This window comes from Actinoplanes sp. NBRC 101535, assembly GCF_030269225.1.
GTDB lineage: Bacteria > Actinomycetota > Actinomycetes > Mycobacteriales > Micromonosporaceae > Actinoplanes > Actinoplanes rectilineatus.
The window spans coordinates 286,912-396,120 of sequence record NZ_BSSY01000005.1; the positions used below are offsets into that span (position 1 = coordinate 286,912).

120 protein-coding genes (2 of these 120 cut by a window edge) are annotated in these 109,209 nt (G+C 70.4%); 65 read left to right on the forward strand and 55 right to left on the reverse strand.

Features of this window, described 5'->3' with window-relative positions:
* Together QSK32_RS16160 and QSK32_RS16165 are read right to left on the reverse strand one after the other, a co-directional pair.
* On the reverse strand, positions 1-2,050 hold the 5' portion of the coding sequence (locus QSK32_RS16160) for a putative bifunctional diguanylate cyclase/phosphodiesterase (protein ID WP_285472384.1). It extends 1,013 nt beyond the left edge of the window; only the first 2,050 of its 3,063 coding nucleotides appear in the window; its start codon is at positions 2,048-2,050; the stop codon falls past the left edge of the window.
* A 120-nt stretch (positions 2,051-2,170) separates the two neighbouring features.
* Positions 2,171-3,079, reverse strand: coding sequence for a 5'-3' exonuclease (locus tag QSK32_RS16165; RefSeq protein WP_211275337.1), 909 nt, complete (start codon positions 3,077-3,079; stop codon positions 2,171-2,173).
* Positions 3,080-3,217: 138 nt separating this feature from the next.
* On the opposite strand from QSK32_RS16165, the gene QSK32_RS16170 reads away from it, so the two are divergent.
* The 6 genes from QSK32_RS16170 (at position 3,218) to QSK32_RS16195 (ending at position 7,358) form a co-directional block, all read left to right on the forward strand.
* On the forward strand, positions 3,218-3,397 hold the full coding sequence (locus QSK32_RS16170; protein ID WP_045741790.1) for a hypothetical protein: 180 nt from the start codon (positions 3,218-3,220) through the stop codon (positions 3,395-3,397).
* Positions 3,394-3,804, forward strand: coding sequence for a hypothetical protein (locus tag QSK32_RS16175; protein WP_045741791.1), 411 nt, complete (start codon positions 3,394-3,396; stop codon positions 3,802-3,804). The genes QSK32_RS16170 and QSK32_RS16175 overlap by 4 nt, the downstream gene beginning before the upstream one ends.
* 120 nt (positions 3,805-3,924) lie before the next feature.
* The gene (locus QSK32_RS16180; RefSeq protein ID WP_045741792.1) at positions 3,925-5,064 is read left to right on the forward strand and encodes an acyl-CoA dehydrogenase family protein; all 1,140 of its coding nucleotides are present in this window, start codon (positions 3,925-3,927) and stop codon (positions 5,062-5,064) included.
* Positions 5,065-5,091: 27 nt separating this feature from the next.
* Positions 5,092-5,535, forward strand: a complete 444-nt coding sequence (locus tag QSK32_RS16185; protein ID WP_045741793.1) for an Lrp/AsnC family transcriptional regulator — start codon at positions 5,092-5,094, stop codon at positions 5,533-5,535.
* 114 nt (positions 5,536-5,649) lie between these two features.
* Positions 5,650-6,576 carry a hypothetical protein gene (locus tag QSK32_RS16190; protein ID WP_045741794.1) on the forward strand — a complete coding sequence of 309 codons (927 nt, stop codon included), beginning with the start codon at positions 5,650-5,652 and terminating at the stop codon, positions 6,574-6,576.
* On the forward strand, positions 6,573-7,358 hold the full coding sequence (locus tag QSK32_RS16195; protein WP_045741795.1) for a hypothetical protein: 786 nt from the start codon (positions 6,573-6,575) through the stop codon (positions 7,356-7,358). Before QSK32_RS16190 ends, QSK32_RS16195 begins: the two co-directional genes overlap by 4 nt.
* 122 nt (positions 7,359-7,480) lie before the next feature.
* On the opposite strand, the gene QSK32_RS16200 is transcribed toward QSK32_RS16195, so the two are convergent.
* From QSK32_RS16200 to QSK32_RS16215, 4 genes are all read right to left on the reverse strand, one after another.
* Positions 7,481-8,047, reverse strand: a complete 567-nt coding sequence (locus QSK32_RS16200) for a TetR/AcrR family transcriptional regulator (protein WP_045741796.1) — start codon at positions 8,045-8,047, stop codon at positions 7,481-7,483.
* 579 nt (positions 8,048-8,626) lie between these two features.
* Positions 8,627-9,049, reverse strand: coding sequence for a hypothetical protein (locus QSK32_RS16205; protein WP_157410939.1), 423 nt, complete (start codon positions 9,047-9,049; stop codon positions 8,627-8,629).
* On the reverse strand, positions 9,046-9,213 hold the full coding sequence (locus tag QSK32_RS16210; protein ID WP_157410940.1) for a hypothetical protein: 168 nt from the start codon (positions 9,211-9,213) through the stop codon (positions 9,046-9,048). The genes QSK32_RS16205 and QSK32_RS16210 overlap by 4 nt, the downstream gene beginning before the upstream one ends.
* A 167-nt stretch (positions 9,214-9,380) precedes the next feature.
* Positions 9,381-10,844, reverse strand: a complete 1,464-nt coding sequence (locus tag QSK32_RS16215; RefSeq protein WP_285472385.1) for an MFS transporter — start codon at positions 10,842-10,844, stop codon at positions 9,381-9,383.
* A gap of 77 nt (positions 10,845-10,921) precedes the next feature.
* Here QSK32_RS16215 and QSK32_RS16220 point away from each other — a divergent pair, with 77 nt between their 5' ends.
* Positions 10,922-11,611, forward strand: a complete 690-nt coding sequence (locus tag QSK32_RS16220; RefSeq protein ID WP_285472386.1) for a TetR/AcrR family transcriptional regulator — start codon at positions 10,922-10,924, stop codon at positions 11,609-11,611.
* 35 nt (positions 11,612-11,646) lie between these two features.
* Here QSK32_RS16220 and QSK32_RS16225 read toward each other — a convergent pair whose 3' ends face one another.
* Positions 11,647-12,384, reverse strand: a complete 738-nt coding sequence (locus tag QSK32_RS16225) for a class I SAM-dependent methyltransferase (protein ID WP_045741844.1) — start codon at positions 12,382-12,384, stop codon at positions 11,647-11,649.
* Between the two features lie 175 nt (positions 12,385-12,559).
* On the opposite strand from QSK32_RS16225, the gene QSK32_RS16230 reads away from it, so the two are divergent.
* Positions 12,560-12,751, forward strand: a complete 192-nt coding sequence (locus QSK32_RS16230; RefSeq protein WP_045741800.1) for a CsbD family protein — start codon at positions 12,560-12,562, stop codon at positions 12,749-12,751.
* Between the two features lie 60 nt (positions 12,752-12,811).
* Here QSK32_RS16230 and QSK32_RS16235 read toward each other — a convergent pair whose 3' ends face one another.
* Positions 12,812-14,164, reverse strand: coding sequence for a KamA family radical SAM protein (locus tag QSK32_RS16235; protein WP_285472387.1), 1,353 nt, complete (start codon positions 14,162-14,164; stop codon positions 12,812-12,814).
* A 136-nt stretch (positions 14,165-14,300) separates the two neighbouring features.
* Here QSK32_RS16235 and kdd point away from each other — a divergent pair, with 136 nt between their 5' ends.
* The 9 genes from kdd to QSK32_RS16280 all read left to right on the forward strand — a co-directional run bounded on the left by kdd (position 14,301) and on the right by QSK32_RS16280 (position 24,127).
* Positions 14,301-15,329, forward strand: coding sequence for an L-erythro-3,5-diaminohexanoate dehydrogenase (gene kdd, locus QSK32_RS16240; protein ID WP_285472388.1), 1,029 nt, complete (start codon positions 14,301-14,303; stop codon positions 15,327-15,329).
* 23 nt (positions 15,330-15,352) lie between these two features.
* Positions 15,353-16,891 (forward strand): amidohydrolase, encoded by a 1,539-nt coding sequence (locus tag QSK32_RS16245; RefSeq protein ID WP_502872537.1) that lies wholly within the window; start codon positions 15,353-15,355, stop codon positions 16,889-16,891.
* 15 nt (positions 16,892-16,906) lie between these two features.
* Positions 16,907-18,451 (forward strand): lysine 5,6-aminomutase subunit alpha, encoded by a 1,545-nt coding sequence (kamD, locus tag QSK32_RS16250; protein WP_045741803.1) that lies wholly within the window; start codon positions 16,907-16,909, stop codon positions 18,449-18,451.
* Positions 18,448-19,179: a lysine 5,6-aminomutase subunit beta gene (gene kamE, locus QSK32_RS16255; RefSeq protein ID WP_045741804.1), complete on the forward strand. Its 732-nt coding sequence runs from the start codon at positions 18,448-18,450 to the stop codon at positions 19,177-19,179. The genes kamD and kamE overlap by 4 nt, the downstream gene beginning before the upstream one ends.
* Positions 19,176-19,541 (forward strand): 3-aminobutyryl-CoA ammonia lyase, encoded by a 366-nt coding sequence (kal, locus tag QSK32_RS16260; protein WP_045741805.1) that lies wholly within the window; start codon positions 19,176-19,178, stop codon positions 19,539-19,541. The genes kamE and kal overlap by 4 nt, the downstream gene beginning before the upstream one ends.
* Positions 19,538-20,731: a glutamate mutase L gene (locus QSK32_RS16265; protein WP_285472389.1), complete on the forward strand. Its 1,194-nt coding sequence runs from the start codon at positions 19,538-19,540 to the stop codon at positions 20,729-20,731. The genes kal and QSK32_RS16265 overlap by 4 nt, the downstream gene beginning before the upstream one ends.
* A 421-nt stretch (positions 20,732-21,152) precedes the next feature.
* Positions 21,153-22,781, forward strand: coding sequence for an apolipoprotein N-acyltransferase (gene lnt, locus QSK32_RS16270; protein WP_502872538.1), 1,629 nt, complete (start codon positions 21,153-21,155; stop codon positions 22,779-22,781).
* Positions 22,778-23,554 (forward strand): polyprenol monophosphomannose synthase, encoded by a 777-nt coding sequence (locus tag QSK32_RS16275; RefSeq protein ID WP_045741807.1) that lies wholly within the window; start codon positions 22,778-22,780, stop codon positions 23,552-23,554. The genes lnt and QSK32_RS16275 overlap by 4 nt, the downstream gene beginning before the upstream one ends.
* Before the next feature lie 60 nt (positions 23,555-23,614).
* The gene (locus tag QSK32_RS16280; protein WP_285472390.1) at positions 23,615-24,127 is read left to right on the forward strand and encodes an FxsA family protein; all 513 of its coding nucleotides are present in this window, start codon (positions 23,615-23,617) and stop codon (positions 24,125-24,127) included.
* A gap of 65 nt (positions 24,128-24,192) precedes the next feature.
* Here the strand turns inward: QSK32_RS16280 and QSK32_RS16285 are convergent, their stop codons facing one another.
* From QSK32_RS16285 to QSK32_RS16295, 3 genes are all read right to left on the reverse strand, one after another.
* The gene (locus QSK32_RS16285; protein WP_285472391.1) at positions 24,193-24,699 is read right to left on the reverse strand and encodes a hypothetical protein; all 507 of its coding nucleotides are present in this window, start codon (positions 24,697-24,699) and stop codon (positions 24,193-24,195) included.
* 258 nt (positions 24,700-24,957) lie between these two features.
* Complete coding sequence (locus QSK32_RS16290) at positions 24,958-25,296, reverse strand: RNA polymerase-binding protein RbpA (RefSeq protein ID WP_045741810.1); 339 nt, start codon at positions 25,294-25,296, stop codon at positions 24,958-24,960.
* Positions 25,297-25,717: 421 nt separating this feature from the next.
* Complete coding sequence (locus QSK32_RS16295; RefSeq protein ID WP_285472392.1) at positions 25,718-26,863, reverse strand: coiled-coil domain-containing protein; 1,146 nt, start codon at positions 26,861-26,863, stop codon at positions 25,718-25,720.
* A gap of 74 nt (positions 26,864-26,937) precedes the next feature.
* On the opposite strand from QSK32_RS16295, the gene QSK32_RS16300 reads away from it, so the two are divergent.
* From QSK32_RS16300 to QSK32_RS16310, 3 genes are all read left to right on the forward strand, one after another.
* A complete protein-coding gene (locus QSK32_RS16300; protein ID WP_285472393.1) occupies positions 26,938-27,570 on the forward strand; it encodes a class I SAM-dependent methyltransferase in 633 nt (210 codons plus the stop codon).
* A gap of 75 nt (positions 27,571-27,645) precedes the next feature.
* Positions 27,646-28,743 (forward strand): hypothetical protein, encoded by a 1,098-nt coding sequence (locus QSK32_RS16305; protein ID WP_285472394.1) that lies wholly within the window; start codon positions 27,646-27,648, stop codon positions 28,741-28,743.
* A gap of 1,284 nt (positions 28,744-30,027) precedes the next feature.
* The gene (locus QSK32_RS16310; protein ID WP_285472395.1) at positions 30,028-30,651 is read left to right on the forward strand and encodes a DinB family protein; all 624 of its coding nucleotides are present in this window, start codon (positions 30,028-30,030) and stop codon (positions 30,649-30,651) included.
* On the opposite strand, the gene QSK32_RS16315 is transcribed toward QSK32_RS16310, so the two are convergent.
* Positions 30,552-31,280 (reverse strand): hypothetical protein, encoded by a 729-nt coding sequence (locus QSK32_RS16315; protein ID WP_285472396.1) that lies wholly within the window; start codon positions 31,278-31,280, stop codon positions 30,552-30,554. The genes QSK32_RS16310 and QSK32_RS16315 overlap by 100 nt on opposite strands.
* Before the next feature lie 105 nt (positions 31,281-31,385).
* The gene (locus tag QSK32_RS16320; RefSeq protein ID WP_285472397.1) at positions 31,386-31,892 is read right to left on the reverse strand and encodes a GNAT family N-acetyltransferase; all 507 of its coding nucleotides are present in this window, start codon (positions 31,890-31,892) and stop codon (positions 31,386-31,388) included.
* A gap of 117 nt (positions 31,893-32,009) precedes the next feature.
* Between QSK32_RS16320 and QSK32_RS16325 the strand changes: the two genes are divergently transcribed.
* Positions 32,010-32,513 (forward strand): universal stress protein, encoded by a 504-nt coding sequence (locus tag QSK32_RS16325; RefSeq protein WP_285472398.1) that lies wholly within the window; start codon positions 32,010-32,012, stop codon positions 32,511-32,513.
* Here the strand turns inward: QSK32_RS16325 and QSK32_RS16330 are convergent.
* Entirely contained in the window at positions 32,498-33,349 is an 852-nt protein-coding gene (locus tag QSK32_RS16330; RefSeq protein WP_285472399.1) for a LysR family transcriptional regulator, read from the reverse strand. The genes QSK32_RS16325 and QSK32_RS16330 overlap by 16 nt on opposite strands.
* Positions 33,350-33,419: 70 nt before the next feature.
* Here QSK32_RS16330 and QSK32_RS16335 point away from each other — a divergent pair, with 70 nt between their 5' ends.
* From QSK32_RS16335 to QSK32_RS16345, 3 genes are all read left to right on the forward strand, one after another.
* On the forward strand, positions 33,420-34,394 hold the full coding sequence (locus tag QSK32_RS16335; RefSeq protein ID WP_285472400.1) for an EamA family transporter: 975 nt from the start codon (positions 33,420-33,422) through the stop codon (positions 34,392-34,394).
* Positions 34,342-35,274 carry an aminoglycoside phosphotransferase family protein gene (locus QSK32_RS16340; protein WP_285472571.1) on the forward strand — a complete coding sequence of 311 codons (933 nt, stop codon included), beginning with the start codon at positions 34,342-34,344 and terminating at the stop codon, positions 35,272-35,274. Before QSK32_RS16335 ends, QSK32_RS16340 begins: the two co-directional genes overlap by 53 nt.
* Before the next feature lie 135 nt (positions 35,275-35,409).
* Positions 35,410-36,219: a nitroreductase/quinone reductase family protein gene (locus QSK32_RS16345; protein WP_245674381.1), complete on the forward strand. Its 810-nt coding sequence runs from the start codon at positions 35,410-35,412 to the stop codon at positions 36,217-36,219.
* Here the strand turns inward: QSK32_RS16345 and QSK32_RS16350 are convergent.
* The 3 genes from QSK32_RS16350 to QSK32_RS16360 form a co-directional block, all read right to left on the reverse strand.
* Positions 36,203-36,769, reverse strand: coding sequence for a TIGR03086 family metal-binding protein (locus QSK32_RS16350; protein ID WP_045748390.1), 567 nt, complete (start codon positions 36,767-36,769; stop codon positions 36,203-36,205). The genes QSK32_RS16345 and QSK32_RS16350 overlap by 17 nt on opposite strands.
* Positions 36,770-36,956: 187 nt before the next feature.
* Positions 36,957-37,304, reverse strand: coding sequence for an alpha/beta fold hydrolase (locus QSK32_RS16355; protein ID WP_052721300.1), 348 nt, complete (start codon positions 37,302-37,304; stop codon positions 36,957-36,959).
* 20 nt (positions 37,305-37,324) lie between these two features.
* On the reverse strand, positions 37,325-37,903 hold the full coding sequence (locus QSK32_RS16360; RefSeq protein ID WP_045748389.1) for a TetR/AcrR family transcriptional regulator: 579 nt from the start codon (positions 37,901-37,903) through the stop codon (positions 37,325-37,327).
* A 131-nt stretch (positions 37,904-38,034) separates the two neighbouring features.
* Between QSK32_RS16360 and QSK32_RS16365 the strand changes: the two genes are divergently transcribed.
* Positions 38,035-39,036: an NADP-dependent oxidoreductase gene (locus QSK32_RS16365; protein ID WP_285472401.1), complete on the forward strand. Its 1,002-nt coding sequence runs from the start codon at positions 38,035-38,037 to the stop codon at positions 39,034-39,036.
* Positions 39,037-39,349: 313 nt separating this feature from the next.
* On the opposite strand, the gene QSK32_RS16370 is transcribed toward QSK32_RS16365, so the two are convergent.
* Positions 39,350-40,522, reverse strand: a complete 1,173-nt coding sequence (locus QSK32_RS16370; RefSeq protein ID WP_285472402.1) for an FAD-dependent monooxygenase — start codon at positions 40,520-40,522, stop codon at positions 39,350-39,352.
* 74 nt (positions 40,523-40,596) lie between these two features.
* Between QSK32_RS16370 and QSK32_RS16375 the strand changes: the two genes are divergently transcribed.
* Positions 40,597-41,058: a MarR family winged helix-turn-helix transcriptional regulator gene (locus QSK32_RS16375; RefSeq protein WP_211275649.1), complete on the forward strand. Its 462-nt coding sequence runs from the start codon at positions 40,597-40,599 to the stop codon at positions 41,056-41,058.
* Between the two features lie 367 nt (positions 41,059-41,425).
* Positions 41,426-41,953 carry a DUF4265 domain-containing protein gene (locus tag QSK32_RS16380; RefSeq protein WP_285472403.1) on the forward strand — a complete coding sequence of 176 codons (528 nt, stop codon included), beginning with the start codon at positions 41,426-41,428 and terminating at the stop codon, positions 41,951-41,953.
* On the opposite strand, the gene QSK32_RS16385 is transcribed toward QSK32_RS16380, so the two are convergent.
* Complete coding sequence (locus QSK32_RS16385) at positions 41,939-42,166, reverse strand: hypothetical protein (protein ID WP_045747958.1); 228 nt, start codon at positions 42,164-42,166, stop codon at positions 41,939-41,941. The genes QSK32_RS16380 and QSK32_RS16385 overlap by 15 nt on opposite strands.
* Before the next feature lie 144 nt (positions 42,167-42,310).
* Between QSK32_RS16385 and QSK32_RS16390 the strand changes: the two genes are divergently transcribed.
* Positions 42,311-42,691, forward strand: coding sequence for a DUF7674 family protein (locus QSK32_RS16390; RefSeq protein ID WP_045747959.1), 381 nt, complete (start codon positions 42,311-42,313; stop codon positions 42,689-42,691).
* A 361-nt stretch (positions 42,692-43,052) separates the two neighbouring features.
* Here QSK32_RS16390 and QSK32_RS16395 read toward each other — a convergent pair whose 3' ends face one another.
* The gene (locus QSK32_RS16395) at positions 43,053-43,904 is read right to left on the reverse strand and encodes a class I SAM-dependent methyltransferase (RefSeq protein ID WP_285472404.1); all 852 of its coding nucleotides are present in this window, start codon (positions 43,902-43,904) and stop codon (positions 43,053-43,055) included.
* 182 nt (positions 43,905-44,086) lie between these two features.
* A complete protein-coding gene (locus QSK32_RS16400; RefSeq protein ID WP_211275621.1) occupies positions 44,087-44,677 on the reverse strand; it encodes a suppressor of fused domain protein in 591 nt (196 codons plus the stop codon).
* 161 nt (positions 44,678-44,838) lie between these two features.
* Between QSK32_RS16400 and QSK32_RS16405 the strand changes: the two genes are divergently transcribed.
* Both QSK32_RS16405 and QSK32_RS16410 read left to right on the forward strand, forming a co-directional pair.
* Entirely contained in the window at positions 44,839-45,456 is a 618-nt protein-coding gene (locus QSK32_RS16405; RefSeq protein WP_285472405.1) for a histidine phosphatase family protein, read from the forward strand.
* A complete protein-coding gene (locus QSK32_RS16410) occupies positions 45,453-46,070 on the forward strand; it encodes a maleylpyruvate isomerase family mycothiol-dependent enzyme (RefSeq protein ID WP_285472406.1) in 618 nt (205 codons plus the stop codon). The genes QSK32_RS16405 and QSK32_RS16410 overlap by 4 nt, the downstream gene beginning before the upstream one ends.
* A 125-nt stretch (positions 46,071-46,195) precedes the next feature.
* Here QSK32_RS16410 and QSK32_RS16415 read toward each other — a convergent pair whose 3' ends face one another.
* Complete coding sequence (locus tag QSK32_RS16415) at positions 46,196-46,864, reverse strand: PilZ domain-containing protein (protein ID WP_045747964.1); 669 nt, start codon at positions 46,862-46,864, stop codon at positions 46,196-46,198.
* 476 nt (positions 46,865-47,340) lie between these two features.
* Between QSK32_RS16415 and QSK32_RS16420 the strand changes: the two genes are divergently transcribed.
* The 3 genes from QSK32_RS16420 to QSK32_RS16430 all read left to right on the forward strand — a co-directional run bounded on the left by QSK32_RS16420 (position 47,341) and on the right by QSK32_RS16430 (position 50,245).
* Positions 47,341-47,784 (forward strand): GNAT family N-acetyltransferase, encoded by a 444-nt coding sequence (locus QSK32_RS16420; RefSeq protein ID WP_052721213.1) that lies wholly within the window; start codon positions 47,341-47,343, stop codon positions 47,782-47,784.
* Between the two features lie 10 nt (positions 47,785-47,794).
* Positions 47,795-48,328, forward strand: a complete 534-nt coding sequence (locus tag QSK32_RS16425; protein ID WP_045747965.1) for a GNAT family N-acetyltransferase — start codon at positions 47,795-47,797, stop codon at positions 48,326-48,328.
* A gap of 78 nt (positions 48,329-48,406) precedes the next feature.
* The gene (locus tag QSK32_RS16430) at positions 48,407-50,245 is read left to right on the forward strand and encodes a WD40 repeat domain-containing protein (RefSeq protein WP_285472407.1); all 1,839 of its coding nucleotides are present in this window, start codon (positions 48,407-48,409) and stop codon (positions 50,243-50,245) included.
* Between the two features lie 77 nt (positions 50,246-50,322).
* Here the strand turns inward: QSK32_RS16430 and QSK32_RS16435 are convergent, their stop codons facing one another.
* Positions 50,323-51,243, reverse strand: coding sequence for a Stf0 family sulfotransferase (locus QSK32_RS16435; RefSeq protein WP_285472408.1), 921 nt, complete (start codon positions 51,241-51,243; stop codon positions 50,323-50,325).
* On the opposite strand from QSK32_RS16435, the gene QSK32_RS16440 reads away from it, so the two are divergent.
* The gene (locus tag QSK32_RS16440) at positions 51,208-51,957 is read left to right on the forward strand and encodes an alpha/beta fold hydrolase (RefSeq protein ID WP_285472409.1); all 750 of its coding nucleotides are present in this window, start codon (positions 51,208-51,210) and stop codon (positions 51,955-51,957) included. The two genes, QSK32_RS16435 and QSK32_RS16440, sit on opposite strands and share 36 nt — an antisense overlap.
* Before the next feature lie 132 nt (positions 51,958-52,089).
* Here QSK32_RS16440 and QSK32_RS16445 read toward each other — a convergent pair whose 3' ends face one another.
* Complete coding sequence (locus tag QSK32_RS16445; protein WP_285472410.1) at positions 52,090-53,061, reverse strand: NmrA family NAD(P)-binding protein; 972 nt, start codon at positions 53,059-53,061, stop codon at positions 52,090-52,092.
* 83 nt (positions 53,062-53,144) lie between these two features.
* Here QSK32_RS16445 and QSK32_RS16450 point away from each other — a divergent pair, with 83 nt between their 5' ends.
* The gene (locus QSK32_RS16450; RefSeq protein ID WP_285472411.1) at positions 53,145-53,744 is read left to right on the forward strand and encodes a TetR/AcrR family transcriptional regulator; all 600 of its coding nucleotides are present in this window, start codon (positions 53,145-53,147) and stop codon (positions 53,742-53,744) included.
* 132 nt (positions 53,745-53,876) lie between these two features.
* Here the strand turns inward: QSK32_RS16450 and QSK32_RS16455 are convergent, their stop codons facing one another.
* Positions 53,877-54,521 carry a dihydrofolate reductase family protein gene (locus tag QSK32_RS16455; RefSeq protein WP_045747969.1) on the reverse strand — a complete coding sequence of 215 codons (645 nt, stop codon included), beginning with the start codon at positions 54,519-54,521 and terminating at the stop codon, positions 53,877-53,879.
* A gap of 186 nt (positions 54,522-54,707) precedes the next feature.
* Here QSK32_RS16455 and QSK32_RS16460 point away from each other — a divergent pair, with 186 nt between their 5' ends.
* The 3 genes from QSK32_RS16460 to QSK32_RS16470 all read left to right on the forward strand — a co-directional run bounded on the left by QSK32_RS16460 (position 54,708) and on the right by QSK32_RS16470 (position 57,283).
* The gene (locus QSK32_RS16460; protein WP_285472412.1) at positions 54,708-55,076 is read left to right on the forward strand and encodes a YciI family protein; all 369 of its coding nucleotides are present in this window, start codon (positions 54,708-54,710) and stop codon (positions 55,074-55,076) included.
* Positions 55,073-56,314 carry an RNA polymerase sigma factor gene (locus QSK32_RS16465; protein WP_285472413.1) on the forward strand — a complete coding sequence of 414 codons (1,242 nt, stop codon included), beginning with the start codon at positions 55,073-55,075 and terminating at the stop codon, positions 56,312-56,314. The genes QSK32_RS16460 and QSK32_RS16465 overlap by 4 nt, the downstream gene beginning before the upstream one ends.
* 594 nt (positions 56,315-56,908) lie before the next feature.
* Entirely contained in the window at positions 56,909-57,283 is a 375-nt protein-coding gene (locus tag QSK32_RS16470; protein WP_285472414.1) for a hypothetical protein, read from the forward strand.
* Positions 57,284-57,344: 61 nt separating this feature from the next.
* Here the strand turns inward: QSK32_RS16470 and QSK32_RS16475 are convergent, their stop codons facing one another.
* Positions 57,345-58,472: an FAD-dependent oxidoreductase gene (locus QSK32_RS16475; RefSeq protein ID WP_285472415.1), complete on the reverse strand. Its 1,128-nt coding sequence runs from the start codon at positions 58,470-58,472 to the stop codon at positions 57,345-57,347.
* A gap of 71 nt (positions 58,473-58,543) precedes the next feature.
* Between QSK32_RS16475 and QSK32_RS16480 the strand changes: the two genes are divergently transcribed.
* Positions 58,544-59,416, forward strand: a complete 873-nt coding sequence (locus QSK32_RS16480) for an alpha/beta fold hydrolase (RefSeq protein ID WP_285472416.1) — start codon at positions 58,544-58,546, stop codon at positions 59,414-59,416.
* A gap of 214 nt (positions 59,417-59,630) precedes the next feature.
* Here the strand turns inward: QSK32_RS16480 and QSK32_RS16485 are convergent, their stop codons facing one another.
* A complete protein-coding gene (locus tag QSK32_RS16485) occupies positions 59,631-61,955 on the reverse strand; it encodes a glycoside hydrolase family 84 protein (protein WP_285472417.1) in 2,325 nt (774 codons plus the stop codon).
* 9 nt (positions 61,956-61,964) lie between these two features.
* A complete protein-coding gene (locus QSK32_RS16490; protein WP_285472418.1) occupies positions 61,965-63,044 on the reverse strand; it encodes a serine hydrolase domain-containing protein in 1,080 nt (359 codons plus the stop codon).
* 222 nt (positions 63,045-63,266) lie between these two features.
* Between QSK32_RS16490 and QSK32_RS16495 the strand changes: the two genes are divergently transcribed.
* Entirely contained in the window at positions 63,267-64,004 is a 738-nt protein-coding gene (locus QSK32_RS16495) for a helix-turn-helix domain-containing protein (protein WP_045745499.1), read from the forward strand.
* A gap of 60 nt (positions 64,005-64,064) precedes the next feature.
* Complete coding sequence (locus QSK32_RS16500; RefSeq protein WP_285472419.1) at positions 64,065-64,739, forward strand: class I SAM-dependent methyltransferase; 675 nt, start codon at positions 64,065-64,067, stop codon at positions 64,737-64,739.
* Between the two features lie 47 nt (positions 64,740-64,786).
* On the opposite strand, the gene QSK32_RS16505 is transcribed toward QSK32_RS16500, so the two are convergent.
* On the reverse strand, positions 64,787-65,710 hold the full coding sequence (locus QSK32_RS16505; protein ID WP_045745498.1) for a DUF808 domain-containing protein: 924 nt from the start codon (positions 65,708-65,710) through the stop codon (positions 64,787-64,789).
* Between the two features lie 253 nt (positions 65,711-65,963).
* On the opposite strand from QSK32_RS16505, the gene QSK32_RS16510 reads away from it, so the two are divergent.
* Genes QSK32_RS16510 through QSK32_RS16520 form a run of 3 tightly spaced genes read left to right on the forward strand, consistent with a single transcriptional unit; the run spans position 65,964 to position 69,730 of the window.
* Positions 65,964-66,755 (forward strand): hypothetical protein, encoded by a 792-nt coding sequence (locus QSK32_RS16510; protein ID WP_045745497.1) that lies wholly within the window; start codon positions 65,964-65,966, stop codon positions 66,753-66,755.
* Positions 66,756-66,804: 49 nt separating this feature from the next.
* Positions 66,805-68,376: an ATP-binding cassette domain-containing protein gene (locus QSK32_RS16515; protein ID WP_285472420.1), complete on the forward strand. Its 1,572-nt coding sequence runs from the start codon at positions 66,805-66,807 to the stop codon at positions 68,374-68,376.
* Positions 68,369-69,730 (forward strand): aminotransferase class V-fold PLP-dependent enzyme, encoded by a 1,362-nt coding sequence (locus QSK32_RS16520; RefSeq protein ID WP_285472421.1) that lies wholly within the window; start codon positions 68,369-68,371, stop codon positions 69,728-69,730. The genes QSK32_RS16515 and QSK32_RS16520 overlap by 8 nt, the downstream gene beginning before the upstream one ends.
* 121 nt (positions 69,731-69,851) lie before the next feature.
* Here the strand turns inward: QSK32_RS16520 and QSK32_RS16525 are convergent, their stop codons facing one another.
* The 5 genes from QSK32_RS16525 to QSK32_RS16545 all read right to left on the reverse strand — a co-directional run bounded on the left by QSK32_RS16525 (position 69,852) and on the right by QSK32_RS16545 (position 73,971).
* Complete coding sequence (locus tag QSK32_RS16525) at positions 69,852-71,087, reverse strand: MFS transporter (protein WP_285472422.1); 1,236 nt, start codon at positions 71,085-71,087, stop codon at positions 69,852-69,854.
* A gap of 207 nt (positions 71,088-71,294) precedes the next feature.
* Positions 71,295-71,870 (reverse strand): NADPH-dependent FMN reductase, encoded by a 576-nt coding sequence (locus QSK32_RS16530; protein WP_285472423.1) that lies wholly within the window; start codon positions 71,868-71,870, stop codon positions 71,295-71,297.
* 135 nt (positions 71,871-72,005) lie between these two features.
* On the reverse strand, positions 72,006-72,713 hold the full coding sequence (locus QSK32_RS16535; RefSeq protein ID WP_045745494.1) for a hypothetical protein: 708 nt from the start codon (positions 72,711-72,713) through the stop codon (positions 72,006-72,008).
* The gene (locus tag QSK32_RS16540) at positions 72,710-73,591 is read right to left on the reverse strand and encodes an ATP-binding cassette domain-containing protein (protein WP_045745493.1); all 882 of its coding nucleotides are present in this window, start codon (positions 73,589-73,591) and stop codon (positions 72,710-72,712) included. Before QSK32_RS16540 ends, QSK32_RS16535 begins: the two co-directional genes overlap by 4 nt.
* The gene (locus tag QSK32_RS16545; protein ID WP_342669809.1) at positions 73,588-73,971 is read right to left on the reverse strand and encodes a GntR family transcriptional regulator; all 384 of its coding nucleotides are present in this window, start codon (positions 73,969-73,971) and stop codon (positions 73,588-73,590) included. The genes QSK32_RS16540 and QSK32_RS16545 overlap by 4 nt, the downstream gene beginning before the upstream one ends.
* Positions 73,972-74,394: 423 nt before the next feature.
* On the opposite strand from QSK32_RS16545, the gene QSK32_RS16550 reads away from it, so the two are divergent.
* The gene (locus tag QSK32_RS16550; protein ID WP_157411303.1) at positions 74,395-74,910 is read left to right on the forward strand and encodes a hypothetical protein; all 516 of its coding nucleotides are present in this window, start codon (positions 74,395-74,397) and stop codon (positions 74,908-74,910) included.
* Here the strand turns inward: QSK32_RS16550 and QSK32_RS16555 are convergent.
* On the reverse strand, positions 74,835-76,412 hold the full coding sequence (locus tag QSK32_RS16555; RefSeq protein WP_285472424.1) for an FAD-dependent monooxygenase: 1,578 nt from the start codon (positions 76,410-76,412) through the stop codon (positions 74,835-74,837). The two genes, QSK32_RS16550 and QSK32_RS16555, sit on opposite strands and share 76 nt — an antisense overlap.
* Before the next feature lie 67 nt (positions 76,413-76,479).
* The gene (locus QSK32_RS16560; protein WP_045745489.1) at positions 76,480-77,100 is read right to left on the reverse strand and encodes a TetR/AcrR family transcriptional regulator; all 621 of its coding nucleotides are present in this window, start codon (positions 77,098-77,100) and stop codon (positions 76,480-76,482) included.
* A gap of 131 nt (positions 77,101-77,231) precedes the next feature.
* On the opposite strand from QSK32_RS16560, the gene QSK32_RS16565 reads away from it, so the two are divergent.
* The 4 genes from QSK32_RS16565 to QSK32_RS16580 are packed head-to-tail and all read left to right on the forward strand — an operon-like array spanning position 77,232 to position 80,567.
* Positions 77,232-78,668 carry a SulP family inorganic anion transporter gene (locus QSK32_RS16565; protein WP_285472425.1) on the forward strand — a complete coding sequence of 479 codons (1,437 nt, stop codon included), beginning with the start codon at positions 77,232-77,234 and terminating at the stop codon, positions 78,666-78,668.
* 19 nt (positions 78,669-78,687) lie between these two features.
* Positions 78,688-79,101 carry a MerR family transcriptional regulator gene (locus QSK32_RS16570; RefSeq protein WP_063775559.1) on the forward strand — a complete coding sequence of 138 codons (414 nt, stop codon included), beginning with the start codon at positions 78,688-78,690 and terminating at the stop codon, positions 79,099-79,101.
* 3 nt (positions 79,102-79,104) lie between these two features.
* Positions 79,105-79,521 (forward strand): SRPBCC family protein, encoded by a 417-nt coding sequence (locus QSK32_RS16575; protein WP_285472426.1) that lies wholly within the window; start codon positions 79,105-79,107, stop codon positions 79,519-79,521.
* Between the two features lie 17 nt (positions 79,522-79,538).
* Positions 79,539-80,567 carry a hypothetical protein gene (locus QSK32_RS16580; RefSeq protein WP_045745486.1) on the forward strand — a complete coding sequence of 343 codons (1,029 nt, stop codon included), beginning with the start codon at positions 79,539-79,541 and terminating at the stop codon, positions 80,565-80,567.
* Here the strand turns inward: QSK32_RS16580 and QSK32_RS16585 are convergent.
* Positions 80,550-81,278, reverse strand: coding sequence for an SDR family NAD(P)-dependent oxidoreductase (locus QSK32_RS16585; RefSeq protein ID WP_285472427.1), 729 nt, complete (start codon positions 81,276-81,278; stop codon positions 80,550-80,552). The genes QSK32_RS16580 and QSK32_RS16585 overlap by 18 nt on opposite strands.
* 30 nt (positions 81,279-81,308) lie before the next feature.
* Between QSK32_RS16585 and QSK32_RS16590 the strand changes: the two genes are divergently transcribed.
* On the forward strand, positions 81,309-81,905 hold the full coding sequence (locus QSK32_RS16590) for a hypothetical protein (RefSeq protein WP_285472428.1): 597 nt from the start codon (positions 81,309-81,311) through the stop codon (positions 81,903-81,905).
* Here QSK32_RS16590 and QSK32_RS16595 read toward each other — a convergent pair.
* Positions 81,864-82,703, reverse strand: a complete 840-nt coding sequence (locus QSK32_RS16595) for a helix-turn-helix transcriptional regulator (RefSeq protein WP_285472429.1) — start codon at positions 82,701-82,703, stop codon at positions 81,864-81,866. The two genes, QSK32_RS16590 and QSK32_RS16595, sit on opposite strands and share 42 nt — an antisense overlap.
* A 52-nt stretch (positions 82,704-82,755) precedes the next feature.
* Between QSK32_RS16595 and QSK32_RS16600 the strand changes: the two genes are divergently transcribed.
* The 3 genes from QSK32_RS16600 to QSK32_RS16610 all read left to right on the forward strand — a co-directional run bounded on the left by QSK32_RS16600 (position 82,756) and on the right by QSK32_RS16610 (position 85,433).
* The gene (locus QSK32_RS16600) at positions 82,756-83,415 is read left to right on the forward strand and encodes an NADPH-dependent FMN reductase (RefSeq protein WP_353050973.1); all 660 of its coding nucleotides are present in this window, start codon (positions 82,756-82,758) and stop codon (positions 83,413-83,415) included.
* Between the two features lie 6 nt (positions 83,416-83,421).
* Positions 83,422-84,384: an aldo/keto reductase gene (locus tag QSK32_RS16605; protein WP_285472430.1), complete on the forward strand. Its 963-nt coding sequence runs from the start codon at positions 83,422-83,424 to the stop codon at positions 84,382-84,384.
* Positions 84,385-84,782: 398 nt separating this feature from the next.
* Entirely contained in the window at positions 84,783-85,433 is a 651-nt protein-coding gene (locus QSK32_RS16610) for a dihydrofolate reductase family protein (protein ID WP_052720909.1), read from the forward strand.
* On the opposite strand, the gene QSK32_RS16615 is transcribed toward QSK32_RS16610, so the two are convergent.
* From QSK32_RS16615 to QSK32_RS16625, 3 genes are read right to left on the reverse strand one after another with little or no spacing between them, the layout of a single operon-like run.
* Positions 85,430-86,221: a cysteine/serine endopeptidase inhibitor gene (locus tag QSK32_RS16615; RefSeq protein WP_285472431.1), complete on the reverse strand. Its 792-nt coding sequence runs from the start codon at positions 86,219-86,221 to the stop codon at positions 85,430-85,432. The genes QSK32_RS16610 and QSK32_RS16615 overlap by 4 nt on opposite strands.
* Positions 86,221-87,336, reverse strand: a complete 1,116-nt coding sequence (locus tag QSK32_RS16620) for a glycoside hydrolase family 19 protein (RefSeq protein ID WP_285472432.1) — start codon at positions 87,334-87,336, stop codon at positions 86,221-86,223. Before QSK32_RS16620 ends, QSK32_RS16615 begins: the two co-directional genes overlap by 1 nt.
* Positions 87,337-87,378: 42 nt before the next feature.
* The gene (locus QSK32_RS16625) at positions 87,379-87,987 is read right to left on the reverse strand and encodes an HAD family hydrolase (RefSeq protein ID WP_285472433.1); all 609 of its coding nucleotides are present in this window, start codon (positions 87,985-87,987) and stop codon (positions 87,379-87,381) included.
* A 223-nt stretch (positions 87,988-88,210) separates the two neighbouring features.
* On the opposite strand from QSK32_RS16625, the gene QSK32_RS16630 reads away from it, so the two are divergent.
* Positions 88,211-89,029 carry an MBL fold metallo-hydrolase gene (locus tag QSK32_RS16630; RefSeq protein ID WP_285472434.1) on the forward strand — a complete coding sequence of 273 codons (819 nt, stop codon included), beginning with the start codon at positions 88,211-88,213 and terminating at the stop codon, positions 89,027-89,029.
* On the opposite strand, the gene QSK32_RS16635 is transcribed toward QSK32_RS16630, so the two are convergent.
* The gene (locus QSK32_RS16635; RefSeq protein WP_285472435.1) at positions 88,970-89,908 is read right to left on the reverse strand and encodes a LysR family transcriptional regulator; all 939 of its coding nucleotides are present in this window, start codon (positions 89,906-89,908) and stop codon (positions 88,970-88,972) included. The genes QSK32_RS16630 and QSK32_RS16635 overlap by 60 nt on opposite strands.
* 72 nt (positions 89,909-89,980) lie before the next feature.
* On the opposite strand from QSK32_RS16635, the gene QSK32_RS16640 reads away from it, so the two are divergent.
* Positions 89,981-90,835 carry a dihydrodipicolinate synthase family protein gene (locus QSK32_RS16640; protein ID WP_285472436.1) on the forward strand — a complete coding sequence of 285 codons (855 nt, stop codon included), beginning with the start codon at positions 89,981-89,983 and terminating at the stop codon, positions 90,833-90,835.
* Here the strand turns inward: QSK32_RS16640 and QSK32_RS16645 are convergent.
* On the reverse strand, positions 90,804-91,937 hold the full coding sequence (locus QSK32_RS16645) for an ankyrin repeat domain-containing protein (protein WP_285472437.1): 1,134 nt from the start codon (positions 91,935-91,937) through the stop codon (positions 90,804-90,806). The two genes, QSK32_RS16640 and QSK32_RS16645, sit on opposite strands and share 32 nt — an antisense overlap.
* 93 nt (positions 91,938-92,030) lie before the next feature.
* On the opposite strand from QSK32_RS16645, the gene QSK32_RS16650 reads away from it, so the two are divergent.
* The 3 genes from QSK32_RS16650 to coaD all read left to right on the forward strand — a co-directional run bounded on the left by QSK32_RS16650 (position 92,031) and on the right by coaD (position 93,929).
* The gene (locus QSK32_RS16650) at positions 92,031-92,846 is read left to right on the forward strand and encodes an SDR family oxidoreductase (RefSeq protein ID WP_285472438.1); all 816 of its coding nucleotides are present in this window, start codon (positions 92,031-92,033) and stop codon (positions 92,844-92,846) included.
* Between the two features lie 42 nt (positions 92,847-92,888).
* Positions 92,889-93,254, forward strand: a complete 366-nt coding sequence (locus QSK32_RS16655) for a DUF6204 family protein (protein ID WP_045745475.1) — start codon at positions 92,889-92,891, stop codon at positions 93,252-93,254.
* Positions 93,255-93,494: 240 nt separating this feature from the next.
* On the forward strand, positions 93,495-93,929 hold the full coding sequence (gene coaD / locus QSK32_RS16660) for a pantetheine-phosphate adenylyltransferase (protein WP_285472439.1): 435 nt from the start codon (positions 93,495-93,497) through the stop codon (positions 93,927-93,929).
* On the opposite strand, the gene QSK32_RS16665 is transcribed toward coaD, so the two are convergent.
* Positions 93,922-94,368, reverse strand: a complete 447-nt coding sequence (locus QSK32_RS16665; RefSeq protein WP_285472440.1) for a MarR family transcriptional regulator — start codon at positions 94,366-94,368, stop codon at positions 93,922-93,924. The genes coaD and QSK32_RS16665 overlap by 8 nt on opposite strands.
* Here QSK32_RS16665 and QSK32_RS16670 point away from each other — a divergent pair.
* The 4 genes from QSK32_RS16670 (at position 94,368) to QSK32_RS16685 (ending at position 96,913) form a co-directional block, all read left to right on the forward strand.
* Positions 94,368-94,817: a hypothetical protein gene (locus tag QSK32_RS16670; protein WP_285472441.1), complete on the forward strand. Its 450-nt coding sequence runs from the start codon at positions 94,368-94,370 to the stop codon at positions 94,815-94,817. The genes QSK32_RS16665 and QSK32_RS16670 overlap by 1 nt on opposite strands.
* Positions 94,818-94,873: 56 nt before the next feature.
* Positions 94,874-95,245 (forward strand): hypothetical protein, encoded by a 372-nt coding sequence (locus QSK32_RS16675; RefSeq protein WP_285472442.1) that lies wholly within the window; start codon positions 94,874-94,876, stop codon positions 95,243-95,245.
* Between the two features lie 555 nt (positions 95,246-95,800).
* Positions 95,801-96,757 carry a tyrosine-type recombinase/integrase gene (locus tag QSK32_RS16680; protein WP_285472443.1) on the forward strand — a complete coding sequence of 319 codons (957 nt, stop codon included), beginning with the start codon at positions 95,801-95,803 and terminating at the stop codon, positions 96,755-96,757.
* Between the two features lie 12 nt (positions 96,758-96,769).
* On the forward strand, positions 96,770-96,913 hold the full coding sequence (locus tag QSK32_RS16685; RefSeq protein ID WP_157411297.1) for a hypothetical protein: 144 nt from the start codon (positions 96,770-96,772) through the stop codon (positions 96,911-96,913).
* On the opposite strand, the gene QSK32_RS16690 is transcribed toward QSK32_RS16685, so the two are convergent.
* Positions 96,910-97,347: a GNAT family N-acetyltransferase gene (locus QSK32_RS16690; RefSeq protein WP_045745470.1), complete on the reverse strand. Its 438-nt coding sequence runs from the start codon at positions 97,345-97,347 to the stop codon at positions 96,910-96,912. The genes QSK32_RS16685 and QSK32_RS16690 overlap by 4 nt on opposite strands.
* A 3-nt stretch (positions 97,348-97,350) precedes the next feature.
* Complete coding sequence (locus QSK32_RS16695) at positions 97,351-98,001, reverse strand: pentapeptide repeat-containing protein (RefSeq protein ID WP_045745469.1); 651 nt, start codon at positions 97,999-98,001, stop codon at positions 97,351-97,353.
* Positions 98,002-98,109: 108 nt separating this feature from the next.
* Between QSK32_RS16695 and QSK32_RS16700 the strand changes: the two genes are divergently transcribed.
* A complete protein-coding gene (locus QSK32_RS16700; RefSeq protein ID WP_285472444.1) occupies positions 98,110-98,931 on the forward strand; it encodes a class I SAM-dependent methyltransferase in 822 nt (273 codons plus the stop codon).
* Positions 98,932-99,045: 114 nt separating this feature from the next.
* Positions 99,046-99,522 carry an RBBP9/YdeN family alpha/beta hydrolase gene (locus QSK32_RS16705; protein WP_281179099.1) on the forward strand — a complete coding sequence of 159 codons (477 nt, stop codon included), beginning with the start codon at positions 99,046-99,048 and terminating at the stop codon, positions 99,520-99,522.
* 433 nt (positions 99,523-99,955) lie between these two features.
* On the opposite strand, the gene QSK32_RS16710 is transcribed toward QSK32_RS16705, so the two are convergent.
* From QSK32_RS16710 to QSK32_RS16750, 9 genes are all read right to left on the reverse strand, one after another.
* A complete protein-coding gene (locus QSK32_RS16710) occupies positions 99,956-100,963 on the reverse strand; it encodes a DUF3626 domain-containing protein (RefSeq protein ID WP_285472445.1) in 1,008 nt (335 codons plus the stop codon).
* Positions 100,964-101,800 carry an undecaprenyl-diphosphate phosphatase gene (locus QSK32_RS16715; RefSeq protein WP_045745466.1) on the reverse strand — a complete coding sequence of 279 codons (837 nt, stop codon included), beginning with the start codon at positions 101,798-101,800 and terminating at the stop codon, positions 100,964-100,966. It abuts the gene before it with no gap.
* Positions 101,801-101,856: 56 nt separating this feature from the next.
* Entirely contained in the window at positions 101,857-102,810 is a 954-nt protein-coding gene (locus tag QSK32_RS16720) for a tyrosine-type recombinase/integrase (protein ID WP_502872535.1), read from the reverse strand.
* 4 nt (positions 102,811-102,814) lie between these two features.
* Positions 102,815-104,431: an ABC-F family ATP-binding cassette domain-containing protein gene (locus QSK32_RS16725; RefSeq protein ID WP_285472447.1), complete on the reverse strand. Its 1,617-nt coding sequence runs from the start codon at positions 104,429-104,431 to the stop codon at positions 102,815-102,817.
* 271 nt (positions 104,432-104,702) lie between these two features.
* Entirely contained in the window at positions 104,703-105,554 is an 852-nt protein-coding gene (locus tag QSK32_RS16730) for a sigma-70 family RNA polymerase sigma factor (protein ID WP_045745463.1), read from the reverse strand.
* 120 nt (positions 105,555-105,674) lie between these two features.
* Positions 105,675-106,286 carry a response regulator transcription factor gene (locus tag QSK32_RS16735; protein ID WP_285472448.1) on the reverse strand — a complete coding sequence of 204 codons (612 nt, stop codon included), beginning with the start codon at positions 106,284-106,286 and terminating at the stop codon, positions 105,675-105,677.
* The gene (locus QSK32_RS16740; RefSeq protein ID WP_285472449.1) at positions 106,283-107,368 is read right to left on the reverse strand and encodes a sensor histidine kinase; all 1,086 of its coding nucleotides are present in this window, start codon (positions 107,366-107,368) and stop codon (positions 106,283-106,285) included. The genes QSK32_RS16735 and QSK32_RS16740 overlap by 4 nt, the downstream gene beginning before the upstream one ends.
* Entirely contained in the window at positions 107,349-108,074 is a 726-nt protein-coding gene (locus QSK32_RS16745; protein ID WP_045745460.1) for an ABC transporter permease, read from the reverse strand. The genes QSK32_RS16740 and QSK32_RS16745 overlap by 20 nt, the downstream gene beginning before the upstream one ends.
* Positions 108,071-108,979, reverse strand: coding sequence for an ABC transporter ATP-binding protein (locus QSK32_RS16750; RefSeq protein ID WP_045745459.1), 909 nt, complete (start codon positions 108,977-108,979; stop codon positions 108,071-108,073). The genes QSK32_RS16745 and QSK32_RS16750 overlap by 4 nt, the downstream gene beginning before the upstream one ends.
* A 58-nt stretch (positions 108,980-109,037) precedes the next feature.
* On the opposite strand from QSK32_RS16750, the gene QSK32_RS16755 reads away from it, so the two are divergent.
* A protein-coding gene (locus QSK32_RS16755) for a hypothetical protein (RefSeq protein WP_285472450.1) crosses the window boundary here: on the forward strand, positions 109,038-109,209 show its 5' portion. 50 nt of this gene lie beyond the right edge of the window; 172 of the gene's 222 nt are visible here — the first part of the coding sequence; its start codon is at positions 109,038-109,040; the stop codon falls past the right edge of the window.

The window sequence follows — 109,209 nt, forward strand, 5'->3', positions numbered from 1 at the left end:
ACACCAGCCGGGCCGCCACCTGCTCGGCACGCTCGGCGCCCTCACTCGGCTCGATCAGCACGGCGAACTCGTCGCCACCCATCCGGGCCGCGGTGCTGCCCGCCCCGACGATCTCCGAGATCCGCCCGGCCACCTCGATCAGCAACTGGTCGCCGACGGCGTGCCCGAGCGCGTCGTTGACCTCCTTGAAGTCGTCCAGGTCGACGAAGAGCAAGCCGATGATCGAGCCGTCCCGGGCGGCCACGCTGAACAGCTGCTCCAGCCGGTTGCGGAACAGCACCCGGTTGGCGAGCCCGGTCAGCGAGTCGTGGAACGCCTGGTGGGTCAGGTCCTCCTCGAGGCGCCGGCGCTCGGTCACGTCGCGCATGGTGAGCACGAGTCCGCGTACCGTCGGATCCGCTCGAAGATCGCGCACGTCGCACTCGATCTCCACGCGCCGCCCGTCGGTGGTGACCGCGGCCAGCGCGACCCGGTCCAGCTCGCCCAGGCCGCCGTCGAGCCGGTCGAGCACCTCGTTCATCGCCTCCCGGGAGTCGCCGGCGAGCAGGCCGGCCAGCGTCTCACCGGTCGGGTCGGAGGTGCCGAACAGCTCACCGGCCGACGGGCTGGCATAGGTGACCACCCCGTCGTCGCTGACGATCATGATCACGTCCGAGGCGCTCTGGATCAGCGTCCGGAAGTACGCCTCACTGTCGCGCCGGCTCACCTCCGCGGTCAGCGTGATCCGCTCCATGATCACGGCGATCTGGGTGCTGAGCGTCGCGAACGAGCTGTGCACCGCCCGCAGCACCGGCTCCGGGGCGCCCAGCACCAGACTGCCGACCATGCCCCCGGGCAGCGCCTGGGTCGCGTAGAGCACCGTGCGGTACCCGCCGGACGAGCGGCCGGCGGGCAGCTCGGCGGCCGGGATCAGGCGTACCCCCTCCGGGGCCTCGCCCGCGAAAGGCGCCGGGAGCTGCAGGAAGTAATCCCGGTCGGCGGGCATCAGCAGCGCCACCGCCCGACGGCACGCCTTGGCCACGTCCTCCACGGTCGCCGCGCTGAACATCGTCGTCCCGGCCTGCCGCAACGCCCGCTCCCGGGCGCCGGCCTGCCGCTGGGCCATCGCCAGGTCACCGACCCGGGCCAGCACCAGCAGGAACATCACCGCCGCGGCGGCCGCGATCACCGGGGCGTCGACCAGCCCGCCGTGGGCGATCTCCGCGGCCCGGTTCTGCAGGTACTCGACGAACAGCACGACCGGGGCGACCAGCGCCGCGGTGGCCAGGAACAGCAGCCGGTGCGTGCTCATCTCGGACGTGGTCCGCTCACCCGGTTCGGTCAGGTCCCGCATCGACGGGCGCAACGCGGCGAACGCGGTCGCCCCGTAGAACACCACCCAGCCCAGATCGACCGGGCCACCGACGTTCCAGTCGTCGCTCAACTGCGACTGCCCGAAGATCAGGTCGGCGCAGAGCAGACCCACCATGGCCACACCCAGCGTGGACGCCGCGCCCGGCCGCCGCGCCGACGACGCCAGCAGCCGCAGCAGCACCGCCAGCGCCAGCCCGTCACCGAGCGGATAGCCGACCGCCACCACCTTCTGCAGGAAGGTCAGGTCGGTGTCCCGGGTGAACGGGGCGATCCAGTACACCCACACCAGCAGCCCCAGGCCGACGGTGGGCACCAGCGCGTCCAGCAGGGCCGCCCGGTCCGCCCGCGTCCCGCCGTCACGCGCCCGCACGAAGATCAGGAAGCCGGCGGTGAGCAGCGGATAGGTGGCCAGGTAGAACAGGTCGGCGCCACTGGGCGACGGCGGTCTCTGCCCGGCCGCGACGATCGCGTTGTAGACGGTGTCACCGGTGGTCAGGCACGCCAGGGCCGCCGCGATCAGATACCACGGCAGGGGCCGCTGCGGGCGGTGGATCCGCACCCCGGCCAGCACCATCAGCGCCGAACTGAACCCCAGCGCGGCCCAGGAATACAGGTGACTCTGCGGGAACGCGTAATACACGCCGATGGCCAGCACGAGCCACGCACCGAAGCATGCGCGGACCACTCGCGTCGACAACAGCGCAACTCCGATCGTGAGGCAGCGGGGATGCCGTCCGGCGATATCGGACGGCGCCCCACCGACCTGCGAGGTCCCGGCCGGTGGCAACCGGACGGCAACCGGACCGGACCCCGAGCCTCATCCGGCCAGAGCATCCACCAGCCGCCGGGCCGAGCCGGCCAGGTTCCACCGCTCGGCGAGGGCGAGTAACGCGTCCTCGTCACGCGGGGAACGCGGCAACGCCGGCGTGAACTCCGGCAGCGGCACGTCCGTGGTCACCTCGCAGACCGGCAGAGCCCGACCGAGATACTCCCGGGAGGCCTCCAGCTTGGTTCGCACACCCGGGGCGAAACCGGAATCCGGATCGTCCAGAGCGGCGAGGATCTCCGCCACCCCACCGTATCGCCCGATCAGCCGCGCCGCGGTCTTCTCCCCGACCCCGGGCACCCCGGGCAGCCCGTCGCTGGGGTCGCCGCGCATCGCCGCGAAATCCGCGTAATGCCGGGCGGCCACCCCGTATTTCGCCGTCACCAGCGCCTCGTCGGCGTCCTCCAGCTTGGCGACGCCCCGCCCGCAGTACAGAAGACGGGTGCCACGGGCGTCGTCGACCAGCTGGAACAGGTCACGGTCACCGGACACCACCTCGACCGGGCCGGGCTGGGTCGCGGCGAGGGTCCCGAGCACGTCGTCGGCCTCGTAGCCCTTCACCCCGAACGCCGGGATGCCGATCGCGGCGAGCACCTCCAGCAGGACCGGAACCTGCCGCTCCAGCGAGGCCGGCACCTCCTCGACGTCCCCGTGCGCCACCCGGTGCGCCTTGTAGGTGGGGACCAGCGCGACCCGCCAGGCCGGCCGCCAGTCCGCGTCGAGCGCGCACACCAGCCGGTCGGGACGCCGTGTCCGGACCAACTGGGCGATCATGTCGAGGAACCCGCGGATCGCGTTGACCGGCTCGCCGGCCGGGGTCTGCGCCGCCTTCTCGGGGATGCCGTGGAACGCCCGGAAGTAGAGGCTGGGGGCGTCGACGGCCAGCAGTGGTGGTGTCACGCCGACCACCCTGCCACACCCCTGTGACAAGTCCGCCCCACCCGTGTCGGGGAACCGGTGACATGCCTGCTCAGCGCCCATCCTCCCTGCGGGTGATGACATGGCCGAGCCCGTTTCCGCGCCCCTAGTCTACCGTGCATGCGACAACCCCTCAGTAGCCGAAGAACGACCGCCGCACAGTGGCTCTCCGGCCTTCTCGGCGTCCCCGTCCGGGAGCCCACACTGCAGGAGCGGGACTCCTATCAGGCCCGGATCACCGAGGCCGAACGGGTGGCCGACGAGATGCTCGCCCTGCGCCGTGCGGCGGAGATCGAGTGAGCCTTCACCGCCCCCGGGTCCTGGACGCCTCCGCCGTGGTGGAGCTTCTCCAGGGCCACCCCGACCTGATGTTCGATCTGGACCGCGCGGCCGAGGGAAAGCTGAGGCTGGTGATCCCGATGATGGCCCAGTTCGACGCCCAGGTCACGCTCGCCTTGAGCACCGCGGTCTGGGACCGGTTCGCCGCCTGGCGCGGTGTCACCATCCCGGCGCCGGACCTGCACCGCTCCACCCGTTCCGCCGACATAGCCCGGGAACGCCTGGAACTGGGCCTGCCCTACCGCGACCTGACCAGCCCCCAGATGATCGGCCACGTGGTGCACGAGGCGACGGTCCTGGACGGCATCGTCGTCACCCGCTATCCCCCGATCTATCTGGGTCACCATCTGTCCACCCTCGCCATCTGAACGCCGGTGGCGGTCGACGGCGCTCGACCGCCACCGCCTCGCGCCGCGAGCGCCACGAGGCACCGATCGATCGATCGACGAGAGCCCCGGGAGGCCCTGACGGCCGTTAATCTGACGGGCATGACCGTGGATCGCATGCTTCCCACCCCCGAGGCACACGAACTGCTCGACCTGACCCGGGAACTCGCCGAGCGGGAACTCGCCCCGCGCGTCGACGAGTTCGAGGCGCGCGGGGAGTTCCCCCGCGAGGTGGTGCGGACGCTCGGCCGTTCCGGACTGCTCGGCCTGCCCTACCCGGAGGCCGACGGCGGCGCCGGTCAGTCGTACGAGATCTATCTTCAGGTTCTGGAGATCCTCGCCGGCAGTTGGCTGTCCATCGCCGAGGCGGTCAGCGTCCACACCCTGTCGTGTTTCCCGGTTGCCGCGTTCGGCAGCGAGGCCCAGCGCAAACTGTTGCCGGAGATGGTCGGGGGCGACCTGCTCGGCGCCTACGCGCTGTCCGAACCGCACGGTGGCTCCGACGCCGCCGGGCTGACCACCCGGGCGGTGGCCGACGGCGACGACTTCGTGGTGACCGGGACGAAGGCGTGGATCACGCACGGCGGGTTCGCCGACTTCTACAACATCTTCTGCCGGACCGGAGGCCCCGGCCCGCGCGGGATCTCGTGTCTGCTCGCCGACGCCGCCACCCCCGGGTTGCTGCCGCAGGCGCGGGAACGGCTGATGGGCCTGCGGTCCGCCGCTCCGGCGCAGATCGTCCTCGAGGACGCCCGGGTGCCGAAGGACCGGCTCGTCGGGGAGCAGGGCGGCGGGTTCACCATCGCCATGCAGGCCCTCGACGCCGGGCGCCTCGGGATCGCCGCGTGCGCGGTCGGGCTGGCGCAGGCCGCCGTCGACTACGCCGTGGCGTACGCGAAGGAACGCGAGCAGTTCGGCACCCCGATCGGGCGGTTCCAGGGGCTCGGTTTCATGCTCGCCGACATGGCCACCCAGGTGTCCGCCGCGCGGGCGCTGCTGCTCGCCACCGCGCGGCTCAAGGACGCCGGCCGGCCGTTCTCGATCGAGGCCGCCAAGGCGAAGCTGTTCGCCACCGACGTCGCGATGAAGGTCACCACCGACGCGGTGCAGGTCCTCGGCGGGTACGGCTTCGTCGCCGACCATCCGGTCGAGCGCTGGTTCCGGGAGGCGAAACTGCTGCAGATCGTCGAGGGCACCAACCAGATCCAGCGGCTGGTGATCGCACGGTCGTTGACCGGCTGAAAAGCAACGAACGGTAGGGTTGCGCCCGTGGAAGAGATCGACCAGGCGATCGTGACGGCCCTGACAGTGGACGGCCGGCTGTCGTACACCGACCTGGCCGAGCGGGTCGGCCTCAGCGTGTCCGCCGTGCACCAGCGGGTCCGGCGCCTCGAGCAGCGTGGCGTGATCGCGGGCTACACCGCTCGCGTGTCCTACGAGGCGCTGGGCCTGCCGTTGACCGCGTTCGTGGCGATCCGCCCGTTCGACCCGTCGCAGCCCGACGACGCCCCGGAACGCCTGGCGCACCTGACCGAGATCGAGTCGTGTTACTCGGTGGCCGGTGAGGACTTCTACACCCTGCTGGTGCGGGTCAAGTCCCCGTCCGACCTGGAGCGTCTGCTGCAGGACATCCGGACGGCCGCGAACGTCACCACCCGCACCACTGTCGTGTTGTCCACGCCGTACGAGAACCGCCCGCCCCGGATCGGGTGAGATCCGGCCCGCGCCCGGTCACCGGGTCGGATTTCCCTCTGTCGCGCGTTCTCCGCATCTTCATAGGCTGCGGGCCTGATGTCGTGTCGTGGAGAGACCGCCGGAGGCCGTGCGATGGGCGACGACCCCGACGATCTCGCCCGGCGCAGCCCGCTGGCGCTGGTCTACTACTACCTGATCGCGCTCGGCGGCACCGTCGCCAACGTGATCCAGGTGGCCAGCACCGGTGATCTGACACGGGAGGGCCTGACCATCCTCGCGGTGCTGGTCGCGGCGAGTGTGCTGCCGGCGGCGTACCAGGTGGGACGCAAGCACGAGCGGGCCGCCGCGGAACCGGCCGCCGTCGTGGAGAGACCGCCGGTGGCCGAGCTGGTCGACACGAACACCGCGCTGGAGACCACCCTGGCCGGGTACCGCCCGTACTGGGACGACCTGACGATCGTCTTCGACCTGGGGGAGCGGCCCGGCGACGACCGGGTCGAGGAGTTCCACGCGGTCACGCCGGTGCTGGGCCCGAACGTCTACTGGGGGCATTTCGAGGCGGCCAGCCGCGGTCCCACCCACGACCTGGACTGGGATTCGGTGGGTCTGCGCGTCGAGCGCACCCCGAAGCACCGCAGCGAACCGGAGCAGGCCGGTTTCATCCGCCTGCGCAGCCGGCTGCCCCGGGCGCTGGTCCTGTTCGCCCCGCCCAGCGACCGGGTCGAATGGTCGGCCCGGTACGTCTCGCGCGGCTACTGGGATCCGTTGCGCCGGGACCGGCACCAGAAGTTCTCCTGGATTCCGCCCGCGGTCGGCCTGGACGAGGAGTCCGGCCGGCGCAGCCCGGTCCGGTCGGTGACGTTCGTGTTCGGTGTCCCGCCGCAGCTGGGCACTCTGGCCGACCCCGGGTTCGTGCCGCCCGGGGTCACCTTCAGCAAGGACCGGTCCGGCCGGCACCGGTACACCGTCACCGCGGTGGGTGAGTTGCCCGGTGCGGGGCCGGCCGCCGACCCGATCAGCTGGTACCTCGAACTCGTCCGGCCGGGAGGCGCGTCGTGAAGCGGTGGCTGCCGGAGTTCGGCCCGGGCGCGTTCCGGTTCGCGGTGGCCGGCCTCGCGTGTGCGAACGCGATCCTCGCGGTCAGTGTCGACGGCACGCTGCGGCGTGGGCTGGCCGCCGGGGTGGCGCTGCTCTGCGTGGCCGCGGCGGTGCTGCTGCACCGGGGGGTGCCGCGGCCCCGGGTCCGGCTGCGCCGGCCCGTCTCCGACGACCGGGACGGTTTCACCGAGGACCTGGACCTGACGGTGTGGGTGGGGGCGCGGCCGGAGGACGACCGGGTGCTGGAGAAACGGTCCACGTTCTCGGCGCGTTCGTTGCGGCGGAGGGCACTGACACTGATCTCGGCCTATGCCGGTTCGGACACCCAGAATCCGCCGGTGACCCCGGAGATCGCCGTGAAGGGTCCGACCGTGGCGTCCTGGGAACCGTCCGGGAGCACGGGTCGCGGGGTGGTGTCGTTCGTTCCGCCGCCGCGCCCCGGGGAATTGCGGTGGTCGTTGTCCTACACGATTCCGCACGGGCTCTGGAATCCGTTACGCGCCAGTGGTGTCGACGTGTTCCGTTACGACCTGCGCGACATCCGCATCCGGCGCCTGACAGTGCGTTTCGTGTTTCATTCCGGTGCCCGGGCGGTCACTGTCCAGGAGCGCAATCGCCGGGGTACGCAGAGCGCCGAGTTGAGCGCCGACCGCGTCCGGACGGTGGTCTGGATTTCCGCGGAGCCCGCCACGGAGGCCCGCTACGAATGGGATATCCGCGTGGCCTGGCGTTCCACGGACTAGGCTGATAATCGAATCAGAGGGCGCCCCGGCCCGGGAGGCACGAACCGTGACGCCCGTGAACTCGGGAGGCGAGAAATGCTGACGAACAAGGGCGGCGAAGGCTCAGCGGGCTGACCGCCGTCTCACGAGAAAAGCAGGTCGAGTTGCGTTTCCAGCGCGGCTTTGGCCTGGTCCGGACTGTACTGCCCACCGAGCAGATACAGCCCCAGTCCTTCCATGATCGCCAGAAGTCCCGCCGCTGAGTTCATGGCGGCGGGACCGGGCAGCAGACCGGCGACGAACCCGAGCATCCGGTCGGTGTCGTCACGCAGCGCCACGGCGGCGTCCGGGCGCACCGCGGTGTAGGCGAGGAACGCCAGCGCCACCCGCCCGTCGGCCGCGCTCTCCTCGTCCAGCGGCAGGATCGCCGTGATGATCGCCCGCAGCATCTCCCGCGGTCCCGGCTGCGGCCCGAGCGCCGCCACCGCCGCGCCGACCCGTTCCTGGCTGCGCTCGCGCATCGTGGCAAGCGCGAACGTCATCATCTCGTCCTTGTCGCGGAAGTAGTGCTGCACCATCCCGGCGGACACGCCGGCCTCCGCGGCGACGTGCCGCAGGCTGACCGCTTCCAGGCCGCGTTCGGCGGCGACCCGGCGCAGCGCGTCGGCGATCAGGGTGCGGCGGCTGCCGCGGTCCACCTTCTTGGGCATGGCTGCGATGGTGTCACAGAGCAATGCACCTAGCCTCCTAGGACGCGGTAGAGGCTGTGCGGTGCCGCCCAGTGAGCCACTGACGGCAAACTGCTCAGGATTGAAATCGTGTCTCGGGTACGGCCGAAGTCCGTCCCGTGTACTGACCAGTAAGGTTCGGCCGTCAGCCATGCAGGGAAACCGACCACGGCTCCCGGCGCCGACCCGCCAGACACGTTTCGTCATCAGGGTCCGAAGCCCGTCCGCGTGTTGATTTCGGGCGCGCTGGACGCCCAAAGTCACCACACCCATGGGGCTGTGTTGTTTTCGGGCGTCCAGCGCGCCCAAAGTCACCACACCGGCTCGGGTGTGTTGTTTTCGGGCGTGCTGGGCGCCCAAAGTCACCACACCGGCTCGGGTGTGTTGTTTTCGGGCGTGCTGGGCGCCCGAAGTCACCACACCGGTGGTGGGTGTGTTGATTACGGGCGGGCTGGACGCCCGAAGTCACCACGCGGAACCCGACCATGAAACGTGTCCAGGCCGGCCGCGATGAAGCCCGCGGCCCCGTCAGTGAAGCGACCCGCTCAGCGACCCGTGACGTCAGTCGTCAGCGATGTCGTCGTCGATCCGGATCGTCATGCTGCCGCCCTTGAGCGCCTCGTAGGCGGTGTCGTCGTGGGTCAGGATGTCGATGCCGTACTCCACCGCGGCGATCGCGGCCAGCGCCCGTTCGTAGTCGCCGAGCAGCGCGCGCAGGGTCGTCACGGCCCGCCAGTCGGCCGGGTCGTCGGTGAAGACGAGGACGCTGGGGTGCGCGATGAGCACCTCGATCGCGTCGAGACGGTCCGGTGTCAGGGTGGCCGCGGCGGACAGGCACGGCAGCGGCACCAGCACGGCGCCGTGTTCCTCGTCGATCTCGATGAGGAGTTCGCCGACGGTGAGGGAGCCCTGGGCGTACGCGGAGACCGCCGAGGTGTCGAGCACGAGCAGGGGGACGCGGCCGTGCAGAGGGTCGTCGCTCACGCGGCCTCGAGGCGGGCGCGCAGCGCGGCCCGGGCTTGCGGGTCGCGGGCGGCGCGGGCGGCGTCGATGCGCTGCCGGGCGCGGGCGAGGCCGCCGGGCCGGACGGTGATGCCACGTTCGGCGAGCACCTCGCGGAGCGGCCGTTCGGCGGTGGGCTGAGTCATGCCGCCCAGGATACGGCGCGTACGGGAGCGGTAACCAGCCCGTTCTTCGCCGGGCATCGTCGCGGGCGTCGGTGAGGCGACCGACAGGTCACCGTGGTCGGCGTCGAGGGCCCTGCCGGCGTCTGATCGTTTCGTCCTGGGCCCTGGTGTGCCGTGGTCCTTGTTGCTCATTCGCCGGAGGGGGCGGTGACGGGGATCTCGGCGCTGCGGAGGGCGGCCCATCCGATCAGTGCGGCGCACAGCGCGGTGAGGGTCAGGGTGGCGGTGGTGACGGCGTTCTCGAACGTGTGGATGCCGGCGGCGGTGGCGCCGACGGTGATCAGGGTGCCGCCGAGGGCGGCGGCGACGATCGTGCCGGTGACGGCTGTGCCGACGCTGCCGGCGACCTCCTGGCTGGTGTCGCTCATGGCGGCGCCGATCGAGGTCTGGTCCTCCGGCAGGCCGCGCATGACGGTGACGCCGGCGATGGTGGCGACGATGCGCATGCCGGCGGCGGTCAGCGCCAGGGCGATCGCGATCCACACGTAGCCCTGCCGGCCGAGGAGGCCGTAGATGAGCATGCCGGTCAGGAACGACGAGGCGCCGAGGATGCCGGCGCGGTGGGTGCCGAGTGTGTCGACGATCTTCTCGACGAACGGGCCGATGGCGAGCATCACGACGACCTGGGGGAGGTTGCCGAGTGCGGCCTGTGCGGGGGACCAGCCCCAGACGAGTTGCAATTGCAGGGTGACGGTGAAGGCGATGACGGCCGTGCCGAGGCCGAGTGCCGCCTCGTACGCCAGGCTGGCGGCGACGGCGGGGCGCTTGAGCAGGACGAAGTCGAACATCGGGTGGGTGGTGCTGCGCTCGCGGACGACGAAGGCGACGGCGGCGAGGACGGTGCCGGCGGCGGCCGTCCAGGGGGTGGGCGTGTTCCAGCCGTCCTCGACGGCGAGGGTGGCGGTCCACAGGGTGAGGATGAGTGTGGCGGTGCCGAGCAGGGCGCCGGGCAGGTCGAGCGGGGTGGTGTTGCGCTTGGCCGGGTCGTCGGCGGGGATGCCGAAGCGGATGCAGCCGATGGCGAGCAGGGCGATCGGCACGTTCATCACGAGCAGGGTCTGCCAGGGCAGGATCTGCAGGATCAGGCCGCCGACGGTCGGGCCGATCGCCATGCCGACCAGGCCGACGGTGACGATCAGGGAGGTCGCCCGCATCAGCAGGTTCTCCTGGTCGAACAGGCGGAAGCAGAGTGCCATGGTGCCGGGCGCGGTCATCGCGGCGGTGATGCCGATCGCGGCGCGGACCGCGATCAGCTGGTTCGGTGTGTGTACGAACAGTACGGCGAGGTTCGCCAGGGCGAACAGGCTCAGGCCGATCAGCATCATTCTGCGGGTGCCGTACCGGTCGGCGATCGCGCCGAACGCGATCATCAGGCCGCCGAACAGCAGTGAGTAGCCCGAGGTGATCCATTGCAGGGCCGAGGTGGAGGCTTTGAGTTCCTGGGCGATGGTGGGCAGGGCCACGTTGAGGACGGAGTTGTCGAGCATCTCCACCAGGAAGACCACCGACAGGCCGAGGATCGCGGGCCAGACGGCCCGCAGGGAGCCTGCGTGCGGTTTCCCGGGGACTTCCTCGATCACGGCGACGTTCATGAACCCCTCCTCTGGAATGACGTTCCAATGCTTGACCGAGTATGGAATGCCATTCCAAGATGTGTCAAGATAGGGGTATGCCGCCGAAGAGCCGAACCCGTCGCACCGATGCCCTGTCCCGCGAGGTCGTCGTGCGGGCCGCCGTCGAGCTTCTCGACGAGCACGGCGAGCGGGGTCTGACGTTCAAGCTGCTCACCGAGAGGCTGCAGACCGGGGCCGGGGCGGTGTACTGGCACGTGGCCAACAAGGACGAGCTGGTCCTGATGGCCGCCGACCATGTGATCGGCGCCGCCCTGGCCGCGCTGAGCCCTGAGCCGGACGGCGACGCGGAGGCCCGGATGCGGGCGCTCGCGCTGGCCGTCTACGACACCCTGGACCAGCACGGCTGGGCGGCGCCGCACGTCATCGCGGTCCACACCATGCCGCACACCATGGGTCTACTGGAACGCATCGGTGGTCTCCTCGCCGAGACCAGGCTGCCCGCCGGGCGGCACTTCACGGTCGCCACGGCGATCCTCATCTACCTGACCAGTGTCACCGCGCAGGACGCCGGGCGGGCGTCGGCGGTCGAGCCGGGCGTCAGCCGCGACGGTGTGCTCGAGCACGAGGCGCGGCAGTGGGCGGCGCTGGACCCGCGGGCGTTCCCGTTCGTGACCCGGATCGCCGCCGACCTGGCTCGACACGACGACCGGGAGCAGTTCCTCACCGGCCTCGACCTGCTACTCGACGGCCTACGGGCGCAGGTGGCCGCGGAGCACGACAGCTGATTGAGAAGCCGGCGCGGTCGGGGGAGGGCCTCAGGTCAGGTCAGGTCGGCGCGGGCGCAGGCGGTGACGTAGGGCAGGGCGTGGGTGCTGCGGCCGAGCAGTGCCGGGTGGGTCGCGATCAGTTGGCGGACCTGGGCGAGCACGGCGGCGCGTTCGTCGGCGGGCAGCAGGATGATGCCGCTGCGGGAGGCGACCATGTCGAGCATCTCGTCGGCCTCGAGGTGGTGGGCCCAGGTGAAGGATTGCTCGGTGACGTCGCCGAAGGGCGGGCCGATGCGGCTGTCGCGGTTCATCTCGGCGCTGCCGATGATCTCGCCGAGGCGGGCGACCCAGTCGGTACGTTCGTCGCGGAGGTTCCAGATCAGGCCGAGGCGGCCGCCGGGGGTGAGGACGCGGGCGATTTCGGGGAGGGCCCGGGCGGCGTCGACCCAGTGCCAGGCCTGGGCGACGAGGACGACGTCGACGTGTGCGTCGGGCAGGGGGATGGTCTCGGCGCTGCCGACGTGGGCGGGGACGTCGGGCAGGACGCGGGTGAGTTCGCCGAGCATGCCGGGGGAGGGGTCGACGGCGACGACGTCGAGGCCGCGGGCGCGGATCTGGCGGGTGAGTTTGCCGGTGCCGGCGCCGAGGTCGAGGACCCGCGGTTCGCCGGCGGGCAGGAGCCAGGTCAGGGCCTCTTCGGGGTACGGGGGCCGGCCGCGCTCGTAGGCTCCGGCGGCGGCGCCGAACGATGCGGCGTGGTCGGACGGTCCGGGGGTGACGGGTAGCTCCATGATCACGATCCTAGACCCTATTGTCCTAGGATGCTCTAGGCGCTGTGTCCGGCGTCGCCGACAAGTCGGGTGGTTTCAAAAGGAAGCCCTGCGGGCATCACATCCCCGGAAGACAAAAACGATGAGATACGGCTGAACCGGACACGTTCCGGCACGACCGAGGAGGAGTTCGACGATGAGCATCACCGACAAGGTCAAGAACAAGGCCGACGAGCTGGCCGGCAAGGCGAAGCAGGGCATCGGCGAGGCGACCGGCAACGACCGGATGGTCGTCGAGGGCCAGGCACAGGAGACCGCGGCGCACGCCCGTCAGGCGGGCGAGCACGTGAAGGACGCCGGCCGCGACGTCCGCGACGCCTTCAGCTGACCCACGCGTACACGAGAATGCCCCGGCCGTCACCGGCCGGGGCATTCTCGTGTACAGAGCTCAGGCGACGGTCAGCGTCGTCGCCTGCTGCTTGCGCCACCAGTCCTGGCCGGCCCGGGGCAGGGTGTCGATCGGGTCGTAGTAGGCGTGCAGTTTGGTGAGGGCGTCGCCGTCCGCGGCCTCGATCGAGGTGCGGTAGTTCTTCGTCCAGTACGAGATGCCGTGTTCCCGGTCGTACTCGGCGACCATGTGCACCCACCGTTTGCCGACGAAGGGGACGTCGCAGACGATGCGCGGTGTCGCGTACCCCGGCAGGTAGCCCATCATGTCGTGCTGCAGTTGCTGGGCGTGCCAGACGGGCACCCGCCAGTGCTCGGCGTTGGGGATCATGTCGCACATGTAGAAGTAGTACGGCAGGATCCCGGACTCGCCCTGCAGGGCGAAGCACAGGTCGAGCAGGTCCTCGGTGGTGGCGTTGACGCCGCGCATGAGCACGCCCTGGTTGCGGACGTCGCGGACGCCGACCTCGAGCAGGGTGCGGACGGCTTTCGCGACCAGGGGGGTCAGCGAGTTCACGTGGTTGACGTGGGTGTGCACGGCGAGGTTGACGCCGCGGCGTTCGGCGGTGACGGCGACGCGGTGCATGCCCTCGACGACGTCGTCCTGCAGCCAGTGCTGGGGGAGTCCCATCAGGGCTTTGGTGGCGAGGCGGATGTCGCGGACGGTCGGGACGGCGAGCAGGCCCATGAGGTATTGCTCGAGTTGTCTCCAGGGGACGTTGGCGACGTCGCCGCCGGAGACGACCACGTCGCGTACCCCGGGATGGTCTTTCAGGTATTGCATGTGGGCGGCGTAGCGGTCGACGGGTTTGAGGGTGAGGCGCAGTTTGTCGACGGTGGGGGTGCTGTTGCCGACCAGGTCCATGCGGGTGCAGTGCCCGCAGTACTGCGGGCAGGTGGAGAGCAGTTCGGCGAGGACCTTGGTGGGGTAGCGGTGGGTGAGGCCCTCGGCGACCCACATGTCGTGTTCGTGGAGGCTGTCGCGGGCGGCGTGCGGGTGTGACGGCCAGTCGAGGTGGCGGTCGGTGGCGACCGGGAGCATGTAGCGGCGGATCGGGTCGGCGTAGAACGCGGCCGTGTCCGGGGCCCGGTCGGCGACCATGGTGTTGAGCATCTGCGGCGGGATCAGCATCGACATGGTGGCCAGGCGTTGCTGGTCGGTCTCGAGGTCGGCGTAGAAGGTGTCGTCGACGAGGTCGCCGAGGACGGCGCGCAGTTGTCTGACGTTCTTGACGCAGTTGACGCGTTGCCATTGGGCGGAGTGCCACTGGGCGGTGGTGACGGTGCGCCAGCCGGGGAACCGGGTCCAGTCCGGCTCGATCAGCTCGCGCCGGCGGTATTCGTAGGGCTGCACCGGTACCTCCCCGTGGTGGGCTGGCGGATCCGATCAACGTACTGGAGAATCTGCGGTCTGGTAAGCATGTTGACGGAGGATTTACGGTGTAGCAGCGTCTGGGCACGATTGTTTAACGTCGGGAGGGGTGTTGCGCGTGGTTTCGGTGGGTCTGGGGCGGGTGCTGGAGCCGGCCGGTGTGCTGCCGCAGGCGGCGTGGCGTCTGGACGCGTCGCCGGTGATCGGGCCGGACGAGGTGCGCATCCGGGTGCGGCGGCTCAATCTCGACGCCGCCAGCTATCGGCAGCTGGCGGGCAAGCATGAGGGTGACGGGGCGGCGATCCGGGCCGAGGTGCTGGAGATCGTGCGGTCGCGGGGCAAGATGCACAACCCGGTGACGGGTTCGGGCGGCATGTTGATCGGTGTGGTGGAGGAGGTCGGGCGAGAGTCGCCGCTGCCGGTGAAGGTGGGGGACCGGGTGGCGACGCTGGTGTCGCTGACGCTGACCCCGTTGCTGATCACCGACGGGTTGCGGGACTGGGACGGGCTGGGTGAGCAGGTGCCGGCGGACGGCACGGCGATCCTGTTCGGCCGGTCGATCGTCGGGGTGCTGCCCGACGACCTGTCGCCGGAGCTCGCCCTGGCCGTCTACGACGTGTGTGGTGCGCCGGCGCTGACCGACCGGGTCGTCCGCGGCTGTCCGGGCGCGCCGACCGTGGCGGTGTTCGGTGGTGCGGGCAAGAGCGGTTCGCTGACCCTGGCCGCGGCGCGGCTGGCCGGTGCGCGCACGGTCGGGATCGTGCCGACCGAGGCGGAGGCGGCGACGTTACGGGCCGCGGGTCTGGCCGATGCGGTGGCGGTCGCGGATGCGCGGAACCCGGTGGCGGTCGCCGGGGCGGTGGCGGGGGCGCTGGGGGGTCCGGCGACGATCACGGTGGTGTGTGTGGATGTGCCGGGTTGTGAGCACGGGGCGATCCTGTCGACCGCGCCGGGCGGGACAGTGATCTTCTTCTCGATGGCGACGAGTTTCCCGGCGGCGGCGCTGGGGGCCGAGGGCCTGGCTGCGGACGTGACGATGCTGGTCGGCAATGGGTATGTGCCCGGTCACGCGGAGTTCGCGGTGGGGTTGGTGCGTGCGGTGCCCGCGGTGCGTGCGTTGTTCGAGGCGCGGATTTCGGCAGACTGACGGTCATGACACACATTCCCCCCGTGAAGCGGGAACGCGTCCGCTACGTCAACGGCCGGTTCTACTCGGCTGCCGAGCCGCGGGCGACCGCGATGGTGACCGACGGTGGTGCGATCGAGTGGCTGGGCGCGTCGGCGGAGGCGCCGGTGGCGGACCGGACGGTGGATCTGGACGGTGCGCTGGTGACGCCGGCGTTCGTGGACGCGCATCTGCATGCGACGGACACCGGTCTGGCGCTGGACGGTCTGGATCTGTCCGGGGTGCGGTCGGCGGCGGCGTTGCTGGAGGCGGTGGCCGGGTTCGCGGCGTCGCGTCCGGCGGATGCGGTGGTGCACGGGCACGGCTGGGACGAGTCGACGTGGGCGGTGCAGACGCCGCCGTCGGCGCGGGAGCTGGACCGGGCGGCGGCGGGCCGGCGGGTGTACCTGTCGCAGGCGTCGGTGCATTCGGCTCTGGTGTCGGCGTCGTTGTTGCCGGTGGCGCGGGGTGTGGAGGGTTTCGACGAGTCGGGTTGGGTGCGGGAGCAGGCGCATCATGCGGTGCGGGAGGTGGCGCTCGGTGCGTTGACTCCCGCGCAGCGGACCGCGGCGCAGACGTCGGCTCTGCGGCGGGCGGCGCAGCTGGGGATCGCGGCGGTGCACGAGTGTGGTGGGCCGGGGACGTCGAGCGAGGACGATCTCCTGTCGGTGCTGCGGTTGTCGGAGCAGGGCCTGCCGCAGGTGTTCGGCTACTGGGGTGAGCTCGGTGGTGCGCGGCGGGCGCGGGAGTTGGGCGCGCGGGGTGCGGCCGGTGATCTTTATGCGGATGGTGCGCTGGGGTCGCGGACGGCGTCGGTGCGGTCGCCGTATGCCGATGGTGAGCATGGGTGTGGTGAGGCGTTCGTGACTGCGGAGCAGGCGGCGGAGCATCTGCTCGACTGTGTGCGGGTCGGTGTCCAGGGCGGTTTCCATGCGATCGGGGATGCGGCGATCGCGGCGGTGCTGGAGGGTTTCGCGCTGGCGGCGAAGCAGGTCGGGGTGGAGACGTTGCGGGAGGGGCATCACCGGATCGAGCACGTCGAGCTGATCGACAAGGCGATGATCGCGAGGATGGTGGAGTTCGGGGTGATCGCGTCGGTGCAGCCGGTGTTCGATGCCCTGTGGGGTGGCCCGGACCGGATGTACGCGCAGCGTCTCGGGGTGGAGCGGGCGTTGGCGACGAATCCGATCGGTGCGTTGCACGCGACCGGGGTGGCTCTGGCGTTCGGGTCGGATTCGCCGGTGACGGCGCTGGATCCGTGGGCGGTGGTGGTGGCTGCTGCGGCGCCGCGTAATCCGCGGTTCCGGATGAGTGTGCGGGCGGCGTTCGCGGCGTCGAGCCGGGGTGGCTGGCGGGCGGCGGGCGTGTCGGAGCGGGTGGGTGTGCTGGCGCCGGGGCATGCGGCGACGTTCGCGGTGTGGGACACGCCGTCGGGGTTGGCGCAGGGACTTCCGGCGCTGTTGCCGGATATCGACGGGGTGGTGCCGGGCCGGCCGGTGTGCCGGCGCACGGTGCTGCACGGCGAGACGATCTTCGAGTTGTAGGGGAGGGCTTCGCCGGTGGCCGGGAAGCTGGATCTGGATCCGCGGGTGGTGGCCCGGGCGCGTGCTCTGGCCGCCCGGGCCGGGCAGCCTGTGGTGGACGTGGCGCGGTCGCACACCACGGTGTCGGTGGAGCGTGCGGTGTTGCGGCTGGCGGGGGTGCACGGTGCCGACCCGGAGGGGATTCCGTGGGTGAACCGTCTGGTGGACGCGGTCCGGGCGGATGTCGGTCTGGGGCACGGGGTGGCGGTTCCGGTGCTGCATGCGGCGGCGTCGACGGGCGTGGACGATCTGACGGTGCTCGCGCAGAAGGCGGCCGCGGGTGCGGTGCGTTTCGGCGTACCCGGGAGGAAGGGTGAGAGGGATGCGGCCCGGCGCCGGGCGAGGCGTCTGGTCGGGGCGGGTCTGAAGATCGTGGACCGGCGCCGGGCCGAACGGGATCGGCTGATCAGACGGTACGGGGATCCGAAGCAGCGGCCGTGGATCTACCTGATCGTGGCGACGGGGGACATCTACGAGGACATTCCGCAGGCGCAGGCGGCGGCGCGGGCGGGCGCGGATGTGATCGCGGTGATCCGGTCGACGGGGCAGTCGTTGCTGGACTATGTGCCGGAGGGGGCGACCCGGGAGGGTTTCGCCGGGACGTATGCGACGCAGGAGAACTTCCGGTTGATGCGGGCGGCGCTGGATGTGACGTCGAAGGAGCTGGGCCGGTATGTGCGGTTGACGAATTACGCGTCGGGGTTGTGCATGCCGGAGATGGCGGTGCTGGCGGGCATGGAGCGTCTGGACATGATGCTCAACGATTCGATGTACGGGATTCTGTTCCGTGACATCAATCCGGTGCGGACGTTCGTGGATCAGCGGTTCTCGCGGCAGGTGCACGCCCGGGCGGGGATCATCATCAACACCGGTGAGGACAATTATCTGACCACGGCGGATGCGGTGGACGCGGCGCACACGGTGACGGTGTCGCAGTTGCTCAACGAGTTCTTCGCGCATGAGGCGGGGCTGGCGGACTGGCAGCTGGGGTTGGGGCACGCGTTCGAGATCAATCCGGATGTACCGGAGTCGTTCCGGCTGGAGCTGGCGCATGCGCTGCTGGCGCGGGAGTTGTTCCCGGATGCGCCGTTGAAGTGGATGCCGCCGACCAAGCACATGACCGGGGATGTGTTCCGGGGGAATCTGCTGGACGGGTTCTTCAACCTGGCGGGTGCGCTGACCGGGCAGGGGATCCTGCTGGTGGGGATGATGACGGAGGCGGTGGTGACGCCGTGGCTGTCGGACCGGGACGTGGCGTTGCAGAACGTGAGGTACGTGTTGAACGGTGCGGGGAACCTGCACGAGGATTTCACGCCGGGGGCGTTCATCCGGGGCCGGGCGGATCAGGTGCTGCACGAGGCGATCGATCTGCTGGAGCGGATCGTGGACGACACGTTGATGGCGGCGATCGCGGACGGCACGTTCGGTCTGATGAAACGGCCGGCGGACCGGGGCAAGGGCCTGGACGGTGTGGCGGCGCACGAGGACGACTACTTCAACCCGGTGGTGGATGAGCTGTGATCATTCGTCCGTACGGAGACACCACCGGGGACGGGATGGTGCAGGTCTCCTTCACGTTGCCGATTGCGCACGACAAGCGGGCCGAGGGTGCGGCGGTGCAGCTGGCGAACAAGATGGGCATGGATCCGGCGATGCTGGTGCATGCGAAACCGATGGGTGAGGGTTTCACGTTCTTCGTGGTGTACGGGAAGGTCGCGCATCTGGTCGACACCGAGCAGGTGCAGGTGGTCGAGCGTGATTTCCCGTTGCTGAGCGCGAAGGAGGTCAATGCGGCGATCAAGCGGCGGTTGCGGCGGCGGCTGAACGTGGTCGGGGCGTGTATCGGTACGGATGCGCACACGGTGGGGATCGACGCGATCCTGAACCTGAAGGGCATCGCGGGGGAGAAGGGCCTGGAGTATTACGCGGAGTTGTCGGTGACGAACATGGGGGCGCAGGTGTCGGTGCCGGATCTGGTGGAGACGGCGCGGGCGTGCCGGGCGGATGCGGTGCTGGTGTCGCAGGTGGTGACGCAGCGGGATGCGCATCTGCAGAACACGCGGGCGATGGCGGCGGCGTTCCGGGAGGCGTTGCCGGCGGGGCGGCGTCCGCTGCTGATCGTGGGTGGTCCGCGGTTCGACGAGTTGATGGCCGGTGAGCTGGGGGTGGACCGGATCTTCGGGCGGGGGACGACGCCGCGTGAGGTGGCGTCGTATCTGGTGCATGCGCTGACGGGGGACAAGTCGTGATCACGGTGACGCACCGGCGGTATGTGCCGTATTCGCATGCGCATTATGCGGGGAACCTGGTGGACGGGGCGTATTCGCTGGGGTTGTTCGGGGATGTGGCCACGGAGGTGTGCATCCGCCTGGACGGGGACGAGGGGCTGTTCGCCTCGTACGACGATGTGCAGTTCAAGGCGCCGGTGCGGGCCGGGGACGTCCTCGAGGTGACGGCGACGGTCGTGTCGATGGGCACCCGGTCGCGGAGGATCGAGTTCCGGGTGCTGGTGGTGTGCCGGGGGACCGCGGGGTCGGGGGCGCAGGTGCTGGCGGAGCCGATCGTGGCGACGACGGCGGTGGGGACGGTCGTCGTGCCCGCGAAGCCGTGACGACCGCGGTCTGTGTCGACGTCGGGTCCACGTACACGAAAGCCGCCAAGATCGACTTAGACGGTGCGGAACTGATCCGCCGGACCGAAGTGCCCACCACGGCCGCCACGGACGTCCTGGAGGGTCTGGACGCCGCTGTGGACGCGGTCGGGGGCGGCGACAGTGTGCACGTCTGCTCCTCGGCCGGTGGCGGGCTGCGGCTCGCGGTCGTCGGCTACGAACGTCTCGTCACCGCGGAGGCCGGGTACCGGGTCGGGCTGTCGGCCGGGGCGCAGGTGGTGCACGTGTCCGCCGGGCCGCTGACCGGGCCGGGCGTGGCCGCGGTCCGTGCCGCCCGGCCGGACGTGATCCTGCTGGTCGGCGGCACCGACGGCGGTGACGCCGAGGTCCTGGTGCACAACGCGCGGCGGCTGGCGAACGCCCGGATCCGGCTGCCGGTCGTGGTGGCGGGCAACGCCGACGCGTCCGGCGAGGTGCTGGCGCTGCTGGGGGAGCGGGCGGTGGCGGCCGGCAACGTGCTGCCGCGGATCGGGGTGCTCGACCCGATGCCGGCGCGCGCGGCGATCCGCGACGTGTTCCTGCGGCACGTCATCGGCGGCAAACGGCTGTCGCGGGGCCGGCGGTTCGCGTCGCTGGTGCGGGCGGCGACCCCGGACGCGGTGCTGGCCGGGGTGGAGGTGCTGGCGGACGTGACCGGCGGTGGGGTGCTGGTCGTCGACGTCGGCGGGGCGACGACCGACGTGTACTCGGCGCTGGTCCCGGACGCGGAGGCGCAGACCGGGCCGCGCCGGGACGTGGCGGGGACGCTGTGGCGGTCCCGGACCGTCGAAGGGGACCTGGGGGTGGCGGTGGGGGCGGACGGCACCCGGGCGGCGGCCGCGGCCGAACGGCTGGCGGCCCCGGACGGTGATCGTGGTCTCGCGGCGGCGGCCGCGGTGGTCGCGATGCGCCGGCACGCGCGGGGCCGGGATCTGCGGGAGGTGGGCCTCGTGGTGGGGTCCGGGGGTGTCCTGCGCCACGGCGGGGGGACGCACGTGCTGGGCGCGGTGCTGGCCGACGTGGCCGGCGGGTGGGCGCCGCCGGAACGTGCCAAACTCGTCGTCGATTCCACGTACGTGCTGGCCGCGGCGGGTCTGCTGGCCGGCGGGCATCCGCAGGTTGCGGCCGGTCTGCTGGCCCGGATCGGGTGACACGCCGAGGGGTGCGACACGCCCGGAGCGGAGATCGACGGTTGACAGGATGACGGGTCCGCGACGTACCGTCGTCATCTGATTCGCGGCGAGCGGTTGCGATTCGCTCCGTTTCTCCCACCCACTGGCCAGCAGTCCTCGCTTGGGATCGCGCGTTCGAGCCAGGTCCAGGGGGCGGGAGTGCGCGGGGCGGCGCGGACCCGACCGCGCCCGAGTGGCCCTTCCGGGGGCCGATGGTGGCTGTTAGACAACGGCCCGCACGTGTGCAGCCGGCACACGGCAGGCCGGTCCGAAGGCCACCGGAGGCTGTCGGGGCCCACCGGCTGCGAGCAGGACGGGAGCACCCGAGGGGCGTGGCCGAACCGTGGCCGCGCCCCTCCGCCATGACCGTGTCGTGGCGGGTAGCCTGCCTGGCGTGGAAATGACGATGCCGCCGCCCGCTCTAGCCGGCCCGGAGCCGGATCCCGCCGCCCGTGAACCCGCGCCGCGCCCGTTGCGGTTGCCGGTCGCCGTGGTGCTGGCGGTGGCCGCGGGCGCCGCGCTGCTGCTGGCGTTGCCGCCGTACGACCTGTGGTGGCTGTCGCCCGCCGGGGTGGCGTTGCTGGCGGCGGCGGCGCACCGGCGGCGGATGCGGGCCGGGTTCGGGCTGGGCCTGCTGGCCGGGCTGGTGCTGTTCTTCCCGCTGCTGGAGTGGACGCGGATCGCCGCGGGCTGGCTGCCGTTCGTGATGCTCGGCGTGTTCCAGGCCCTCTACCTGGGCCTGCTGGGGGTGGCGAGCGCGTGGGTGTCGCCGCTGGTGGACCGGTGGCGGGCGTCGTGGCCGGTGGTGACCGGGCTGCTCTGGGTGCTGCAGGAGGCGCTGCGGGACCGGGCCCCGTTCGGTGGGTTCCCGTGGGGGCGGCTGGCGTTCAGCCAGGGTGACGCGCCGGTGCTGCGCCTGGCGGCGTACGGCGGGGCGCCGCTGGTGACGTTCGCCGTGGCGGCCGCCGGTGGGGCTCTGGTGGCGTGTGCGTGGCGCCGGTGGCGCCGCCCGAACCTGCCGGTGGTGGGCGGGTTCGCGGTGGCCGCCGGGCTGCTGACGGCCGGGCCGGCCGCGGTGCCGCTGCCGGGCGCCGGCACCGCGCCCGCGACGACGACGGTGGCGATCGTGCAGGGCAACGTGCCGCGGCTGGGCCTGGACTTCAACGCCCAGCGCCGCGCGGTCCTCGACAACCACGTCAACGGCACCCTGCAGCTGGCCGCGGAGGTCGCCGACGGCCGGCAGAAACAGCCCGGCCTGGTGGTGTGGCCGGAGAACTCCAGCGACATCGACCCGCTGCGCAACGCCGACGCGGCCGCGCAGATCCAGCGGGCCGCCGACGCGGTCAAGGCGCCGATCCTGGTCGGGACCCTGCAGCGCACCGACGTGGCGGGGGAGAACTACAACGTCGGCATCCTGTGGAACCCGGGCACCGGCCCCGACCACGCCCAGCAGTACGCGAAACGGCACCCGGTGCCGTTCGCCGAGTACATGCCGCTGCGGTCGATCGCCCGGCTGGTCAGCGACAAGGTGGACCTGGTCGCCACCATGCTGCCCGGTGACAAGCCGGGTGTCGTCGACACCGGGGCGGCGGTCCTCGGCGACGTCATCTGCTTCGAGGTGGCCTACGACGAGATCGTGCGGGACACGGTGACCGGCGGGGCGCAGATCCTCGCGGTGCAGACGAACAACGCCACGTTCAACGAGGCCGAGGCCCGCCAGCAACTGGCGATGGTGCGGCTGCGCGCGGTGGAACACGGGCGGGAGGCGCTGATGGTGTCCACCGTCGGGGTGTCCGGTTTCGTGGACGCGTCCGGGACCGTTCACGGGGCGACCGGTTTCAACACCGCCGCGGTGGTGGTCCGTGACATGGCATTGGGTGGACCGCGTACGCTGGCGACTCGTTCGGGCAATCGGCCCGAGGTGGCGATCGTCGTCCTGGCGGTTGCCGCCCTCGTCGGCGTGCTGCCTCTGCGCCGCCGGCGCACGGACATCGGCAACGGCGGCGAGAAGGTTTCGGAGGAACGGTGAGCGAGGCGGAAGGCTACCCCGGCGTGGGGCGTGCCCTCGTGATCATCCCCACGTACAACGAGGCGGACAACGTCCGGTTGATCACAGCCCGGACGCGTGCGGCCGTCCCGGACGTGGACATCCTGATCGCCGACGACAACTCCCCGGACGGCACCGGGGCCATCGCGGACGAGCTCGCCGCCGCTGACGACCACATCTACGTGCTGCACCGGGCCGGCAAGGAAGGCCTCGGCGCCGCCTACAAGGCCGGCTTCGCGTGGGCCCGGGACAAGGGCTACGACGCGGTCGTCGAGATGGACGCGGACGGCTCGCACGCCCCGGAGGAACTCCCGAAGCTGCTCGACGCCCTCGTCGACGCCGACGCGGTCCTCGGCACCCGGTACATCCCGGGGGGCAGCGTGCACAACTGGCCGCTGCACCGGCTGCTGCTGTCACGCGGCGGCAACATCTACATCCGGATGGCCCTCGGGATGCCGTTCAAGGACGCGACCGGCGGCTACCGCGTCTACCGGATCAAGGTGATCGACGCGATCGACGTCGACACCATCGCCTCCACCGGCTACTCGTTCCAGGTGGAGATGGCCTGGCGCGCCCACCGGCAGGGGTTCCGTCTCGTCGAGGTGCCGATCACGTTCACCGAACGCGAAATCGGCGTCAGCAAGATGAGCGGCAACATCTTCAAGGAGCAGCTGCTCAGGGTCACCCTGTGGGGTGTGCAGTCGCGCAAGGAGAGCCTGCTGGGCAGGTTCGGCCGTAAACCGGACTCAGCCTGATTTCAGGAAGGGGTGTCATGCTGGTCGGTAGGACGGCGACACCCCTTGGAGGGATTTCTGATGCGGCGCAGCAGGCTGGCATATCTACCACTGGCGTTCCCGGTGCTGGCCCTGATCGAGATCGTCGTGTTCCTGTCGGTGGCCGATGCCATCGGTGGCTTCTGGGCGGTGCTGATCCTGGCCGCGTCGACTCTCGGCGGGCTGGCCCTGCTGCGCCGTGAGGGCATCAAGGGCTGGCGGGCCTTCCAGGCCGCGGCCCGGGCCGGCCGGGCACCCGGCGCCGAGGTGACGCACTCGCTGATCGGGCTGCTCGGGTCGCTGCTGCTGGCCGTCCCCGGCTTCCTCACCAGCGTGGCGGGCCTGCTGTTCCTGCTCCCGCCCGGCCGGGGCCTGGCACGCCGCGGCGTGGAACGGTTCGCCGAGCGCCGCCTCGGCGGGGCGGCGGCCGGCACCATCTTCGGCCCCCGCAAGGTCGTCGTCGTGGTCGACGACGAGATCGTCGACGAGCCGGTGAACGAGACCGTGCCGCGCCGGGGACCCTCGGGTGCCATCGAAGGCGAGATCGTCCGCTGAGCGGACACTGACCGGGTTCGACGACGGGCCGCAGCGCAGCCGCTGCGGCCCGTTCACGTATGCCGCTACTGCCAGAGCGGGCCGTCGGGCAGGCCGGCGAGCAGCTCCGGCGTGCCGGGGCGGGCCTTGTCACCGTTGAACTGGTACTTGTCCATCGTCTCCGGCGAGGCGATGCGCCGTTTCGTGTTGTTGCTGACCAGGTAGAACGTCACCGTGTCCGGGACCCGCGCCAGGTAGGCGCCGCTGGTCAGCGCCGCCCGGTGGGCGATCAGATCCAGATGCAGATCCATCAGGATGTCGTCGCGGCCGCGGAACAGGTTGTCGTACGTTTCCGGGTCCGGGATCCAGCGCCGGTACCCCTCCGGGTCGACCAGGTACACCGCGCCGTCGCCGGGCAGTTGCAGGCGCCGCCCGGACAGCGACGGATGCGGCTTACCCTCCGGGGCGGTGGCCGCGGCCGGCGTGCGGCTGACGGTGCCCGGCGGGGCGGCGGTGGCGGTAGTGGTGGGCTGCAGGGCGACGGCCGCGGCGCAGCACGCGGCCGTGACGACGAGACGACGAGCGACATTCATGATCGAGCCCCCGTGAACGTCATAGCTGATGACGTCGGCCATCGTAGGCCTGTCACGGACGGGTCCGCCCCGGTAATGGGGCGCTCCGGCGGCGGGCACCCCACCGGGGGTCCGGTGGTGGGCACCTCAGGGCACTTCTGGTGGCGGGCACCTCAGGGCGCTCCGCTGGCGGGCACCGGTGCTTCGGTGGCTGTGGTGGCGGGCACGAAAAAGCCGCCCCGGATCACCGGGGCGGCTTCGCCGCGTGACGTGCCGGGACTAACGGCCCCGGCGGGTGCGGACTTCCTGGAGCCGCTCGTTGAGGATGTCCTCCAGCTCGGCGATGGAACGCCGCTCGAGGAGCATGTCCCAGTGGGTGCGCGGCGGCTTGGCCTTCTTCTGTTCGGGCTCGCTGCCGTCGACCAGCCGGGCGACGCTGCCGTCGAACTTGCACTCCCAGGTGGTGGGCACCTCGGCGTCGACGGCGAACGGCACCTCGAACTGGTGACCCTTCGCGCACAGGAACTCTCGGGTCTGACGGGGCGCCAGCTCGGTGTTACGGTCGGACTCGTAGCTGACTGCGCCAAGACGGCTGCCGCGCAGCATGCGTTCGCCCATGATGGCTTTCCCCTCGCTCGTGGTGCTGCTCTCGTTGGTGTAACGAAAGGGGCGGCCGCTGGATTCCTCTCTGCCGGGAGGGATCGTGAGTGGCCGCGGTGGTCTGTCCCCACCGCCTGTGTCAGCGGTGTTAACGCTATGAGCGTAACCGGCCACAGCCCTTACCCGGCAAACCGAACGGCCATCCGAGCGGACCTTGGTCCACTTTACGACTGTTTGACTCATGTGCGGGTGGTGCGATGTCGGTCACTCCGTGCGGTTCACCCCTCATTACCTCACTCGCCGGTCACTGCCCGGTGCGCGCACGGTAGCCGTCCGGTAGCAGCGAACCGCCTCTTCCCGGTCACCCGTACCCGAGCCGGGCAACCCTGCGAGTGAGATATGTCGCCCTATGATAGCGAATCCCGCTGACCGTTATCGATCAGCCGGTCGCCGGCTGCTCCGTGGGGTTGCGCGGCCCGGGTGGTGCCGCCGCGGGCCGCACCGTCCCCAGCGATGCCAGCGCCGACGCCAGATCACTGACCTGCGAGGTCAGCTGCGCGACCCGATCCTGTGCGGCCTGCGCCTCGGCCCGCGCCGACGCGAGCCTGCGTTCCAGATCATCACGTTCCCGCGCGGCACGCTCCGCCGACTTCTCCAGATCCTGATGGGTACGCCGTAAGCCGTCGCGTTCGGCCACCACGCCCGCCAGCTCGTCCTGTGCCGCGGCCGCCTCCTGCCGGGCCGCACCGGCCTGGGACGCGGCGGTGTCACGGTCACGCTCCGACTCCTCCAGGCGGGCGGCCAGCTCACCCGTGCGGGCACGCAGCTGCTCCGCCTCACCACGGGCCCGCTGCGCACCGTCGACGGCGGCGGCCAGGTCCCGTTCCGCCGTGGTGCGCAACTCCCGGGCATCCTGCAGCGCCGTCTTCAGATCCCGCTCGGCGGTGTCGCGCTGACCGCGGACCTCCTGCAGATCCCGGCGCGCCCCACCCAGCTCCTCGGCCGCGGTGTCGCGTTCGGCCTCGGCGCGTTCGCGCAACGCCACCGCCGCGGTGGCCGCCCGGACCGCCTCGGTGCGGGCCTCCTCGGCCTCCCGCGCCCGCTTACCGGCCTCCTCGGCGGTGCGCTGCGCATCCACGGCCCGCTGCCGCGCCTCGTCACGTTCGGCGGTCGCCGCCACGGCGATCTGCTGCGCCGCCGCCATCGCCGTCACCGCCTGCTCGGCGTCACGGCGCGCGTCGTCACGTTCGGCGTGCGCGGCCGCGACCTGACGGGAGGTCTCCGCGCGTACCTCCGCGACCTGACGCTCCACACCGGCCGGCGACATCTCCGAATGCAACGCCTCGGTCAGCGTGCCGACCAGGGTGTCGAGGCGGTCCACCGCCTCCCACGTGCGCGCCACCGACCCGGCCAGCCCCGGCGACGACCGGTGCCGCATCCGCGTGTTGCGCGAGGCCCGCTGGCACTCGCCGTCGTTGTCCCGGCAGTAACGGAACGGCCGTCCGGCCGCGTTGCGCTGCGGCACGGGCCGCCCGCAATGCGCGCAGGGACGGGTGGTCTCGAGTTCGGAATCCGGTGCAGTCATAGCGCCCCCAACCCTAGAGGTCCCCCACCGGCGGCCATCGCCACCACACCGCCGGTTCCCGCAGACTGGGGACCATGGACCTGACGACGATCCGCTCGGTGCGCGACAAACTCGCCCAGGACGGTCCGCACTCGGACCGGTTCACCACGGTCAGCCTGCCCGCCGCCGACGGCGACCGGCTGCGGGACCTGCTTATCGCCGAACAGGCGGCGACCGTCGTCGAGATCGGCCTCGCCTACGGCAGCTCCGCACTGGCGATCGGGGAGGCCCTCGCCACCGCCGGCGGACCGTCGCCGCGGCACATCGTGATCGACCCGTTCCAGCACAGTGCGTACGACGACGCCGGCTGGCAGACCCTGTGCGCGGCCGGACTGGACGAGATCACCACCCTGGAGACCGCATGGTCGTCGGTGGTGCTGCCCCGGCTGCTGGCCGACGGCCTCGTCGCGGACGCCGCCTTCGTCGACGGCAGCCACCGCTTCCACGAGGTCTTCACCGACTGCTACTACCTGCGGAAGATCGTCCGCCCGGGCGGCCTGATCGTGTTCGACGACATCCAGTGGCCGTCGGTGGGCACCGCCGTGCGCTACTTCGAGGTGAACCTCGGCTGGGAACCGGTACCCGGCGCGACGGGGGAGCGGTGCCGGGCGATCCGCCTGCCGGACACACTGGACGAACCGCTGTTCGAAGACTTCCGCACGTTCTGAACCACCTACTTCAGTAGCCGACGGCCATACCTTGGTAGCTGGTGGCGGGCAGCCCCGCGGCAGCAGAGTCACGGCATGCGAATCGTGGGGTTGTTCCTGCTCGCCGCCTGGTGCGCCGAATGCGCCTGGGGCGGCTTCACCCCGGCCGGCTATCCGATGGTGCTGCTCTTCCTCGCCCCGCTCTACGGCGGGGCGGCCCTGCTGATCAGAGAAGCCGGCCGCCGTGCCGGTGCCGGCTGGCCCGGCCTGGCGCTGCTGGCCGCGGCGTTCGGGCTGGTCCAGGCCGGCCTGGTGGACCAGTCCCTGTTCGACCCGGCAGCCCTGGCCGGCACCGAGTTCGCCGACGCCGGCCGGCAGGCCACCGCCACGACGGTGCCGGCGCTGGGGTTCAGCGCCGAGCAGCTGTTCACCTTCGTGGGCGGGCACGTGTGGCTGAGCATCTGCGCCCCGATCGCCCTGGTAGAGGCGTGCGTCCACCCCGAACGGCGGCACACGCCGTGGCTGGGCCCCGCCGGGATCACGGTCACGGCGCTGGCCTACACCGCGGCCAGCCTGGTGATCTTCTCGGACTCCGGTGCTGTCGCCGGCCGCGGGCAGATCGGTTTCGTGGTCGTCGTGGCCGTCGCCCTGATCGCCGTCGCCCTGCTGCAGCCCCGCCGGTGGCGTCCGTTCGCCGGTCACCCGTCCTCGCGCCCCCGCCCGGGGCCCCGCCCCCGCCCGCGTCCCCGGCGGGGCGGCGCGGTGACGTCTCCGCCGGGGGAGGGGGTGCCGGTGCTGTGGGTGGGCGGCGTGGTGGCGGCCGGGCACCTGGCCGGCTGGTTCTTCCCGGCGTCCTGGACCGGTCTGGCGCTGCGGGTGCTCACCGTGGCCGTGGTGGTCGCGCTGATGCTGCGATGGGTGTCCTCGACGGCACACGCCCTGGCCGCCTGGAGCGCCGGTGTTCTCGTCGCCGCAGCCGGAGCCTGGCTGACGCCGCCGTACCAGGCCGCCTCACCAGCGATGATGCTGGCGGGCGACATCGTCACGACGCTGGTGGCGGTGGGTGTGGTGACGTTCGCGTTCCGGCGCCTGAGATCAAGATCCTATCTTCCTAGGACGACGTACGCGGAATTCGCTCCGTCATCAGCGACAGCTCCACCCACAAAACAAAAAGGAAGCAACGACCACCCCTAGAAAAGAACTTGGTTCGACGGTTCCGCCGCTGGTGATCCGCCGGTGGCGTGCGTCCCTCCGTAGGGGTCCTTCGGCGACGAAGTCCGTCCATGTGCACTCGACGTCGTCCGGAGTCAACCGCCCGGATGGCGGCATCGCCACTGGCACCCGACGTGTGAGGAACTGCGCCGCCTGCGATCTTCAGCTGTGGCTCGAGGGCCGTCGGCTCCGTCACGGGTGTGGTGAGTTGGGGTGTGGTGAGTTGGGGTGTCCGGCGCGGCCGTAATCACCACGTTCCCGCCAGGGGGTGGTGAGCTGGGGTGTCCGGCGCGGCCGTAATCACCCGCTTCGCCACGGGTGTGGTGACCTCGGGTGTCCGGCGCGGCTGAAGTCGCCACGCGGACGGGTTTCGCACCGTGACTGCGGAACACGTGTCTAGCCCTGTCTTTCGCACATGCCGCATAGCCGCTGGTCAGACCGCATGCAAGATCCAGCACTTCAAGTAATCAGCGCAGGTCCGACGGGGTCATGTGCGAAGTCCGGGTCTAGCTGGCCTGGCCAGCAGGTGGCAGGTGGCAGGTGTGGTGGTGGCGATCGGTTGCTGATCTTGCCGTTCGGCCTTCGGCGCCATTCTGGTCCGGGTCATCAGGTCGTCGGGGTGGCTGTAGCCGGTGCCGGGCGCTTGTAGTAGCCGGGGTCGGACGCGTGCGTGTCGGCGATGGGCCCCTGCGAAGTCGATCACCTGGCCCCGCGCTATTGCTGCTTTAACGTCGGTGAGGCAGCAGTAGCGCGGGGCCAGGTGATCGACTTCGGGAGAGTGGACGCGTTGTCGGCTGAGGTGTCGTGGGCATGCGTGCCGAGGAAGTCCGGGGTCGGGTCGCTGTCATCCGCGTGAGCGGGCGCCGGCAGGCCCGGGCCAGCTGTGCGCCTCCGACCTGATCGTCTACGACGGCCGGTGGCCGGGCACGAACGGCTGATGGCCAAGTCCCGATCCCGGCTCGCTCTCGACCACTACCTGGAGGCACTGCTGCGCAAACCCGGCGCGCTGCCGGGCGCGACCGCGTTGGAGCAGGCGCGGGCGGCAGGCAAGTTCACGCCGGTGTCGGTCACGGCCACCGCTGGAGATACCAGACAGTTTGATTACACGTCCCTGCCAGTCGGACGGCCCCGGAGGGCGTGGCGTGGCGTGGCGTGGCGCGCTGCCGTGCGGGTGCGGTGCCGGCTGGGCTGTCGTGTCCGCGATTTCGGTATCAGGGGTGCGCCGGGGGAACGGAGGTGTTGTCGGGGAGTGGGATGCTTGCCGCCATGTTCGATGACGTTGCCAAGGAGTTCCTGCACGGCCGGCTCAAGACGGTTCGTGAGGTGCTGGTCTGGAAGGTCGAGGCGCTGTCCGAGTACGACATCCGGCGGCCGCTGACCGAGACCGGCACCAACCTTCTCGGCCTGGTGAAGCACATGGCGACCTGCGAGTCCTGGTACTTCGGTCTGGTTTTCGGCCGCCCGTCTCCGGAGCCGCTGGGGCGCTGGCAGGATGCGGACGGCAGCGATCTGTGGGTGACCGCGGACGAGACCCGTGAGCAGGTCATCGACTTCTACCGTCGCGCCGCGAAGCACTCGGACGCGACGATCGGTGAGCTTCCCCTGGACACGCCGGGCGATGTGCCGTGGTGGCCTGGGGCCGAGGTCACGCTGTTCGGTGTCATGGTTCACGTTCTGCAGGAGGCCACCCGGCATGCCGGTCACGCCGACATCCTGCGGGAGCAGCTCGACGGCCGGACCGGGTTGCGGCCCGGGCTTGCGGGGGAGATCGACACGACGGCCCGGGTGGCTCACTGGGCGAGGGTCGAGCGGGCAGCGCTGGCAGCGGCCGGCGGCGAGGGGTCGGGGACGGAGGCAGGACGACACCGTGGGCCTGCCGGAAGCCACTGACGCGTGGCAGGGCCGACCGGGTCGCGTGTGATCAACGCGATCGGTGCAGCCTGCCGGCCGTCGATGGCGGCATATCCGTACGGTCCGATGATGTTGCGTAGGGCGCCAAGGCGCCCTGTCAGAGCTCGCGCCGCGAGGCGTCCCGGATCCACCTCCAGCACTTGATCCATGCTGATCGTTCCGGCGGCCTCTGCGGCGAGAACGGCGGCGCGGAAGGACGTCGCTACCTGGTCGACCAGTTTGCGTGGCCGGCCGACGGGCGTGGGGAGCCCTCGATAGGCGAATCCGATGTCACCGATCTGCCAGATCTCGCGACGGGTGCGCGAGTAGACGGTTACGGCTGCGCTCGGCCGCTCCGCTGCGATCAACTCCGTGTCAACGCGGGCCGCGAGTTCTGCGGTCATGGCTGCTACCGCCGTGTGCGGGTCGACGTCGGGTGGAAGGCGGCGTACGGCGTCGCGGCAGGCCGCCATGGCCCACCACCCGCCCGTCGCGCTCCCGTAGCGCCGGCCGCTCACATCGGTGGCGCCGTCGATGACCGCCGCGTGCTCGGCGGTCACGACGATCGCGTCTTCGCACGCTTGCGGATCTCCGTGCTTGCCCAGTACGAACTGTTCCACGATGTCCACGGATCCGATGGTCGCTCACCGAGGCGATTGAGTGCGGGGGAGTGGGGCTGAGAGTGTTTTTGCGTGCCGGCGGCGGTTCACTGCGGCCGGACGGCAGCGCCGGGGTTATCGGGTGGTCCATTCGTGGTGGAGGACGGCGTAGAGGTCGGAGTCGCGCCATCCGTCGCGGATCAGCATGTTCTCGCGCATCCGGCCTTCGTGACGCATGCCGAGTTTGGTGAGGACCCGGGCGGACCCGATGTTGCGGGGGTCGCACGTGGCGTACACGCGATGGATGTCGTGGTCCTCGAAGGCTGTGGTGATCAGTTGGCGGGCGGCGGCGGTTACGATGCCCCGGCCCCAGTGCTGCGGGCTGATGAGGTAGCCGATCTCGGCTTGACGGTCGGGGCGCAGGTGCAGGTCGGCGGTGCCGATGACCGTGTCGTCGGCGGTCACGGCGTACGCGTAACGGGTGTGGGGTCGTTGCTGCCAGGCCGCGGCGGCCTCGCGGACGTAGGTGCGGGTCTGTTCGGGGGTGTTGGGGCCCCACGGCTGGTAGCGGCACACCTCGTCGAGCCGGGCGAAGGTGTGGACCGCCGGCCAGTCGGGGAACGTCAACGGTCGCAGGCGCATGGCCGCATGATGCCGGACCGCTGTGGGGGTGGGGAAGTGTGAAGAATCGGGCCGCGTCTGTTGATTTTGTGTGAACGCTGCTGTGCCGGGTGGGGGTGAGGCGGCACGGTAGGACCCATGGACAGGGTGATCGTGGGTGTGTCGGGTTCGCCGGCGGGGTTGGCGGCGTTGCGGTTCGCGGTGGCCGAGGCGCAGCGGCGTGGGGTGGGCTTGTGGGCGGTCCGGTCGTGGCAGGTGGCGGCGGGTTCCCGGTCGCGGCCGTGGGGTGAGGTCGGGTGGGATCGGGCGTGGGAGCGGGACGCGGGGCAGCGGGTGGCGGCGGCGTTCCGGTGTGCTCTGGGTGGGGTGCCGGTGACGCCGCAGGTGGTGGTGTCGACGCCGGCCGGGGCGCCGGGTACGGCGTTGATGGATGCCGTGTCCGGGCCGGGTGATCTGTTGGTGGTGGGTGCGGGCAGTCGCTGGTGGGGTGGTGGGGTGGCGCGGTTGCTGGTGCGGCGGGCACCGTGTCCTGTGCTTGTGGTGCCGCCGCCGGCGTTGGCGCGGGTGCCGGGGCGGCGGCTGGTGCGGGAGGTCGCCGGTGAGCTGGCCCGGATGGCGCCGCGCGGTCAGGCGGGGGTGTAGGCGCGGCGGGTGATGGTGATCAGGTCGTCGAGGTGGGGTGGCGGGTTGTCGCGCCACCAGGCGAGGTGGACGTCGATGGTGGGGGTGTGGCGTAGCCGGCGGTAGGCGACGCCGGGGCGCGGGTTCTGGTTGGCGGTGGCTTCGGAGGTGATGCCGACGGCTTGGCCGGCGGCGATGAGGGTGAGCCATTCGTCGACGCCGGTGGTGGGGCGGATCGCCGGGGGTGGGCCGGGGTTCCAGAGTTCGGTGGTGGTGGTGCCGGTTCGTGTGTCGATGGCGACGACGTGGCGGCTGAGGTCGGTGACGGTCAGGGTGCGGCGGCGGGCGAGGGCGTTGTCGGTGGCGACGGCGGCGTACCGGTTCTCGGTGCCGACGAGGGTGGTGGTGAAGCGGGGGTCGTCGATGGCGCGGCGTAGTACCGCGGCGTCGGTGGTGCCTTCGCTGAGTCCGGCGGTGGGGGTGTTGACTTGGGCGAAGACGAGGGGGATGGCGGGGTGGCGGGCGGTCCAGGCGCGTTGGACGGGACGGGTGTGTTTGCCGAGGGCGGACCAGGCGTACCCGACGGTGAATTCGCGTTGGTCGGTGACGATGCGCTGCAGGTGGGTGATTTCGTCGAGGATGCGGCGGGCGATGGCGAGGACCTGGGTGCCGGTGGGGGTCGGGCTGAGCCGGCGGGTGGTGCGGTTGAGCAGGCGGGCGCCGAGGTCGGTTTCCAGGGTGGCGATGGCGCGGGAGACGGCGGCTTGGGAGGTGCCGAGGGTTGCGGCGGCGTCGGTGAAGGTGCCGGTGTCGACGACGGTGACGAGGGTGCGCAGGTGGCGCAGCTGCGGATCCATACGGTGAGCGTATAGATGTGGCGGTGTGCGTATTTCCGGCCGGGCGGGTGCGGGGCGAAGACTGGGTGTCATGAGTGGACGGGACCGGGCCGCCGGACTGGCGATCATGCTGGGGAGCGCGGCCAGTAATCAGACGGGTGCGGCGGTCGGGGCCCATGCGTTCGCGACGCTGGGCCCGGTCGGTGTGGTGGCGGTACGTCAGTGGGTGGCGGCGCTGGTGCTGTTGCCGGTGGCGCGGCCGAACCCGCTGCGGTTCGGGTGGGGGCAGTGGTGGCCGACGCTGCTGCTCGGGGTGGTGTTCGCGACGATGAACCTGGGCCTGTACACGGCGGTGGACCGGATCGGGTTGGGCCTGGCGGTGACGTTGGAGTTCCTGGGTCCGTTGGCGGTCGCGTTGGCGGGGTCGCGGACGCGCCGGGATCTGTGGTGTGCGCTGGGGGCGGCCGCCGGGGTGTACGTGCTGGTCCTGCCGTCGGGTAGCAGTGATTGGTTCGGTGTCGGGGCGGGGCTGCTCGCGGCCGGTTGCTGGGCGGCGTACATCGTGCTGAACCGGCTGGTCGGGGCGCGGCTGCCCGGTTTGCAGGCGCCGGCGGCCGCGTCGGCGGTGGCGGCGTTGTTGAGTCTGCCGGTGTTGCTGACGATGTCGTGGACCGGTGTCGGGTACGCGGTGGTCGCCGGGCTGCTGAGTTCGGTGGTGGCGTATTCGGCGGACATCATCGCGTTGCGTCGCGTGCCGACCCGCTACTTCGGGATCGTGATGAGCGTGCACCCGGTGTTCGCGGCCCTGGCCGGGCTGGTCCTTCTCGGACAGGTGCTGCACCTGCACGAGTGGGCCGGGGTGGTGATGGTGGTGGCCGTGAACGTGATCGCGGTGGCGGTAGGTTCACCGCATGAACGGCATGACGGCGATAGCGGATCTGGTGGCGCCGCACTGGACGGTGCGGCCTCTGGAGTTCGGCACGGCGAACGAGATCACCGGCGGCGTCTGGCGGGTGTCGCGCGACGACGGTCCTGCCGTACTGAAGATCGTCACGCCGCGGCGTGACGGTGCGTTGCCGCACTTGGCGGCCAGCGACGACCCGGGGCATTTCAACTACTGGCGGCGTGAGCCTCTGGCGTACGAGGCGGGCCTGCCGGAGTCCCTGTTCGCCGCGGGTGGGGTGTCGGCGCCGCGGCTGCTGTCGATGACGCCGCGGGCGGACGGGTCGGTGGCGTTGTGGTTGGAGGATGTCGACGGCGTCGCGGCCACCTCGTGGGGGCCGGCGGAACTGGGCTGGGCCGCGTACCGGATGGGGGTTGCCCAGGCCGGTTGGGTCGGCAGGCCGCCGCCGGACGTGGCCTGGCTGGCGCGGGACTTCCTCGCCGACTATCCGGCGGCGCAGCCGGTGCCCGAGGAACTGGACTGGGATCATCCGGTGGTCGTGCAGGCCTGGCCGGGGCCGCTGCGCCGGCGGCTGCGGGCGTTGTGGGAGGGCCGGGAGCGGGTTGCGGCGCTGGCACGGGCGCTGCCGCGGACGATGTGTCACCACGACGTGTGGCCGATGAACCTGATCGGCGCGGATCGGGGACCGGTGCTGCTGGACTGGGCGTTCGTGGGGCCGGGGGCGGTGGGGGAGGATGCGGCGAACCTGGCGCTCGACGCGTTCTTCGACGGGCTGATCGATATCAGTCTGCTGGAGGAGACGGTGGACGTGGTGACGGAGTCCTACGTGCGGGGTATGGACGGTGCGGTGGACGCGGACGTGGTGCGGCGGGCGATCCGGGTCACCGGGGTCGCGAAGTACTACTGGCTGGCGCCGATCATGGTGGCGCGTGTCGATGCGGCCGTGACCGGGGCCGGCTACGACAAGCGGGGCATGGCCGAGCGTCTGGCGGGGCGGGCGCCGGTGCTGTCGGTGGTCGCCGATTGGGCGGACAGGTTGTAGGGTGTCGTTCGTGACTGCCGGGTCGGCCGTGGGCCATTACCGAGTGGGGCACCCGGCCAACGGGTGATCCGCGCTCCTCCGTCGTCTCCTTCTCCCCGGGTTGGAAGAGAAGCGAAGACGACGATGAGGAGTTTCATGCAAGCTGTCATTGATGAGTTTCGGGCCAACAACGGCCGTGTCGGTGGCTGGTTCGCCGGTGCGCGGTTGTTGTTGCTGACCACCACCGGCGCGCGCAGCGGCCGCCGGCACACGGTGGTGCTGGGTTACCTTCCCGACGGTGGCGAACGTGTCCTGGTGATCGGGTCGGCGGGTGGTTCGCCGAAAGCCCCGGCCTGGTTCCACAATCTGCGGGCACACCCGGTGGTGACCGTCGAGGACGGCACCTTCACCTACGAGGCGACCGCGGTCGAGTTGACCGGGGCGCAGCGCGACGAGGCGTTCCGGCGGGCGGCCGAGGCCAATCCGGGCTGGTCGGCGTACGAGGCGGATTCGGGCCGTACGCTGCCGGTGGTGGCGCTGGTGCCGATCCCGGGACCGCCGCGGACCCGCGCGGACGGGCCCGGCGAGATGCTGAAACTGGTGCACGACGCGTTCCGGCGCGAACTGGAGATCATCCGCGCCGAGGTGGACCAGCAGGGTGCGGGCCTGGGCGCGCAGCTGCGGGTCAACTGCCTGAGCCTGTGCGCGGGGCTGCGCGGGCACCACGTCCGCGAGGACGAAGGCCTGTTCCCGTGGGTGGCGTCGCAGCATCCGGACCTGGCCGACGCGATGGCCCTGCTGCGCGATCAGCACGAGCGGATGGCCGCGCTGATCGAGGAACTGGCGGTGGTGCTGGCCGACCCCGGCCTGGATGCGGCGACACTGCGCGCCGAGGTCGACCGGCTGACCACCCAGGTGCTGGACCACCTCGACTACGAGGAGCGGGTGCTCATCCCCAGGCTGTGACGTCACGGCCGGTGCGGGCGAGTTGAACGGTGAGGTCGTCGCTGCCTGGCGGGGCGGTGACGGCCGCACCGAACGCGCCCATCGCGCGGCCCGCGTCGCCCATCAGATCGAGGAACTCGGCGACCGCGGCGAGCAGCGCCGGGTCGGCGCGGAACGGCAGACCGGTCGCCTGCGCCAGGTCCCAGCCGTGCACGACCAGGTCGGTGACGAGCATCAGCCCGACGGTACGCTGCGGCAGGCCCATCCCGGCCGACACGCCTTCGAGGGCGGCCGGTTCGGACCAGGCGGCGGTGACGTCCCAGGCCCGTTCGGTGAACTCGGCCCGCCAGTCACCGGTGAGCGCGTCCGGGGTGCTCGCCCAGTCAGCCGGGGCGCCGGTGGCGAGCAGCTGGAAGTTCGCGGTCACCTGGAACAGGTGGTTGAGCAGGTCACGGACGCGGAACTCGGCGCACGGCGTGGGCGCGTCGAGCTGGTCGTCGCGGACGGCGTTGACCAGGCCCGCGGCGGCGGGAGCCGCGATGTCGAGCAGGCCACTGATCTCGGTAGGCATGCGCTCAGGGTAGCGGCGGTCCCGTCTCGCGTTGGGTCACCGTTGCTCGGCGTTGCCTGCCTTCTGGTACGCGTCGCGGAGAGTCTCGGTACTACCTCCTGTCCCGATAGTGCCTCGCGCGTGTGCTGGGCGAGGACCCGGCTCTCCGCTCGGCGGTCATCGCCAGCCTGGCGATGCCATGGGGTGGTCAGCGGGCCAGGAAGGCCAAGGCGGTGGCGGTGAAGGCGGCATGGTGCTGGAAGATGCCGCCGTGCCCGGCGTCGGGGTAGAGGACGAGTTCGCTGTTCGGTAGCCGTTCGGCCAGGTGGACGGAGTTCGCGGTCCGGGTGAAGAACAGGTATTTCTTCGGGTCCTGGCGGGCCAGAGCACCGCGGAGCAGGGCCAGGTTCGACAGGCGGGTCACCTTGGTGATGCCGGTGCCGCCGGCCGGGCCCGTGCCGGCGAGGATCAGCTTGCGGACCAGGTGCGCTTCGCGGTGGGCGATCACCTGGGCGACCATGCCGCCGAGGGAGAGGCCCAGCAGGTCCACCTGCACCTGCCATCCGGAGACCCTCGTCAGTCAGTGGCGAGCAGGGCGGCGATGGCTCGCGCTCCCTCGGCGAGCACCGTCTCGGAGTCCTGCGCGTCGTCGATCGCCCGGGCGAGCTGCAGCGCCCCGACGAGGATGGCGATGCATCCCAGAGCCTGGCGCCGCCCTGCCGCGGGGGTGCCCGGCGCCATCAGCGTGGCCAGGTCGTCGGCCACGCCGAGGATGCCGCCACTGTAGGCCCGGCGGATCTCCGGCGAGCTGCGGGCCACTTCGTCGAGCAGGGCTCCGGACGGGCAGCCGCCTTCGGCGTCGTCGCGGTGCTCAGGTGAGAGATACGCCCGCACGAAACGCATGAACCCGTCTGGCTCGTCCGCGAGCCGCCGCAACAGCGCCTGCTGGTCCTTGAGCTGATCGGTGATGGTCGCGGCGACCAGAGCATCCTTGGACGCGAAGTGTGCGTAGAAGGCGCCGTTGGTCAACCCGGCGTCGGCCATCAACGTCGTCACGCCGGAGCCGTCGAGGCCGTCCTTCTTCAGCCGCCGGCCGGCGACCTTCACGATGCGCTGCCGCGTCGCTTCCTTGTGCTCCTTGCCGTAGCGCGCCACGGTTCCTCCCTTGCCCGACGGGTGCTTCGCATCATGTTCCGGCCCATTTAAATTATGACCATACTACAATTGACCGAGCCGGGAACACGGAGTACCGGCCACCCGGCGCCGACACCCACCAGGAGAACGCCATGAAGGCCTACGTCATCGACCGGTACCAGAGCCGGCAGGACGTCCGGCTCGCCGAAATGCCCCAGCCCACCGCCGCCGCCGGCGAGGTCCTGGTCCGCATCCACGCGGCCGGCGTCAACCAGCTCGACACCAAGATCGCGCAAGGGGAGTTCAAGCTCATCCTGCCCTACCGGCTGCCCCTGGTTCTGGGCAACGACCTCGCTGGTGTCGTCGTCCGGGTCGGCGCCGGAGTCCACGCCTTCGCGCCCGGCGACGAGGTCTACGCCCGCCCCGACAAGAACCGGATCGGCACCTTCGCCGAGTTCCTCACCGTGAGCCAGGACGACCTCGCACGCAAACCGGCGAACCTCACCATGACCGAAGCCGCCTCGCTGCCCCTGGTCGCCCTGACCGCCTGGCAGGCCCTGGTCGAACGCGCCGACCTGCGCCCCGGCCAGAAAGTCCTCGTCCAGGCCGGCTCCGGCGGGGTCGGCACCATCGCCATCCAGCTCGCCAAACACCTCGGCGCCACCGTGGCCACCACCGCGAGCGCCAAGAATGCCGACTTCCTCAAGGACCTGGGCGCCGACATCGTCATCGACTACCGCACCCAGGACTTCGCCACGGTGCTGGAGGGCTACGACGTCGTCCTGGACAGTCAAGGCCCCGCGAGCGTCGCCAAGTCGATGAGCATCCTCAAGCCCGGCGGCAAGGTCATCGGCATCGCCGGACCCCCCGACCCCGACTTCGCCCGCGAGATCGGCGGCAACCCCATCCTCAAGATCGCCACCCGCCTGCTCAGCCTGCAGACCAGGCGCAGAGCCGCACGGCTCGGGGTCGACTACTCGTTCCTGTTCATGCGAGCCAGCGGCAAACAACTCAGTGAGATCACCACCCTCGTGGAGAACGGAAACATCCGCCCCGTCGTCGACCGTGTCTTCCCCTTCTCCGCCACACCGCAAGCTCTCAACCACATCGCCCAGGGCGCGACCAAGGGCAAGATCGTCATCTCGATGATCTGACCGCCGCCCGGCACTCGCACGGCGCCGACGGGACCGCCAGGCCTCACACGCCGTTCCAGCAGGTCGGGCAGTCCCTTCACCGCGATCAGCACGGCGGCGGCATCGGCGGCCGCCCCCGAACTCGATCGTCTCGGCCGGCAGTCGTACGCACAGCGCTGCCTGCCACTCATGCTCCGGATCCAACCCGGGCAGCGCCACCGCCGCACGCGGCACCACGTCCTCAATCAAGTCCCCGATCCGCCAGCGATGCTCGAGCCGGAATCCGCGCGCCGCAGGCCCTCCGACCAGCCGTACCGCCAGTCCCGCAAGATCGTCAGTCCAGGGCCGGATAGTCCGGAAGGCCGATCGGGGCCGGCGCGCGGTCCGCGAGGCGGCGGAACGCGCGGGTGGCGGCGAGCCGGTGCAGGCCGTGCAGCATGGTGAGGCCGCGGCGCGTCCTCGGTAACGCGACCGCCGGCACGCCCGGCGGCAGCCGCTGCGTCTTCGTCACGTAGGAGAGCAGCAACGTCTCGTATGCCCGCAGCGCGGCGGGCGGGTCGTGCGGCGCCCTGGCCAGTTCGCCGGCCAGGACGTGCGCGCCGAGCAGTGCCAACGTGGTACCCATGCCGGTCGGCCCGCCCCAGGCGGCGTCGCCGACGACCGCGACCCGGCCGTGTGACCAGCGCGGCACGAAGACCTGTTCGGCGCGTTCGAAGTAGAACTCCCGCGGCCGGGCGGCGAAACCGTCCAGGATGCGCGGCACCTTCCAGCCCACACCGGCGAACCGTTCTCGCAGGACGCGCAGCTGAGTGGCGGTGTCGAGGCGGTTCAGGCCCATCGGCGGGGCGAGGAATCCCAGCGCCGCCCGGGCGGTGCCGACGTTGTCGGGGCGCAGCGACGCGATCCGCCCGTCGGTCGCGGTCATCCAGTGCCACCAGCCGTCGTCGTCGGCGGCGCGGTCGACGGTGCCGTAGGCGACGTACTCGCCGAGGTCGCGGTAGGTGACCTCGGCGCCGAAGACCAGGTCCCGGGTCGACGAGCGCCGGCCCTCGGCGATGACCAGCATGTCGTAGCGCTCCTCGCGGCCGGTCTCGGTGACCACGCCGACGCCGCGTTCGTCCTGGGTGAGGTGGACCAGGCGGTCGCCGTAGCGGTGCTCGACCTTGCCGGCGGTCGCCTCCAGCAGCAGCCGGGACAGCTCGCCGCGCAGGATCTCCAGCTCGGCGGTGGGCCCGTCCGGACGCCCGTGCACCGGGATGCTGGCGTAGACACTGCCGTCCGGCCGCAGGAAGCGCGTCCCGGTCTCGCCGGTGACCGCCGCGGCCACGCGCTCGTACATTCCGGTCCGGCGCAGCACGTCGCGGCCGGCGCCGCGGATGTCGACGTTCTGGCCGGCGCCGCGGGGCTCGGGCGCGCGTTCCAGCAGCGTCGGGGTGAAACCGGCCCGGTGAAGCTGCCATGCCACGGCCGGGCCCGCGATACTGCCGCCGGTGACCAGGACTCTCATGCCATACCCCTATACCTTCACAGTGAAGTGTTACCAGCGATGAAGGTACTTCATTGTCGAGTAAAGTGCATCTCGTGCTCCCCGGGACCGATCTGCTCCAGCTGCTGCGCCGCTACACCGACGCGCACCTGGAGATGACCCGCCACCTGGCGCGAGAGCTCGGGGTGCACGCCACGGACGCGGTCGCGGTCGCGGAGATCCTGTGGGCCTCGTCCGCCGGGGAACCGCTGTCGCCGGCGGCGCTCGCCGAGCGTGTGGGCCTGACCTCCGGCGCCACGGCGAACCTTTTGAACCGCCTCGAAGCCGCCGGCCACATCGTCCGCAGCCGGGAGGACGCCGACCGGCGTGTGGTGCGGCTTCGCCTGACACCGCAGGCACACACCACCACGACCACGTTCTTCACGCCGAGCGCCGAACGTCTCGACGCGGCACTGCGCCGATACGACGACGCGGAACTGGAGCAGATGGAACGGCTGCTCACCGACGTGGTCGGCGCGCTCGCCGACCACAACGCGCGGCTGCGGGCCGGCGGTTAGCGTCCCCGTTTGGTGACGGTCGATGCTCAGGTGGTGGGTTCATGGCTACACAGGACGTGTTCTCGGCGGAGGACCTGGCGCGGCTTCGGGGTTCCCGGAGATCAACCGGGCGGAGTTGATCCGGTACTTCACGTCGACCGGCAACGACAAGTAACGCTGACGAAGAGCCTGATGTGATCGAGCATGCCCACTCCTCGGCCACGACGCCGGTTCGTCCAGGAACAGGTCGGCCACGAACCGGCGTCCGCAAGACCGCCACCGGCGACCTTCCCGCGCTACCTGTCGGGGTACTCCCCGAAGTGCAGAGCTGAGTACGGCTGATCTTGCATAGCTGGCCTGGCTCACGCGCCGTTCGTGGTCGTGAATCATGCTTGGCGTGACAACTGCGGATCTTCATGAACGGCCATCGGATGACCTGATCAAGGTCTGGTTCAAGTTTGTGCCGCGCGAGGGCTGGCTGCCGTATGACACCGAAGGTCTGTGGGTAACTCAGCTGGGCGAGGACACGGCCCGGGTGGAAAACGTGGCGTTCCTGCAGGACGGCATCGCACAAGGTGACGTTGTCCGGTTCCAGATGAACCAAGACGGTATGCGCTGGGCGACGGGCCGGGTGGAGGCATCGGGGCCCGCATCGGGGCACTGCGTCATCCGGGTTCTGCCGGTGCCGTCCGGGCCGTTGGGTCGGAGCGCGTCGGCTGTCCACGCTGCGTTCGCGCGTGTCGGCTTGGGCGGTGAAGTATTCAGCGCTGAGTTGCCGCTCGTGGCTTTCGACGTTTCTGCCGATGCCGACTTCGGTGAGATCCAGCAGGTTCTTGCGGTTGGCAAGTCGCAGGGTTGGTGGCACTTCGAGGTGGGTTGCGGGACCGACCGTTGGTGGAACTCAGCAGGGTCCTGACGAGGGCTTGGGGCCGTCGTCCGTGTTCTGCAGGCGTAGGCGGCTAAGGGCGAGCATGTCGATGAGCCAACCGGGCCCGCCGGTGATGCCGTGGGCGTGCAAGACGTCGTCTACTTCGCGGTGAACTGGCGGGCCCGGTTGTGCCAGGAAGTCCTCGCAGATCTCGAGCAGCAACGGCACCAGGTCGTTGGGCTCGGTCTCGCCGGTGTTCATGAACGAGCCTCAGGCAACGTTCTCGATCGCGGTACCGGATCCTTGAAGAAGCGATGTTCGGCCTCGCCACCAAACCGCACTTCGCCACGCCAAGGCCGTCTGGCCGCAGCAGGTGGCTGGCACCGCCGCTGAAAGGATGGAGCAGTGACGACAGAGACTGAGTTCGTTCAAGCCTTCGTCGACCGGTTTCCGGTCCTTCGGCCAGACTACGACGATCATGTCGAGGACATGGGTGAGCTCCTGCCGCACGTCATTTTCGGGGTCGGAGAAGGCTTCACCGACCGAATCGTCGACGCCTATCTGGGGGACGATGACCCTCTCGACTGGAGAAGCGTGCTGATGTTCTTCGAAGAGCATTTCGACCGCGGCGATCGTGGCATCGACGAAGTGCTGGTAACGAGCTTCCTGGACAGGTTGCCTTGGTCGAATCAGCCTGGATACGACCTGGTGGACCAACTACCCGAACAACTCCGCACCCGATTCGACCTGCTACGGCCGACAGCCGGGGCAACTCGCGACAGTTGAATAACGCGCTCTCACCAGTTTCAACAGCCGCGACGTCGGGACGCATCCGTCCGGGTTGCGCGTGACTGTCGCGCGAGCCGCACGGCCTTGCCAGTCTCCTGCAGCGACGCCTCCTGTCATTCACGGAGAGTAGCGATCAATTTGATGTTGAGGCGCTTCCAAAGCGAATCCGCGACAGTTGAATAGGCGGTCTCACCAGTAGGGCGGGCCTCTCGACAAAATCCTCGAACGGCTCGTCGCCTTCCCCACTCGACAGGGACGACACCGCGCCGGATCGGAACACCTGCCCCTACCGCTGGCAGCCAGCCTCGTCGAGCACCACTGACCGGCGCAGACACGTTATCTGCCCGGACATCCGCGCTCAGCAGCCCCTCCGCACCGCCTGAGGACCAGGTCGGTGACCGGGGTCCGGCAACTGCCTGATCCCGAAGGCGTAGAGCACCTCCGCGGTCAGCAACCGCTCCTCGTCGGCGGCCAGCCGCTCAGCCAGCACAGCGGCGAACTCCTGCTCGAAAGCGTGTGCCGGCCCCGGCCCGAGGGTGGCGAACGCGGCCCGGTGCACGCCCCGGGTGTGCGCGTGCCAGGCCTTCGCCGCGTCGGCGCGACTGAACCGGACCGTCCCGCCGATCACCTCACCCGGCACGAACCCCGCGTCGGCCAGCACGCGGCGGCACTGCTGCGGTGTGCCCAGCGGCGCCACCGGATCGTCGAGGACCAGACCGTGGGCGGCGGCCAGCCCACGGAACAGGCCCGCGATCCTCGGGAACCCGGCCCGCATGGTGGAGAACCCGACGGTGCCGCCCGGTCGCAGCAGCCGCCACCACTCGGCCAGCGCCGCCGCAACCGGCAGGTAGAGCATGCCCGCCGAGCACAGCACCAGGTCGAACGACCGGTCGGGAAGGTGCGGCAGCCGGGAGGCGTCGGCCCGGATCAGCTCGACGGGTGCCGCACCGGCCTCCGGGGGATGCCGGCGGGCCCGGTGCAGCATGCCGTCGGAGATGTCGACGCCCGTGACGTGCCCGGAGGGGCCGGCCGCCAATGCCGCGGCCCGGGCCGCCATGCCCGTCCCGGTGGCGGCGTCCAGCACTCGGGAACCCGCGCCGGGACGGGCCAGCTCGACGAGCCGTCGCGCATATCGCACATGCCACACGTCGTCGTCATAGCCCGCCGCGCGTTCGTCGAACCCCGCCGCGATACTGCCCGACGTCTCCATCGCCGCCTCCCACCGTCAACGCCACCGACCCGGCGTCCCCTGCGGAACGAGTCTCGACCCTGCCCCAGGGGACGAGTCAAGCCACGGCCGCGGGCAGCACGCGCCGCGAGTCGTGCCCGGTGTCGTCAGCGCTCGCCGACGGGGTCGGCGAGCGCTGACGGCGGACAGTGAGAAGAGGAGAGTCAGGCCCGAGAAGGATCAGTGATCATCAGCGGGTCGTCCGGGATCTCGGTCAGCCCGTCCCGTTCCGCCTCGGTCACCCCGACCAGCTGCAGGAACGCGACCCGCCCGTTGGGCGTGCGCAGTTCCGTCAGTTCCGGATCGTCGGCGAGCACGAACACGCACAGCCCGGTCTCCGGGCCACCCGACTCCGGGAACCCGGTGATCGGGCCGCGCATGTCGATCCACTGTCCGGCTTCCAACAGCATGCCCTGGCTGTTGATGTAGGTGGCGATCTGGTGCAGCATGCTCACCGGCCAGCCCGGCGGCACGTGTTCGTCGTCGGCCCGGACCAGGCGGAACGTCAGCTCGAATCCCCAGCCGGAGAATTCCGGGTCGTCGTCGGGACTCTTGCCCCAGAGTTCGGTCAGCCCGAATGTCACGTAATGCCAGTGCCCGGCGGCCTCGTACGCGGAACAGCCCTGCAGATTGCGGCCGAACTCCGACGGCGGGTAGGCGGCGAACCGGGGCTCGGCGCCGGGGTAGAGGCGGGCCAGCGCTGCGGTGATGGCATCCCAGCCGGGCGCCGCACCGTGATGGTCATCGTTGGTCACGCCGAATTTGATCATGACCGGGGCGTGCCCGACAAACCGGCATCCACCAGGCGGAAGATCAACAGACGGTGAGAGCCGCCCGCGCGGTGATCGAGGCAGGTGGATGTCGTGCCCGGGTGCTAGGTTGCCCGCATGGTCCACACACCGATGCGGACGGTGCGATGAGCGGCCTGCGCCTGATCGCTGCCGCTCCCACCCCGGGGCTGCGTCGCGCCCGTTTCGGAGGCGACGAGGACCTCGACGAGGGAGGCCTGCGCGCGTCGCTTGCGCTCTCTTCTCTTGTACGCTCCGCCAAAAGCTGGACCACCAGCCCGTCTCGCGCGTCCCGCCAGACGACCCGGGCACTCGGCGGCGACACGGCGATCACGTCCGCCCACGTCGAAACGGCCCTCGCCGATCCCGTCTTCGGCACCTGGACCGGCCGCACCCTCGACCAGATCGACCCCGCCGTCCTGCGCACCTGGCTGTCCGACCCGGACTTCCGCGACCACGGCGGCGAGTCCCTGGCCCAGGCCGGAGCCCGCGCCGCCACCTGGCTGTCCACCATGACCGAGGCCCCGCCCACGACGACCGCCCCGGCCGGGGCCACGCGGACCGGGGGAGACGGCATCGTGGTCGCGCACCCGCTGATCATCCGCGCACTGCTGACCGCGGCGCTCGGGCTGCCACCCGCCGGCTACCAGATCCTCGACGTGGCACCCCTGTCGATCACCCGGCTCACCCACCGGTCCGGGCGTTGGCGGCTGCACTTCCCGACACCCGTACCATCTCCATGGTGACCGTGACCCAGGTGCTCGACCGGGAGTCCCAGGCCCTCACCGCAGCCCTGCGGTCCCTGCCCGCCGGCGCCTGGGACCGCCCCACCCGCTGCACCCCCTGGCGGGTCCGCGACCTGGCCGGGCACATCATCGCCGTCGTCAGCCGGGTGCCCGGCATGATCGCCGGCCCGGCACCGGAGCGGGCGGACACCGACGCGGCGCGCTACTACCGCGGTGACGAGCGGTTCAGTGACAGCGCCAACGAGGACCGCATCGCCCTCGGCCGCACGATCGGCGGCGCCACCCCGGACGAGCTGATCACCGAGCTGGAGAAGACCTGCCGGCAGGCCCTCGACGACGCCCGCACACAACCGCCCGGGCGGATCGTGGTGACCCGGCACGGCGACGCGATGCTGCTCGACGAGTTCCTGACCACGCGCGTGCTGGAGATCGCCGTCCACGGCCTCGACATCGCCGACGCGATCCCGGTCCCCGCATGGCTCACCCCGGCCGCCGCCGCACACCTGCAGCGACTGTTCCCCGCAACGGCCGGCGCCCCGGACCCGGCGGCCGCCCTGCGCGCGGCGACCGGCCGCGCTCTCACCACCGGCACGTCCGGCCTGACCTTCGGTTGACCTTCCCGTTGCGAGGCCGTCCGCGCCGCCCCTACCAGAGCATCGCACCCCACGCCCGGCCCCGGTAGACGATCATGTAACCCGGCATCCGGCGGAAGGCGCCCGGCCCCGTTCCGGGCGTGCCGTCAGAACATCGGGATCCGGCGCTGCGCCCGCCGCAGGAACGCGTCCAGCCGCTCCTCGGTCCGGTTGTCCACGTCGACGAACTTCAGCCGCACGTCACCCGGCTGGCCACCGGTCGCGGCCACCAGGCAGGTCAACCGGGCCACCCCGTCCGGCAGGTGCAACTCGGCCACCAGGTGCGCCCCGCTGGCCAGCTCCGCGGCGAACTGGCGCACCAGTTCCTCACCGATCACCGCCGGGTTCAGCGTCACGTGCGCGCCACCGGTCGACAGGTCGTCGGTGTGCCCCGGGTACACCCGGTCGGACGCCACCGCCATCGTCGCCGGGATCCGCACCGGCACCCGCACCCCGAGACGGCGCTCGACACCCGAGACCGACTCGTCGACCCGGATGTACACCCCGGGCGCCTCACCGTCGGCGACCGGGACCACCGTGCCGCACGCGTACCCGCCGCGCCCGTCCTGCGTCCACTGCACCTCGGCCTGGGTGCCGATCTCCGCGGCCAGTCCGGGCAGTTCGACCCGCAGCACGTCCCCGGGGTGCCGGGTCACCTGGCAGGTCCGCGCCGAGCCACCCCCGAACGACACGTACACCGCGGCAGCACGCCAGGGCAGCGGCTGCTCCTGCACGACATCGACTGCTTCGCGGGGCACACCCACAGCGCGCACCATCGTCAACGCCCCCTAAACGAAGACCGTTCGTTCATCCAACACCGCGGTGGCGCCGTTTATCCCGTGAATGCCCCGATAACTCAGATCATGCCTGCTCAGCAGCCTGTCACGACCGCACCGGGCGCCGCTGTCCCAGGCCGAACTCCATCCACCCCGTCACGGCGAAACCGGCCCGTTCCAGCAACACGGCCAGGCGACCCGGGCTGCGGCGATGCACGCGCACGTTCATGGGGTGGCCCCCGTACCCCTCAGTCTTGAGGGTTGTCCCCTGGCCGGGGTGGAAATCGATCCCGCCACGAACCGGAGTTCCGGATGTTCGTGGCGGGCCACCGCCGCCATCCTCGGCGACAGGTCGATCCCGAACGCGTCCACTCCGTGTCCGGCCAGATGTGCCGTGATCGGCCAGCCAGCTGGTTCCACTGTGTTCCGTCATCGACGGGCACCCTACCGGCCGGCCGCTGGGCCAGAATGTGCCCATGGGTTTCGAGATCAGGGATGTCCGTGACACCGACGCGACGGCGCTGGTGGCGCTGGTGGCGGCGATGGGCTACACCGTCGGCGACGACGACATCCGGCAGCGGCTGACAGCGATGCCGGACGACAACGGGGTCTTCGTCGCCGACGACGGGGAACGGATCCTCGGCTGGTGTCACGTCTTCCGCAGCCACAGCCTCATCGTCGGCCCCCGCGTGGAGATCGCCGGCCTCGCCGTCGACGAGCAGCATCAGCGGGCCGGTGTCGGCGGCGCCCTGCTGCGCCACGCCGAACAGTGGGCGCTGCGGCACGGCGTCGACCTGGTGTACCTGCGGTCCGGCAGTGAACGGGAGGCGGCTCACGACTTCTACCGCAAGAACGGCTACCGGGCGGTGAAGAGCCAGGTGGCGTTCAGCAGGACACTGCGGACGGCCGGGGACTGCTAGCGTTCCGCGCATGTCGGATCTGGGAGATGTGCCGTGGCCGCCCGCGCCGATCAGGACGGAGCGTCTCGTGCTGCGCGAGTCGCAGGCCCGCGACCGGCCGGTCTTCGTCGAGCTGCTCGTCTCCCCGGGGGTGAACACCTACCTCGGCGGCCCCCGCTCGCGGGCCGACGCGGAGGGTGAGGTGCCCGAGCTGCCCGGCCGGTGGCCGGGCAGTTTCGTCGTGGACCGCGACGGCGAGATGATCGGGCACATCCTGCTGCGCCGGCCCACCGGCGACCGCCGCCCGGCGGCCAACGGCCGGGTCGACCTCGGCTACCTCTTCCTGCCACAGACGTGGGGACGGGGGTACGCGTCGGAAGCCTGCGCCGCGGCCCTGGACTGGTTCGATGCGGCCCTGCCCGCCGAACCGGTCGTGCTGTTCACGCAGAGCGCCAACACCGCTTCGATGCGCCTCGCGGCGAAACTGGGCTTCGCCGAGGTGGAACGATTCCACGCCTGGGACGCCGAGCAGTGGCTGGGACTGCGGCCCGCGGCCGGGTCATAGCCGCGACCGGCCCGGGGCTGAGCCCGCGCGGGGGTGCGCGAGAATACGGCTCACTTTCTCCGCGGCGAAGGGAACAGCGTGCGGGACGAGAACGGCTGGGTCCAGTACTACGACCAGGAACGCGAACGGGTGCCCGCCGACCATCTCGGCGGTTTCGAACCCGAATCGATACTGGTCGACGGCACCGTGGTCCTGTTCGGCGGCCGGTGCGACGACCGGCTGCCGCTGCGCGCGTTCGACAGGGACTCCGGCATGTCACTGCCGGACCGGGCCGGACTGCACGGGGACCGGCCGCCGCGGGCGATGGCCCTGGGCCGGTGCGGGGAGCGGACCCTGCTGGCGACGGCCTCCGCGGGCGGTGTGGTCCGGGTCCGGGACGCCGTGACCGGCATCCCGGTCGGCGCGGAGATCCGCCACGAACGGACCGGCGTGTCCGTGGCGGTGACCACCGTCGTCGACCCGGACGGTGGCGGCGTCGACGTGGTCGCGGTCGCCGGCAGCGCCTGGATCAAGGCGTGGCGGGTGGACGACGGCGAACAGGTGGCCAGCCGTGGTTATCGCGGGGTGCGCTTCGTCGCGTACCAGGGAAGGTTGCTCGCGGCGCAAGCCAAGGGCTCCGGCCGGGAGGTCCGCGACGTGCTCACCGGCAAGGTCGTCGGCCGGCTGTTCTCGGTCCCGCCGGACCTCGTCTGGACGATCACCGAAATCGACGGGAGACTCCTGGTCATCGGCGTGCATGCGGAGACCGGGGCGCCGTGGGCGTGGGACGTCCTCGCCGGTGTGCCGGTCGCCCACCCGCCGCTGGCGGTGCTGCCGCAGGACGCCGGGCAGATCACCGCTATCACCGTGGCCGACGACCTCACCACGCTGCTGACCTGGTACACCGAGGACGGCGACGTCGGCGCCGGCTGCTGGCGGACCGGACCGGACGGCCCCGTTCCCTCACCGGTGCCGTTCGGCACCGGGACCATCACCGACGTCGCGCTCGGCGGCGGGCTGATCGCCCAGGCCGGCACCCGCAACCGGCTGACCGTGCACCGCGCGGCCACCGGCGAACCGGTCGTCTCGCCGTTCTACGGCGGACCGGTCCAGCCCCCGGCCGGTGTCACCACGCTCGGCGGGCGCACGGTGGCGGTCCTGCCCGGCGACCCCATGATGCTCTGGGACGTGGCCGCGGGCCGGCCGGTCGCCCGGGTCGACGCCGGCGTCGACGACGTGCACCGCATCGGCGTCGACGGGCAGGGCACGGCCGCGGTGCTGTACCCGTCGGACGGGGAGAAGCCGCGCCTGCGCATCCTCGACCTGGCCACTGGGCAGGTCCGGGCCGATGTGCCGCTGGAGTCGCAGTACGCCGGGCTGATCCCCGCGCCGGTGCTGTTCGACCATGGTGGCCGGCAGGTCGTCGCGATCGCCACGCAGAACCCGGAATCCGACGACGCGATCGTGTTGTACGACGCCGCCACCGGTGACCGGATTCCCGGCACGTTCGGCAAGCCTTTCAAGGAGTTGCCGCCCGGTTCGGGCATGCCCGTCCACCTGTACTCGGTGCTCACCACCGGCCGGGTCGGCGGCCGGCAGATCGTGGCGGCCGGTGCCGACTTCGGCAGTGAGGTGCGCCTCTGGGACGCGGCCACCGGCGAGACGCTGTTGCGGATCCAGGCCGGTGGAATGGGCGTGGCGGCGATCGCGCTCGGCGACCACCACGGACGGCCGATCGTGGCGACCGCCACCAGCACGTACCCGCGGCTGCAGGTGTGGGATGCGACCACCGGGAAGCAACTGCGCAAGGGCATCGACATGAGCCGGCGGGTCAATCCGATGAAGGCGACCGCCCTGACGATCGCGTCGTGGCGCGGTCAGACCGTGGTGCTGGCCGCGGCGCCGGACTGGCCGCCCTTCATGTGGGTCGTCGAATAGGGACCCTTTTTCGGCGTACGCGCGCTGGGTGGCCTTTCCAAAAGGGCCTTTCGGCGCGCACCCCACTTGCCGAAATCTCAGGAGAATCGTTCTGACAGAACCCGATACTGCTTGATCCACCGCTTGTTGATCTCGTCGGCTTGGCGTTGGTGCCGCGCCACGATCGGCGGCCCCTGATCCGGAACCGTGATGCCGAGGAACTCCACAACCCCGCGGGTCACCGCCACCACGTCCCGCTCGAGATCCTCGTAGAACACCCGATGCGGGCGGATCCCGCAAGCGGCGAACCATGCCTGCCAGGCGGCGTTGTGCTCCTCGATCGTGGAGATGAGGCGCCGGATCGCACCCGCGTCGAACACCGGCTCCCGCCCGTTGCCGCCACCATCGCCGCTGATCTCACCGTTGCCGCCGACGAACCACGTGCCGGTCTGCTCGGCGCGCAACCAGGACACAGCCTGCGCCACCACGTCACGCCGTGCCAGATAGACGAAGCCCGCACGACCGAACGCCCGGTGCAGAAGCCCGAGATCGTCACCGGCGAGGTCCCGGTGAACCGTCCGCAGCTTGTCGACGACCTCACCCAGCGTCCCCCACATCAGCTTCGCCCCGAACACCCCGTTCGGCGTGCTGCCCGCCGCCCGTGCCGCCCGCATAAAGTCCGCGTAGCTCGGGGCAGGACCAAGCCGCCACCGCTCAGCCCACAACAACTCGTCCGGCGCCCGAAAATACGACTGCGGCCGGCCACAGACCCCCGTGGAATCCAGAAGCCCGATCAGCAGAGAGCTGCCCGTACGCGGCGTGGCACACACGAAGTACGACTCGACGGCCTCGTTCATCCTGCCGGGCCTCCCTTGTTCGACGCCTACCCTCTCCACCCGGACGGCAGTCGAAGTATAGTTTCGTCGATGGATCCACTGAGGAGACATCGTGTCCAGCTGGGCGGGAACCAGGAAGCGCCGCCCATGGTCTTCGTGCACGGCTTCGGCGAGTATCAGCACATGTGGCGGTTCATCACCCCGGAGTTCGAGGAAGACCGCCGTACCGTGCTGTTCGACATCCTCGGCGACGACCAGGGCGCGGTCAACGGCTACCCGCCCGAGCGCTACGGCACGCTGCGCGGCCACGCCGACGACCTGCTGCGCATCCTGCGTGCCCTGGACCTGCACCAGGTGATGCTGGTCGGCCACTCGGTCGGCGCCATGATCGGCGCTCTCGCCGCGATCGAAGAACCGGAGCGCTTCGCCGGCCTGGTGATGATCACCGCCTCGGCGCGCTACGTCGACGACGACGGCTACGTCGGCGGGTTCTCCCGCGCCGACATCGAGGGCCTGCTGGACGCTATCGACAGCAACTACCTGGGCTGGTCCCGGGCGACCGCACCGACCGTGATGGCCGACGGCAGCATGCCCGAGCTGACCGAGGAACTGGTGCAGAGCTTCGCCCGTACGAACCCGCGGATCGCCCTGCAGTTCGCCCGCGCCACGTTCCTTTCCGACCACCGCGACGACCTCGCCCTGCTGAAACTGCCGGTACTGGTCCTGCAGTGCACCGCCGACGCGATGGTGCCGGCCTTGGCCGGTGATTACCTGCACGAGCACATCCCCGGCAGTCGGCTTCAGGTCCTCAGCGCCACGGGCCACTTCCCGCATCTGAGCGCCCCGGCCCCCACGGTGGAGGCAGTCCGGGCATTCGTCGACACCGTCACCGTGTGACCCGACCGCCGGCCGCGAGCAGGTTCGGGTCACACGCGCCTTCAAGCCGGTGTCCCGGGGGACTGTCAAGAAAACGGCTCTTTGGGCCTTCGAGGGTTTTCTCCCGCTCCCTCAGGTCGTACGGGATGCAGGTCAGTGTGTTCGGGCGGGTGCCGGCCAGGCGGCGGTGGCGGCCCACTGATCGAAGGTCAGCAGTGCGGGGTGGAGGGCGCGCAGCCGGTTGAGATCGCGGTCTCGGGTGGCGATGTCACGTGTCTGCAGGAAGGCGCTCATCGCCGCGAGGTCGTGGCCCACCTCCGGGACGGAGGCGACGACGACCTCCAGCGGAAGGTTCCGGTACTCAGCGGGGATACCGGTGCGCCGCTCGACTGTCCGGGCGATGTCCGCGCCGGAGAGACGGTCACCGACGACGGCGAGGTCGCGGGTGCCCCAGGACTGCCAGTTGGTGAACATGTACGCGGCGAACCACCCGATGTCCGAGAGCGCGATCATCGGGTAGTGGCCGTCGCCGAACGGCAGGTCGAACGTGATGCCCTCGCGCCCGTCTGTGAGCCTTCCCGGGGTGGGTGCCAGCGCGGAGGTCAGGTTCTCGTAGTAAGGGGCGGTGGTGAGGATGGCGACGTGGTCGGTGAACCATCCGTCGTTCACCTGCCGCATCATCTCCTCGGCCCGCTGCAGGTTGATGGACGAGGCCACGGCCGCTTTGCCGTCGTAGTGCGGAACGGCGACGGTGCCGTCGGTCAGGGCCAGCGCGTCGTCCAGCGATGACCAGATGAACCGGTCGACGCGTTGCCGGTGTGCGCTGTCAAGGATCGCGCGGCCCAGCTCGTATTCGGCGACTGGACTGTTGGCGGCGAAGAAGTTGGTGTTGCAGAACACCGAGTCGACGGTGCCCATCAGACCGTCCAACCACGCGCTGTCGGTGAGTTCACCCTCGATGATCTCAACCGCCTCTGAGGTCTGCAGATGCCGCGCCCGGGCGCTCTGCGCGTCTCGGGTCGGGACCACCACCGACCGCCCAGGGATCCGGACGAGATGCTCGACGACCGCGCGGCCCATCGCGCCGGTACCACCGATCACCAGGGTTTTCTCGTTCTCTTTCATGGGTGCCCCTTCAAAAATGGATTGCGCGGTCCAGAATCTAAACCTTTTGGATCGCGCAGTCCATTCTTGGTAAGATCCGCCACATGGACGTGTCGCGACTGACCAGCAAGGGCCGGGCCACCCGGGCCCGCATCGTCAATGCCGCCGCGGAACAGGTCCGAGCGCACGGACTGGAGACGTTGAGCCTGGACGCAGTGGGCACGGCCACCTCGACCAGCCGATCCCAGCTGTTCCACTACTTCCCGCAGGGCAAGCGTGGACTGCTGCGGGCGGTCTTCGAACACGAGATCGCCGAGCTGACCGCCGCGCAGGAACCGGCGCTGCACGACCTGTCCAGCCGGCGGTCGTGGGAGGCATGGCGCGACGGCCTCAGCGTCTACTACTTCACCCAGGGCCGCTGGACATGTCCCCTCACGGCCCTGGCCGCTCAGGTGGCAGCCACCGACGAGGATCTCAGCGCCTGGCTGATCGCACAGAGCACCACTTGGCGGCAGACGCTCGCCACCGGCGTCGCCGCCATACAGCACCGGCAACAGCCGAACGACCAGGATGAGGACCTCGCGGCCACGATGATCTGCCAGATCCAAGGTGGCCTGATCATGGGCCGGATCGACCGCAGTCCGGAGAGCCTACGCGCCGCGCTGCGCCGCATCCTTGACTGGATCCCAGCCCAGGCCGCGTGACCCGTCGCTCACGGAGCCGTCGGCCAGTTACTTGCCGGGGCTGGCCTCGGCCGGCCGCAGCGGCCGGTAGCCGTCGGTGTCGAGCTGGGCGAGTTCGCGTCACCGCGGATGGTGAGCAGTATCCGATGCAGGTCACTTTCGCCAGAACAGATGGTGCATCACCCCGCTCGGGCTGGGAACGACCTCCAGGTGGAACCGGTCGAGCAACTCGTCGGGGGACTCCCAGAGCCGTACTCCGGACCCGAGCTCGACCGGCGAGACCGCTACGTGCAGGGTGTCGACGAGGTCGGCGTCGAGGAACTGCCGGATGGTGGTAGCCCCGCCGCCGAGCCGGACGTCCCTGCCCTGCGCCGCCTCCCGGGCCTGGCCGAGAACCGTGGCAGGGTCGCCGCCGACGAAGTGGAACGTGGTGTCGGAGAGCGTGAACGAAGGACGCCCGTGGTGGGTCATGACGAACACCGGGGTGTGGAACGGGGGCTCGTCACCCCACCAGCCGCGCCATTCGTGGTGGCGCCAGGGCCCGCGCTGGGGACCGAACTTGTTGCGGCCCATGATCTCGGCGCCGATGTTGTGGGCGAAGTCCCGGGTGAGGTAGTCGTCGAGACCCCGGCTGCCCCCGGGTTCGGTGCGCCTGGGCCAGCTCGCCGTGGCGCCGGCCCAGGCGAACAGCCTCTCGGGGTCGACATGACCGAACGGCCGCTCCAGGGTCTGGTCCTCACCGGCGCCGATGCCGTCACTCGAGACGTTGAAGTTCTGGACTTTCAGCAGTTGAGCCACGTGCTCCTCCTGTGATGGCGATGGCGATGGCCATGGTGAGGTCGGAGCCGGTCGGCGGTTCTTGACGCGTACCCGGAGAATTATTTGATCTGTGGAATCTGTCGCCGGGATGTCAAGGGCAGCCGGTTCGCGACGACCACCTGGTGAAGGCGCCCGGCCGGGCGCTGCAACGCTCAGGAGTTGGTAATGAAATTTCTGCTGATCATGAACATCAACCCCGTCATCATGGAGGAGCTGACCGAGGCCGAGCGCCAGGAGATCATGGCCGGCCATGGCGAGTTCATGACGACGATCCGCGAGTCCGGCGAGATGATCAGCACCGAGGCGCTGGCCGACCCGTCCCAGAGTGCGGTGGTCCGTGTCCGCGACGGTGTACCGGTCGTCACCGACGGCCCTTACCTGGAGGCCAAGGAGTTCCTGGGCGGCTATTACCTGGTCGACGTCGCGAGCAGGGACCGCGCGCTGGAGCTGGCCGCCATGATCCCGGACGCCCGGGTCGACGGACTGGGCATCGAGGTCCGCCAGGTGATCTTCTCCGGTGGCCCGACCGCGTGAGCGCCGACCGCACCACCGTCGAGGGCCTGCTTCGCGCGCTTGCGCCGCAGGTCCTCGGCACGCTGGTGCGCCGCTACGGGCAGTTCGACCTGAGCGAGGACGCCGTGCAGGAGACACTGCTCGCCGCGGCGACACGCTGGCCGGCCGAAGGCGTCCCCGGCAACCCGCGTGGCTGGCTGATCACGGTCGCCGGCCGCCGCCTGGTCGACCAGATCCGTAGCGAACAGGCCCGGCGGCGACGCGAGGACGAGGTGACCCTCCTGGAGCCGGATCGGACGTCGCCCGGCCCCGGCGAGGACACGCCGGGCGACCGGGACGACACGCTCACCCTGCTGTTCCTGTGTTGCCACCCGGCGCTGAGCCCGGCCTCGCAGGTCGCGTTGACGCTGCGCGCGGTCGGCGGCCTGACCACCGCGGAGATCGCCCGCGCCTACTTCGTGCCGGAACCGACCATGGCGGCCAGGATCAGCCGGGCGAAGCAGCTGATCAGGGCCGCCGGCAGCCAGTTCACCATGCCGGTCGGGCAGGATCGGGCGGAGCGACTACGGGTCGTGCTGCACGTGCTGTACGTGATCTTCAACGAGGGCTACACCGCCAGTTCCGGAGACCGGCTGCGGCGCGACGACCTGGCCGCCGAGGCGATCCGGTTGACCCGCATGCTGCACCGTCTGCTGCCGGACGACGGCGCGGTGGCCGGCCTGCTGGCTTTGATGCTGCTCACCGACGCCCGCCGGGACGCCCGCACCGGCCCGCACGGCGAGCTGATCCCGCTCGACGAGCAGGACCGCTCGCGGTGGGACCGCGGCCGCATCGCCGAGGGCGTCGCGCTGGTCACCGACGCGATGACCCGCTCGTCACTCGGCCCCTACCAGTTGCAGGCAGCCATCGCCGCACTGCACGACGAGGCGCCCAGCACCGGCGCGACCGACTGGCGTCAGATCAACACGTTGTACAAGATCCTGGTGCGGCTCTCGCCGAACCCGATGGCCAGCCTGAACCGGGCGGTGGCGGTCGCCATGATCGACGGACCGCGGGCCGGCCTCGCCCTGCTGGACGAACTGTCAGCGGACAACCGGATCACGGACCACCACCGGCTGCACGCGGTCCGCGCACACCTTCTGGAGATGGCCGGCGACCATCCGGCGGCCCGGGAGTTTTACCACCGCGCTGCCCGCGGTACGACCAGCCTGGCCGAGTGCCGCTACCTGGAAACCCGCGCCGCCCGACTTGCGGGCTGACTTTCCCACGCCACATCCACCCGGGGTCACTTCCGCGTTAATTAACGTATTGCAATAACCAGTAATCCAATAATCCAGTCAGAGGTGCAAACCGGACATAATTTCGATACACCATAATGACAGTTATGTTGTACGCAACGCGTGCGAGAGGCGCGCTGCCGCGATGATGATCATCATGGAGCTGTATGGGTACGGGGATTGGGACGGCGAGCCCTGCTGTGACGAACACCGGGATGCGTGGGACTTCCCGATAACGGCGGAGCGGGTGGCTGCCGACTTCGAGGTTGAGGTCGAGGTCGCGAGACGGGGCTCTGGAAGAGTTCGAAGGTTTTCAGGCGCCACCAGCTTCGGCCCTGGCGGTGGACGGGTCGACGCTGTTTGATGAGCCAGGATTCTGGGCTCACCACCTGCGCTCCTCAGCAGGGAATGTCGCCGCGCTGGAGGCGGTGTTCGGACTGAGCTACACGCAGTGGCTCACGCCGTACAAGACTGAGGCCTGGCCGACCTTCACCGTCGAACTTCCCTCCGGCGGCGTTCTCCTGGTCGTGTACCGGACAGAGTCGATGGTTCGGGCCTGGCCTGCGCTGGGCGGAGTTGCGTGGCATCGTCGAAGGCGCGTTGCCGAACCGGTTGGCGGCGGCGCACCGGCTGTTGCTGCTGATGCCTTTCATGGGTGATGCGGCTGCCGGCAACGAACCGATGCATTGGCTGGCCCAGGCGCTGGAGCTGGTCAGCGGGAGAGATCGACTGTCGGCTGAGGTACGGGACCTTGCCGAGATCATGCTCGAGAATCTTCCGGCGCCGGAGTGGAGTGTGCGGAACCGGGTGTGGGCGAACGACGGCGAATACTGCGAGCGAGGTCCGGGAGGGGAGTATCGACGCCATCCATGGTCTGTGGAGCGGCTTCGCCGCGTCGATGTGGCGTTGGCGCCGCCTGTCAAAGCCATCGCCGGAGGCGCCCGCCGGTAACTCTGCGCCCGCACTCGAGGATCGCGGGTTCTGTCAGAGCGATTCTCCTGGGATTTCGGGACTATGCGGTGAACGCGGCGAACATGTCGACGAGCGACTGCGGGGCGTTGTCGTCGAAGATCACGGCCAGGCTTTCTGCGGATTCTCGCGCTACCGTCTCGCTGCGGGTGAAGAGCTCTTTTTCGTACGCGGCAAAAGCGGTTTCGATGTCGCCCGGATCAGCGGCTATGGCTTTGCCGAGTTCGGAACCGTCGAACATGGCCAGGTTCGCGCCCTCGCCGGCGAACGGGGACATCACGTGCGCGGCGTCGCCGATCAAAGTCACGCCGGGAATCCGGTCCCAGCGGTGCCCGGTCGGCAGGGCGTTGATGGTTCGCGGGATCAGCACACTGTCCGCCCCGGTGATCAGCGACTGGAGCGGCGGCGCCCAGTCGGCGAACTCCGCCAGCAGGACCGCCTTGCCGGCGTCCGTGTCGGTCCAGTCGACGCTGCGCAGCCATTGTTCCGGTTTCCGCAGCGCGATGTAGATGTGCAGACTGCCGTCGGTCTCCTTGTGCGCCAGGAAACCGCGGCCCGGCGCGAGCGCGAACAGCATGCCCCCGCCCACGACCGCGGCCGGCTCCGGACGGGCATCGGTGTGGTCGACCTCGATGAAAGATATTCCGGTGTACGCCGGAAGCACACTCGAGACCAGCGGCCGGATCCGCGACCACGCGCCGTCGGCACCGATCAGCACGTCCGTGGTGACGCTCGCCCCGTCTGCGAAGCAGAGCTCATGCCGGCCGTCGCCGAGCGGTGCCGCACCGGTGACTTTGCGGCCCCATACGATCGTGTCGTCCGGCAGCGCGTCGAGCAGGATCCGGCGCAGCTGGCCGCGGTCGACTTCCGGCCGGTCGCCGGCGCTCTGCTCGTCCGATTCTTCCAGGCGGACGGTGTTGTGCCGGTCCAGGATGCGCATGGCCTGCCCGCCCGGATGGATGATCGCCTGGAACTGGTCGAACAGTCCGGCGTCCCGCAGCGCGACCTGCCCGTTGTAGTCGTGGATGTCGAGCATCCCGCCCTGCGTCCGGGCGTCCGGTGACGCCTCCAGCTCGTAGACGGTCGCAGCAATACCGTGGACGTGCAGGACCCGGGCCAGGGTCAGTCCACCCAGCCCGGCACCGACGATGGTGATCGTGGGTACGGCCATGCCGTCCATGGTCGCAACAAATCTGCTCGTCAGGGAGCAGAAGCGAGCTGCTGGGGAATGGGGTGCAGGGCGTGGAGCGGTTCGTGGAGTCCGGTGCGGTGCGGATCTGGACTGAGCGGGCCGGTGATCCGGGGTGCCCCGCCGTGCTGCTGATCGCCGGGTCGGCTGCTCAAGGGGTCAGCTGGCCGGATGCGCTGGTCGGCGGGCTCGTCGCGCGGGGTGTGCAGGTGATCCGGTTTGATCATCGGGATACCGGGCGGTCGAGTGTGGTGGATTTCGACGCTGACCCGTACACGATCGGGGTCATGGCTCGTGATTGTCTGGCCGTGCTGGACGGGCACGGGATCGCGTCGGCCCACGTGGTCGGAGCCTCGCTGGGTGGGGTCCTCGCGCAGTGGCTGGCCGTGCACGCGCCCGCGCGGGTCCGGTCGCTGACCCTGCTCGCCACTACCCCGATGGGATCGCGCCGGGACGGGCTGCCGCCGCCGGCGCCGGAGTTCCTGGCGCATCTGGCTGCGGGGCTGCCGCCGGGGGTGGAATCCGACGTGGCGCTCTTCCGGGTGTTCAACGGGGCGGTGCGGCCGTTCGACGAGCCGGCCGCGCGGGCGATGCTCGAGCTGGCCCGGTCGCGGGCTGGTGATCCGGCGGCGGCCGCCCACCACGACCGGGCCGCGTGGCGCGCCGACCCGAGTGTGGACGCCCCGCTGGCGTCGATCGTCGCGCCGACGACCATTCTGCACGGCGATCAGGATCCGGTGTTCTCGCTGGGGCACGGGACCGCGCTTGCCGCCGCGATCCCGGGTGCGGTGCTTCATCTCGTACCCGGAATGGGTCATGTCCTTACTTCTCCTGGTCTGCCGGAGGAGATCGCCGGACTGATTCGGCTGGCACGCTCGTCGCCCTCCAACTCGCCGCCCTGCCGCTGGCCGCGGTCATCAACCTGATCCCGGCACTCGGCGAGGAGCTCGGTTGGCGGGGCTGGCGGCACCTACCTGCTGTTCGCCCGGGCCGGCGAGCACGTCGACACGACCCGGGCGACGATCCTCGGCTGGAGCGGATGGATCGTGCCGCTGCTGCTGGTGGCGGTTCTCATCGCCACCGGGCAGTTCGCGGCGCCCGCAAAATCCCAGGAGAATCCTTCTGAGAGAACGGCGGAACTCAGGCGGGGCGGCCGAACACCTGCACTTCCGCAAGGTTGAGTTCCTGCGGTGCCGGGGTCGCCAGCCACACCCGGACGTACCGCCCCCGGGCCGGGATCGTGATCGTGGTGGGCCGCCCGGCCTGCTCGGTCTCGTGCACGCCCGCCACACCGGGGGCAGCGAGGGCCTCGGCCAGCGTCGGCGGGAACGGGTCGGCGGACACCAGGACGTGGTAGTCGCGGACCCGTTCGGCGCAGCAGTCCACCCGGTTGTGGACGGCCACCGTCTCGATGTCACTCGCAGTGCCCAGGTCCACCTGCCACCAGGGCTGGGCCTCGGCGCCGGAGGTGGTGGAGAAGTCGAAGACGTTGCCGTTCACCGACGCCGCGGCCGGATAGTCGGCGGAGTAGTCGGAGATCTGGGTGGCCGCCTTGCCCTGGGAGAGGTTCTGCAGCGGGGGCAGGCCCAGGAACGTGTCGTGTGCGGCGCGGACCCGGTCGAGGAACGTGTCCAGGACGCCGTCGCCGATCTGCACCGCGCCTTCGATGCGGTTCTCGCCGGGCACCGACCGGATCCGGCGGGCCTGCTGTTCCAGGGCGTTCATCTCGGTGCGGGCCGCGGCGGCCGCGGGTGCGTCCCCGGCCTCGATCGCGGACAGGACGGCCAGGCCACGGTCGGCGGCGCGGCCCCACAGGGCGGTGGCGTCCAGCCAGTGCGCCGTGTCGTCGAGGAACGCCGCGTCCGTCACCGTGGAGCGGATCACCGCCGGGGCCTCGGCGATCTGCCGGACGTAGCCCGCAAGGGTTCGCCGTGCGGCCGGGTCGGGGTAGGCCGCCCAGAACGTGGCCAGGCGCGCGGCGAGGGCCGGTGCCTGGGGCTGCCACGGGTCCGATCCGAACGTCGGCGCCAGGTGGTTGAGATCGAAGAACGTCAGCAGCGCGGGTACGCCGGAAGCGTCCCCACCAGCCAGGACGGTCGCAACCTGCCGCCAGCTGATGTCACGGTCGTAGGCACGGTCGTTCCAGGAGAAGTCGGCCATCGTGAACAGGACGACCTTGCTCGCGGCGGCCTGGTTCATCGGGTTCGCGACGATGCCCGCCACGTGGCCGGCGAGTCCGGGCTCGCGTTTGTCGTAGGGTGCGAGCAGGAGCCGGCCGGCGGACTGGGCGTAGTCGTTGACCGGGTAGTTGTCCCAGACGAACACGTCCCGGCCGAACAGCGCGGACGCCCGCGACGCCTGGTCGACGGTGATGCTCGGCGGCACGACGTCGGTGCCGGTCCACATCACCAGGACCTTCGGGTCCAGCGTCGACCGGATCTCCTGCTTGTAGGCGGTGTCGGTCAGGTCGCCGTACTCGGTCGGGACCATCTGCAACGGCCGCACCCCGGGATGCGAGGCCACAAAATTCTGTTGTACGTCGTTGAGCAGGTCCACCTGGGCGCGGGCGGCGGCGCCGGCTCCGGGTGCGCCGTACGTGTCCTGGTCGGCGGTGCAGTTCCACCGGGTGTAGCTGATGTCGTCGAGCGGGATCGAGAAGTCCCGGACGCCGATGTCGTACATCGCCTGGAGTTTGCCGGTCAGCGCCGCCCGGTCGGCGGTGCTGGAGTAGCAGATCGTCGTGCCGGGTGACACCGCGAACGTGAACCGGACGTGGTGGGAGGTGGCGGCGTCGACCAGTTCCCGCAGTTCGGCGAGTTTGCCGGCCGGATAGGGTTCGCGCCACCGGTCCCGGTGATAGGGATCGTCCTTCGGTGCGTACACATAGGAGTTGGTCTTGATCGTGCCGTAGAAGGCGAGTTGGTCCAGGCGCTCCGCGTGGGTCCACGGTGAGCCGTAGAAACCTTCGATCGCGCCGCGCAACGCCATCGCGGGGTGGTCGCTGACCGCGACGCCCGCGAGGGTACGGCCGGGGCGGAACAGCTGGCGCAGGGTCTGCACCGCGTAGTACTGCCCGGCCGGGTCGACGCCGCCGAGGGTGACCTGGTGTTTCTCGGCGCGTAGTGCGTAGCCCTCGGCGGTGCTGGGGATGGTGGTGCCGGCCAGGCGGCGGGCGATGTCGGGGCGGTCGGCCGGGCCCAGGCGCACGGTCAGGGGCGCGTGGGCCGTGACGGCGATGCCCTGCTGGTCCAGCAGGGTACGCAGCAGATCGGCGGCGGCCGGGTCGGTGGCGTCGGTGGTGATCAGCTCGACCCGGCCGGGCAGGGGGATGTCCGGGCCGATCCGTTCGATCTTCTGCGGGGTGGGGGAGACGAGCGGCAGGGCGCGGGGCCCGGCGTGGGCCGGGCCCGGCACACCCGCGCTGAGGAGCAGGAACACGGCTAGGAACAGGGATGGCCGTCGCATCGCTTCAACCTACATCGACGAAGGTCGTTTCAAAGTGCGGAAGACCGTCCGGACCAGGGTGTCGAGGGCCTGCGGGAAGAACTCGGCCGGGTCGTGCGGGGCGTCGCCCATGGTCAGGCCCGCGGTGAGGATCGTGGAGCCGTCCGGGCTGCTGTACATCAGCGCGCCGTAGCCGCCGGGCGCGCCGCCGTTGTGGTGGTAGACGAGGCCACCGTCGTCGCCGAGGTCCTGGACGAAGATGCCCAGGCCGTAGTCGATCGGGCCGCCGGGCTTGCGCATCTCGGCCAGCAGGTGCTCCGGCAGCAGCCGGCCGCTGTTCAGGGCGGCGAAGAAGATCTGCAGGTCACGGGTGGTGATGATGGCGCCGCCCGCGCCGAGCAGCATGGACAGGTTCTGCCGGGAGACGTCGGCGATCGTCCACTCGTCGCCGTCCTGGTAGCGGTAGTAGCCGACGGCGTGCGGGTCGGGCAGGTCGGTGACTTCGCCGTCGAGGACGGTGTCGTGCAGGCCGAGCGGCTCCAGGATCCGCCGGTGCATCTGCTCGCCGTAGGTGCCGTCGCCGACGGCGGCGATCAGCAGCGTGGCCAGGGTGTAGTTGGTGTTCGAGTAGCTCCAGTCGGCGCCGGGGGAGAACCGGGCCTCGTGCGACAGGGCCAGCTCCACCAGTTCCTGCGCGGTGTAGGAACGCAGCCGGTTCTCCACCCAGTCCTTGCCGGTGGCCGGGATGCCCGCCACGATCGTGCCGTCCGGCAGGTATTCGCCGGTGTAGTTGAACAGGCCGCTGGTGTGCTGCAGCAGCATCCGCGGGGTGATCCGCGCGTCGAGTTTCAGGTCCGGCAGGTGCCCGGCGATCGGGCCGTCCAGTTTGAGTTTGCCGTCGGCGATCAGCTGCAGGACCAGGGTGGCGGTGAAGGTCTTGGCGACGCTGCCCGCCCAGAACCGGCCGTCGACCGGTGGCGCCTCGGTCGCGCCGAGTTCGCGGACGCCGGAGCTGCCGGTCCACTCCTCGTGGCCGTGGCGGACGCGCAGCTGCAGTCCGCCGAATCCGGCGGCGACGAAGGTGTCCGCGGCGGCCTGGAAGTCGTGCATGGTGTGCTCCTTCGATCTGTTGTTTCTGACACCGGAAACGCTACGTTGCTTTCCGATTTTCAAGAACAGCGAAGTCGCGTAATGCCAGAGAAGTCCCAGCTCAGAGGAGTGCAATCATTGCAATGGCGCTGAATCTAACGCAACTGCGCACCCCTTTTCGTTGCAATGGAACAAAGGTGAACGCTACAGTGTGGACGCTCGACGATCACGGAGGAGACCGCGATGCCCGGAGGCCGACTCACCCCGCAGGAACGCCAGCAGATCAGTCAGGGGCTGGGTGAGGGACTCGCCTACGCGGAGATCGCCCGGCGACTCGACCGGCCCACGTCGACGGTCACCCGGGAGGTCATGCGCAACGGGGGTCCCGGGGCGTACAAGGCCGACCTGGCCCAGCACGCCACCGGGCACCGGGCGCGCGGGCGCCGCAAAGCCGTCACCGGGCGGCCCGGGGTGCCGGCCCAGGCGCACGGGCGCGATGCGGTCGCCGTCAACGCGTACGAGGAGGTCCTCGCCGACGTCTTCGTCCAGTCCGGGCTGCCGGCGATGACGGCCCGCACGCTGACCGCGCTCTACACCACCGACAGCGGCAGCCTCACCGCCCCCGAGCTGGTGGCGCGCCTGCAGGTCAGCCCGGCGTCGATCTCCAAGGCGATCACGCTGCTGGAGGGCCAGGGCCTGATCCGGCGGGAACGCGACGAGCGCCGCCGGGAACGCTACGTGGTCGACGACGACGTGATGTACCAGTCGATGATGGCGAGCGCCCGCTCGACCGCCCGCCTCGCCGAGATCGCCCAGCAGGGGGTGGGGGTGCTGGGCGCCGACACCCCGGCGGCGGACCGGCTGCGCAACATCGCCCGGTTCGTCGATTTCGTCTCGGAGAGCATCGTGCGGGCCGCGGACCAGGCCCGCGAGATCCTGCACGGCACCAAGGGCCGGCCGCAGCCGGTCTCCGGCGAGTGAAAGCCACATAACGGGCACATCACCCGTACTCTCAAGGTGGGGAGAGAGAAGGGTGCGCTCGTGAAGCAAGCTGTGTCGCCGTCCGCGGAGCAGGTCAAGGCCGGGAGCGCGGTGTACGGCCGCGGCGTGCTGGCCATCTACGACGTGTGGGTGCTCGGCATCGTCTGCCCGCTGGTCTGGCACTGTTCCCGCGCCCGGATGCTGGAGCAGTACGACCGCCACGTCGGCAACCGGCACCTCGACCTCGGCCCGGGCAGCGGCTTCTACCTGGACCGCTGCACGTTCCCGACGGACCGGCCGGAGCTGACCCTCGTCGACCTCAACGACGAGGTGCTGCGCAAGACGGCCGGGCGGCTGCGCCGGTACCGGCCGGCCACGCTGCGCCGCGACGTGCTGCAACCGCTGAACCTGGGTGACGCCCGGTTCGACTCGGTCGGCATGAACTTCCTGCTGCACTGCATTCCGGGCGGGTTCGCGCACAAGGGCGCCGTCTTCGACAACGTCGTGCCGTACGTGACGAAGGGCGGCCGGATCTTCGGGTCGACCGTGCTGTCCCACGGCGTCGAACACGGCCGGCTCGCCCCGGCGAAGCTGACGATCCTGAACGCGACCAAGGTGATGAGCAACCGGGAGGACTCCCTGGCAGGCCTGGACGAGGCGCTCTCGTCCCGGTTCGAGCGCTACCGGATCGAGGTCCGCGGGTCGGTCGCGATGTTCGAGATCACCGTGAACTGACACGAAAAAAAGGGGGACCCGGCCGGGTCCCCCTTTTTCTCTGCCGCCTACTTCTTGCGCAGTTTCTGCACCAGGGTCACCACCGCGATCACCACAGCGCCGGCGATCACACCCAGGATCGCGCTGAAGATCGTGTTGACCAGCCAGCCGACCACCCCGCCGAGAGCGCCGGTCGCGTCGTGCGCGGCCTCCTCCACGTGGTGCACCATGCTGTACAGGGCGTGCAACCCGAGCTCGTCCGTGCCGACCAGCAGGATGTGCCCGCCGACCCACAGCATCGCCGCGGTGCCCACCACGGTCAGCACGGTGAGCACCTTCGGCATCGCCTTGACCAGTCCACGGCCGAACGCCGCTACCCCCCTACCAGGCAGCGCCGCCAGTCGCAGGCCGGCGTCGTCCATCTTCACGATCAGGCCGACCGCCCCGTACACCAGCACGGTCATCACCACGGCCACGATCGCGAGGATCACCAGACGCGACCAGAAACCCTCGTCGACGACCTCGTTCAGCGAGATGACCATGATCTCGGCGGAGAGGATCAGGTCGGTGCGGACCGCGCCGTTGATCAGGGTCTTCTCGTCCTTGAACCCGTCGTCGTCGCCGTGCGACTCGTGGTGGGCGATCTTCGCCCACACCTTCTCGGTGCCTTCGAAGCAGAGGTAGAGCCCGCCGATCATCAGCAGCGGCGTCAGCGCCCAGGGCAGGAACTCGCTGAGCAGCAAGATCACCGGGAGGATGATCAGGAACTTGTTGCGCAGCGAGCCCAGGGCGATCCGCTTGACGATCGGCAACTCCCGTTCCGCGGCGAGCCCGCGAACATATTGCGGAGTGACCGCGGCGTCGTCGATGACCACGCCGGCGGCCTTCGTGCCGGCCTTCGCGGCGGCGAGTCCCACATCGTCGAGGGACGAGGCGGCGGCCCGGGCCAAAACCGCCACGTCGTCGAGCAGTGCGGCCAGTCCAGCACTCAAGAGAGGTCCTTCCGATCGGTTCCTGCCGGGGATTTACCCACCAGCGTCGGTGAACACGCTATCGGAGTTGCGAACGGGGCTCTGTTACGGCTGGAGAAACCGTCAAGCAGCACCTTCCCGGCAGGAAACCCCCAGAAGGGCGAGGGAAAGGGAAAGTAGGAAATCCCACGAGGCCGAAGATGGACCATGCGTACGCCGATAGGCCCCCGGCACGGAAGAACACACTGTCGTCACGGAAGGCGGAGGGAGGCGTATGCCGAACAAGGAGTCACCGACGCTGGCCTCCTCCCACGACGGGGAGTGGTGGGGTCAGTTCGAGACGGCGACCGGCCAGTTCGACGCCGCCATCCTGACCACCGGCCTGACCGAGATGATGCTGCCGAAGATCCTGGCCCGGCTGTTGCAGCGGGAAGCCGACATCGCCGCGGACATGGCCATCGCCTACCACAACAAGCCGGGCAGCGACGCGTTGCAGGACCGGCACGAGAAAGCCGGCGAGCGCCTGCGCGAGACCATCGACCGGCTGCGCTCCCGCGACGTCGACCCGGACACGCTGATCGAGGCGGAGGCGGTCTGGCTGGTCATCGACGGCCAGTATGCGGCCGCCGCGGCCGCCGCGGAGCCCTGGCTGGGCACGCTGCCGCTGCTGCGGGTGTTCGTGTCCGCGCTGCGGATGGAACATCTGGACATCAACGTCACCGCGCAGCTGCTGAACTCGGGCGCCACCCCGGCCGAGGCCATCCACGTCGGGAAGATCATCGGCAAGTACGGGTGGTGGCCGGACTGGATGCGCGAACTCGTACTCGAACGCGCGATGGCCGACACCCTCGACGACGCGCTGATCGCGGCGCTGGACCTGTGCGCGTTCGCCACGCTGCGCCCCACCCAGGCGCGGCTGGCCCGGTCACTGCTGCGCGGCGATCAGGCGGCGACGAACCGGGCGGTGCGCACCCTGCAGGCGATCGGGGAGACCGCGACGGCCGAGCGGCTACGCGACGGGGACCTGACCGCCGTCGCCTTCGCGGCACGGTTCGCCTCTGTCTGACGGCTTTCGGATATTCACCGGTTTGCATCCGGGCGATAACGTTCAGTGCGTGCCGGTGGCTGCGGGGATAGAGGCGACAGGTCTGGGCCAGGTCGTGCGAGGTGGCCGCCGAACCCTCGGCGGTGTCTCGCTCACCGTCCGGGCCGGGGAACTGGTGGCCGTCATCGGCGCCAGCGGAGCGGGCAAGACCACCCTCCTGCAGGCCCTGGCCGGGGTGCGCCCACCGGCCGAGGGCCGGGTCCGGCACACCGGGCCCCCGGGATTCATCGGGTACGTTCCGCAGGACGACATCATCCACCAGCAGCTGCCCCTGGCCCGGACACTGCGGTTCGCGGCCCGGCTGCGGGGCGTCGACGAGTCCCGGGTCGCCGAGGTGCTGACCGTTCTCGGACTCGACGACCGGGCCGGCACCCGGGTCGGCGCGCTCAGCGGCGGCGAACGCAAACGGGCCAGCATCGCGGTCGAACTGCTGGCCCGGCCGGCGGCGCTGTTCCTGGACGAACCGACCTCCGGACTGGACCCGGCCGCCGCCGCCGACCTGCTCGGGCTGCTGCGGCGGCTCGCCGACGACGGGGTTCCGGTGGTGCTGACCACCCACAACCCGGCCGACGTGCAGCGGTGCGACACGGCGGTGGTGCTCGCTCCGGGCGGGCGGCTGGTCTACCACGGCCCGGCGGACGCGACCGCCGCGCATTTCGGGGCGGACGACGTCGCCGGGATCTACGGGCGCCTCGACACCGCCGCCACGTGGCCGGACACCGCCACGGCGGCGGTTCCCGCTGCGGGGCCACCGCGGGAGCGGGCTTCGCGCGTACCCCGGCAGACCTGGAAACTCGCCCAGCGTGAGCTGGCGATCCTGACCGCCGACCGGCTCACCCTGGCCATTCTCGCCGGTTCCCCACTGGTGATCCTGGCGATGTTCCTGATGCTGTTCGAACCGGGTGCCTTCGGCCGGCCGCCGGACCCGCCGACCACGGTGATGGTGCTGTTCTGGATCGCTTTCGGGGTGTTCTTCTTCGGCCTCACCTACGGCCTGCTGCAGATCTGCACCGAAACGGCGATCCTGCGACGAGAAGTGTTCGCCGGGGTACGCCGCGGTCCCTATCTGGCGGCCAAGGTGATCCTGCTGCTGCCGCTGCTGGCCGTCGTCGATCTGCTGCTGCTGGTCGTGCTGCGGCTGCTCGACCGGCTGCCCGCCCTGACCGCGGCCGATTTCGCCGCGGTCTATGTGACAGCGGTGCTGGGGTCGGCGTGCGCGCTGGCGCTGGGACTGCTGTGCTCGGCGAGCGTGTCCGATGTCGCCCAGGCCGGTCTGGTGCTGCCGATGCTGTGTTTCCCGCAGGTGCTGTTCGTCGGCGCGATCCTGCCGGTGCCGGTGATGGCGCCGGTCGGCCGGGCGATGAGCTACGCGATGTCGAACCGGTGGTCGTTCGAAGCCCTCGGCCACAGCGCCGGCCTGGCGGAACTCTGGCGCGACGGCGGCTCCCCGCTCGGTCCGCCGCTGCTCGCCGCGTACCAGGACAGCTTCGCCCGGCCGGTCGGCGAGAACTGGCTGATCCTGGCCGGCATGACGGTGCTGTTCCTGGCCGCCACGTGGGGGGTGCTGCACCGCCGTGTCTGACCGTCTCGACGAGCTGCGCCGGACCGAATACGCCCACCTCGGCGACGAGGTCTACCTGGATTACACCGGCGCCGGCGTCTATGCCCGGTCCCAGTTGGACGCCCACCACCAGCGCTTGTCGTCGCGAGCCTTCGGCAATCCGCATTCGGAGAATCCGCCGTCGGTGGCCAGCACCGCGCTCGTCGCCTCGGCCCGCCGGGCGATTCTGGAATTCCTGAACGCCGATCCGGCCGAATACGCGGTGATCTTCACGCCGAACGCGTCCGGGGCGTGCCGGATCGTGGGGGAGTCCTATCCGTTCGGCCGCGGCCGCGACCTGGTGATGACCTTCGACAACCACAACTCGGTGAACGGCATCCGGGAATTCGCCCGGCGCGCCCGGGCCCGCCGGCGTTACATTCCGCTGAGCCCACCGGATCTGCGGGTCGCCGACGCTTCCGTGACCGCGGCCCTGCGCCGCCGTGGCCTTTTCGCCTTTCCGGCGCAGAGCAACTTCACCGGCGTCCAGCACCCGCTGGAATGGATCGAAACGGCCCACCACGCCGGGTACGACGTGCTCCTCGACGTGGCCGCCTACCTGCCCGTCCACGACCTGGACCTGTCCCGGTACAAACCCGACTTCGTGCCGGTCAGCTGGTACAAGGTGCTCGGCTACCCGACCGGCGTCGGCAGCCTGGTCGCCCGCCGTGCCGCCCTGGCCCGGCTGCGCCGCCCCTGGTTCGCCGGCGGCACGATCGCCGCGGTCAGCGTCGGCACCGAATGGCACCGGCTCGCCCCCGACGAGACCGCGTTCGAGGACGGCACCCTGGACTTCCTGCACATCCCGGACGTCGAATTCGGACTCGGCTGGCTGCGCGGCGTCGGCCGGGACCTGATCCGCGACCGGGTCCGCGACCTCACCGCGGCCCTGCTGACCGGCCTGGCCGCGCTCCGGCACAGCGACGGCACCCCGATGATCCGCGTGTACGGCCCGGCCGGCACCGTCGGCCGCGGCGCGACGGTGGCGTTCAACCTGCTGGACGCGGGCGGCCGGGTCGTCGACGAGCGCCTGGTCGCGTCGGAGGCCGCCGCGGCCGGGCTGGCGCTGCGGACCGGCTGCTTCTGCAACCCGGGCGCGGGTGAGGGCGCGTTCGCGATCGGCGCCCGGCAGCTGCGCGGCTCCACCCGCTGGGGTGTGCACACCATCGACGAATACCTGCGCCGGCTGGGCCTGCCGACCGGCGGCGCGGTCCGCGTCTCGTTCGGCGTCGCCTCGACCGCCGGGGACGTGCGGCGCCTGCTTGACTTCCTCACCCGCGCCTACCAGGACCGGCACACCGGCACGTCCGGCCTGGCCCCACGCCTGCGCTGCTGAACGTCATAGGAGAACCATGTCCTTCCAGGCCTGTCTCGACGCGAAACATGTCGGCACCGGCACCGCGCACAGAGAACCCCAGCACCGCACTGCGCCTGGACGGCGAGGCCGGCCGCGACGGCTAAACGGCTCTGCTGTTCAGCTCGAGGCGGCGCAGTGCCGGGACGAGCGCCGCCAACAGCATCGCGGCTGCTCCCAGACCGCTGCCGGCGACAGCGACGGTCGTGGCGCCGGCCACCGTGGTGAGGGCGGACGCGGCGATCTGGCCGAGGGGCATGGCCAGGAACGACCAGAACTCGTCGTGGGCGCCCACCCGGGAGAGCAGACGCTCCGGGATGTGAGTGGTGGTGACGGTCACCCAGACGACGGTGAAGAACTCGGCGACGACGCCGGCGGTGAACGTGGCGGCCGACAGCCAGACCAGGTTCGTACCGGTGCCGAGCAGCAGGAGCGGAAGGGCGGCCAGCGCCATGGCGGTCAGGGCCGGTGTCATGGGCCGCCGCGGGAGCGGCACCTTCACCAGGATCAGGCCGGCGCTCAGCGCCCCGGCCCCGCGGGCGCTGAGCGCGAGTCCCCACCCCGTGGGTCCGATCGTATGGTTGGTGATCACCGGCCCGAGGACCTGCCAGAAGCCCATGGTGGTGGCGTTGAAGACGGCGAAGGCCAGGGTCACCGACCAGATCCACGTCCGGGTCCGGAAATAGGTCCAGCCCTCGGCGAGATCGCCCAGCATGGACCCGGCCTGTGGCGGTGGGCCGGGCAGGGCGATCCGCGCGAAGCAGGCGGCCGCGACGGGGAAGGTGACGGCGTCGACGGCGATCGCCCAGCCGCCGCCGACCGAGGCGGTCAGCAGCCCGGCGGCGCTCGGCGCGAGGATGCGGGCGGTGTTGCCGGCGGTGGCGAGCAGCGAGCCGGCCTGCTGCAGGGCGCGGCCGGACACCAGGTTCGCGAGGATGCCGCGCAGGGCGGGCGTGGTCAGGCCCTGGAAGACGCCGTTGAGCGCGGACAGTGGTAGCAGCAGTGCGGGTGGCTGGTGGGTGAGCAGGACGACGGCGACGCCGGCCTGGGTGACGCCGGCGCCGAGGCTGGTCAGGCGGAGCACGGCGTCCCGGGGGTGGCGGTCGGCGACGGCTCCGCCGATCAGCATGGTGGCGACCATCGGGATCACGGCGGCGGCGAGGACCGCGGACAGCCAGGCGCTGCTGCCGGTGAGGTCCAGGACGCCGAACGCGAGAGCGACCGGCGCCATGAAACTGCCGGCCGTGGAGATCGAGCGTCCGGCGAAGAACCACCGGAACGCCGGCGTGCGCAGTGGCCACTCGGCACTGCGGTCCGCTGTCGTCTCGAGTCCGGGCACGAGGACTCACCCTGCCAGCACGAAACGGACGCATCAACCCGATTGCCCGGCCCTACGAAGGAATGCCGGGGCCACATCCAGTACGTTCCCGCGCAGCCGGCTGGACTGGCGGCACCACCCGGAGACCATCTTCTCCGGCGACGAATGCCTCGATCTCCGGGTGGTTACCAGCCGTTACAGCCGGCCGGCTGTGTCGCCGGCGAGGAGTCAGGGTGCCGGGGTGGCGGGTGGGCGCAGGGTGGCCAGAGCGGTGCTCCAGGCGACGACCTCGTCGAGGAGCGTGGCGAGTTGAGGGAGCTGGTACGCGCCGGGCTTGAACACGCTGTAGTTCTCGAACTCGCTGTTCAGGGCGAGCGTCACCTGCTGCCTCACGTCGGCCATCTTCAGCTCGCCGGCGATCAGCCGCAGGTGCTCGACCGCCCGGGCGCCGCCGACCGACCCGTACGAGACGAACCCGACCGCTTTGTTGTTCCACTCGGCGAACAGGTAGTCGAGGGCGTTCTTCAGCACCCCGGAGGTGCTGTGGTTGTACTCCGGGGTGACGATCACGTACCCGTCGAACGAGGCGATCTTCTCCGCCCATTTCTTGGTGTGCTGATTCTGGTACTGGCCCATCGACGGCGGGATCGGCTCGTCGAGGTGCGGCAGCGGGAAGTCCAGCAGGTCGACCAGTTCGAAGGCGGCGTCGCTGCGCTGCTTGGCGTTGTCGAGTACCCAGGTGGCGACCTGTTCGCCGTTGCGCTGGGGGCGGGTGCTGCCGAGGATGATGCCGATGCGGATCATGATGTGCTCCCGGGTTCCGGTGACTGGCCTTACCCGGACGTTACGTAGCCGTGGTGGCGGCCTGGCCGGTTTCGGTGAACCCGGCGGCTGCTGACCAGCCCACAAGTAGTCGGGGCGGATCAGCAAGCTGATTCCTCAGGACGTCCGGGTATGCAGTGGCATGTCCCGGGCGATCGCCCAGCACAGGACGGCAGCGACGACGGTGCCGCCGGCGGCCAGGGCCAGCGCCACCGGCACGCCGAGGTCCTGATGCCACTGACCGGCGTCGACGATGGGAAGGTCACCCGTCGCGTTCGCCAGGAGCAGACCCAGCGCGACCGGCAGGGCCAGCACACCGCCGACCTGGAAGCGGTAGAAGGCGGCGCCCAGGAACCACCCGGTCACCATCCAGCCCAGCAGCATCGTCCAGTAGTTTCCGAAGATCAGAAGGTAGTCCCCGGTGTTGTCGTAGAGCCGGTCCTGCGCGAGCTGGTGGGGCCAGCCCGCGGCACGGTAGAGCACCGTTTCCGCCGCGTAGCCGAGCGTCGTCATACCGGCCAGCACAGCGGTGGTGACGAGCTGGAACACCGGAACCTGGAGCAGGTATTCGCGGCGTGTCCGACCGTGCACGAGGAAGGTCGGCAGCATCGTCGCGAGCAGGTGGTAGCCGTAGCCGAGGGCGAGCCATCGCAGGAACGGGCCGCCGACGTCCAGGGCGCTGATGCGTACCGAGCCGAAAGCACTCACCCCGCCGAGTATCAGCCAGGCCAGCAGGATCAGGCCCGCCAGGCAGACCGCCAGGAACGGCAGGTGGGTGGTAAGCAGCAGGTGAGCGATCGGCCATCGCCGGGCCGGCCGGTTCATCGGGTGGCTCCGGTGGGCTGGGTGAGGTGGATGAAGAGGTCCTGTACCGCGACCGGTCCGATCTCCAGGCCGGCCGCTTCGGCGGCGCGGCGTACCTCGTCGGGTGCGCCGGACACGGTGACTGACTTCGTCGGTCCGAGTTGCTGCTGGTTCAGTATCGTCAGCCCGGCGACGACGCCGTCGACCGTTGCCGCCGGCCCGGTCAGCGACATGCCCTGGGCGCGGAGGTCGTCGAGGTCCTCGTGCACCAGCAGCCGGCCCTCCCGCAGGATCAGGACCCGTTCGAACAGGGGGCTGTGCTCCTCCACCAGATGGGTGGAGATGATGATCGTCCGGGGCCGGGCGATGAAGTCTCTCAGCAGTTCGTCCTGGAAGGCCTGCCGGGTCGGCGCGTCCATCCCCAGGTGGGCCTCGTCGAACATGGTGACCGGGGCTCGGGAGGCCAGCCCGACGGCGACGCCGAAAGCGGAACGCTGCCCCAGCGACAGCTCACTGACCCTCTTCCGTGGCGGCAGCCCGAACAGCTCGATCAGGGTGGTGGCGTACCCGGCATCCCAGCCGGGCCGCAGCCGCCGGGCGACGTCAAGCGTGTCCCGGACGCTGTCGGTGGGGTCGCCGACGATGCCGCTCTCCCGGATCAGGCAGACCTGCCGGGTGATCCGGGAGTTCTCGAAGACCGGCAGGCCGTCGACGGTCACCGTGCCGGCGGACGGCTTACGGAACCCGGCGAGGACCGCGAGAAGGCTCGTCTTCCCGGAGCCGTTACGGCCGAGCAGACCGTAGATCTTGCCGCCCGGCAGTTCGGCGCTGAGATCCTGAAGGCCGACAGTCTCCCCGTACCTCACCTGAAGATCGTTCACTGTGATGGTCAACGTCATCGTGCCTCCCCCGTGGCGTCGGTCGGCTGCTGAATGTGGTCGACGATGTCGGCGAGCGGGATCCCGATCGTCTGCGCCTCGGCCACCATCGGCCGGACCACATCGGTGAAGAACCGCTTGCGGCGCTCAGCGCGCAACGTCTGCTGGGCGCCGGGACTCACGAACATCCCGACACCGCGGCGTTTGTAGAGAAGCCCCTCGTCGACAAGCTGCTGAAACGCTTTGGCAGCCGTCGCCGGATTGATCCGGTAGAACGCCGCGTACTGGTTCGTCGACATGATCTGCTCGTCGGCGTGCAGCACCCCGCGCAGTACGTCGTTCTTGATCTGCTCGGCGATCTGCCGGTAGATGGGCCTCCGCTCGTCAAACACGCCCCACATCCAGCCTCTTCGGTTCCTTACTTCAGTAACGAACCATATCGGCAACCGCCGTTCCCCGTCCATCCTGGACCGCGGTCAGATAGCCCTCGGGTTGCCATATGGCCGGCGCCCGGGCGTGACGAAGTCCAGCTCCCACAACGGGAGCGCCGCGCGGATCTGTGCCGGATCGATCACCCTGACTCCTCGGTACGGCGGAACAGCCGTTAGCGCCTCCGGCTTGCGTTCAGCCACGAGGAGACACCTTGCCAGCGCAAAACGGACGCATCAACCCGATTGCCCGGGTCGTTTCGCAGTCGGGGTCTGCCTGCGAAAGGTGTCCAGACGATCTTGTCGCTTTCCCGTAACGGGCTCCACACCTCGCCTGCATTCGTCTACTGTCGACGGTCATCGATCATCGTGGTCGGTGACGGCGAAGGAGACGATGTGCGGAGACTGATCACCGCCGGCCTCGGGTTCGTGACCGCCCTGGCCGCCTCACTGGCGTTCCCCGGCCCCGCCTCGGCGGTCGACAACGTCCAGGACTGGCGGTGCACCCAGACCACCACCAGCCTCGGGAAGATCTGCGTCGAGGTGATGTTCGACAACACCAACTGTGACCGGTTGACGACGAACAACTGCGTGGGCCTGAACGGTGCCACCGTCCGGTACGTCTACATCTGGCTGATCGGCGCCACCGGTGAGGTGGACACGTCGGCCACGCTGCGGGTCGCCTACGACGTCTACGGGGACGGCACTTCCGCATACACCCGCAAGGGCACCGCGGCCTTCCGTGAGGAGGGCAGCGCCTGGATCTGGTACCCGCCGACGCCGCAGCACGACATCAACCGGGTCTGTGTCCGGGTCCGGTCCGCCACGGCCGCCACCTACGACTCCGGGGTCAACGTGGGTGGCATCAACCCGTACGGGCTCGTCGACGACGGCGCCTGCGGACTTCCGTGAAACCGGGTGAGCGCGGCCCGCAACCGGTCCGCGCTCACCGTCGCACCGGTCTCTGCCTCGGCTGACCAGGCCACGAAGCAGTCGGGGCGGATCAGCAGCGCGGACGCGGTCGTGCCGTGCAGCGTGCCGGTGACCACGTCGACCCGGTCTTTCCACGGGGCGGCGATCTCCGCGTACGCCCCGACGGAGTCCAGCAGCAGCGGCCGGGCCGTCCGCGTCAGCTCGGCGAGCCGGACCGGCCCCGCGCCGCTGTCGACGGTCACGTCGGGGGCGGTACGGCCGGCGAGCGGGTCCGCCGGATCCGCCGGGTAGCGGACGTCCGCGCCGGACATCAGCGCGGCGATGTGCCCGGTCACCTCCGGGTTGGTCAGCAGTTCGGCGAACAGGTCCCGCAGGCCGGTGACGTCGTCGCCGGGGGCGATCAGCGCCGACTGTGCCCGGGTGGACATCACGACCCGTTCGGCGACCGGGCGGCGTTCCGTCTCGTACGTGCCGAGCAATCCTTCCGGCGCCCACCCGTGGACCGTGGCGGCGAGTTTCCAGCCCAGGTTGACCGCGTCCTGCAGGCCCAGGTTGAGGCCGGGGCCGCCGATCGCCGGGTGTACGTGCGCGGCGTCGCCGACCAGCAGCACCCGGCCGTCCCGGTAGCGGGCGGCGATCCGGGTGTTGCCGCTGGTCAGCCGCCGCAGCAGGCCGGGGCCGTCCGGTGCGGTCAGGGGCAGTTCGGCGCCGAGCACCCGGGTGACGCTGGACCGTAGCTCCGGCAGGCTCATCGGGGTGTCGTCCGTCTGGGGTGCCGCCGGCCATTCGGTGGTGCTCAGCAGTGCCGGGCGGCCGGGGAACGGCGCCCAGGCGATCAGGCCGTGCGGGGTGCGGGTGTGCTGGAACGGCGGGACCAGGCCGTACCCGGGGATGAGTAGCCCGCCGGTCTGCGGGTCGACGAAGGACGCGGGCACGGTCACGGTGGCGGACCGGGAGACGGACCGGTCGTGGGTGACGCCGGGGAAGTCGATGCCGGCCAGGCGGCGTACGACACTGTGGCCGCCGTCCGCGCCGACGAGGTACCGGGCGGTGAGCCGGGTGCCGTCGGCCAGCACCGCCTCGACGGTGTCGGCGTCCTGCCGCAGGTCGACGAGGTCCCGGCCGCGGCGCACGTCGACGCCGAGTTCGGCGGCCCGTTCGGCGAGGACGGTCTCGAGCCGGGCCTGCGGCACGCCGAGCACGTAGTGCGGGTTGTCCGCAAGCATTGTCAGGTCCAGGGGGAACGCGCCGAAGACGAAGGCCGGCAGGGGCTGCGGCGGGGTGTCCGTGCCGCTGAGCCGGGCGTGCAGGCCGCGCCGGTCGAGCAGCCGGACGGCCTGGCCGACGATGCCGTTGGCGCGGGGTTCGCCGGTGGCTTCGCGGCGGCGTTCCAGGACGACGGGGTGCAGGCCGGCGAGGGCGAGTTCGCAGGCGAGCATCAGGCCGTTGGGTCCGGCGCCGGCGACGATGACATCGATCATGGTCGTGATCCCTTCGGGGCGTACGGCATCGACGCGTGACCGTCGACGGGTGGCGCGGGGGGATGCTTCAGCGGGTAGGTGCGGGCAGACCTGCGGCGATCTGGGCGAAGGCGCCGGTGATGAGGGCGTCGATCGGGGTGGGCGGGTCGCCGCTGTCGAGGTGGTGCTGCATGGCGACGCCGACGGCGGCGGTCGCGGCGGCGGCGACGAGCCGCGGGAACATGTCGGTGGCGAGGTCGGTGCCGGTGCGGTCGGCGACGGCGGCGGCCAGTTCGGCTTCGGCCGCGGCGGCGGCGCGCAGCCGTTCGCCCTGCAGGGCGGGTTCGGCGAGCATGGTGCGGATGCCGGCGGCCCAGGAGGCGTGGTCGGGTGACGGCATCGCCTCGACCTCGGGTCCGCGGGTGAACTGTGCCAGTGCGGCCACGGTGAGTGCTGTCCAGAGGGGTTCGGCGGCGGGGCGTTCGCGCAGGGTGGCGGCGGTGCGCAGGCTGCGGTCGAGGTGGCGGGAGGCGATGGCTTCGGCCTTGCTGGAGAAGTAGTTGTTGAAGGTGCGCGGGGAGACGCCGGCGGCTTCGGCGATGTCTTCGACGCGGACGTTGTCGTAGCCGTGTTCGGCGGTGAGGTGGATGGCGGCCCAGCCGAGCGCCGCCCGGGTCTCGGCTTTCTTGCGTTCCCGCAGTCCGCTCATGCCCCCACGGTAGCTATTTTTGCGTGTCCCGCAAAGATGCGTGGCGCGCAATTTTTCAGCCCGCCGGAACTCTACCCTTACCGGAGAGTAGAGTCGCCCGGCCCGCTCCGCTCCACCGACAAGGACACCGCATGTCACTCACCTCACCCCGCGTGCTGCGTACCGAGGTGCTCGCCGGCCTGGTCGTCGCCCTGGCGCTGATCCCGGAGGCGATCTCGTTCTCCATCCTGGCCGGGGTCGACCCGCGGGTGGGCCTGTTCGCCTCGTTCACCATGGCCGTCACCATCGCGTTCTGCGGCGGCCGGCCCGCCATGATCAGCGCGGCCACCGGCGCGATCGCCCTGGTGGTCGCCCCGCTGGTCGCCTCGCACGGCCTGAACTACCTGATCGCGGCGGTGATCGCCGGCGGCCTGCTGCAGATCCTGCTCGCGGTGCTCGGCGTGGCCCGGCTGATGCGGTTCATCCCGCGCAGCGTGATGGTCGGCTTCGTCAACGCCCTCGCGATCCTGATCTTCACGGCGCAGGTGCCGCACCTGATCGGCGTGCCGTGGGCGGTGTACCCGCTGGCCGCCGTCGCGCTGGCGATCATGGTGTTCCTGCCGCGGCTGACGACCGCCGTACCCGCGCCGTTGGTCGCGATCGTGCTGCTCACCGGATTCACGGTGCTGACCGCGGTGACCGTGCCGACCGTCGGCGACCAGGGCACCCTGCCGGACAGCCTGCCCACCTTCGTCCTGCCGGACGTCCCGTTCACCCTCGACACGCTGCGGGTGATCGCCCCGTACGCCCTCGGCATCGCCCTGGTCGGCCTGATGGAGTCGCTGATGACGGCCAAACTGGTCGACGACATCACCGACACCGGCTCGGACAAGACCCGCGAATCCTGGGGCCAGGGCGTGGCGAACATCGTCACCGGCCTGTTCGGCGGCATGGGCGGCTGCGCGATGATCGGCCAAACCATGATCAACGTGAAGGCGTCCGGCGCGCGGACCCGGCTGTCGACCTTCCTGGCCGGGGTGTTCCTGCTGATCCTGGTGGTGGCCCTCGGTGACGTGGTCGCGCTGATCCCGATGGCCGCCCTGGTCGCCGTCATGGTCATCGTCTCGGTGTCGACGTTCGACTGGCACAGCGTCGCCCCGGCCACCCTCCAACGGATGCCGGCCGGCGAGATCGTCGTCATGCTGGTCACCGTCGCCGGCACCCTCGCCACCCACAACCTGGCCGTCGGCGTGATCCTCGGCGTGCTCACCGCGATGGTCGTGTTCGCCCGCCGGGTCGCCCACTTCACCCGGGTCACCCGCGACGGCGACACGTACCGCGTACACGGCGAACTGTTCTTCGCCTCCAGCAACGACATCGTGCACCAGTTCGACTATGCGAACGACCCGGATGCGGTGACCGTGGACCTGTCCGCCGCGCACATCTGGGACGCCTCCTCGGTCGCCGCCCTCGACGCGATCAGCACCCGGTACGCCCAGCGCGGCAAGACCGTCACCTTCACCGGCCTGAACGAGGAGTCCGCGGCCATGCACGGCGCACTGGCCGGGCAGCTCAAGGTCGGACACTGACACCGGGCAGGATGGTGCGATGACCGCAGGACTCATGCAGATCGGCGAAGCGGCCGATCGTGTCGGCCTCAGCATCCGGACCATCCGCCACTACGAGGAGGCCGGCCTGGTCCTGCCGTCGGCCCGCAGCGACGGCGGGTTCCGGCTCTACACCGAACCCGACCTGGACCGCCTGCGGGTCATCAAGCGGATGAAACCGCTCGGCTTCACCCTCGACGAGATGCGCGACCTGCTCACCATCCTGGACGCCCTGAGCGACCCGGCGGTCACCGGCGCCGACCGGGGCGCCCTGCAGGACCGGCTCGGTGGGTTCCACACCGCCGCCCAGGACCGGGTGCGTACCCTGCGCGACCAGCTGGCCATGGCCGAAGGGTTCGCCACCCAGATCGAGGAACAGATCCACCGCCACGGCGGCGACCACACGGAGGCTTAAACCATGGCTACGGTACGTTCGGAGATCCGTCTCGACGTCCCCGCGGCGCAGGCGTGGGAGGCGGTCGCCGACGTCGGCGCCGTCCACCACCGGATGCTGCCCGGCCGGGTCGCCGACGCGGTCGTCGAGGGCGACGTCCGGACCCTGACGATGCCGGACGGTTCGCGGATCAGGGAGCTGATCGTGGCCGTCGACCACGATCAGCGGCGTCTCGCGTACACCGTGGTGGAAGGTCAGAAAATGCCGTTGACCTATCACCACGCGAGCTTCCAGGTCGTCGAGGAGGCCGCCGGGTGCCGCCTGATCTGGCTGACCGACGTGCTGCCGCACGCGCTGGCCCCCGCGGTCGAGGCCCGCACGTCCCGCGGCATCGTCGAGATCAAAGCGGTCATCGAACGGGACAGCGCCGCGGGCCATTGATCAACTAGCATGCGGCGGTGCTGTTCACCGTGCGTTACCTGATCCGCAGCGTCCTCGACGGCGGGATCCCACCCGAACCGGAGATCGACCCCGACAACGCACTGCCCCATCCAGCCCTTCTGCGGGTACGCGAACTCGCCCGCGCCGGACGGTGGCAGTCCGCCCGGGAACTCGTCGACGAGACCGCGCCCACCGACTGGGACCTGCGTCAGGGGCTGCTCGGCGAGATGACCAGCGTGGCCGTCGAGGACGGTCACGGGTTCGACACGTGGGTCGCGTCCCACCCGGACGACCCGACCGTGGTGCTGATGCAGGCCGAGGTGCTGGACCGGCGTGCCGGCGACGCCCGGGGCGGGGCGCCCGCCTCGGAGACATCCGCCCAGCAGTTCGCCGACTTCCACGCCCTGTCCACGTCGGCGAAACTGGTCGGCAAGCGGGCGATGGAGGTGGCCCTGCCCGGCGATCCGCAGCCGTGGACGCTGATGCTCTCCACGATGTTCGCCGACTCCAGCGCCCTGCGCACCTCGTTCGGCAGCGTCTACGCCGAAGGCCGGCGCCGCGACCCGCACAACTTCGCCCTGCACTCGACCGCGATCACCCTGCACTGCCAGAAGTGGTTCGGCTCCCACGAGCAGATGTTCGGCATGGCCCGCACCGCCGCCGCCGAAGCACCACCCGGCCACAAGACCGCGCTGCTGCCGCTGTACGCCCATTTCGAGTACGCGATGCGCGAATACTCGTGGAACACCTTCACGTCGAAGTCCCTGCGCGACTGCAAGCGCTACTTCCGGCGCCGCGAGGTGCGCGCCGACATCGACCAGTGGATCGCGAAGTTCCGGGCCGCCCCGCCCACCTCGGTCCGCATCCACGGCGTCCGTCAGTGGATGGCCATGTACTACAGCCTGTCCGGACAGCACCGGCAGGCGAAGGTGGTCTTCGCCGAACTGGGCACCCCCGTCGCGCCGATCATGGAGTGGGCCTGGTTCTGGGGCAGCCGCAAATACGGTTTCACCTGGTCCTGGTGGCGGTCACTCGGCATCCACTGAGCTTTTCGGTGGTGGGCCACCCCACATCTCGACGACCGCCCCGGCGGTGCCGTCCGCGATCAGATTCAGGACGGTGGCGACGACGTCGGCCGGCGGGATCAGCGCCCGCTCCTTGACGGCCAGCCGGCGCCACTGCTCCTGGGCCCGCGGCAGCCCGATCCAGTCCGGCGCCACACACATCACCCGGGTCCGGTGCGTCTGCGCCAGCCCGGCCGCACTGCTGGTGAAGCGGATCAGGCCGGCCTTCGCCGCACCGTACTCGGGCGAACCGTACGGGGCGGCACCCAGACCGCCGCTGGAGGCGATGTTGACGATCGCGCCGCCGCCCAGCTCCCGCATCGGCTCGAGAACAAGCTGACCGAGCATCATCGGCGCGATCAGGTTCAAGGTGATCGTCGCGGTCCAGGCGTCGGCGTCGGCCTGCGGATACTGCTGGTACGGGGTCCAGCCGCCGGCGTTGTTGACCAGCACGTGCGGCCCGCCGAGCTCGCGCGCGGCCGCCACGATCCGGTGCAGATCCGCGGGCTCCCGCACGTCGGCACGCAGCGCCCGGGCCGGCACGCCCACGGCCGCGACCCGGTCCGCGCAGTCCCGGGCGGCCGCCGCGTCGACGTCGGCCACGACAACGCCGTAGCCGGCGCCCGCCAGACCGATAACGATCTCCCGGCCGAGGCCGTCCCCGCCCCCGGTGACGATAGCGATCCTGGTCATGGTCACAGTCCTTCCCTTCCCGGACGTCTCGTGATCAACCCTGGGTGCACGGTGGACCGCAACGCCTCCGTGTTCTGCGTGCTCGAGATGTTCCACACCGGGCTCGAGCACCGCGACATCTTCGCCGCGGTCTCCGACCGCTGGTCGGATCCGCGCGCCGGGCTGCTGACCGGAGCACGCCGGGCCGAGGCGAAAACCACCGCACTCGGGGCGCTGGAACTACCCGAGGATCCGGACGATCTGCTGGCCAGGCACACCGCGGACCTCGATGCGGCGTGGCGAGCCGTCAGCGACGGGATCGTCCCGGACGGGCCGGTCGGCAGCGACGCCGACGGCCGGCTGCACGTGGCCAGAGACGACGCCCGCGACACCCCGCCCAGCCTGATCGACCTGCGCAACCGGCCGGGTGCGATGCTGCCCGGCGTCGATCTGCCCGAGGTGATCCTGGAGGTGATGACCGAGTACCCGGCCTTCGCCGGGGCGTTCACCGCGGTCTCCGGCGGGAACACCCGTCTGGCGGACCTGCACGTGTCGATCGCGGCGCTGCTGACCGTCGTAGCTTCCCACGGCCGGAAGCGCCCGGTGTCAGACAGCGCGGAGGGCGGTGCGGTGCGGGCGCTCGCGTAGGTGATCCAGCGCTGTGGCGGTGGCGTCATCAGCGGGTAGCAGAAGGATCAGTTGCTGGGCGTCCGAGGGAGGCAGCTCAAGGACCTCCCGATTCCATCGCAGTTGATGCGCGCGCGGGTGAGTCATCCTCAGCGGGACTCGGGCAGGAGGGATGTGGCGGTGCAACCGCCGCGTGAACTCGGTGCCGGCTACGGTCGCGAAGTCTGCCGTGAACCATGCGAACGTCTCGGTCGAGGGCCCGAGCCACAGGTTGAAGACCTGCTCGTCGGCGATCTGGTCCCAATCGACGAAGGTGGTTCTGGCCTGAGGATGGGTGAAGACATACCGGGTGAGGTTGGGCTCCTCGGCGTCCAGCAGGCCGGTGTCGCGCATGACCGTGCCGAAGCCGTCGGTGTGGGCAAGCACGTCACCGAGCCGGTTGGTGACGAAGGCGATGCCCGGCTCGAGGAGGGTGAGTATCTGGCGCACGGCCGGCCGTATGGTGCGCTCGGGCGGCGCCGGCCGGACATGTCCGGCGCATGCCCCACCAGTGATCTTGGCGAGGTAGCCCAGATGGGTGCGTTCGGCGGTGCCGAGGTCGAGCGCGTCGGCGAGGGCGTTGACGACCGAGCGGGACGGGTTGCGGTCGCGGCCCTGTTCGATTCTGGTCAGATACTCGACGCTGACCCCGGCCCGTGAGGCCAGCTCCGAACGTCGTAGCCCGGGGGCACGTCGTCGCTGGTGTGCCGCAAGGCCTAAGTCCTCTGGCCGGATGCTGTCGCGTTTGGCCCGGACGAAGTCTCCTAGCGGCGTACCCATGCTGCGAGCCTACGGCCCCGCGCGTACGGCCGGCGGGGTGCAGGGTGGCCCTGTGGGGGCCAGCCTGCACCCGGTCTGGCTGCTCGGCCGGAAACGACGGATCGTCGCCGGCATGAGCGACAAGAGCAGACTCGTGGTCATCGTCGGTAGCGTGCGGGAGGGCCGGTTCGGGCCGGTCGTCGCCTCCTGGGTGGCGGACCAGATTCGGGCACACGGCGGTTTCGACGTCGACCTCGTCGATCTGGCCGGGGTCGACATCCCGCTGACGCTGCCGGCCGCGTCGCCGAAGTTCGCCGGGGACGACTACCCCCGTCCCGAAGGCATGGAAGACCTCACCAGGAAGCTATCGGAGGCCGACGCCTTCATCATCGTCACCCCGGAGTACAACCACAGCTATCCCGCGTCGCTGAAGGCGTTCATCGACTGGCACTTCACCCAGTGGACCGCCAAGCCGGTGGCGTTCGTCAGCTACGGCGGTGCGGCCGGTGGCCGGCACGCGGTGCTTCACCTGGAGAACGTGCTCACCGAACTGCACGCGGTGACCATCCGCGACGGACTGGCCTTCCCCAATTACTTCACCGCCTGGAAGGACGGCACCCCGCTGGACGCCGCGGCAGCCGGCTACGCCAAGACGCTCCTGGAACAACTTTCCTGGTGGGCGCAGGCGCTGCGTGCCGCCCGTACCGCTGTCCCGTACCCGGGTGGGGCGTGACGATCGATGGACTACACCAGTCTGGGCTCGTCGGAGCTGCAAGTGAGCCGGATCGCGCTCGGCTGCATGGCTCTGGCCCAACCCACCGACAGGCACCCGTGGACGCTGGACGAGGACTCCGCTCAGCCCATCTTTCGGCGAGCGGTCGAATTGGGCATCACGCTCTGGGACACCGCGAACGTCTACGGACACGGCACCTCGGAGGAGATCCTGGGCCGGGCCGTGCGCCGTTTCGCCCGGCGTGAGGAAGTGGTCATCGCCACGAAGGTCGGCCTCCCGATGCACGATGGGCCGACCGGCTCCGGCCTGTCCCGTCGGGCGATCATGGAGCAGATCGACGCTTCGCTGCGCAGGCTCGGCACCGACTACGTCGACGTTTACCAGATCCACCGCTTCGACCCGAAGATCCCCGTCGAGGAGACGATGGAGGCCTTGCACGACGTCGTTGCCGCGGGCAAGGCGCGCTCTCTCGGTGCCTCGTCGATGGCTGCCTGGCAGTTCGCCAAGATGCAACATGCTGCTCAGCTACATTCCTGGACCGGGTTCGTCTCGATGCAAAACCAATACAGCCTCGTGCAACGCGAGGAGGAACGGGAGATGTTCGGGCTCCTGGCCGATCAGGCCGTATCCAGCCTGCCTTGGTGTCCACTCGCCTCCGGCCGCCTTGCCCGTCCCTACGGCCAGCAGACGTCACGCTCGGTCAACGACCAGATCGGCAGGCACTTCTTCGACGACGCCGACCGCAGCATCATCGACGCGGTACAGACCGTCGCAAGCGCCCAGGACGTCACCATGGCACAGGTCGCGCTCGCGTGGGTCCTGAGCAATCCGGTCGTGGCCGCACCCATCGTGGGTGCCACCGCGCCACACCACCTCGATGACGCCGCCGCAGTGACGGTCACGCTGGGCGAGCAGGAGCACGTCATGCTCACCGCTCCCTACACTCCACGGCAGCCGACCGGCTATTAGCGCCGTGGGCGAAGTCCCATCCGAATGTGTGTCGCCCCGGCTCGGTGTTCACGGATGGGTGAGGATCACCGTTCGGACGACGCCGATGGTCACCATCAGCGGACGTGGCAGTGCACCTCGATGCCGGTGCGGCCGGATGCCGGGACGACGACGGGTGCCTCCGAGGCGCAGCCAGAAGGTACTTGATCTCGGGCATCGGGTTCTTCCTGCGCGGTGCGTGACGGTTCCCGGCCACCATCGCCGGAGCCGGGCCCGACGCGGATCAGCCGTCCGGCCGCTGTCGGCAGCCCGGCTCCGGGCCCGGCTCCGCCGTCCGGCCGGTGTCGGCGGCCGGTGGGCTCCGCGCGTACCCCCGCAGGGGTTTGATCTGGCAGAATGCGCCGGTGAGCAGGCCGCGGGTGGTATTGCATGGCAGCGTGAGCGTCGACGGGCGCCTGGCCGGCTTTCCCGTCGACCGTGATCTGCACGAGGAGATCGGCGCGCGGATCGGGGCCGACGCGGTGCTGGCCGGCAGTGGCACGATGCTGGCGGTGGCCGCGGCGCACGGTGTGGATCTGAGCGGTGAGGACGCCGGGCGCCTGCCGCCGGCGGTCGACGGGCGGCCGCTGCTCGTGGTGGCCGACGGGCGGGGGCGGCTGACCCGGCTGCGCTGGCTGCGTGACCTGCCGCGGTGGCGTGACGTGGTGGTGTGGTGTTGCGCGGACACGCCGCCGGAGCACACCGACCGGCTTCGCCGTCTCGGGGCCGGGCATGTGGTCACCCGGGGCGCACGCGTTGATCTTGCTGCGGGTCTGGGCTCTCTCGCTGTGGGGTACGCGGTGAGTACCGTCCGCGCCGACGCCGGGGGGATGCTCGCCGCGCGGCTGGCCGAGGACGGCCTGGTCGACGAGCTGAGCCTGATCGTCGCGCCGCACGTGGCCGGTGCCGCGAGCAGCCGGGCCGGGGATACGGCCCGGCTGCTCGATCAGGTCTCCGCGCGGCGTCTGATGCTCGCCGACGTGCAGCCGCTGCGTGACGGTCACGTCTGGTTGCGGTACGCCCTGCCCTAAGGGACCGTCCACTTCTGGGCGCCGCTGCCGTTGCACGTCCACAACTGCACCACGGTGAAGTCCGCCGACGACCCGCCGGTCAGGTCCAGGCACTTGTTCGCGTTCGGGTTCACCAGGTCGCGGGCGCTGCTGTACGCCCACTGCTGCGCGCCGGTGCCGTTGCAGTCCCACAGCTGGATCCTGGTGCCGTCGGCGGTGCCCGAGTTGGACACGTCCAGGCATCGCCCGGCGGTGCGGATCGTCCCGTCGCCGGGGAACGTCCACTGCTGGGTGGCGTCACCGACGCACGAGTACAGGTCGACCGCCGTGCCGCCCGCGGTGTTGCCGCCCGCGGCGCCGATGCACTTGCCGGCCAGACCGGTGATCGGGCCGGTGCGCCCGCCTCCGCCCCCGGTGGAGCTGACGAATTTCCAGGTCAGGTTGAGGACGCCCGGGGTGTCGGCCGGGTCGGTGGAGGCGAACTGGGCGAACGCCGCCTGGCTCAGGTCGATGTGGGTGGCGGCGCAGGACGGGCACTTGTCCTTCACTGGCACCGTGATCGTCCTGCCGTTGTAGGTGACCTCGACCGAGATGCCCTGGCACAGTGGGTCGAGGTTCGGGTTCGCCGTGGTCCAGTAGGTGTGGGAGACCGCGACGAGCATCTCGGTGGCGGCGTTGATCGGGGTGCCGCACGCCCCGTACCCGGCGTCGTTGTAGAAGGTCGCCTTGCCGGCGATCGGCTGGCCGATCGGGATCGCGGCGGCCGCGAACGTCATCATCGCGGCGAGCAGCGCCTTGAGGATGACCATCAGCAGTACAGGTTGGTGCCGGCCGCGACACCCAGGATCTGGGTGAACCGCAGGTACGCGTCGACCCGGCTCTGCACCTGGCCGGGGTTGCGCCCGTCGCATTCCAGGCTGCCGTTGATGGTCCGGATGGTCTGCCCGAACCCGGCGCTGGTGACCATCGCGTTGTGGCCGGTCATGCTGCCCGCCCCGGTGGAGGTCATCCAGAACCAGAGGCCGGTCTTCCAGGAGACGGCGGCGTCGTTCTGCACCAGCCACGGGTTGTTCAGCAGGTCGATGCCGAGGGCGTCACCGGCCGCCTTGTAGTTGTAGTTCCAGGACAGCTGGATCGGCCCGCGCCCGTAGTAGGCGGACTGGCCGGCGGGGCAGCCGAACGGTTGTCCCCAGTCGCAGTAGTGCGGGTAGTTCGCGGTGTTCTGTTCGACGATGTACACCAGTCCGCCGGTCTCGTGGCCGACGTTGGCGAGGAACGCCGCCGCCTCCTGCTTGCGGACGGTGTCGCTGCCGGTGCCGGCGAAGCCGGGGTACGCGTTGATCGCCGCGATCAGGCCGCTGTAGGTGTAGAAGCCGTTGCGTCCCGGGAACATCTGGTTGAACTGGGCCTCGGTGACCACGAATCCGCTGCCGGAGCTGGTCGGCACGGTCCACTTCTGGGCGCCGGTGCCGTTGCACGTCCACAGCTGCACGACGGTGAAGTCGGCCGACGAGCCGCCGGTCAGGTCGAGGCATTTGTTCGCGTTCGGGTTGACCAGGTCGCGGGCACTGCTGAAGATCCACTGCTGGGCGACCGTGCCGTTGCAGTCCCACAGCTGCACCTTGGTGCCGTCGGCGGTGCCGGCGTTGGACAGGTCCAGGCACTTGCCGGCGGTGCGGATGGTGCCGTCGCCGGGCAGGGTCCACTGCTGGGTGGCGTCGCCGACGCACGAGTACAGGTCGATGGCCGTGCCGTTGGTGGTGTTGCCGCCCGCGGCGCCGATGCACTTGCCGGCCAGGCCGGTGATCTGCCCGGTCGCGGCGGCGGCCGCCGGCCCGGTGGTGAGGGTGAGCAGGCCGACGGCGGTGACCAGGCTGAGGAGGGCAGCGAGCAGGGTTCTGCTCCTGCGATCAGGGGAGCTCATGCCGTCAATGCAACACCGCCTCGCATTGACGTGTAAAGATATCTAAGGTTTGTTAATTTTTTCCGCGAGTTCACTCACGACCCGCGCCGGGTCATCCATCAGCACGGCCTGCATCCCGAACGCCCGCGCACTGTCGACCAGCCGCGGCACGTCGTCGACGAACACGACCTCCCGCGGCGCGCAGCCCATCCGGCGGCAGGCCAGCTCCCACAGGGCCGGATCCGGTTTACGCAGCCCCACCTCGTGCGAATAGATCAGCTCGTCGACCAGGTCCCCGAAGCCGTACCGGGCGTGTTCGCGCTCGCGGGCACCGACGAAACTGTTGCTGATGATCCCGGTGCGCACGGCCGGGCGCAGGCTCCGGGCGTACTCGATGATGGTGGTTTCGGCGACACCCAGGTACTGCGTCCACATGTCGGCCATGATCGCGTCGACCTGCGGCGCGGTGAGCCCCAGCCGGTCGGCCATCGCCCGGTGCACCTCGTCCTCGGTGACCCGGCCGACCTCACCGGCCGTCCAGACATCCGCCATGGTCGTGCCGATCGTGCCGCCGGCCAGCCCGAGCCGCGCCTCCCAGACCCGGTCGAAGTCCATCGGCGTGACCCTGGCCAGCACCCCGCCGACGTCGAAGACCACTGCCCGGATCGTCATGCGCGTCCTCCCTCTTCCGCGACCTGTGTCACCACCGGGATCTCCCGTCCTGGAGCGATCTCCACGTCCACCGGCACCATCGCATGCGGGTCAACGACGTGCTGCGCCGCCCCGGCGTCTACGACCGGTGCCCTCAGCCCACGTAGCCGATCTCGGTGAGGTCGTCGGCCAGACGGAACCGGCAGCGTGCGCCGGGGCCGGTTTTCGGCCAGGCTGGACGACGATGAACGAGCACACCGATTTCCGGGAGATCGCCGACCGGGTGTACGTCCTGCGCCACCCGGTACTGGACGTCAACGTCACGCTGGTCACCGCGCCCGGCGCCGCCCTCGTCGTGGACACCCTGTCGACCGTGGCGCAGGCGCAAGAACTGGCCACCGCGATCCGGCGGATCACCCGGGATCCGGTGACGATCGTGAACACGCACCACCACTTCGACCACTGTTTCGGCAACGCCACCCTCGCCGGGCCGGGAACACCGGTGTGGGCGCACGAGGACGCCGCCCGGCAGATCGCCGAGAGCCGTCCGGAACTACTGGCCGGAGAGTGGCAGGCGAGCCATCCGGAGCTGGCCGCCGGGCTGGCCGGGGTCACCGTGCGGGTGCCCGACCGGCTTGTCCGGAGGGGGACCACGATCGACCTGGCCGGGCTGCGAAGCGTGACGGTGCGGCATCTCGGGCGCGGGCACACCTCCGGCGACCTGGTCGTCGTGATCGGCGACGCGGGCGTGGTGCTCGCCGGGGATCTGGTGGAGCAGGGCGCACCGCCCGCATACGGCGACGACGCGTACCCCCTGGAGTGGCCGGGCACGGTCGCGGCCCTGCTGGATCTGATCCCGCCGGACGGGACGGTCGTGCCGGGGCACGGCGCGCCGGTGGACCGGGCGTTCGTGGTCGCGCAGCAGGAGCAGCTGCGCGACCTCGAGCAGCTGATCCGAACCGGGCACGCCGACGGTGCCACCGTGGAGGACACGGCAGGCCGGTCACCGTTCGGCGTGGAGGCCTCCCTGGTTGCCGTGCGCCGCGGCTACGCCGCTCTCTGACAACGAGACGTCTCCTGGAAAACGCGGCGCCGACGAGAGCAGGGCGCCGATCACCGCGGCGACCGCCGGGCGGGTGGCGTCGCCGCGTCGGCAGGCCGCCCGGGTACGCCGCCGCGTCTCCAGCGCCGTCAGGCGTACCCCGTCCGGCGGATCGGCCGCTGCCAGCGCCGGCACGAGTGACACGCCCTGACCGGCGGCGACCAGGGCGAGCACGGTGCCGAAGTCGTCGGCGTGGTGCCGGACCCGGGGTGTGAACCCGGCCGCCGCGCACACCCGCAGGGTCACTTCGTGGCACAGGGTTCCCGGCGTCGCCAGAATCCATGGCATGACCGACATATCTGAAATGTCGGATGTAGACGCGAGAAACACCGTCTCCGACAACAGTGGCACCTGCTCCAGCAACGGATCGTCCGGAGCGGGCACCACGTCGTAATCGTGGATCAGCCCCACGTCCAGGGTCCGGTCGCGCAGCGCGACCGGCACCAGAGACGGATCGAGTTCGGTCACCGCCAGCTCCAGTGCCGGATGCTGCGTGCCGAGCGCGACCAGGACCCGGGGGAGCAGGGTCCGCATCGCGCTGGGGAACGCGCCGATCCGGATCGGCCCGGCCGGCCCGGAACGGACCGCGGCCAGCGCCGCGTCGGCCTCCTCCAGAGCGGCCAGCACCGTAGCGGCGTGCCGCACCAGGACCCGCCCGGCGGCGGTGAGCCGCACACTGCGGCCGGTGCGTTCCAGCAGCGGCACCCCGGCCTCGCGTTCCAGCGCGGTCAGCTGCTGGGAGACCGCCGACGGCGTGTAGGACCGGGCCTGCGCGACCCGGGCGATCGTCCCCAGCCGGTCGAGGTCGTGGAGCAGTTGCAGCCTGCGCGCATCCAGCATCAGCACAGCTTACGGTCGAACCCACGAATCGGAACTGGACCTTACGCTGACGATTCCGGCACGGTAAATGGCATGAACGGAATCCACGTCCCGCTGATCACCCCCTTCGACGAAACCGGGGACGTCGCTCTCCGCGTACTCGACAAAGAAGCACACGACGCTCTCGCCGCCGGCGCCGCGGGGTTGGTGGGCCTCGGGACCACCGGCGAACCCGGCTCGCTCAGCGCCACCGAACGAACGTCGATCCTCGACGTCCTGACCGGCATCGGCGCACCGCTGACGATCGGCGCGAACACCCGGGCCGAACTCGACGAGCTGCGCGGACGTCCCGCGGTGACGGCCGCGCTGACCCTGGTCCCGCCATTCCTGCGACCCGGCGAAGACGGTGTGGTGGCCCATTTCGAGGCCCTGATCCAGGTCAGTCCGGTGCCGATCGTCGTCTATCACGTGCCCTACCGCACCGGACAGCAACTGTCCGCGCACACACTGCGACGACTGGCCGCGATCGACGGGATCATCGGGGTGAAATACGCAACCGGCGGCGTCGACCCGGACGTGATCGACCTGCTCGCCGACCCGCCGCCGGACTTCGCGATCCTGTGCGGCGACGACGCCGTGACCTCGCCGATGCTCGCACTCGGTGCCGCCGGAGCCATCCTGACCTCCGCAAACGTGGCACCCGGCGCGTTCACCGACCTGGCCGCGGCCTGGCGCGACGGCGATACCACCCGGGCCCGCACACTGGGCGCACGGCTCGCGCGGATGTCGGCGGCGCTGTTCGCGGAACCCAACCCCGCCGTGGTCAAGGCAGTCCTGCACGCGACAGGCCGCATTCCCACCCCGGCGGTACGCCTACCGTTGCTTCCCGCCACCGCCGCGTCCCTCCGCGCCGCTCTCAGTGCCGCAACTCTTCCAGCACATCGATGAGCCACAACCGGTCCACACCATCCGGAAGCGGACGCGGCGTACCGTAGGCGAGCTCGGCGAGCGCCCACCGGGCCGCCGCGAACTCACCCGCACCGACATCCACCTGATACCACGACGCACCGTCGGCCGGCACCGGCTCACGCAGCAGCGCCGACACCGCGCGGGCCGTCTCCACCGCCAGACCCGAACCGGCCTCCCACTCGGTGTCACCCATCTCGGCCACCGACACGTCGACGACCCCGGCCAGCAGCGCCAGCATCGACGGATCCCCGGTCAGCCGGACCCCGGTCGGGATGGTCCGGACCACGGTCCGGGTGATCGGCACGTTCGCCGCACCGGCCCGGTTCTCGCCGAGCCGGTACTGCACGCTCTGATGCTGCCAGCCCTGCGCCAGACGCAACGCGGTCATACCGTCCTCACTGACCACCGCGGCATCCGCACCGGCGGTCAACAGCACCGCGACCACCCGCTGCTCATCGCGTTCGGCCGCGTGCATCAACGCGGTCCGGCCCTGCGGATCCCGGGCGTCCACATCCGCACCGGCCTGCACCAGCACATCGACAGCGGCATGATCACCACGACGGGCGGCCACCACGATCGCCGGAGTCCCGTCGGAGCGCCGCACGTCCGCCCCGGTCCCGTGCTCGAGCAACAGCCGCAGCACCGCCGGCGGAGTGGAGGTCATCGTCGCGGTGACGATCGGATCCTCCTCACCCGGCGCCGGAATCGCCCCAGCGCCCAGCAACACCCGCAGCGTCGCCAGAGCGGCCGGGCGGGGCCGGAACCGGGCCTGCGCGACGGCATCGACCAGCACACTGGGCCGGGTGTCGTCACCGGCCAGCGCACCGTGCCGGACCAGGAGCCGGGCCACCTCGGACCGGCCGTTGACGACCGCACCGCGCAACACACTGGGCAGGATCCGGGCGCCCGCGCCGAGCAGCACCCGCACGATCTCCAGGTGCCCGGCCCGGGCCGCCTCCACCAGGACCGTCCCGGCGAACGTGCCGGGGGAGTCCGGGTTGGCACCGTCGGCAAGCGCCCGCCCGGCGGCCGCCTCGTCACCGCCCGCGACCGCGTCGGCCAACCGCTGATCAGCGGTCATCGTGCACCTCCCGGATTGTCTGGCTTCATGCGATCCTGCCCCAGGGCGATGCCGCCGTCCGGGCCGGGGGTCCGTGTCATTAGGGTCGGTCCGGTGAAACGGCGCATGGTGATCACCGGCGGCAGTGGTTCCCTCGGACGACGGCTCGTCGCCCGCGCATCCGCGCAAGGCTGGGACGTCACCGGCACTTACCTGTCCACGCCGTCCCCGACCGCAACCGTGCACCTCGACATCCGCGATCCCGCCCAGATCCGCGACGTGCTCGCCGAGCTGCGGCCGGACGCCATCGTGCACGCCGCCGCGGGCCGCGACCGCAACGACTGGCTGTCCACCGCCGACGGCGCCGGCCACGTCGCCGCCGCGGCGTCCACGATCCGCCTGGTGCACGTCTCCAGCGACGCGATCTTCGCCGGCAGCCCGCAGGAGTACGACGAGGACGCCCTCCCCGACCCGGTCTACCGATACGGCGCCGCGAAAGCCGCCGCCGAGACCGCCGTCCGGGCAGCCGCCCCGGACAGCACGATCGTGCGAACCTCCCTGATCCTCGGCGACGGCAACGGCGCCCACGAGATCCTCACCCGGGACCTGATCGCCGGCCGCGCCCAGGGCGCGCTGTTCACCGACGAGATCCGCAAACCGGTGCACGTCGACGACCTGGCCGACGCCCTGATCGAACTCGCCGGCACCGACCACCACGGGATACTCAACGTGGCCGGCCCGCAGGCCGTCAGCCGCTACGACCTCGGTGTGCTCGTCGCCCGCCGCGAAGGCCTCGACCCGGCACTGATCCCGTCGGCCACCCTCGCCGGCCTCGGCCTGCGCCGCCCCGCCGACGTGCGGCTCGCCCTCGGCCGGGCCCAGAAACTGCTGTCCACACACCTGCGGCCGGTCTCGGAGTTCCTGGCGTAAATCGGCTGACTGATCGGGACCGCGCTGCCCATACTGTCGGCCATGACGACCAGCCGCACGATCCGCGTCACCGTCCGCGGATCCTTCGACAACCTGACCGACGAGCAGAAGACCGCGCTGATCGCCGCCGGCGCCGACCACGCCGACATCCTGGCCGTGCAGTACACCGAGGACGGCCATCTCACGTACGACCTGGCCGCCCGGCCGTTCTTCACGTTCCGCTTCGGCGAGCAGGTCACCGACGAGAAGGACATCCCGCAGGTGACGGCCCGCGCCGAGGCGAAAGCCGCCGCGTGGATGGCCGACCGGGGATATGCGTTCAAGAAGCTCACCTCGCAGACCGTGGACCTGTCCGAGGTGCCGCTGGGCCCGCGCGGCCGCCGGATCAGCTCGTCGGGGACGCACTGACCACCCGCTCGATCAGCTCTCCGGAGGGCTCGCGCTGACCACCTGCTCCACCGCGGATTTGAAGATCCCGAGGCGGCCGAGCACGCCGCCCTCGGGTTCCCCTCACGGACCTGCTCCACCGCGAGCCCCCTGACCGGTGAGCGCCGCCACGGCCAGACTCCCGTCCTGCTCCAGCAGGCCGAGAGCCAGGTGCACCGGGCTCGCCGAGGTCGACGAACGACATGACCATAATCTGACCCGATGCCGCACACACCGGCCCGAGCCGTCTACCCCGGCACCTTCGACCCCCTCACCCCAGGGCACCTCGACATCGTGGACAGGGCGCGCCACCTGTTCGACCACGTGACCGTCCTGGTCGCCGTCAACGCCGGGAAACAACCGTCCCAGCCCACCGCAACCCGGGCGACCCGGATCGCGCAGCAAATCCCCGCCGGCTGGACCAACGTCTCCGTCACCGCGTGGCACGGCCTGACCGCCGACTACTGCCACCGCCACGCCTGCCGGGTGATCGTCCGCGGCGTCCGCAACACCACCGACTACCAGCACGAACACGACCTCGCCACGACGAACGAAGCCCTCGGCATCACCACACTGCTCCTGCCCGCCCGGCCTCAACTGGCAGCGACGTCCTCCACCGCCGCTCGCGGCGGGCCGTTCATCCGCTTCATTAGCTGACGGGGAGCGCCGCCTCGTACCGCAGCAGGGTGTCCACCAGGACACGACGCTCGGCGGGGGAGAGCGGCCCCAAAGCCACCCGCCACGCCCGCGCGCCCGGCGACAGCCACTCCGAGATCGCCGCACGACTGTTCGGGGCGATCTCGACGATCCGGCGGCGACGGTCCGCGCCGTCCGCCCGCCGCACCAGCACACCCTTGCGCGCCAGATCACCCACCAGCAGACTCACCGTCGTCGGCGCCACACCCAGGCGCTCCGCCAGCAACGACACCGTCTGCGGACCGTCCAGCGCCAGCAACGACAGCAGCGTCAGATGCCGCGGCGCCAGGTCGAAACCGCGCAGACTCTCCGGCGGCGTCAGGCGCTTGGCCCGCCCCACCAGGCGCGGCATGACCAGCAACAGTTCCCGCACGGTGGCGTCGACGGCATCATCGGGCATTGACACGTACCATCCTCAGAATTAGCTTTGAAAACAAAGACATCGAAACCTTTGAGGGGTACGAGTTGCCGCACCTCACCGTCCACACCCACGACGACGACCTCACCGGCCACGAAAAAGCCCTGATCACGGCACTCACCGACGCGGTCGTCAGCGTGTACGGCGACTGGGCCCGACCCCACGTCGGCATCCGCCTGATCGGACTCCCCGCCGGGCGCACCGGCACCGGGGGAGAGGTCGACACCGTCCCGGCGCCCGCCGTCGACTTCGGCATCCGCACCGACGCCCTGAACCGGCCCGACATCACCGAGATCCTGAAACGCCTCACCCAGGCCGTCACCGACGCCATCGCCGCGACACTGGGGGAGCACCACCGGGAACAGACCAGCGTCTCCTTCACCCCGACCACCAGCGCCACGACCATCGCAGAAGCTTCCCACCCCGCGTAGCGCCGGGCGAGCCGCCTCGGTCACAAGCCCCAGAGCATCCATCATGACCTGCGAAAATGGGCATTCGGGCGACCGGCCGTGCACCGAACCGTGCCATGCCGATGACATGGGCTGCCGAAGCAGCCGGCCCGGTGGCAGTACTCAACGGCGCCGGGCTGTTCTCTGTGCACGAAGGACCGGACCGGGCTGACAAGATCGCGAGCGTCGGGGGATTCCTTCTCGCGTTGGCGGTCGCCGGCGTCTCCGTGGCTGTCCACCTGCGCGGTCGGAGAGCGGCCGCGCAGGTGACGCGCATGCCGGAACCAGCGGCGAAGGCTGACGGGACCACGAACAACATCTCCGATGCCGGCATGGTGGTGACCGGGCCCGGTGCGGTCATCGACGTCGCGTTCACCGAAGGTCGGCGCAAGGCCCGGAGGAAGAAGTAGGCCCTCGTCCCGGGCAAATATCCCAGGTCGATAATGAGCATTATGTCAACTAGAGCGCGGAGGGGGGGCCACGCACGCTCCCCAGCCGTCGTTGACGCACATGCCCCAGGCGTGAGCTGGTGAGGACCTCCGCCGCCAGCGCCTGCCGCCTCGTCCGGAACCGCCGAGAAAGCCACGTCCGATGATCACGCAGGTCCGGGCGTACGCCGGCATACGGACGCGACGGCCCGTCAATCCCGCAGTCGCGCCCGTATGCTGGCACGAACTTTGGCCGACCGGCGGCGACAGGCCTGAAATGCCCGCCGGAAGCTTCTCCGGGAACCGGGTGGCGGCACTGAACCGCACCACGTCCCGCCGCCCTCCCCGACCGGAGCACGAGAGACCTGACTCGCGGCAGGCGTCGAAACGGGCACCCGGGGCCGATCCTGAGGCATGCAGCCGCTGCCGAAGTGGCCCGATAAGTCGGAAATATGGCTGTGAAAGCCTATCGGAGGCGAGCGCCTTGCGCAGATGATCAGTTGCCCTACCAGGCTTTACGGTGATATTTGCTGCATAATGGGGCTTATGCAGCAAAACGCGATTACGGCACTGATCGACGACTTCTTGACTGCCCGTGCTGCACGGAAGCCCTCGGTGCACACGCTTTCCGCGTACAGGAGGGATCTGCATCTGGTGGTGCAGCTGGCCGAGCCCGCGCCGCTCACCGTGAGTGACCTCTCCCCTCGCGTGCTACGGGGTGCCTTCGCGCGTTTTGCGGCGGACCGCGCCCCCGCCTCTGTTTCCCGGGCCTGGTCGTCATGGAATGCCTTCTTCACTTTCCTGGTCGTCGAGGGTGTCGTCGCGGGGAATCCGATGCCCGCCGTGGATCGTCCCCGGCAGGTGCCCCTCTCCCCCAAGCCGTTGCGGGGTGAGGAGACGCCGGAGGAATTGTTACGCGCAGTGAACACTTCTGATGAGCGGCAGCGTGATCCGTGGCCGGAGCGGGATGTCGCCGTGCTGGCGCTGGCGTTGTGTGCCGGTCTTCGGCTGTCGGAGATGCTGGCGTTGCGGATCGGGTCGATCGGCGGGCGTGACGGTGAGCGGCGGATCGAGGTGTCCGGCAAGGGCGGGCGGCCGCGGACGGTGCCGATCGATGCGGGGCTGGATGCGGCGCTGGTGCGGTATGCCGATTCGCGGCGGGTGCGGTTCGGGCGTGCGGGGGCCACCGCTCCCCTGCTGGTGGACCGGCAGGGTGCGGCGTTGCAGCGTGGTGGCCTGCAGTATCTGGTGCGGTCGTGTTATCAGCGGGCCGGGGTCGGTGACCGGGTGCCGCGGGGTGCGCAGTTGCATGCGTTGCGGCACACGTTCGCGACGCGGTTGGCGGAGGACGGGGCGAACGCGTCGGAGATCATGCGGTTGTTGGGGCATGCGTCGTTGGCGACGACGCAGTCGTATATCGAGGTGACGGCGGATCAGCAACGCGCTGCAGTTTCGGCCAACCGGACAAACAGGGTGTTACGGGAACTGTGCTGAGATGATGCGGGGATGGAGACCGAAGAACGGACGGCGGCGGTGAGTCGCCGATGGTTGTTCCTGGCGGGCGCGGTGGCGGGGTTGGTGACCCTGTCGGGGTGTCCGGGTGGCGACGATGGCGATGACGACGACGGGGATGACGAGGACGACGATTAGTCGTCGAGAGATTTGAGGAAGCGGGCTGCTCTGCCGCAGACGTCCTCGTATCCCAGGAGTTTGTAGAACTCCTGGGTGCGGGTGCGGTATCGGCTGCTGGTGATCTCGAGTTTGATGCAGCCGGCGGCGCGGGCCTGGTCTTCGACGGCTTTGACGAGTTGCTGGCCGACGCCCTTGCCGCGGTATCGCTCGTCGACGACGAGGGCGGCGAGGCGGCCGCTCTTGCCGGTGTACTCGAGCAGGGGCATGACGTGCAGGGCGGCGACACCGATCAGTTCGCCGTCGTCGTCGGCGCCGATGAGCCGGCTGGCGGGGTCGTCGAGCCAGTTGTCGAGGCGCTTGTCGACGTCCTGTGCGGTGGTCGGGTACCCGAGCTGTTCGAGCAGGGGGACGAGAGCGGCGGTGTCCTGGCGGGTCACGGGGCGCAGGTTCAAGGTTCAGTCCTTTACGGTGATGCCGAGGGTCTGGGCGAGGGCGTGGGCGGATTCCATGAGTTGGATGCCGGTGATGGTGGCGCCGTGCAGGGAGTCCCAGCCTTGGGCGATGTCGAGGTCGCGGGCGCCGCGGAGGTCGACTTTCTTGAGGGTGGCCTTGCTGAATCGGGCGCGGCGGATGGTGGTGCCGGGGAAGGTGACGCCGGTGAGGGTGGCGTCGCCGAAGTCGGCTTCGGTGAGGTCGCAGTCGCGGAATTCGACGTCGTGCAGGGTGCTGCCGCGCAGGTTGAGGCTGTCGATTTTGCAGGCTTGGAAGGTGACGCGGCGCCAGGTGCTGCCGTAGGCCTGCAGGCCGGCGAGGACGCTGTCGAGGACGGTGACGTTGAGCATCTGGGTTTCGGACCAGGTGCCGCCGATCCAGCGGGTACGGGAGATCCAGACGTCGTCGAGGCGGGCGCGGGTGAGGGTGGCGTTGGTGGCGGTGAGGCCGGTGAGGGCGCTTTCGGAGAAGCGGGCGCCGGTGGCCTGGGGTTCGTCGAGGTCGGTGCCATCGAGGTGGATCTCGCTGTAGTGCTCGCCGCGTTCCAGTTCGCCGGTGTGGGGCTGGAGGTAGGGGGCGTAGGGCAGGGCGGCGAGGTCGGTGATGGCGGCCATGGGTGTCATCGTGCCATCAAGCTTGGAGATCAAATTCTTTCGGGGGTACGGGGAAAGTGGCGTGTCCATGGCTGTCCTCGACGTCGCATGTGGACGATGATCGATGTCATGTCGACGGGTTACGGGTTGGGGCGTACGCCGCAGGAGTATGAGCGGTTGCGGGCTCAGGCCCGGGCGTGGGAGGCGGTGACGGGTCGGCTGCTGGATCGGGTCGGTGTGCCGGTGGGGGCTTCGGTGCTGGATGCGGGGTGTGGTCCGGGCGAGACGATGCGGTTGCTGGCGGAGCGGGTGGGGCCGTCGGGGTCGGTGGTGGGGGTGGATGCGGATGCCGTGCTGGGTGCGGCGGCGCAGGAGATGCTGCACGGGTTGGGGCATGGTCGGTGCCGGGTGGTGGCGGCGGAGATCCGTGGTGACGAGCCGGTGGCCGGTGGGCCGTACGACGTGGTTTTCGCCAGGTTGCTGCTTTTTCATCTGCCGCAGCGGGTGGCGGTGTTGGGGCGGTTGTGGGAGGCGGTGGCTGCGGGTGGGGTTCTGGTGGTGCAGGACTACGACCTGAGCGTGGTGGGGACGGCGCCGCCGGTGCCGGCGGTGGAGGCGGTCAATCGGTTGATGGTGGAGGCGTTCGAGGCGCTGGGGTGTGATGTGCGGGTGGGGACGCGGTTGCCGGCGTTGTTCGCGGAGGCGGGTGTGGGGGTTCCGGACGACAGTGACGTGTCCGGGTTGGTGGCGCCGTTGGGGCCGGCGCGGATGTTTCTGGAGCAGGTGGTGCGGGGTGTGTTGCCGGCGGCGGTGGCGCGGGGTGCGGTCGATGTGGTGCGGGCCGAGCGGGTGTTGACGGGGTTGGCGGCGGAGGCGGAGCGCTCCCCCGGGTTGCCGGTGCTGGCGCCGTTGCTGGTGGGTGCGTGGAAGCGGCGGCCGGTCGGCGGGTGAGTGGGCGGCCGCGGATGACGGTCGGGCGGGGTTCCACCTGTCCGGCTCCTGTGCCCTCACCGGTAGATATCGACAACGGACGTTACGATCGTCGGGGTGACGCGCTTTCTGCTTGTGCCCGGCCGCGGAGTGCCGTTCCCGAACCACTGGTCTCGGCAGTGGGCCCGCGCCCATCCCGGATACCGCTGGGCCCCGGAACCTCCCGGACCGCCTTACCAGCCTGATGAGCGGGTGGCCGCCCTTGATGCGGCCCTTGGTGAGTCCGACGAGCCTGCCGTGTTGATCGCCCACAGCGCCGGTTGTCTCACCGTCGCGATCTGGGCCACCCGTCACGCCGGTCCGGTGCAGGCTGCTCTGTTGGCGACTCCGCCCTGGGTGCCCGAGCTCACGCCGGAGCAGAAGTTGCCGTTCCGGTCGCTGCTGGTCGCCAGTAGCAACGACCCGCACGCCACCCTTGAGCAGTCCGAGCGTCTGGCCCGGGACTGGGGTGCCGAGTTCGTCGACGCCGGTGCGGTGGGTCATCTGGACAGTGCCTCCGGTTTCGGTCCTTGGCCCCAGGGCGAGAAGCTCCTTCAGCGTCTGGTCGACTGACGCGCGGCCGGTCCTGCACAGGGTGTTATGGCCCATCTGCCCGGTCGTTGCTGCGGTGTTCGCGGCCGTGTCGCCTCCGCCCGCGACCCGATAGCTCCGCGACCCCGTCGTGGTCGTCCGGCGCCGGCATGCCGGCCGATGCGGGGCGCCGTCATCGACGGGCGGGGTGGGCGGAACTGGTGGGGTTGCGGGCGGAGGCGAGTGTTGGTGGGCCTCGGTCCGAGGCGGTGGCTCGCAGGAGAAGGATCCCGTCGTCGTTCATGGCGGGAAGTCTGAACCCTGCCCCAGGGGACGACTCAAGAGCCGGTGCCGGGGAATTGTTCTTCGCGTCGCTGCGGGCTGTTTTGCCTGTTCAGCGGGGGTCTTTGTCGTCCGCCGGAGGTGCCGGGGCGTCATTCGGGTTTCGGGGTTGAGTCGTCCCCTGGGGCGGGGTTCAGACTTCTTCGCGAGCGGGCGGCACGGGCCGGCCGCGCAGCACCAGGATGTGCCAGAGGTATTTCAGCAGTTGCAGCACCTCGGCCGGGGCACCGAAGGAGGACCACTCATGCGGAGAGCGCACTACGGACTGCGCTGCCCGGCCGAGCGCCGCGGCGTCGAGCAGCGGCGCGTCATAGCGGGAGGCGAGGGCTGCCGCCAGCAGTGGGGCTTGCGGGCCGCGCAGGTCCGCGGGGAATTCGTCGGCGGGCAGTTGGAAGCCGGGGTGGTACAGCACGGGCGCGCCGAGGGTGTGCAGGGCTGCCACGGATGGGGTGTCTCGCAGGGAGGGGTCGCAGACGATGGCCGCGACGTCGTGGCTCAGTGTGAGGCCGCCGTGGATCTGGGCTTCGATGTATTCGTCGAGGGCGCGTCCGGTGGCCGTGCGTCCGGCGGTCAGTGCGGTCGTCCATTCCTGCGGCGAGGGGGCGGTCAGGGCGAGGGCGCGGCCGGTGTCGGCGACGCGGGCCAGCAGGCCGTCCCAGATTGCGCCGAATGTTGCGGCGGTGCCGACGATGGTCGGTTCGGTGACGCTGTCGTCCAGGCTGAGTGTGGTGCGGGTGAGCACGTGTGGGTGCAGCACGAGGTGGCAGCTGCCGAAACGGGGTGCGGCGCCGTCGGGGTGGCGGGCCAGGTTCAGGGCGCCGTAGACCGGTCGGCCTGTCGTGGTCGGGCGGCCGGCGGTGACCGGGTAGGCGCCGGGGAACATGCGTTGTTCCCAGCGGTCGCGGTCGCCGCCGGGGTGTGCGGTGAGGCCGCCGTTGGAGATCCGTGTCTCGAACTGGCTGCGGTAGGTGCCTTCGGCTGCCAGGTGTTCGGCGACTGTCCGGTGGTCGGCCAGCAGCCGGTCCGGGTGGAAATGCACGGTTACCGGGGTTGCTGCGAGCAGCGGGCCGAGTTGGTCCGGGCCTGGAGACGGGAAGAGCGCCCGCACGTGGGCGAGCGCTCTTTCCGCGGGAGAGGTCATCTACTTGGCGTCGATGGTGCCGGTGGCCAGCAGGACGAGCAGCAGGGAGCCCAGCGCCAGGCGGTAGAAGATGAAGACGCTGTAGGAGTGCTTCGATACGAACTTGAGCAGCCAGGTCACCGAGAGGTAGGCGACGACGAAGCTGACCACGGTTGCGACGATGGTGTTGGTCCAGCCGACGCCGTTGGCGATGTTGTCGGACTCGTCGATGCCCTGCAGGATCGAGGCGCCGGTGAGGGCTGGGATCGACAGGAAGAACGACAGTTTCGTCACTGTCACCCGGTCCAGGTCGCGCAGCAGGCCGGCGGACATCGTGGCGCCGGAGCGGGAGACGCCGGGGATCAGCGCCATGCACTGCACGGTGCCGATGATGAGCGTGTCTTTCCAGGTCACGTCGTCTTCGTGGCGGGTTTGGGTGGCCGCGTGGTCGGCGAAGGCCATGACGCCGGACCACAGGATCAGGGCTCCGGCCACGAACCAGAGGCTGCGCAGTGTGGTTTCGATCGCGTCTTTGAAGAGCAGGGCGGCGATCACGATCGGGATCGAGCCGAGCAGGACCGCCCAGCCGAACCGGAAGTCCGGGTGTGCCCGGTGTTCCTTGTTGAGGAGGCCCTTGAAGAAGGCCGGTACCACCCTCGCGATGTCCTTGCGCAGGAAGAGGATGGTGGCCAGCACCGCTCCCGACTGGATGATCACCGTGAAGGCGGTGATGTCCGGGTCGTCGATGCGGTGCCCGAACAACTTCTCCAGGATGGTCAGATGGCCGGTGCTGGACACCGGCAGGAACTCGGTGATGCCCTCGACAGCACCGAGGATCACCGCTTCGAGAATGTTCAAGACGTGCCCGTCCTTGCCGCAACCGTCGTCACGGGGTCAGAGCATAGGGGGACTAATCACGCCGGACTACGCCGGGCACGGGCGGCCGCGATGCTGTACGAAGGGTCACGGTCCAGGTTGTGGCGGTCACGGTCGTATCGGCGGGTGGTTCGCGGGTCGGCGTGTCCCATGGCGTCCTGGACGTCTTCCAGGGGGATGCCGACGTCGCGGGCGGCGGTGGCGAAGGCGTGGCGCAGTGAGTGTGGTGACAGCCGGTCTGCTCCGGGGATGCCGGCTTCTGCGGCCAGTTTGCGGACCAGCCGGAAGACGGCGTGGCGGTCGAGCCGGCCGCCGGTGGCGGTGGCGAAGAGTGGGCCGGGGTGGGTGCCGCGCTCGCTGAGGTATGCGTCCAGTGCGGTGGATGCGCCTGGGGTGAGGGCTCTGCGGCGGGCGCGGCCGCCTTTGCCGACGAAGCGCAGGGTGCGGTGGCCGCGTTCCCAGCCGACGTCGGTGGCGTCGAGTCCGCATGCTTCGCTGACGCGCAGTCCCAGGTCGGCGAGGAATGTGATCACGGCGCGGTCGCGGAGGGCGGTCGGGCCGTGCTGGCGGTCGGCGGCGGCGAGGATGTCGCCGACTTCTCCCGGGGTCAGGCCCAGCGTGGCGGAGTGGTCGCGGGAGACGTATGGGCGGTCGGCGCCGCTGACCGGGTTGGCGGGGACGGCCTGCAGTTTGACGAGGAAGTCGTACCAGCTGGAGACGCCGGACATCTTGCGGGCGACGGTTGCTGCGGCCATCGGCCGGGCTTCGAGGGCGCGGGCGTATGCGTTGACGTCCAGGAATGTGGCTCGTAGCGGGTCCAGGTTCTGTTCGGTGCACCAGGACAGCCAGCCGTGGACGTCGCGCCGGTATGCCGCCCGGGTGTGTTCGGACAGGCGCCGGTTGGCCAGCCATGCCTCGGTGAATTCCTGGGCTCCTCCGGATTTTTCGATGAATCCGCGGGGCTGGGGCACGAGCGACGACATGCCGGTCATCCTGTCAGCTTTCGATCACCTGGCTGTCGGCGACATGCCAGCGGCGGGTGTGTCCGACGGCATCGGCGAAGTACCGGTCGTGGGACACGGTGATCAGGGTGCCGCGGAATCGGCGCAGTGCTTCCTCGACGACGTCCAGGGCTTCGAAGTCGAGGAAGTTGGTGGGTTCGTCGAGCAGCAGCACGCGGGCCGGGCTGTTCACTACCACGGCCAGCAGCAGGCGGCGCAGCTCCCCCGCCGACAGGTCCCGGACCGGGGCGGTCCATTGTTCCGGTTCGAATTGGTGGCCGGCCAGCAGGCGTTCGGCGTCCTCGGCGTACACCGGGACGCGGGCGCGGAAGAAGTCCAGCATGCTGTCGTCGGTGCGCAGGTCTTCGTCGTTCTGTGGCAGCACCGCGACGTCGGGGTGGCGGGCGGTGATCTCGCGCAGCAGGGTGGTTTTGCCGGTGCCGTTGCGGCCGGTGATCAGGATCCGGTCGCCGCGGGCGACGTCGAGGTCCACGTTGGCGAGCAGCTGTCGTTCGCCGAACGCGATCGTGACGTCGCGCAGTTTCAGGACGATCTCGCCCGGGTCGGCGGTGTCGGAGGGGAAGGCGAGGGTCAGGGGTGGCCGGCTCTTCGGTTCGGCGATCCATTTCACCGAGGCCATCTGCCGGCGCAGTCGCCGTTCGCGGACCTTCGCCTTGCGGGCCACGAGGCGGGCGACGCGGCGCAGGTGGGGGGCGGTCGCGCCGGACCGCACGGTGTCCTCGACGCCTTTGGCGAAGCCTTTGGTGCGTTCGATGTCGGATTCCCAGCGCAGCCGGTCCTTCTCCTGCGCCTCGTAGTCGAGCAGCAGGCGTTCCCAGCGGCGCTGTTTCTCCTCGCGGTATGCGGTGTAGCCGCCGCCGGGGTATTCGTGGGGTTCCTCGTCGATGCCGTCCAGTTCGACGATCCGGGTGGCGAACTCGTCGAGGAATGCCCGGTCGTGGCTGACGGCGAGGACTCCGCCGGGATAGCCGGCCAGCCAGGTGCGCAGCCAGGCGGCGCCTTCGGTGTCCAGGTGGTTGGTCGGTTCGTCGAGCAGCAGCAGGTCCGGTTCGGCGAGCAGGGCGCGGGCCAGCAGCAGGCGGGCCTGTTCGCCGCCGCTGACCGTGCGGACGGGCAGGTCGTCGTCGAGGTGTTCGATGTCGAGGCGCTGGCGGATCTCGGTCAGGCGGTTTTCTGCGTTCCACCCTTCGAGGGCGGTCCAGCGTTCCTGGACTGCGGCGTATTCGCTGAGGACGTCCGCGCCGGCTGCGAGGCGTTTCTCCAGGTCGCGCATGTCCGTGATGACCTGCGCGAGTTCGCCGAGGCCGCCGGCGAGGAAGGCGCCGACGGGGCCGTCCGGGTCGGGCATCCGCTGGGGTACGTGGGCGAGCCGTGTGCCCGGGGCGACGGCGACGGTGCCCGCGGTGGGGGTGATCTCCCCGGCCAGGACTCGCAGCAGGGTGGTCTTGCCTGCTCCGTTGGGGCCGACGACACCGATCCGGTCGCCGGGGCGCAGCACCAGGTCGAACCCGGAGAACAGCAGGTCGCCGTCGTGGGCCTGGCCGAGACCGGTGACCTTGAGGTGGGCGTTGGCGGAAAGGGACTGGCGCACGGGAGAACCTCCGGGGGGACGACGCCGACAGGGAACCACCCACGCGCGATCGGGTCGCGGGCGGGGCTGAGGTCGGGTCGAACTCACATGATCGGAGGGTGCTCCTCGCTGTCGGCGGTAGGTCCGGGTACCACCCTGCCCTGCCGCTGCGGAACCCGCAACCACATTGATGATCGGTGGCGCGGCGAGACGGGGACGGGAAGCAGGGCGGGGACGGGAAGGAGAATGGAGGCGGCGCAGCAGCGCCTGGCGGTGGGGGCTGACGGTGGGGTCAGGCTGCTGCCGAGGCCAGGCCGTACGCGTCGGTCACGCCCAGCCGGGTCGCCATGGTGCTGCGGGCGGCGATCTGCGCCGCGTAGGCCGCCCGGCGCCGTGCCACACAACCGTCTTTCGCCGCCGGCAGGTTCTTCTGTTCCATGTGGGCTGTCAGGCCGTCGCGCAGCAGTGCCAGCGCCTCCGTCCGCAGCTGCGACACCCGGGACTCGGTCACACCCAGAGTCGCCGCGACCTCCGACAGGGGGCGTTCCTGCAGGAACGAGGCCTCCACGACGTAGCGCAGGCGTTCCGGGAGCACGTCCACCGCGTCGTGCAGGTAGCCGAGGCGTTCGCGGTGGAGCAGCATCTCCTCCGGGTTCATCGAGCTCTCCGTCACCAGGTCTTCGGCCGTGCCTGCTGCGAAGCCCTGCAGGGACAGCACTGCCGCTCGTTGTACGTCGTCGTCGACGCTGCTCAGTTCGCTCACTGCCACGCCCAGCAGTTCGGCCAGTTCGTCGGCTGTCGGTGTGCGGCCGAGTTGGGCGGTCAGTTCTTCGCGGGCCACGTCCGCGCGGCGGGCGCGGGCCCGGACCGAGCGGGATGCCCAGTCCATGCTGCGTAGTTCGTCCAGCAGGGCGCCGCGGACCCGGACCGCCGCGAACCGGCCGAACGGGATGCCCCGTTGCGGGTCGTAGGACTGTGCGGCTGTCACCAGGGCCGCGTATCCGGCCGACGCCAAGTCGTCGCGATGTACGTGCGGCGGCACCTTGAACAGCATCTCCCTCACCATGTGCCCGACCAGGGCCATGTTGTCGCGGATCAGGATCTCCTGTGCCCGGGTGACGGACTTGGTGGCGGCTGCGGTCATTTCGATTTCCCCCTGTGTCGCTGACCGACTGACAAGGGGAACCTTTCGCCGTCTCGGGTGCATGATCGGGCAGTCTCGGTTGCCGATCGGTTGCACTCCTGGGCTGCAACCGGGAAAACCTCAGGAAAGCATCCAGCCGTTGTCCACCGCGAGACGGACCGCTTCGGCCCTGGTCCGGGCGCCCGTCTTGCCGATCGCCGACGACAGGTGGTTGCGGACCGTGCCGTCGGAGAGGCGCAGTTCGCGGGCGATGTCGGCTACGGTGCCGCCGTCGCGGGCCGCGCGGAGCACGTCCGTCTCGCGGTCGGTCAGCGGGGAGTCGCCGTGGGCCAGGCTCTGGGCCGCCAGGGCCGGGTCCACCACGCGCAGGCCCTGGCGGACGCGGCGGACGGCGTCGGCGAGTTGCCGGGCGGGGGTGTCCTTGACGATGAAGCCGTCCGCGCCGGCCGCCATCGCCTGGCGCAGGTATCCGGCCCGGCCGAACGTCGTCACCATCAGTACCCGGCATGACGGTACCGCCTCGCGCAGCAGCCGGGCCGCGCTGATCCCGTCCAGTCCGGGCATCTGCACGTCCAGCAGGGCCACGTCGGCGCGGTGGTCGCGGGCCGCCGCCACCACCTGGTCGCCGCGGCCCACTTCGGCGACCACGCTCAGGTCGGCCTCCAGGTCCAGCAGGGCGGCCATCGCGCCCCGTACCAGCGCCTGGTCGTCGGCGAGCAGCAACCTGATCATGTGGGGACCTCCACCCGTACCCGAAAACCCGCAGAGCCCGGCCGGGGACCGGCGGTGAGTTGCGCGCCGTGCTCTTGTGCCCGCCGCCGCAGGCCGGCGAGACCCTGACCGCCTGAGGAGAGCGGCGGCAGCACGGGACCGTCGTCGACGATCTCGACACTGTGTGGGCTGAGCAGGACCGCCGCGTGCTCCGCGCGGCTGTGCCGGACGATGTTGGTGACCGCTTCCCGGATCGTCCAGGCGAACAGTTCCCGGTTGCGGGTCGGGACGTCGTCGGCTGCGCCCGGCAGGTCCGCTTCCACGTTCGCGGCGGCGAGGGCCTCCCGGGCTGCGGCGATCTCCCCCGGCAGGGAGATGCCGCGCATGCCCAGGGCGGTGGCCCGCACGTCGGCCAGGGCGTCGCGGGCCAGCGATTCCAGGTCGCGCAGTTCGGCGCGGGCCCGTTCGAGGTCCACGTCCAGCAGGCGTTGTGCCAGTTCGGCTTTGACGGTCACCACGGTCAGGGAGTGGCCGAGGATGTCGTGCAGGTCGGCGGCGATCCGGGCCCGTTCGTCGGCCACCGCCAGGGCGGCCAGTTCGTGTTGGGCGGCGACCAGGCGGCGCTGCCGGTCCATCGCCAGTCGCAGGCCGCCGGTGGCCGTCGCGCCGAGCACGACGGCGAGGCTGTAGCCGTGTCCGGCGGACGCCCAGCCGGGCTGGGTGCGCAGCAGCACCTCGGCGGTGATCACCAGGGCCACCGCCACGGTGATGCCCTGCGGCCGGGGCAGGCCCATCATCGCGGTCGCTGCCACGTAGACCAGGCAGGTCAGTGCGTGCGGGCCGGCGCCGGGCATCTGCAGGACGGCGAGGGCGAGCATCACCGTGATGGCCGGCCACAGGAACCGGACCTGGTCGCGGCGGATGGAGGTCAGCACCAGTACGTAGACGGCCCCGAATCCGGCCACCGCGACCAGGCCGACGGTGCGCTGCCAGCCCGGGGTGTCGTGGATCAGCGCTGTCACGTTCTCGGTGAGGTAGAACAGCCACAGTCCGGCGAACAGCCAGCCGTAGCGGTGCCGGCCTTTAGACGCGGGCGGTGTCACGCCGGAACCGCCAGGCCGCGCCGCCGGCGAAGACCGCCGTCCAGATGATCACGTTGGCGGATGCCACCCACAGGTTGCCATCCTGCACCAGCGGGTACCGGGCGATCTCGCCGACCCCGTACACCGGGGTGAACTGGGCGATCGTGGCGAACGTGGAACCGAGCTGGTCGACCGGGACGAACAGGCCTCCGGCGAACGACAGTACGGCCAGGACCGGGCCGAGGATCTGCATGACGTTCTCGCTGGGCAGCAGGTAGCCCATGAACAGGCCGAACGCGGCGAACACCAGTGAGCACACCCAGGCCAGCAGGGCGCAGCCGATCCACGCGTGCAGGGGTAGTTCGGCGCCGGTCAGCGCGCCGGTGGTCATCGCGACGATGACCGACACCGCCCCGACGATCATCGCCAGCACGATCTTGATGCCGATGTAGGAGGCCGGTTTCAGCGGGGTCAGGCGCAGCTGGCGGCTCCATCCGGCGGCCCGTTCCAGGCTGACCATCGCCCCGCCGCTGGTGGCCGCCAGCATCGCACCGTAGACGGCCATGCTGACCAGCACGTACCCGGCGACGTTGCCGCCGTCGCCGATGCGTTCGGTGCGGTAGTCGCTGCTGCTGCCGAAGAGCAGGAAGAACGCCGCCGGCATGATCAGGGTGAAGATCACGGTCCGCTTGTTGCGCATCAGCCTGCGCAGTTCCAGGGGGATCATTTCTCGTCCGCCGTCAGGGTCAGGAACGCCTCTTCCAGGTTCCGGGAGGTGATCTCCAGGTCGCGGGCAGGCGTACGGGTGAGCAGATGCCGGGCGATCGCGTCGGTGTCCCGGCCGTGCAGGTAGACCGAGTCGCCGCGCACCTCCGCCGACTCCACGCCCTCGATACGTGACAGGTCGGCCGGTTGCGCGCCGGGCAGCGTGGCCCGCACGGTCCGGCCGGCCGCCAGGGCCTTGACCTCACTGGCGGTGCCGTCGGCGACCACCCGGCCGCGGCGTACGAAGACCACCCGGTCCGCGTACGCGTCGGCCTCCTCCAGGTAGTGGGTGGCGAACACGACGGTCCGGCCGTCGCGGGCGTCCTGGCGGATCGCGGTCCAGAAGTCGTGGCGCCCGCCGACGTCCATGCCGGTGGTCGGCTCGTCGAGGATGAGCAGTTTCGGGTCGGGCAGCAGCGCCATCGCGAACCGCAGGCGCTGCTGCTGACCGCCGGAGCACTTGCCGACCAGCCGTCCGGCGATGTCGGCGATCCCGGCGCGTTCCAGGGCCTCGCCGACCGCCGAGCGGGGTTTCCTGAACAGCACGGCGATCAGCCGTACGGTCTCCTCGACCGTGTAGTCCTTGAGTAGCCCGCCGGTCTGCATCACCGCCGACACCAGGCCTTTCGCGACCGCTTCGTGCGGGGCGTGCCCGTACACCCGGACCTGGCCGGTGGTCGGTTCGGCCAGGCCGAGCAGCATGTCGATGGTGGTGGTCTTGCCGGCCCCGTTCGGCCCGAGCAGGGCGACCACCTCGCCCGGGCGGATCCGCAGATCCATCCCGTCGACGGCGGTGACCGTGCCGAAGCGTTTCACCACCGCGTCGAGGTGCACCGCCGGTGCGGCGGAGAGTGCGGTTGTCGTCATACCCTGATCGTCGGCCGCCGGACAGCGCCGCGCCTGCGCCACCCGTCATGATCAGACCATGACATCCGTCAGTGGCGCCCCCGAGACCGCGCTGATCATCCCGGTGCCCGAGGCCGAACCGGTCGTCGGCGACCCGCGGGTGCCGGTTCTGCGGCAGGTGGCCGAACAGCTGTCCGGCCGCCTGCCGATCACGGCCCGGGCGGACACGTTGCGCCTGCTGGTGGGCCGGC

Excerpts from the sequence above, each read along its gene's own strand:
- QSK32_RS16170 (WP_045741790.1), top strand. The coding sequence starts at position 3,218 with ATGCGACAACCCCTCAGTAGCCGAAGAACGACCGCCGCACAGTGGCTC.
- QSK32_RS16180 (WP_045741792.1), top strand. The coding sequence starts at position 3,925 with ATGACCGTGGATCGCATGCTTCCCACCCCCGAGGCACACGAACTGCTC.
- QSK32_RS16190 (WP_045741794.1), top strand. The coding sequence starts at position 5,650 with ATGGGCGACGACCCCGACGATCTCGCCCGGCGCAGCCCGCTGGCGCTG.
- QSK32_RS16200 (WP_045741796.1), bottom strand. The coding sequence starts at position 8,047 with ATGCCCAAGAAGGTGGACCGCGGCAGCCGCCGCACCCTGATCGCCGAC.
- QSK32_RS16210 (WP_157410940.1), bottom strand. The coding sequence starts at position 9,213 with ATGACTCAGCCCACCGCCGAACGGCCGCTCCGCGAGGTGCTCGCCGAA.
- QSK32_RS16215 (WP_285472385.1), bottom strand. The coding sequence starts at position 10,844 with ATGAACGTCGCCGTGATCGAGGAAGTCCCCGGGAAACCGCACGCAGGC.
- QSK32_RS16220 (WP_285472386.1), top strand. The coding sequence starts at position 10,922 with ATGCCGCCGAAGAGCCGAACCCGTCGCACCGATGCCCTGTCCCGCGAG.
- QSK32_RS16225 (WP_045741844.1), bottom strand. The coding sequence starts at position 12,384 with ATGGAGCTACCCGTCACCCCCGGACCGTCCGACCACGCCGCATCGTTC.
- QSK32_RS16230 (WP_045741800.1), top strand. The coding sequence starts at position 12,560 with ATGAGCATCACCGACAAGGTCAAGAACAAGGCCGACGAGCTGGCCGGC.
- lnt (WP_502872538.1), top strand. The coding sequence starts at position 21,153 with ATGACGATGCCGCCGCCCGCTCTAGCCGGCCCGGAGCCGGATCCCGCC.
- QSK32_RS16280 (WP_285472390.1), top strand. The coding sequence starts at position 23,615 with ATGCGGCGCAGCAGGCTGGCATATCTACCACTGGCGTTCCCGGTGCTG.
- QSK32_RS16285 (WP_285472391.1), bottom strand. The coding sequence starts at position 24,699 with ATGAATGTCGCTCGTCGTCTCGTCGTCACGGCCGCGTGCTGCGCCGCG.
- QSK32_RS16290 (WP_045741810.1), bottom strand. The coding sequence starts at position 25,296 with ATGGGCGAACGCATGCTGCGCGGCAGCCGTCTTGGCGCAGTCAGCTAC.
- QSK32_RS16295 (WP_285472392.1), bottom strand. The coding sequence starts at position 26,863 with ATGACTGCACCGGATTCCGAACTCGAGACCACCCGTCCCTGCGCGCAT.
- QSK32_RS16300 (WP_285472393.1), top strand. The coding sequence starts at position 26,938 with ATGGACCTGACGACGATCCGCTCGGTGCGCGACAAACTCGCCCAGGAC.
- QSK32_RS16305 (WP_285472394.1), top strand. The coding sequence starts at position 27,646 with ATGCGAATCGTGGGGTTGTTCCTGCTCGCCGCCTGGTGCGCCGAATGC.
- QSK32_RS16310 (WP_285472395.1), top strand. The coding sequence starts at position 30,028 with ATGTTCGATGACGTTGCCAAGGAGTTCCTGCACGGCCGGCTCAAGACG.
- QSK32_RS16320 (WP_285472397.1), bottom strand. The coding sequence starts at position 31,892 with ATGCGCCTGCGACCGTTGACGTTCCCCGACTGGCCGGCGGTCCACACC.
- QSK32_RS16325 (WP_285472398.1), top strand. The coding sequence starts at position 32,010 with ATGGACAGGGTGATCGTGGGTGTGTCGGGTTCGCCGGCGGGGTTGGCG.
- QSK32_RS16330 (WP_285472399.1), bottom strand. The coding sequence starts at position 33,349 with ATGGATCCGCAGCTGCGCCACCTGCGCACCCTCGTCACCGTCGTCGAC.
- QSK32_RS16335 (WP_285472400.1), top strand. The coding sequence starts at position 33,420 with ATGAGTGGACGGGACCGGGCCGCCGGACTGGCGATCATGCTGGGGAGC.
- QSK32_RS16345 (WP_245674381.1), top strand. The coding sequence starts at position 35,410 with ATGCAAGCTGTCATTGATGAGTTTCGGGCCAACAACGGCCGTGTCGGT.
- QSK32_RS16350 (WP_045748390.1), bottom strand. The coding sequence starts at position 36,769 with ATGCCTACCGAGATCAGTGGCCTGCTCGACATCGCGGCTCCCGCCGCC.
- QSK32_RS16365 (WP_285472401.1), top strand. The coding sequence starts at position 38,035 with ATGAAGGCCTACGTCATCGACCGGTACCAGAGCCGGCAGGACGTCCGG.
- QSK32_RS16370 (WP_285472402.1), bottom strand. The coding sequence starts at position 40,522 with ATGAGAGTCCTGGTCACCGGCGGCAGTATCGCGGGCCCGGCCGTGGCA.
- QSK32_RS16380 (WP_285472403.1), top strand. The coding sequence starts at position 41,426 with ATGCTTGGCGTGACAACTGCGGATCTTCATGAACGGCCATCGGATGAC.
- QSK32_RS16385 (WP_045747958.1), bottom strand. The coding sequence starts at position 42,166 with ATGAACACCGGCGAGACCGAGCCCAACGACCTGGTGCCGTTGCTGCTC.
- QSK32_RS16395 (WP_285472404.1), bottom strand. The coding sequence starts at position 43,904 with ATGGAGACGTCGGGCAGTATCGCGGCGGGGTTCGACGAACGCGCGGCG.
- QSK32_RS16405 (WP_285472405.1), top strand. The coding sequence starts at position 44,839 with ATGAGCGGCCTGCGCCTGATCGCTGCCGCTCCCACCCCGGGGCTGCGT.
- QSK32_RS16415 (WP_045747964.1), bottom strand. The coding sequence starts at position 46,864 with ATGGTGCGCGCTGTGGGTGTGCCCCGCGAAGCAGTCGATGTCGTGCAG.
- QSK32_RS16420 (WP_052721213.1), top strand. The coding sequence starts at position 47,341 with ATGGGTTTCGAGATCAGGGATGTCCGTGACACCGACGCGACGGCGCTG.
- QSK32_RS16425 (WP_045747965.1), top strand. The coding sequence starts at position 47,795 with ATGTCGGATCTGGGAGATGTGCCGTGGCCGCCCGCGCCGATCAGGACG.
- QSK32_RS16440 (WP_285472409.1), top strand. The coding sequence starts at position 51,208 with ATGGTCTTCGTGCACGGCTTCGGCGAGTATCAGCACATGTGGCGGTTC.
- QSK32_RS16445 (WP_285472410.1), bottom strand. The coding sequence starts at position 53,061 with ATGAAAGAGAACGAGAAAACCCTGGTGATCGGTGGTACCGGCGCGATG.
- QSK32_RS16450 (WP_285472411.1), top strand. The coding sequence starts at position 53,145 with ATGGACGTGTCGCGACTGACCAGCAAGGGCCGGGCCACCCGGGCCCGC.
- QSK32_RS16460 (WP_285472412.1), top strand. The coding sequence starts at position 54,708 with ATGAAATTTCTGCTGATCATGAACATCAACCCCGTCATCATGGAGGAG.
- QSK32_RS16475 (WP_285472415.1), bottom strand. The coding sequence starts at position 58,472 with ATGGCCGTACCCACGATCACCATCGTCGGTGCCGGGCTGGGTGGACTG.
- QSK32_RS16485 (WP_285472417.1), bottom strand. The coding sequence starts at position 61,955 with ATGCGACGGCCATCCCTGTTCCTAGCCGTGTTCCTGCTCCTCAGCGCG.
- QSK32_RS16490 (WP_285472418.1), bottom strand. The coding sequence starts at position 63,044 with ATGCACGACTTCCAGGCCGCCGCGGACACCTTCGTCGCCGCCGGATTC.
- QSK32_RS16495 (WP_045745499.1), top strand. The coding sequence starts at position 63,267 with ATGCCCGGAGGCCGACTCACCCCGCAGGAACGCCAGCAGATCAGTCAG.
- QSK32_RS16510 (WP_045745497.1), top strand. The coding sequence starts at position 65,964 with ATGCCGAACAAGGAGTCACCGACGCTGGCCTCCTCCCACGACGGGGAG.
- QSK32_RS16530 (WP_285472423.1), bottom strand. The coding sequence starts at position 71,870 with ATGATCCGCATCGGCATCATCCTCGGCAGCACCCGCCCCCAGCGCAAC.
- QSK32_RS16535 (WP_045745494.1), bottom strand. The coding sequence starts at position 72,713 with ATGAACCGGCCGGCCCGGCGATGGCCGATCGCTCACCTGCTGCTTACC.
- QSK32_RS16540 (WP_045745493.1), bottom strand. The coding sequence starts at position 73,591 with ATGACGTTGACCATCACAGTGAACGATCTTCAGGTGAGGTACGGGGAG.
- QSK32_RS16545 (WP_342669809.1), bottom strand. The coding sequence starts at position 73,971 with ATGTGGGGCGTGTTTGACGAGCGGAGGCCCATCTACCGGCAGATCGCC.
- QSK32_RS16555 (WP_285472424.1), bottom strand. The coding sequence starts at position 76,412 with ATGATCGATGTCATCGTCGCCGGCGCCGGACCCAACGGCCTGATGCTC.
- QSK32_RS16560 (WP_045745489.1), bottom strand. The coding sequence starts at position 77,100 with ATGAGCGGACTGCGGGAACGCAAGAAAGCCGAGACCCGGGCGGCGCTC.
- QSK32_RS16565 (WP_285472425.1), top strand. The coding sequence starts at position 77,232 with ATGTCACTCACCTCACCCCGCGTGCTGCGTACCGAGGTGCTCGCCGGC.
- QSK32_RS16570 (WP_063775559.1), top strand. The coding sequence starts at position 78,688 with ATGACCGCAGGACTCATGCAGATCGGCGAAGCGGCCGATCGTGTCGGC.
- QSK32_RS16575 (WP_285472426.1), top strand. The coding sequence starts at position 79,105 with ATGGCTACGGTACGTTCGGAGATCCGTCTCGACGTCCCCGCGGCGCAG.
- QSK32_RS16585 (WP_285472427.1), bottom strand. The coding sequence starts at position 81,278 with ATGACCAGGATCGCTATCGTCACCGGGGGCGGGGACGGCCTCGGCCGG.
- QSK32_RS16595 (WP_285472429.1), bottom strand. The coding sequence starts at position 82,703 with ATGGGTACGCCGCTAGGAGACTTCGTCCGGGCCAAACGCGACAGCATC.
- QSK32_RS16605 (WP_285472430.1), top strand. The coding sequence starts at position 83,422 with ATGGACTACACCAGTCTGGGCTCGTCGGAGCTGCAAGTGAGCCGGATC.
- QSK32_RS16615 (WP_285472431.1), bottom strand. The coding sequence starts at position 86,221 with ATGGTCATCCTCAAGGCGCTGCTCGCCGCGATGATGACGTTCGCGGCC.
- QSK32_RS16620 (WP_285472432.1), bottom strand. The coding sequence starts at position 87,336 with ATGAGCTCCCCTGATCGCAGGAGCAGAACCCTGCTCGCTGCCCTCCTC.
- QSK32_RS16625 (WP_285472433.1), bottom strand. The coding sequence starts at position 87,987 with ATGACGATCCGGGCAGTGGTCTTCGACGTCGGCGGGGTGCTGGCCAGG.
- QSK32_RS16630 (WP_285472434.1), top strand. The coding sequence starts at position 88,211 with ATGAACGAGCACACCGATTTCCGGGAGATCGCCGACCGGGTGTACGTC.
- QSK32_RS16635 (WP_285472435.1), bottom strand. The coding sequence starts at position 89,908 with ATGCTGGATGCGCGCAGGCTGCAACTGCTCCACGACCTCGACCGGCTG.
- QSK32_RS16640 (WP_285472436.1), top strand. The coding sequence starts at position 89,981 with ATGAACGGAATCCACGTCCCGCTGATCACCCCCTTCGACGAAACCGGG.
- QSK32_RS16645 (WP_285472437.1), bottom strand. The coding sequence starts at position 91,937 with ATGACCGCTGATCAGCGGTTGGCCGACGCGGTCGCGGGCGGTGACGAG.
- QSK32_RS16655 (WP_045745475.1), top strand. The coding sequence starts at position 92,889 with ATGACGACCAGCCGCACGATCCGCGTCACCGTCCGCGGATCCTTCGAC.
- coaD (WP_285472439.1), top strand. The coding sequence starts at position 93,495 with ATGCCGCACACACCGGCCCGAGCCGTCTACCCCGGCACCTTCGACCCC.
- QSK32_RS16665 (WP_285472440.1), bottom strand. The coding sequence starts at position 94,368 with ATGCCCGATGATGCCGTCGACGCCACCGTGCGGGAACTGTTGCTGGTC.
- QSK32_RS16675 (WP_285472442.1), top strand. The coding sequence starts at position 94,874 with ATGGGCATTCGGGCGACCGGCCGTGCACCGAACCGTGCCATGCCGATG.
- QSK32_RS16680 (WP_285472443.1), top strand. The coding sequence starts at position 95,801 with ATGGGGCTTATGCAGCAAAACGCGATTACGGCACTGATCGACGACTTC.
- QSK32_RS16685 (WP_157411297.1), top strand. The coding sequence starts at position 96,770 with ATGGAGACCGAAGAACGGACGGCGGCGGTGAGTCGCCGATGGTTGTTC.
- QSK32_RS16695 (WP_045745469.1), bottom strand. The coding sequence starts at position 98,001 with ATGGCCGCCATCACCGACCTCGCCGCCCTGCCCTACGCCCCCTACCTC.
- QSK32_RS16700 (WP_285472444.1), top strand. The coding sequence starts at position 98,110 with ATGTCGACGGGTTACGGGTTGGGGCGTACGCCGCAGGAGTATGAGCGG.
- QSK32_RS16710 (WP_285472445.1), bottom strand. The coding sequence starts at position 100,963 with ATGACCTCTCCCGCGGAAAGAGCGCTCGCCCACGTGCGGGCGCTCTTC.
- QSK32_RS16720 (WP_502872535.1), bottom strand. The coding sequence starts at position 102,810 with ATGACCGGCATGTCGTCGCTCGTGCCCCAGCCCCGCGGATTCATCGAA.
- QSK32_RS16730 (WP_045745463.1), bottom strand. The coding sequence starts at position 105,554 with ATGACCGCAGCCGCCACCAAGTCCGTCACCCGGGCACAGGAGATCCTG.
- QSK32_RS16735 (WP_285472448.1), bottom strand. The coding sequence starts at position 106,286 with ATGATCAGGTTGCTGCTCGCCGACGACCAGGCGCTGGTACGGGGCGCG.
- QSK32_RS16745 (WP_045745460.1), bottom strand. The coding sequence starts at position 108,074 with ATGATCCCCCTGGAACTGCGCAGGCTGATGCGCAACAAGCGGACCGTG.
- QSK32_RS16750 (WP_045745459.1), bottom strand. The coding sequence starts at position 108,979 with ATGACGACAACCGCACTCTCCGCCGCACCGGCGGTGCACCTCGACGCG.